Below are 110,678 nucleotides of genomic sequence, written 5' to 3' on the forward strand. Positions count from 1 at the left end.
AAAGCCCTCCCCCTCGAGGGGGGAGGGTTGGGTGGGGGTGAAGGCAGGCGGCGTCCTGGTGTGCAGGGAGGGCGCCGCCTCATGCGCTTCACCTTCAATGTCGTGTCCTCACCCCCATCCCCGACCCTTCCCCCCTCGAGGGGGAAGGGAGTTGAGAGAGCCAACAAAAAGGGCCGCCGGTTTCCCGACGGCCCTTTCAGTTCCAGAACCCGGCCGAGTTAGCCCTCGACGTCGTCCGGCAGGCCGACGGCGTGGAAGCCGGCGTCGACGTGGACAACCTCGCCCGTGGTCGAGCGGCCCAGGTCCGAGCACAGCCACAGGGCGGCGCCGGCGACGCCCTCCATCGAGGTCTCTTCCTTGATCAGCGAGAACTGCGCCGATTTGGAATGCAGGCCGCGTCCGCCCGAGATGCCGGCCAGCGACAGGGTGCGCATCGCGCCGGCCGAAATGGCGTTGACGCGGATGTTCTTGGGACCCAGGTCGCGGGCGATGTAGCGGGTCGCGGCTTCCAGGGCGGCCTTGGCCACGCCCATGGTGTTGTAGTTGGGGATGACCCGTTCCGAACCCAGGTAGGTCAGGGTGATCATCGAGCCGCCGTTGGGCATCAGCTTGGCCGAACGCTTGGCCACATCGACGAAGCTGAAGGCCGAGATGTTCATGGCCAGCAGGAAGCTGTCGCGCGTGGTGTTGTCGACGAAGGAGCCCTTCAGCTCGTCCTTGTTGGCGAAGGCCACCGAGTGGACGACGAAGTCGATCGTGCCGAACTCTTTTTCCAGCTCCTCGAAGGCCTTGTCCATCGAGGCGTCGTCGGTGACGTCGGCCTGGATCAGCAGCTTGGCGCCGACGCTCTCGGCCAGGGGGCGCACGCGGCGCTCAAGGCTTTCGCCCAGGTAGGTGAAGGCCAGCTCGGCGCCCTGGGCGGCCAGCTGCGAGGCGATGCCCCAGGCGATGGAACTGGAGTTGGCCACCCCCATGATCAGGCCCTTCTTGCCCTTCATCAGGTCGCCGGTGGGCATATCCCAGCCTTCGCTCGTCGCCATGGGTTCGTCTCCGTATCTGAACTTGAACCGCCTTTTGGACGCGTGGCGAGCGGGTGACAAGTCGCGGCGCCGCTGGCGTTCGGCGCGCAGCCTCCTAAGTTGAGTGACGATGAGCCTTGATCCGCACAGTTCCGACGCCTCGCAGCCGGGCCCGGTCTTCTTTGATCGGCAGGAGCTGGGGCTGGTTCTGCGGGTCTATGGCCGCATGGTGGCCGCCGGGGAATGGCGCGACTACGCCATGATCGGTCACAAGGAAGTCGCCGAGTTCGCCGTCTTTCGCCGCTCGGGCGACGCGCCGCTCTATCGGATCGAGAAGCGCCCGGCTCTGCGCCTGAAACAGGGGCAGTGGGCGGTGATCGGCGAGGGCGGCCATGTGCTGAAGCGCGGGCGGGACCTGGCGCAGGTGCTGCGGGTGTTCGACAGCCGCAGGTTCAGCGTGGTGGAATAGAAAAAGGCCCCGACGTTTCCGTCGGGGCCTCTCCGAACTCAGCCGTCGCCGACTTCTATTCCCGGCTGCCGCCCATGAAGGCCAGCAGGAACTGGAACAGGTTCACGAAGTTGATGAACAGGCTCAGGGCGCCGAAGCCCGTGGCCACGCCCATGGCTTCCTGATTACCGCCGAGCGCGTAGTAGGTCATCTTCAGGCGCTGGGTGTCATAGGCGATCAGACCCGAGAAGATCAGAACGCCGAGCGCCGAGATGATCAGGTACAACGTGCCCGACTGCATGAACATGTTCACTAGCGAAGCGATGACCAGGCCGATCACGCCCATGATCAGGAAGCTGCCCATGGCCGTCAGGTCCTTCTTGGTCGTGTAGCCGACTAGGCTGAGACCGCCGAAGGCCGCCGCCGTGACGAAGAAGGTCGAGGCCAGCGAACCGCCGGTGTAGCGCAGGAACAGGACGCCCAGACCCGCGCCGATGGTCGAAACCACGGCCCAGTAGAGCATGTTGACGCCCTTGGCCGTCGGGTTCTTCATGAAGAACATGGCGCCGAACAGCATGACCAGGGGCGAGAACTGGATGATCATGCCCAGCAGGGTCAGGCCGATGCGGCCGTCGTCGGTGCGGGCGAACAGCAGTTGCTGCACGGCGGGCACGTTGCCGGTGATGTAGGCGAGGGCGCCGGCGACCACGAGGCCGAGGGCCAGCTTGTTGTAAACGCCGAGCATGAAGGCGCGCAGACCAGCGTCGACGGACATGTCCGCCGACTGCGGAAGCGGGCGCGCATAGCCGTTGTTGAAATCGCTCATCGCGAAAGAAGTCTCCTAAGTGGACGGCAAATGCCGACCTTGACGGGAAATATCGGGACGGACGGCCCGCCTTGCAAGGAAAACCCGTCTTCCGAACACACGTTCCGCCCGCTACCAAGGGTCGCATGTTGCGCCTGTTCACCGCCATCTCGATCCCGGAAGACGTCGCCGAGACACTTCAGCGCCGTCAGTCTGGCCTGCCCGGCGCGCGCTGGCGGCCGCTGGACGCCCTGCATGTGACCCTGGCCTTCTATGGCGAGGCGTCGGAACGGACGGCCGACGATCTGGCCTCGGAACTGAGCCGGGCCGAGGGCGGCGGGGCCTTCGAGATCACCCTGAACGGCGTCGGGGCCTTTGGCGACGCCCACCGCACCCATACCCTGTGGGCCGGGCTGGAGCGGTCGGAGGCGCTGAACGTCCTGGCTGGGCGCTGCCGTTCGGCGGGTGAGCGGGCGGGCGTCCCGCCCGAGAAGCGCGAATACCGACCCCATGTGACCCTGGCCTATCTGAAACCGCAGGCGAACCCGGATCGCATCGGTGCCTGGATCACCGGCCACAACCTGCTGCATTCGCCGCCGATCCGCATCGACCGCTTCGGCCTCTATTCCAGCGTCCTGACGGGCGACGGCAGCGTCTATTCGCTGGAGCGGGAGTATCTGTTGTGATCGACCGCCCGACCTCGCCTTTAGGCCCGACGCTGGAGACGGAGCGCCTGTTCCTGCGCCCGCCGACGCTGGAGGATTTTCCACGCTGGGCCGACTTCATGAGCGATGCGGAGACGACGCGTTTCATCGGCGGGGTGCAGTCGAAGCACGAGGTCTGGCGCGCCATGGCCTCGGTGGCCGGCATGTGGGCCCTTCAGGGCGAGGGCATGTTCTCGCTGATCGAGAAGGCGACGGGAAACTGGATGGGCCGCATCGGCCCGCTGCATCCCTATAGCTGGCCGGGCCGCGAGGTGGGCTGGAGCCTGCACCGCGACGCCACGGGCAAGGGCTATGCGGTCGAGGCCGCCGCCGCAAGCATGGACTACGCCTTCGACGTCCTGGGCTGGGACGACGTCATCCACTGCATCGACCCCGACAACCTGGGCTCGGAAAAGGTGGCCCTGCGGCTGGGCTCCAGCAATCGCGGGCCGGGCGCCATGCCGCCGCCCTTCCAGCACCATCCGGTCAACCTGTGGGGTCAGACGCGCGAAGAGTGGCGGGTGAACCGCAAGGCTCTGGGTCTCTGATCTTTCCTTCCCTGTCGCGCAGCGATGGGAAAGCAGTGGCGCTTGCGGCGAGAACATAGGCGGAACATAAAGGCGTATGGCCGCCTCTGCCCTGCACCTCGAACTGGTCTTCAGCCGTCCCGAGACCACCCTGTCGGTCACACGCGGCGCGGCGCGGCTGATGCTGGATATGGGCTATGCGCCCCTGCTGGAGGTCTGCCTGCCCAATGGGCGGCGGGCCGACGTCATGGCCCTGGGGCCCAAGGGCGACGTCGTCATCTGCGAGGTGAAGTCAGGTGTGGACGACTATCGCGTCGACCGCAAATGGCAGGAATACGGGCCGTTCTGCGACGCCTTCTACTTCGCCGTCGCGCCGGAGTTTCCGCAAGGCGTCCTGCCCGACGAGCCGGGCCTGATCGTCGCCGACGGTTTTGGCGGGGCGGTGGTGCGCGCGGCTCCGGTCACGCCGCTGGCGCCCGCGCGCAGGAAGGCCCTGACCCTGGCCTTCGCCCGGCTGGGCGCGCTCAGGACGATGCGCGACTGAGGCCCGGCGCCGGGGCCTCGTGCTTGGCGTCAGTGCTGGTTTTCGGGCAGGCGGACAATCAGGCCGTCCAGGTCGTCGCTGACGCGGATCTGGCAGGACAGGCGGCTGTTCGGCTCGACGTTCTCGGCGAAGTCGAGCATGGACTCCTCCATGGCCGAGGGGCGGCCCGTCTCGGCCGCGAAGGCCTCGTCGACATAGACGTGGCAGGTGGCGCAGGCGCAGGCGCCGCCGCAGTCGGCGTCGATGCCCGGGACATTGTTGCGGATCGCGCCTTCCATGACGGACAGGCCGTTCTTGACCTCGACCGTGTGCTCGGTCCCGTCGTGCTCGATGTAGGTGATCTTGGCCATGCAGGCGTCTTAGCCCAGGCCGCGTTGTAGGCAAGCCCGGGCGGCGATGAAAAAGCGATCGAGCCGCTCCGCCTACTCCTGCCGTCATTCCGGGGCGCGAAGCGAACCTGGAACCCAGGCGCCAGAAACCGCTCCGCCCCAGCCTGATGAAACGCCTAGGCCCCGGATCACCCCTGCGGGGCGTCCGGGGTGACGGCATATGGAAATTGCGCATGAAAAACCCCCGGAGCCTGACGGTGCCGGGGGCTGTTCGGATGGCGAAACCTGAAGGCTTAGGCCGCCGCGCGCTTGCGGCTTGGCGCGACCATCAGCTTCTTGGTCTCGGCGATCGCCTTGGCCGGGTTCAGACCCTTGGGGCAGACCTGGGCGCAGTTCATGATCGTGTGGCAGCGATACAGCTTGAAGGGGTCCTCGAGGTCGTCGAGGCGCTTCTGGGTCGCATCATCGCGGCTGTCCGAGATCCAGCGGTAGGACTGCAGCAGGGCCGCCGGGCCGAGGTACTCTTCCTGGTTCCACCAGTAGCTGGGGCAGGAGGTCGAGCAGCAGGCGCACAGGATGCACTCATAGAGGCCATCCAGCTTCTCGCGGTCGGCGGGCGACTGCAGACGCTCTTTCTCGGGGTCCGGCTCGTCGGACTGAAGGTAGGGCTGGATCGAGTCGTACTGGGCGTAGAAGAGGCTCAGGTCCGTCACCAGGTCCTTGACCACCGGCTGGTGGGGCAGGGGGGCGATGGTGATGTTGTGCGACGAGCACTCGTCCATGCCCTTGGTGCAGGCCAGGGTGTTGCGACCGTCGATGTTCATCGAGCAGGAGCCGCAGATGCCTTCACGGCACGAGCGACGGAACGACAGGGTCGGGTCGATCTCGTTCTTGATGTGGATCAGGGCGTCCAGAAGCATGGGGCCGTGATCGTCGGACGAGACCTCGAAGCTGTCCCAGCGCGGATCGGAATCCGTTTCCGGGTCATAGCGATAGACCTTGTAGGTCTTGACGTTCTTGGCGCCGGCCGGGGCCTTGTGGACCTTGCCGGTCGTGGGCTTGGAGCCGCGCGGGAGGGTGAGTTGAACCATTTCTCTGCTCTCCCTTAGTAAACCCGAGCCTTGGGCTCGATGTACGAGACGTCGTCGGTCATCGTGTATTTGTGGACCGGACGGTAATCGATCTGGACGCCTTCGCCCGGACGCTTCCACGCCAGGGTGTGCTTCATCCAGTTGACGTCGTCGCGATCGGGGAAGTCCTCGCGGGCGTGGGCGCCGCGCGATTCCGTGCGGTTGGCCGCGCCTTCGATGGTCACGAGGGCCTGAGCGATCAGGTTGTCGTATTCCAGCGTCTCGATCAGGTCGGTGTTCCAGATCAGGCCGCGGTCGGTCGTCTTGATGTCGGCGCCGGCGGCGTCGATCGAACGCAGCTTGGCGACGCCCTCGTCCAGGGTCTTGCCGGTGCGGAAGACGGCGGCGTCCGACTGCATGGCGCGCTGCATCTCAAGACGCAGGTGGGCCGTGGGCGTCGAACCCGAGGCGTTGCGGAAGCGGTCGAAGCGCGCCAGATGCGCGTCGGTCTGGGCCTTGGGCGCGGCGGGGACGGCCGAGGTCTTGTCGACCACTTCACCGCAGCGCAGGCCGACGGCGCGGCCGAACACCACCAGGTCGGTCAGGGAGTTGGAGCCCAGACGGTTGGCGCCGTGCACCGAGACGCAGGCGGCCTCGCCCACGGCCATCAGGCCCGGAACCACGCTGTCGGGGTTGCCGTCGCGCAGGGTCAGCACCTCGCCGTGATAGTTGGTCGGGATGCCGCCCATGTTGTAGTGGACCGTCGGCAGGACCGGGATCGGCTCCTTGGTCACATCGACGCCGGCGAAGATCTTGGCCGACTCCGAAATGCCCGGCAGGCGCTGGTGCAGGATCTTGGGATCCAGGTGGTCCAGATGCAGGAAGATGTGGTCCTTGTTCGGACCCACGCCGCGGCCTTCGCGGATTTCGATGGTCATGGAGCGCGAAACCATGTCGCGCGGGGCCAGGTCCTTCACGGTCGGCGCATAGCGCTCCATGAAGCGCTCGCCCTCGGAGTTGGTCAGATAGCCGCCTTCACCGCGGGCGCCCTCGGTGATCAGGCAGCCGGCGCCATAGATGCCGGTCGGGTGGAACTGCACGAACTCCATGTCCTGCAGGGGCAGGCCGGCGCGCAGCACCATGGCGTTGCCGTCGCCGGTGCAGGTGTGGGCCGAGGTGGCCGAGAAGTAGGCGCGGCCGTAACCGCCGGTCGCCAGCACCACCATCTTGGCGCGGAACTGGTGCATCTGGCCGGTGTCGAGCTGAAGCGCGGTGACGCCGGTGCAGGCGCCGTCCTGCATGATCAGGTCCAGGGCGAAGTATTCGACGAAGAACTTCACTTCCCGGCGGACCGACTGGCCGTACAGGGTGTGCAGGATGGCGTGGCCGGTGCGGTCGGCGGCGGCGCAGGTGCGCTGCACGGGGCCTTCGCCGAAGTTGCGGGTCATGCCGCCGAAGGCGCGCTGGTAGATCTTGCCTTCTTCGGTGCGGCTGAAGGGCACGCCCCAGTGTTCCAGCTCGTAAACGGCCTTGGGCGCGTTACGGACCAGGTATTCGATGGCGTCCTGGTCGCCCAGCCAGTCCGACCCCTTGACGGTGTCGTACATGTGCCACTGCCAGCTGTCCTCGCCCATATTGCCCAGCGAGGCCGAGATGCCGCCCTGGGCGGCCACGGTGTGCGAGCGCGTGGGGAAGACCTTGGTGACGCAGGCGACCTTTAGGCCCTGCTGGGCGGCGCCGAGGGCCGCACGCAGGCCCGAACCGCCCGCGCCGACGACGACGACGTCGTATTCGTGATCGATAAGCTCGTAAGCAGCCATGGCGGGATCAAACTCCGGCGGGCAGCGGGGCGGAGCCCATCGCCACACGCACGATGAAGAAGATGCTGGCGGCGGCCAGCACGAGGAAGACGAGGTTCGACAGGTTGATCAGGGTCGTCCGGGCCGAGGGCGTCGGGACGTAGTCCTCGATGATCACCTTCCAGGCCAGGCTGGCGAACAGGAAGAAGACGATGGCGGTCAGGCCCAGCAGGCCGGCGTTGAGCGCATTGCCGAACCAGGCGAGGACGGCCTCATAGCCGGCGCCGGCCAGGGTGAAGGCGCTCGACAGGACCCACAGGCCCAGCGGCATCAGGGCCGCCAACGCCAGCTTCTCGATCATCCATTCGCCGGCGCCGTGGCGCTCGGAGATCTTCACATGGTTCTTGAACTTGGGGGCGGCGCTCACAGCGAAACCTTTCCGGCGGCGAACAGGACGACCCAGAACAGCACGGTTACGACCAGAGGGCCCCAGACCGCGATATTGGCCATCAGATTGGCGGACTTCAGATCAAGGCCCTTGCCGGCGTCGTTGATCAGGTGGCGGGCGCCGTTCAGCAGGAAGGAGAAGACCACCAGCGACAGGCCGAACCAGATGAAGAGGCCGAACGGCGAGGCCGAGCAGGCCAGAACCTTGGCGTAGGCCTCGGGACCAGCGGCGACCGCCGCGATCCAGGCCAGCAGCAGAATCGCGCCGACCGTGGCCGCGCCGATGGTGACGCGGAACAGGATGGAGGCCGTCATCGTGATGTGCCACCGCCAGATGTCGGTGAAGGGCGACATCGGCGCCACATGGCCATTGGGATGGCGGACGTAGCGGCCAGTCGGGTCGCCCGCACCCTGGGGAAGGTTCGACATGCGAATGATTCTCAAAAAACCTGTGGAAAAACAGGTCCGGTTGCAGTGCGATAGGCTTTAGTGACCGCAAAGGCCGAGTGTCAACGAACCGGGCCGTATAAGCGCTGCGGATCGCGTTTTCCTGATCAGGCCTCGCGAATCGCTCGCAACAGGGCGGCTTTATTGTCCGCCGACAGAGGCACGGCGCCGGGCCGCCCCCAGATCGGATCGGGCCACAGGCCGTCGTCGCGACGACGCCCCACGACATGGACGTGAAGCTGGCGCGTGACATTGCCCAGGGCCGCCGTGTTCAGCTTGTCGATGGGCCGCCCCGCCGCCTCGGCCAGGGCGCGCACGACCTCGCCCGCCCGCACCACTTCATCCATCAGGACCGCGCGCTGATCACGGCTCAGATCGTCCAGCTCGGCCGCGCCGCCCACGCGGGGCAGCAGGATCAGCCAGGGAAGACGCGCGTCGTCCTGTAGCCGCACCTGACACAGGGGCCAGTCGGCGGCGAAGACGGAGCCGGCCTCGAAGGCGGGGTCAGCTTTGAAGTCAGTCATGTCAGATGCTCGTCCTCGAACCAGCGCAGGCGATAGGCGTTCATCGCCGTCATCGCCAGCCGGGTGGTCAGCCGCCAGTTGACCACGGCCCCGACCGGCGCCCCGATGACGGGGATCAACTGGGCCAGCTTGGCCAGGTCGATGTAGTCGCGATACTCCAGTTGGAACTTGCGCCAGTCGAAGTCCTGGATGCGTTCGGGCTGGTGCAGGCCGCGTCCCGCCGCCTCCAACGCGGACAGGGCCTCGGGTCGATGCCGGGCGCTGGAAAAGGCCAGCTGGAAGATGCGCAGCAGATAGAGGCGCTCAGCAAGACTCTTGCCCGAATGGCCATAGAGGGCGCCGATCTCGGCCAGCAGCTTGACCTTGATGGCCAGCAAGGCCGGGAAGTCGGCCGCCGCCAGCAGGAAGCCGCCGGCCCCCGCCACCCCGCCCTCGGCGCTGGCCGTGGTGCGATAGAGGTCGATGCGGGTGCGGATCAGGTCTTCGCGCGTCCTCAGGTCGCCATGCAGCAGGGGCTTGGCTGTGGTCCATTCGGCCCCGGCCATGATGCCCCGCGTCGTCAGTTCGACGCCGGAGGTGACGATCTGATGCACCCGCTCGGGGATGATCTTGTTGATGCGGTCCTGCGTCGCGCGGGTGGTCATGTCCCACAGGCCGGGACGGCGTAGTTGGCGTTCTCGCCAGGCTTCAGCTTCCGCCAGGACGCGGGCTTCATATTGGCGGTCGTCTTCTGTGGCGGTCATCATGCCCCTCTGGATGCGGCGACCCTCGCAGGGGCCGACCAAAGGCGCAACGCCCGGCGCTTGCTCCCGCTCCCTTGCGGGTCTAGACCGCCCGCCATCGAGTAACGTTCGCACACGCAACATCGACCTGGAGAGACCTGCATGGCTCGCGCGAAGATCGCCCTTATCGGCGCCGGTATGATCGGCGGAACCCTGGCCCACGTGGCCGCGCGCGAAGCGCTGGGCGACGTTATCCTGTTCGACATCGCCGAAGGCACGCCGCAAGGCAAAGCCCTCGACATCGCCGAGGCCTCGGCCGTCTTCGGTCAGGACGTGGCCCTCAAGGGCGCCAACGACTACGCTGACATCGCCGGCGCCGACGTCTGCATCGTCACCGCCGGCGTGCCGCGTAAGCCGGGCATGAGCCGCGACGATCTGATCGGCATCAACCTCAAGGTCATGAAGGCCGTCGGCGAGGGCATCAAGCAACACGCCCCCAACGCCTTCGTCATCTGCATCACCAACCCGCTCGACGCCATGGTCTGGGCTCTGCAGAAGTTCTCTGGCCTGCCCAAGGAGAAGGTTGTCGGCATGGCCGGCGTTCTGGACTCGGCTCGCTTCGCCTACTTCCTGGCTGAAAAGACCGGCGTCTCGGTGCAGGACATCAACGCCTGGACCCTGGGCGGTCACGGCGACGACATGGTGCCGATGGTGCGCCACTCGACCGTGGGCGGCCTGCCGCTGCCGGACGCTGTCGCCGCCGGCTTCCTGACGCAAGCCGAACTGGACGCCATCGTTGAGCGCACCCGCAAGGGCGGCGGCGAGATCGTGGCCCTGCTGAAGACCGGTTCGGCCTTCTACGCTCCGGCTGAATCGGCCATCGCCATGGCCCGCTCCTACCTGCTGGACCAGAAGCGCGTCCTGCCCTGCGCCGTCTGGCTGTCGGGCGAGTACGGCCTGTCCGACCTCTACGTCGGCGTCCCGGCCCTGATCGGCGCCGCCGGCGTCGAGAAGATCGTCGAGTTCACCACCAACGACGAAGAAAAGGCCATGTTCGCCAAGTCGGTCGAGTCGGTGAACGGCCTGATCCAGGCTTGCAAGGACATTGAGCCTTCGCTGGCTTAAGCCAGCGAAGGGGCGCTATCGCTCGGCTCGCGGAGCCTCGCTGCTTGAGCGCATAGGCGTATGGAATTGGAAAGGGCCGCACCTTCGGGGGGCGGCCCTTTTTCATGCGCCAGGGGCTGGTTCAGGCGTGAACCGGCTCCGGGGCCGCGTCGTCATCGGCTCTCTGCTCCAGCCACGAGGCGCTGCGCATCTCGTTCAGGCGCGACACCGTGCGTTCGAACTCAAAGGCCCCGACGCCCTCGGCGTAGAGGCTCTCAGGCTCGGCCTCGGCCAGGACCACCAGCCGGGTCTTGGCCTCGTAGAGGGCGTCGATCAGGGTCACCAGCCGCCGCGCCTCGTGGTGGTTGGCCGGGCTCAACGTCGGCACGTCGGACAGGAAGAGGGTGTGGAAACGCCGGGCGATGGCCAGATAGTCCTGCGGTCCCAGGGGCGAACCGCACAGCTCGTTGAAGGTGGCGCGCGCCATGCCGCCGACCGTGCGCTGAACCCGGACCTGCCGCCCCAAGACGGGCAGGGCTGCCGGCTCCTCGGGCTCGCCGCCCTTGAGGTCCGACCACAGGGTTTCGAAGCCAGAGCGCGCCGCATCATCCAGCGGCGAGAACCAGACCTTGGCCCCGGCCATCCGGTCCAGGCGGAAATCGCGGGCGCCGGCCGTCTCCACCACCTCGCAGCGCTGCCGCAGGATGTCGATGAAGGGCAGGAAGAGCTGGCGGTTGATGCCGTTCTTGTAGAGGTCCTCGGGCGCGCGGTTCGAGGTGACCGCCAGCACCACCCGCTTTTCGAACAGGGCCTCGAACAGCCGGCCCAGGATCATGGCGTCGGCGATGTCGGTGACCTGAAGTTCGTCAAAGCACAGCAGCCGCGCTTCCGAAGCGATCAGGGCCGCGATCGGCGGAATGGGGTCGTCGCCCTTGCTCGTGCCGAACACCGCCTTGCGCGTGCGGGCGTCGCCTTCGCGCCACTGTTTCACCAGGTCGTGGATGCGGGCCATGAAGGCGTGGAAGTGGGCGCGCACCTTCTTCTGCTCGGGCGTGGCCGAGTAGAAGAGGTCCATCAGCATGGACTTGCCGCGGCCGGGCGGGCCCCAGATGTAGATGCCCTTGACCTCGGGCGGGCGGCCGAACAGGCCCTTCTTCGACAGGTCCGCCTCCAGCCGTTCCAGCGCGGTCAGCAGCTCCAGCTGCTTTGGATCGGGGGCGATGACGCCCTCTTCGACGCGGATGTCGTAGGCGTTGCGAATGCGAGAAGTCATGGTCAGCGGCATAGCCCCATGGGGCGGATCAGGGAAGGCGAGGGCGCTTCTTGCCTCTTGAAGCAGGAATTTGGTGAAAACTGGTTGCTTCGCGCTTGCGAAAGACCCAAATGCAGAACCGCTTTTCTCCCCAGCGCCCCTTCTAAGGATATTCTGATCATGGGCTATCGCGTCGCCGTCGTTGGCGCCACCGGCAATGTCGGTCGTGAAATGATGAACATCATCGAGGAACTGAACTTCCCCGTTGAGAAGATGCACGCGATCGCCTCACGAAAATCCAAGGGCGTGGAGGTCGCCTTCGGCGACAAGACGCTGAAGTGCGAGGACCTGGAGCAGTTCGACTTCTCCACCGTCGACGTCGTTCTGATGAGCGCCGGCGGCTCGGTGTCCAAGGCCTGGTCGGAAAAGATCGGCAAGGCCGGTCCCATCGTCATCGACAACTCCTCGGCCTTCCGCATGGACCCCGAGGTGCCGCTGATCGTGCCCGAGGTGAACCCCGACGCGGTCAAGCTGGCGCGCAAGAAGAACATCGTCGCCAACCCCAACTGCTCGACCGCCCAACTGGTCGTGGCTTTGAAGCCCCTGCATGACGCGGCTAAGGCCAAGCGCGTGGTGGTCTCGACCTATCAATCCGTGTCGGGCGCCGGCAAGGAAGGCATGGACGAGCTGTGGAACCAGACCAAGGCCATCTACGGCCTGGGCGACGCCACGCCCAAGAAGTTCCCCAAGCAGATCGCCTTCAACGTCATCCCCTACATCGGCTCCTTCCGCGACGACGGTTACACCGACGAGGAAGCCAAGATGTGGGACGAGACGCACAAGATGATCGACCCCTCGATCAAGCTGACCGTGACCTGCGTCCGCGTGCCGGTCTTCGTCGGTCACTCGGAAGCCGTGACGGTCGAGTTCGATCGCCCGATCGAGCCGGACGAGGCCCGCGAGATCCTGCGCGAGGCGCCCGGCGTCCTGGTCATCGATAAGCTGGAGCACGACGGCTACATCACCCCCGTCGACGCCGCCGGCGAGCACGCCGTCTATGTCAGCCGCATCCGCAAGGACCCGACCGTTGAGAACGGCCTGTCGTTCTGGGTGGTGTCGGACAACCTGCGCAAGGGCGCGGCCCTGAACGCCGTCCAGATCGCCCAACTGCTGGACGAAACCGGCGTCATCACCCCGTCCAGCGGCTACCGCAGCCTGAGTGTCTAAGTGAAGGGGGCCTAACGCCCCGCGGGCGCCGCGGGGCTGCTTGAGGCTCGTTTCGTATCCTCTCCAAGTCTCCGTCGCGTTTGGCGCGGCGGAGGCCGAAAGGTCCGCCCTGTGACCGCGTCCCCCTCTGCGACCTCGTCCGAAGCCCGCGCCGCCCTGATGGCGGGGGTGGGCTGCTATCTGCTGTGGGGCTTCATCCCCCTGGTCTTCCAGCAGATGGCGCATCAGGGCGCCGACGCCTGGGAGATCATGGGCCACCGCGCCGTCTGGGGCGTGCTGTGGGCTTTGCTGCTGGTGCTGCTCGCGCGTCAGTGGAGCCAGGTGGTCGCCGTCTTCCGCCAGCCCAAGGTCCTGGGCTGGCTGGCCCTGTCGGCGGTGTTGATCGCGACCAACTGGACGACCTATGTCGTGGCGGTGAACAACGGGCGGACTCTGGACGCTTCGCTCGGCTACTATCTCAACCCCCTGCTCAACATGGCCGCCGGGGCCTGGTTGTTCCGTGAACGGATCGATCGTTTCGGCGCCGCCGCCATCGGTCTGGCCGCCGTCGGGGTGGTGCTGCAGACCCTGGCCCTGGGGCACGCGCCCTGGGTGTCGCTGCTGCTGGCCTTCAGCTTTGCCGGCTATGGCATCATCCGAAAGCGCGTCTCGGTCGAGGCCCAGACCGGCCTCTTCATGGAATGCCTGCTGCTGGCCGCGCCGGGTCTGGCCTGGGTCGTCTTCATCGAGGCGACGGGGCAAGGCCACTTCACCACCTCGCCGGCCGCCACCTTCTGGCTGCTGTTCGCCGGCCCGGCCACGGTCATCCCGCTCGCTCTCTTCGCCTGGGCGGCGCGGCGCATGCCCCTGTCGAGCATGGGCTTCCTGCAGTTCCTGGCCCCGACCATCGTCTTCTTTATCGGCATGATGCAGGGCGAAGCTCTCGGCGCTTTGCGCATCGCCTCCTTTGCCTTCATCTGGCTGGGCGCCGCCGTCTTCGCCGTGGGGGCGGTCGTAAAGGTGCGCCGGGCCAGCCGCACCGCCGAGACCATCGTCGCCCCGGAACCGGGTCTGTTGGACGACCCGGCCGAGGACCGCATGGCGGCCCTGGATCAGGAAGCGCGCGCCCCGCGTTGAGATTGGCGGCCGTTCCAGCCTAGAAGGGCTGATGATCCGCGCCCGCTCTCTCGCCGCCCTCGTCTTGTCCGTCGCCCTGGCGACCGGAACGTCCGCCTGCGCCCAGAGCGTCGGCATGCAGGGAGGGGGCGACGAAGTCATCCGCACCGCCCGGAGCGAGGCGCCAGCGCCGCTCGCCCCGCCGGTGGTCGTGCCGACGACGGCCGAGACCTTCGACGCCGTCAGCAACACTCTGGACGCCGCCGCCGAGGCCTGGTCTTCGGGCGACGTCGAGGCGGTCATGGCCACCTATGTCCAGGACGAGCCCCTGCTGGTCTTCCTCGGCGACACGCCGCTGAAGGGGCCGGACAGCGTACGTGCGGCGCTTCAGGCCCGCGCCGCCCAGCCCGGCGGCCTGGGCCAGATGACCTATGAGTGGTTCGAGACCCTGCAGTTCGACGTCAACACCACAGTGGTCTCGGGTCGGGTGGTCATGCGCCGCGAGGGCAAGACCGATCGGGGCCTGTTCACCCGCGTCCTGCGCCGCACCGAGGACGGTTGGCGCATCGTCCACGATCAACTGGCCTGGGGGGCGGACGCCTAAAGGTTCGCGTAGAGCGCCTCAACCAGCCGCAGGGCGCGCGGGTCGCCGATCAGATGCGGCGACTGACGCGTCATGACATAGGCCGCCGAAACTCCTGTCGCCGGATCGGCGAAGGCCATCGACCCGCCCCAGCCGCAGTGACCGACCGCCGCCGGATTGGGGCCGAAGACGTTCAGGCCCTGGTTGCGGGTGAAGCCCGCCGCCCAGCTCATGACATAGGGCAGGACCTTGTCCTGGCCGTGGATGCGCTCGCGCGTCGCCTGGGTCAGGGTCTCCTGAGATAGGACCGGCAGCTCATCCAGGGCGCCGCCCGTGGCGACCACCGACATCATCCGCGCCAGGTCCCTGGCGGTGCCATGCAGGTTGGCCGAGGGGATTTCCGCCATGCGCCATTCGGTCGAGCCGCGCCCGCCCGGCGCCGAGCCCCGGTCGAGGAAGGCGGCCTTCTTGATCGCGTCGATGGGTCCAAGGTCGGGCGCCGCCGCCGGTTTGCGCAGCTGGGCCACGCGACCGTGCTCGCTCTCGGGCAGGCCGATCCACAGGTCGAGGTCGAACGGCTGGGCGAAGTCCTCGCGCAGGGCCGTCCCCATGCTCCGCCCATCAACGATGCGGAACAGCTCGCCCGCCAGATAGCCGATGGTGATGGGGTGATAGCCTGACGCCGTGCCCGGCTCCCACAAGGGGGCCTGGGCCGCCAGCCTGTCCAGCACGGCCTGCCGGTCGAACCAGATCTCGGGTTCGACCCCGTCGGAAAAGCCCGGCAGGCCCGACTGATGGCTCATCAACTGGCCGACAGTCAGCGCGTCCTTGCCCGCCGCGCCAAAGGCCGGCCAATGGTCGGCGACCCGGTCCTCATAGGACAGCAGGCCCTTGTCCACGCAGCGCCCGATCATCAGGGCCATGACCGCCTTGCCGGTCGAGAAGACCGGAACCAGGGTCCTGTCAGTAAAGGGCGTCTTGCCCGCCAGATCGGCCGATCCGGCCCACAGGTCCACCGCCACCTCGCCGTCAATGGTCACGCTGAAGCGCGCCGCCAGCTCGTTGAGGCTCTCGGGGGCATCTACGAAGTTGGCGGCGAAGGCGTCCTTCACCGCGTTGAAACGGGCGGGGCAGAGGCCGTGGATTTCGGGCAAGTCAGTCATGATCGGGATCTAGCGCGTCAGGTCCTTCAGGTCACGGCTTGCGCGCCGCCGCCGAGGCCGCCCGCGCCGCCTCGAACTCGTCGCCCGGCTTCCACGCGGGCCAGTCGCGCGAATTGGCCAGGGCGGAACCGACCTCATAGAGCAGCTGAACATCGGCGGCGGCGGCGTCCATCTTCCACTCCGGCGTCCATTCGTCCGTAGGCTGATGATAGCGGTTGGCGACATAGTCGCGGCTGGCGGCGTTATGGCCGGTGAAGCCGGCGGCGGCGAACAGGGCGGGCACGCCCTTCCTCGCCAGCGGGAAGTGGTCCGAGCGATAGAAGGCGCCGGCCTGGGGCGCGGGATCGGGGATCAGGCGGCGGCCTTCGCGTCCGGCGAAGACAGCCAGCCGGTCGTCCAGATCATTCTTGCCCGCGCCGATGACGACGATGTTGGGGTCGATCTCGGTCCCCGGCAGCAGGCTGTCCATATTGATGTTGGCCACCGTGGTCTCCAGCGGCCAGACCGGATTGGCGGCGTAGTATTCGGCCCCCAGCAGGCCCGTCTCCTCGGCCGCCCAACTGACGAAGACGGTCGAGCGTTCGGGGCGCGGCCCCTCGGCGAACAGGCGGGCCAGCTCGAGCACGGCCGCCACGCCGGTCGCATTGTCCACGGCGCCGTTATAGATGTCGTCGCCGTTCTTGGGCGTGGCGCGGCCATAGGCGTCCCAGTGGGCGCCGAACATGACCGTCTCGTCGGGGTGGGTCGTGCCCGGCAGGCGGGCCATGACGTTGCGGGTCTGCACCCGGTCGGCCTTTTGGCCAAAGTCGATGGACATGGTCACGCCGTCCAGCGTCACTGGCAGGAAGTCAGGGGTGCGGGCCTGAGCCTTCAGTGCGGCGAAGTCGAGCCCGGCGTCCTGGAACAGCTTCTCGGCCACGGCGCCCTGGATCCAGCCCTGGGCCGCCACGCGTTCCTTGTCCGGGTCGGCGCGGACGATGTCGAACTTGGGCGCGACCGAGGAATTCTCCAGCGTGGACCAGGGGTAACCCGCTCCCGCCGTGTCATGGATGACCAGAACGCCCGCCGCGCCCTGCGCCGCGGCCTCCTGGAACTTGTAGGTCCAGCGCCCGGCGAAGGTCATGGCCTGACCATCGAACTTGCCCGACACCGGATGGCCTTCCGGTGCGCCGAAGTCGGGGTCGTTGACCAGGACCAGCATGATCTTGCCGCGCAGATCGACGCCCTTGTAGTCGTCCCAGTTGCGCTCGGGCGCATCGACGCCGTAGCCGACGAAGACCAGGGGCGCGTCGGTGAGCGTGATGTGGCTGACCGGCCGGTCGGAGGAGACAATGACGTCGGTGGCGCGTTGCAGGGCCGTGGTCTGGCCGTTGGCGGTCACGCTGATGGCCGCCGGGCCGTCCTGGCTGGTGCGGCTGACCTGGGCCACCTGCACCCAGGACCCGTCGGGACCGCCGGGCTCCAGTCCGAGCGCCTGAAACTGCTGCGTCAGCCATTCGATGGTCTTGTCCTCGCCTGGCGTGACCGGGGCGCGACCTTCGAATTCGTCCGAGGCCAGGACCCGCGTCGCCTCGCTGAGGCGGATCGGATCGACACGCCCGAGCGGGGCCGTTTGCGCCAAGACCGAAGTCGAGGTCATCAGAACGGCGATCAGGCCGAAGGCGGCGGAACGGGACATCGACATGAAGCGCACTCGATCAGCTGGAGAAGGTGAACACGCTGCCCCCTCGCGGCTCTGCTGTCGACCCCCGGCCTTGGTCGATCAGCCGTGAGCCATCAGCGCGTTTGCAGCCAGACTCCCACCCCGGTCGCAGCCATGACGCCCGAGGCGAAGGCGGCCTGCAGCAGATAGCCGCCAGTCGGGGCCTCCCAGTCCAGCATCTCGCCGGCAAGGAAGACGCCTGGCCGGGCCTTGAGCATCAGGCGGTCGTCCACGGCGTCCAGCGTCACGCCCCCGGCCGAGGAGATCGCGCGGCTCAGGCCCTGCGCCCCGGTCAGGGTCAGGCTGACGCCCTTGATGCGGGCCGCCAGCGGACCGGGCTCGGTCGGCAAGGGGCCGTCTTCGCGCAGCAGGGCGATGGCGGCGGGGTCGAGATGGACGATCTTCCTCAGCCAGTTGGACAGGCTGTCCTTGCCGCGCGGCTTCAGCAGCTTCTGGGTCAGAGCCTGTCGGCTGATGTCGGGGCGCAGGTCCAGCGTCAGTTCGGCCTTGCCGTCACGGGCGATGGCCTCGCGCAGGCCCGCCGACAGGGCGTAGACGCCGCCGCCCTCGACGCCATAGGCGGCGATCATGGCCTCGCCGCGCACCGTGCGCCCGGCGTGGCTCAGGGCGACGCCTTTCACCGGCTGGCCGGCGAAACGGTCGCGCAGCAGGGGCGACCAGGCGACGTCGAAGCCGACGTTGGAGGGCTGGAAGGGAGCGACGGCGACGCCCGCCGTTTCCAGCTCGGGAACCCAGGCGGCGTCGGACCCCATCCGGGCCCAGCTAGCGCCGCCGAGCGCCAGCACCACGGCGTCGGGCCGTTCCAGCCGCTCGCCCTCTGGGGTGTCGAAGGCGAGCGCGCCGTCTTTCCAGCCGGTCCAGCGCGAGCGCGTGCGGATCTCGACGCCCAGTCCTTCAAGCCGCGCCAGCCAGGCGCGCAGCAGGGGCGAGGCCTTCATGGTCTTGGGGAAGACCCGGCCCGACGAGCCGACGAAGGTTTCCTGTCCCAGGCCCTCGGCCCAGGCGGTCAGGTCGGCGGGGGAAAAGGCGGTCAGCCACGCGGCGACGCGGTCGCGCGCGGGGCCGTAGCGGTCGAGGAAGGGCTCCAGCGCCTCCGAATGGGTCAGGTTCAGCCCGCCACGTCCGGCCAGCAGGAACTTGCGCCCCACCGAGGGCATCCGCTCATGTACGGTGACGCGCAGGCGCGCAGTGGCCAGGCGTTCGGCGGCCATCAATCCGGCGGGGCCGGCGCCGATCACGGCGACAGTGGAGAAAAGGGGGGAGGGGGCGTCGGTCATCAGGCCTTCCTAGACCGGAACGCTCGCGAACGGCATACGCTCTGTCCTTATGAGCGTCGCCTTCACCCGAGAAGAAGATCTGGAAGCCACGGCCGCCGACCTGGTGGACCGCCCGATCTCGCCCCACCCGAACCACGTCACGTCCGAGGGGCTGGCCATGATCGAGGCCGAGTTGGCTGCGGCGCGGGCGGCCTATTCGGGGGCGCAGGTCAAGGGCGCGATCGAGGCGGACCGCACGGCCATGGCCCGCGCCACGCGCGACCTGCGCTACTGGTCGGCGCGGCGGGCCTCGGCGCAACTGCTGGAAACGACGCCGGACGGTCGGGTGCGCTTCGGCGGCGCGGTGACCATCGAGCGCGAGGACGGCCGGACCCAGACCTGGCGCATCGTCGGCGAGGACGAGGCCGATCCGGCCCAGGGCAGCGTCAGCCACGTCTCGCCCCTGGCCCGCGCCCTGATGGGCAAGCGGGTCGGCGACGAAGCAAGCGTGGCTGGCCAGTCGGTCGAGATCGTCGCCGTCGATTGAGGGTGCGGCGGCCTAGAAGCCGCCGGTTCCCTTCACTTTCGCCACCGGCTGGAAGTCCCGCACGAAGCGCTCCAGCAGGCGGACGCTGAAGCCCGCAGACCCGGCCGGCTTGACGTCGTTGGCGGCGCCATAGGCCATGTTGGCGATGTCGAGATGGGCCCAGGGCGTCTCGGGGCGGGCGAAATAGCCGATGAAGTGGGCGCCGGTGCCCGCGCCCGCGCCGCCCTCGCCCGAGTTCTTGATGTCGGCGATCGGGGTGCTGGTCGCCCCCACATAGGAGGGGTGCAGCGGCAGGCGCCACAGGCGTTCGCCGGTGGCGTCGCCCGCTGTCTTCAACTGGTCGGCCAGGGCGTCGTGACGGCTGAACAGACCGGCATAGTCATTGCCCAGGGCGCCGCCGACCGAGCCGGTCAGGGTGGCCACGTCGACGATGGCGGCGGGGTCCAGCCGGGTGTCGGCCCAGACCACGGCGTCAGCCAGAACCAGACGCCCCTCGGCGTCGGTCGAGATGATCTCGATGGTCTTGCCGTTCATGGCGGTCAGGACGTCGCCGGGACGGATGGCGTTGCCGTCAGGCATGTTCTCAGCCAGAGCCGCGACCGCGGCCACGTCGACCGGGGCGCCCGCCTTGGCCAAGGCCAGGACGGCGCCGACGACGCTGGCGGCGCCCGACATGTCCATCTTCATATTGCCCATGCTGGTGCCCGGCTTGATCGAGATGCCGCCGGAATCGAAGGTGATGCCCTTGCCCAGCAGGGCGACCGGACCGGCGTCGGGCGCGCCCTGACCACGATAGCGCACCACCAGCAGGCGCGGCGGACGCGGCGAACCCTGGCCGACGCCCAGCAGCGACCCCATGCCGAGGGCCTGCATGGCGGGCACGTCCAGAACCTCGATCTCGACGCCGGGAACCCCGGCGAAGGCCGCGCGGGCGCGCTCGACGAAGCTCTCGGGATAGATGACGTTGGCGGGTTCGTTGGACACGTCGCGGGTCCAGGCCATGGCCTCGACCAGAGCCGCGCCGCGCCGGTAGTGGGTTTGAGCGGCGGGCGCATCATCGGCGACGAACGTCGCACCGCCGGGCGCCGCGGCGTCGCGGCCCGTGGTGCGGTGCAGGTCGGAACGATACTGGCCGAGGCCGAGGCCCGTCGCCAGTTCGGCGGCGCTGTCGGCGGACAGGCCGGCGGTCAGGACGGTCATTTCGCCGGGCTGGGCGATCAGGGCGCGGCCGGCGACGATGCCAGCGGTCTGGACGTCGGCGGCCTTGGCGTCGCTGGGCAGGCCGAGGATCAGGATGCGGTCCCAGCCGCCCACGCCGTGCAGGCTCAGGGTCTGGCGGGCCTTGTAGTCAAAGCGGGCGGCGCTCAGGGCGGCGGCGACGGCTTCGCGCACGGCAGGGGTCAGGGCCGCGCCGCGCGTGGCCAGATCAGCTTCGGGGCCCAGAGGCAGAACCAGGGCCCCCGAGGGCTGACTGGGCGCGGCGGCGAAGGTCACGGCGCGCTGCACGGCGGGGGCGGCGCGGGGCGTCAGAGCGGCGGGCGTTGCAGCAGCGGCCGCGCGACGCGATTGGGCCTCGGCGGGCAGGGCGACGCTCAGGCTGACGGCGGCCAGAGCAGCAGCGGCGGCGAAGGTCGAGAAATTGGCAGTGCGGCGCATCGGTCAGAGCCCCCTCGGTGTCGATGAAGGGGCTCTTATGGCCAGCGTCGCCGGAACGGTGCAAACCGTTCCGGCGACGGAGTGTCGATCCGCGACGCCTTGTCGCGGCGTAGTGGTTGGCGGGTCAGGCGGCGGCGCGGCGAGGGCGCAGCTTCGGCGCGGGCTTGGCGGCGAGCCTGGTCGCTGCGGGCACGGCGGGCTTGCGGGCGTCCAGCAGGGCGCCGATCCAGCCCCACGCGGGTTCCTTATGAGTGCTGTAAATGTAGTCCATCGGTCGTCCTCCTTTCGTGAGGCCTGAATATGCGGTTGACGCGGGGCGTTCACAAACGAGACAACGCGGTTCATGCATAAGGCTTGCTTATGACTGACGTCCTCTCTCGCATTCCCGTCGACGCCCTCAGGGTGTTCGAGACCGCCGCGCGGCTGCTCAGCTTCACCCGCGCCGCTGAGGCCCTGGGCATGAGCCAGGCGGCGGTCAGCTGGCGCATTCGCGACCTGGAGCAGAGGCTGGACCGGGCCCTGTTCGTGCGGGGGACGCGACAGGTGTCGCTGACGCCCGAGGGCGAACGGCTGGCCACGGCGGCGATCGAGGCCATGACCCTGTTGCGGCGCGCGGTGGCGGACGTGGTCGAGGCCGACCAGGGCGTGCTGGCCATCACGACCTTGCAGACCCTGGCGACCCAGTGGCTGGCGACGCGGCTGGGCTCCTTCCAGCTCGATAACCCCGATCTGGCGGTGCGGGTGGACACCAGCCCGACCCTGTCCATGCTGGGCGCCGATGGGCTGGACGTGGCCCTGCGCTTCGGCTCGGGCCGGTGGCCGGGGATGGAGAGCCGCTTCCTGATCCCGGCCCTCTTCACCCCGGTCTGCACCCCGGCCATGCGCGACCGGTTGGACCTGAAGGTCCCCGCCGACCTGAAACGCGCCCATCTGGTGGGCGAGATGTACGAATGGACGGCCTGGTTCGCGGCCGCTGAGGTCGCGCCGGCCGATACCGCCCCGCCGCCGCGCCTGTCCGCCGATAATCAGGCCATGGAGGTGGCGGCGGCCCTGGGCGATCAGGGCGTGGCCCTGGGCTCGCCTATCCTTTACGCCCGCGAGATCGAAAGCGGCCAACTGGTCCGCCCGTTCGCCCAGACTGTCGCCCTGGCCGAGGGCTACTGGGTCTGCTACCCGCCCGCCCGTCGTCTGACCCCCAAGATCGCCCGCTTTCGCGACTGGATTCTGGACACCGCGCGGGCCGACCCCGCCGTGGTGGAGGGGGCACGGCTGGCCGGGCGCGTAGTGGGGGAAATAGGGTCCTGATCCTTCTCCCTCCCCTTCATGGGGAGGGTGGCTGAGGCCGTCAGGCCGAAGTCGGGTGGGGGCGCTTCAGCTATTCAAGTGCGTCGCTCTGTATCGCTACGCCCTCCCCACCCGGTCTCCGCTTCGCTTCGACCACCCTCCCCATGAAGGGGAGGGAGAGCACAAAGAAAAAGGGCGGGACCTTTCGATCCCGCCCTTCTGTCGTCTCAGCGTTGGTTGGCTTGGACTTAGAAGTCCATGCCGCCCATGCCGCCCATGCCGCCCATGTCGGGGGCGCCGGCGCCGCCCTTCTTGGGGGCGTCGGCGATAGCGGCTTCCGTGGTGATCATGATGCCGGCGACCGAGGCGGCCGACTTCAGAGCCGAACGGACGACCTTGGCCGGATCGATCACGCCCATCTGGACGAGGTCGCCGTATTCTTCGGTCTGGGCGTTGAAGCCGAACGAGGCGTCGGTCGAGTCCATGACCTTGCCGACCACGATCGAGCCTTCGACGCCCGAGTTTTCCGAGATCTGACGGATCGGAGCCTGCAGGGCGCGACGGACGATGGCGATGCCGGCGTTCTGATCGGCGTTGGAGCCCTTCAGGTCGACCAGCTTCTTGGAGGCTTGCAGCAGGGCCACGCCGCCGCCCGGGACGATGCCTTCATCGGCAGCGGCGCGGGTTGCGTTCAGGGCGTCGTCGACGCGGTCCTTCTTTTCCTTCACTTCGACTTCGGTCGAACCGCCGACGCGCAGGACGGCGACGCCGCCGGCCAGCTTGGCCAGACGCTCTTGCAGCTTTTCCTTGTCGTAGTCCGAGGTGGTGTCCTCGATCTGACGCTTGATCTGGCCGACGCGAGCTTCGATGCCGTCTTTTTCGCCAGCGCCTTCGACGATGGTGGTGTCGTCCTTGGTGATCTGGACCTTCTTGGCCTTGCCGAGCATGTCGAGGGTGACGGTCTCAAGCTTGATGCCCAGGTCTTCCGAGATGACCTGGCCGCCCGTCAGGATGGCGATGTCTTCCAGCATGGCCTTGCGGCGGTCGCCGAAGCCCGGAGCCTTGACGGCGGCGACGCGCAGGCCACCGCGCAGCTTGTTGACCACCAGGGTGGCCAGGGCTTCGCCTTCGATGTCCTCGGCGATGATCAGCAGGGGACGGCCCGACTGAACCACGGCTTCCAGCACCGGTAGCATGGGCTGCAGCGAGGTCAGCTTCTTCTCGTGCAGCAGGATGAGGGGCTCTTCGAGGGCGACCTCCATCTTGTCGGCGTTGGTGATGAAGTAGGGCGACAGGTAGCCGCGGTCGAACTGCATGCCTTCGACGATGTCGACGGTGGTTTCAGCCGTCTTGGCTTCTTCGACCGTGATGACGCCTTCGTTGCCGACCTTGGCCATGGCCAGGGCGATCAGCTCGCCGATTTCAGCGTCGCCGTTGGCCGAGATGGTGCCGACCTGAGCGATTTCCGAGTTGTTGGAGACCGGCTTGGAGATGGCCTTGACCTCGTCCAGGGCCACGGCGACGGCTTGGTCGATGCCGCGCTTCAGGTCCATCGGGTTCATGCCGGCGGCGACGGCCTTCAGGCCCTCTTGCACGATGGCCTGAGCCAGGACGGTGGCGGTGGTGGTGCCGTCGCCCGCGTTGTCGTTCGCCTTGGAGGCGACTTCGCGGATCATCTGGGCGCCCATGTTCTCGAAGGCGTCTTCCAGCTCGATCTCTTTGGCGACCGAGACGCCGTCCTTGGTCGAGCGCGGGGCGCCGAACGACTTCTGGATCACGACGTTGCGGCCCTTCGGACCCAGGGTCACCTTGACGGCGTCAGCCAGGACGTTGACGCCCTTCAGCATCTTGTCGCGGGCGTCGGTGTTGAATTTTACGATCTTAGCAGCCATGAGCCTGCTCCTATCTGAATGTTTTTATTGAAAGAATTCTACGACAGATGGGCGGCGATTAAGCCAGCACGCCCAGGATGTCGGATTCCTTCATGATGATCAGGTCGTCGCCTTCGATCTTCACTTCCGTGCCCGACCACTTGCCGAACAGGATACGGTCGCCAACGGCGACGTCCAGGGCGACGAACTCGCCGTCTTCGTCACGGACGCCCTTGCCGACGGCGATCACTTCGCCTTCTTGCGGCTTTTCCTTGGCCGTGTCGGGGATGATGATCCCGCCCTTGGTGGTGGTAGCTTCTTCAACGCGCTTGACCAGCACGCGGTCGCCGAGAGGACGAAACGCCATCTGATGATCTCCCAATGGAATGTCGGTTTAAGCCTCGGAACCTGCGGCTTTGGCAGCCGCCCTCCCCGAGTGCTAACGCGACGGGAGTTAGGGGGCGGGTCGGGGAGCGTCAAGGGCGGCGCCCTCGGATTTCGGCGCCGAACATGACTGGAAAATGAACGAGACCCCTTGAGGGCGTTCAGCGGGGCCTGACTAAAAGGGAGACAACGGATCAACCGGCTTTCGAAAGGAGCCCGCCATGAAGACCATTTCCAAGATCGGCGTCGGCGCGATCGCTCTGACGATGCTGGCGACCACCCCCGCCGCCGCCCAGTCCTATCGCGACCGTGATCGCGACAACACCGGCCGCGACGCCGTGCTCGGCGCTGTCGTCGGCGGCGTCGCCGGCGCCCTGATCGGTCAGGGCGACGGTCGCTATATCGCCGGCGGCGCCCTGGCCGGCGCGGCTCTGGGGGCCGTGTCCTCGGACAGCGATCGCGACGGCTGCAGCTATTACCGCGGCGGCCGCTGCTATCGGAACCAGGGCCACTGGGAACGTGACCACGGCATCAACAGCCGCGACGGCTATTATAACAACGGCCGCTACAATGGGCGCGACCGTTACGACCGTCACTATGACGGACGACGTGACCGCCACGACAACCGCCGCGACTATCGCTACGACCGCCGCTGGTAGGCCGTGGCACCAGACAGAAGAAAGGCCCCGGCGGTCCGCCGGGGCCTTTTTCATTGTGTGCGAAGCGGCGCGGTCAGACGCGCGGACCGCGCCCGCGCATCCCGCCCATGACCAGCGAGACCACGAACAGGATCACGGCGATGATGGCGATGAATTTGGCGATCTCGAACGACATGCCCGAGATGCCGCCGAAGCCGAGAACGGCGGCGACCAGAGCGATGATAAAGAAGATGATGGCCCAACGAAGCATGGACGGTCCTCCGGAACATTGTTGACGGAGGTAAAACCATCGACGGCTCTTTGCCGATCGTTCCACCTGGCGATAACAACGTCCCGAAGACTTGACCGTTCCGTCGTTTTATCGACGACGCTGACGGCTCTTTTCAGTAAAGGCCGCCGCGACCATGGTGGCCAGAGCTGGATTGCGCAGGAAGATGAAGCCGCCTGCCAGGGCCGCCGCCGCGCCGAGCAGGGGGCGTTCCTGGAACAGGTGGAAGGCGCGCATGCCCAGGCTCTCGGGCTCCTGATCCTCTTCGTCGTCCTCGCCCTGAGCGCGACGGACGAAGACCAGGGCGATGATCAGGGCGACCACCGCGAACAGGGCCGAGGTGATGGCCGCCGCCGCGAGGGGCACGACGACCAGAGCCAGAAGATAATAGACCGTGGCGCCCAGGGCGACCATGGCCACGAAGCCCGCGCCGCCCGCGATGAAGGTCGCGACGGCGCGGTTGATCAGCCCCCGCCCGAGCATCAGCGGCGACGACCGGCGATGAGCAGGCCCAGAACGAAGCCGACGCCCAGGGCGATGGCGGTGGACTGCACAGGACGTTCCTGCACGCGCTCGACGACATAGCGCTGGGCTTCTTCGAAGCGTTCGGCGGCGTCGTCGTAATATTCACGACCGCGCACGCGGGCGTCGTCGTAGTAGCCGCGCGCCTTTTCGCGCAGCTCGTCGCCCTGCTCGCGCAGGCGGGCTTCGGCATCGGCGGCCTTGGCCTTCAGGCGCTGCGTTTCCTCGCGCGCGCCGGTCTTCAGATCCTCCTTGAGGGTCTTCAGGTCGTTCTTGATGTCTTCCCGAGCCTTGGTCGTGGCCATGATGCGCGCTCCGCTGGGTTTGTAAGCTTGACGATTAAATAGAGAACCCCCGCCCCGAACGCCACACCAAGGACCAAGGTTCCTGCAAAGCCGCAAGCCAAGGCCGTCGCGTGACCGCCTTCTGGCGTCGCGCTTATGGCGTCCGGTGGGGCGTCGTCCTAGAACAACGTCATGACCCAATGGCTGTTCCCACCCGCGCCCACGCCGTCCCTGCCGATCGTCGATGAGGCGCGTCGTTTCCCGGTGCGCCGCATCCTCTGCGTCGGCCAGAACTACGCCGCCCACGCCCGCGAAATGGGGGCCGATCCGAACAAGCCGGCCCCCTTCTTTTTCGCCAAGCCCGCCGACGCCCTGGTCGTGGATGGGGCTGACCCGGCCTATCCGTCGGCGACCGCAAACCTGCACCACGAGGTCGAACTGGTCGTCGCCATCGGCGAGGGCGGGACCATTGCGGGCTGGGCCGTCGGCGTCGATCTGACGCGGCGCGACCTGCAGGCCGAAGCGAAAGCCAAGGGCCGGCCGTGGGAGGCGGGCAAGGCCTTTGACCAGTCGGCCCCGTGCGGCGCCCTGACGCTCGGCGCCCTGCCGGACGCCGACGCGGTGATCGAACTCAAGGTCAACGGCGAGACGCGCCAGTCGGGCCGTCTGTCGGACATGATCTGGGATCCGGCGGGGATTCTGGCCCAGGCCAATGAGTTGTGGAGCCTGCAACCCGGCGACCTGATCTTCACCGGCACGCCCGAGGGCGTCGGGCCGCTCAACCCCGGCGACCGGGTCGAGGCAAGCATCGACAGCCTGGCCCCGCTCAGCTTCACGGTGAAGTCATGATCCTGCACGGCTACTGGCGCTCGGGCACCAGCTATCGCACCCGCATCGCGCTCAACCTCAAGGGTCTGACCTATCGGACGGCGCCGGTTGATCTGCGCACGGGCGCGCAGAAGTCGGAGGCCTATCTGGCGCTGAACCCGCAAGGTCTGGTTCCGGCGCTGGAGACCGGCGACGGTCTGGTCCTGACCCAGAGCCCGGCCATTCTGGAGTGGCTGGAGGAGACGCATCCGACCCCGGCCCTGTTGCCGATCCTGCCCGCCGACCGCGCCACGGTGCGCGCCATGGCCGCCCTGATCGGCTGCGACGTGCATCCGCTGAACAATCTGCGGGTGCTGAAGGCGGTGAAGGATCTGGGCGCCGATCAGGCCGCGACCGACGCCTGGGCCGGCCGTTGGATCAGCGACGGCTTCAAGGCGCTGGAGGCTCAAGTCGTGCGTCACGGCGAGGGCTGGTGCTTTGGCGGAGCGCCGACGCTGGCTGATTGTTATCTGATCCCGCAAATTTATTCGGCGCGTCGGTTTAATGTCGATCTGACCGCATTTCCGCGTCTGTTGGAGATCGAGATGCGGGCGGACCTGCATCCGGCCTTCATCGCCGCCCATCCCGACAACCAACCGGATGCGGATTAAGTCTGTTCGTTCACCAACAGCCTTGATTTCAGTCAATCTCCCTTAAGCTTTGGCGCTGAATATCGGCGTCGTGAGATTCGCTATTCCGCCTTCTCCGGCCGACCGGCTCGCCATCGCTGTGGTGACAGAGCCCGAACGGTCGCGTCCGCTGCCCCCCGGTCAGCGGGAGGACGCCATGCGTCATCTGCTGCAGACAGCGGGCGACGCGGGCGTCGGTCTGGTCGCGACCCGGCCCGAGGGGGACGTCGAGCGTCTGCTGGGTCAGGCCTGGCCCTTCCCCTCGCCCTTCCGCGTCACGGCGCGCACCGTGCCTCTGGCTGACGGGCTGGATCGGGTCGAGGCCCGCGCCCGCCGCTCGCTGGAACGCATGGGTCTGCCACGTGGCGACGCCGTTCTGGTGCAGAACGCCGCCGATCTGGCCGGCGCCGAGGGGCGCGCCCTGTGGGCCCGACTGCAGGCGCTGAAGGAACGCGGCGTCTTCCGCAAGATCGGCTTCGTCGCCACCGTCGAGGACGGTCCAGCCCTGATCGCCCGCCGCTTCCAGCCCGACGTGGTGCAGATCGCCTGCAATATTCTGGATCAGCGCGCCGCGCGCAGCGGGCTCATTGAGGACCTGGCCGGGCAGGGCGTCGAGGTGCATCTGGCCTCGGTCTTCGCCCAAGGCCTGCTGTTCGCCAACCGCGACAGCTTGCCGCCGGAACTGGCCGACCACGGCATGGCCCTGTCGCGCACGCGCCGGCGTCTGGCCGAGGCGCGGGTCGATCCAATGCAGGCGGCTTTGGCCTACGCCCTCAACCTGCCCGGCGTGGCCCAGGTGATCGCCAGCGTGGCCTCGGCCGCTGAACTGCGCGCCATTGTCGCCGCCTCGCACGCGGCCAAGCCCGACATCGACTGGGACGCCCTGGCTCTCGACGAGGCGCCCGCCGCCGTCGCCTCGCGCCTGCGCCTGCATATCAGCAACGCGGCCTGATCCAGCCGCCCGATCCAGCCGTCAGGCGAAGACGTCTGAATCCGCGGCGCTCAAGCGCAGGGTTTGCGCGGTCGTGATGCGGTTGACGATCTCAAGAAACAGCAGGCCGGCGCCGAACGACAGGAGCGCCGAGACCACTTCCAGCCCGGCGCTTGTGTGCATGATGCCGACCGTATCGGCGCGCCACGCCATCCGATTGCTGACGCTGGCGACGACGCCGGATGCGAGCCAAAGTCCCCACCAGACCTTGAGGTGGTTGGGCGCTTCGCTGGAGACGGGATGACCGTGGCTGGCAGCCCAGGTGTCGGCGACGCCCTGAAACGGTTTCCATAGGTTCGCGAGGGGGATGAAGAACCAGCCGATGGACCAGGGCGGAGAGACTCGCATGCCGCCCGTCCAGGCCTGGGCGTTCATGTTGGCGCGATAGATCCACTTCAGCACGATGAAGGACACGATCAAACCGACGGCGAGAACCGGCAGTCGGAGAATGGCCGTGGCTTCGGTGACTGCGGCGTGAACCGGGTATTCGCCGTAGGGGCCGAGCGGCAGGTCGCCGGCTACTCCTTGCAGAAGGAACCAGTCCGTGGCGGCCAGGGCAATATGGAAGGCGTTGGCGACGAGGGCGGCGTAGATGGCGGCGACGGCGAGGCGACCCAGGCGACCGATTGGGCGCGTTTTGTATAACTTTGTCATTTCAGTTTCCCCCACAGCCCGGATGGGTGATTTCGCCGAGGGATGCAAGCCTGCGCTTGAGGCCGCCGCCGCGATCCGTCACCCTGACGGACAATGAACGCGCCCATCGCCCACCCCCCGCAAGCTGATCTGAAGCCCGACGCCGGAACGACGCCGGTCATGGCCCAATTCCTGGCGGCCAAGGCCGATCAGCCGGACGCCATTCTGTTTTTCCGCATGGGCGACTTCTACGAGCTGTTCTTTGACGATGCGGTGAAGGCGGCGGCGGCGCTGGGCATCACCCTGACCAAGCGCGGCAAGCATCAGGGCGAGGACATTCCCATGGCCGGGGTGCCGGTCCACGCCCTGGACGGCTATCTGGCGCGGCTGATCCGCATGGGCTTCAAGGTGGCCATCTGCGAGCAACTGGAAGCCCCGGCCGAGGCCAAGAAACGCGGTCACAAGGCGGTGGTGCATCGCGGCGTGGTGCGGGTGGTGACGCCCGGCACCCTGACCGAAGACACCCTGCTGGACGCGCGCGGGGCCAACCGGCTGGCGGCGGTGGCGATCCGCAAGGGCAGGGCGGCGGTGGCCGTGGTCGAGCTGTCGGCGGGCGCGGTGGACTCGGTGGCTTGCGACCTGAGCGATCTGGGCGCGGCCCTGGCGGCCTTCCGTCCATCGGAAGTTCTGGTGCCCGACCGTCTGTTCTCGGACGAGACCTTGAAGGGGGCGCTGGACGGTTCCGGCGGGGTGGTTCAGGCCATGCCCCAGGCCCTGGCCGAGCCCGTGGGCGCGCGCGACCGGGTGCAGCGGCTCTATGGCGTCTCGGCGCTGGACGGCTTCGGGGCCTTCGAGGAGGCCGAGGTCTCGGCGCTGGGCCTGATCGCCGCCTATCTGGAGACCACTCAAGCCGGCAAGATCCCGGCCCTGGCCCCGCCGCGTCGCTCGGGCGAGAGCGGCTTTCTGGCCATTGATCCGGCGACGCGTCTCAGCCTCGAGATCGACCGCACCCAGAGGGGCGAGCGCGACGGCTCCTTGCTGCACAGCATCGACCGTAGCGTCACCTCGGGCGGGGCGCGGGCCCTGGCGGAACGCATTTCGCGACCTCTGCGTGATCCGGCGGCGATCAACGCCGGGCTGGACGCGGTCGAATGGCTGCTGGAGCGGCGCGATTTGCGCCGTGATCTGAGAGACGGCCTGCGCGCCTCGGCCGACGTGGCGCGGGCCACCTCGCGTCTGGCCCTGGGGCGCGGCGGGCCGCGCGATCTGGCGGCCATCCGATCGGGCCTGACGACAGCGCAGGCTCTGGCCGGTCTGTTCGCCGCTTCGACCCATGATCCTCTGGCCGGACCGCCGAGCCGGGTTCTGGCCTGCCTTGATCGGCTGACACTGGACGGGGAGCTGTCGCATCTTCTGGCCGATCTGATCGACGGCCTGATGGAGGAGCCGCCGCATCTGGCGCGCGACGGCGGCTTCGTGAACCCCGGCCACCGGCCCGAACTGGACGCCGCTCGCACCCTGCGCGACGACAGCCGTCGGGTGGTCGCCGATCTGGAAGCCCGGGCCGTGGCCGAGAGCGGCGTGGCCTTCAAGGTGCGCCACAACGCCGTGCTGGGCTACTTCCTCGAAGCCTCGGCCAAGGCGGCGGAGAACCTGCTGCGGGCCGGACCCGACAGCCCCTTCATCCACCGCCAGACCCTGGCCAATCAGGTTCGCTTCACCACGGTCGAACTGTCGGAACTGGACGCCAAGATCAGCCAGGCCGGACACCGCGCCCTGGCCATGGAGGGCGAGACGTTCGAGACCTGGCGGCGCGAGGTGGCGCGGTTGGCCGGGCCGCTGCAAGGCGTAGCCGAGGCCCTGGCCGAACTGGACGCCCACGCGGCTCTGGCGGAATGGGCCGAGGAGGTCGGCGCCGTCCGCCCCGTCGTCGACGACAGCCTGTGTTTCGACGTCGAGGCCGGGCGTCACCCGGTGGTCGAGGCGGCGGTGACGGCGCAGGGCGACCCCTATACCCCGAACAACTGCCGACTGGCCGGCGACGGCGCCGGGGCCTCGCGCTTGTCGATCGTTACCGGTCCGAACATGGCCGGTAAGTCGACCTTCCTGCGCCAGAACGCGCTTCTGGTGGTGTTGGCCCAGGCCGGGGCCTTTGTGCCGGCGCGCGCCATGCGGCTGGGCGTCGTCGACCGTCTGTTCAGCCGCGTCGGCGCCGGCGACGATCTGGCGCGCGGCCGCTCCACCTTCATGATGGAGATGGTCGAGACCGCCGCCATCCTGACCCAGGCCACGCCGCACAGCTTTGTCGTTCTGGACGAGATCGGACGCGGCACCGCCACCTATGACGGCCTGGCCATCGCCTGGGCCACGGCCGAGGCCCTGCATGAGACCAACCGCGCCCGCACCCTGTTCGCCACCCACTATCACGAGCTGGCGAGGCTGGAGGAGCGGCTCGACCACGTCTGCAACCTGTCGATGAAGGCACGCGAGTGGAACGGCGACCTGGTCTTCCTGCACGAGGCGGCGCCCGGGGCGGCGGACCGCTCCTACGGCGTGCAGGTGGCCAAGCTGGCGGGGGTGCCGACGGCGGTGGTCGGCCGCGCCCGCGAGGTGCTGGAGCGGCTGGAGAGCGAGAAGGCGGCGAGCGCGCGTCTGGACGACCTGCCCCTGTTCGCCGCCGTGGCCGAGCCTGCGCCGGCGCCGATGAGCTCGGCGCTGGATGACGCCATGGCCGACATCGACCCGGACGAGCTGACCCCGCGTGAGGCGCTGGAAGCGCTCTATCGGCTGAAGGGCCTGTCGCGCTCGTGATCCCTCCGGCGGCCCTTGATCCACGTCTGGTTCCGGCCGCCTCGGCGCCCGACGCCCGCGCCGCCGTCACCGAGATTTTGCGCGAAAGCTTCGCCATCGACCGCGCCCGCGTAGCCCGGCGGCTGGAGGGCGGGATCGACGGGGCGGAGGCGGCGCGCCTCTACGCCGCTGCCGCCGACGTCCTGCTGATCAACCTGTGGCGGGTCGCGACCGAGGTCCTGCATCCGGCGCCGCAGGATCGTCTCAGCCTGCTGGCGGTCGGCGGCTATGGTCGGGGCGTTCTGGCGCCCTTTTCCGATCTCGACCTGCTGTTCCTGCGCCCCGGCCAAGGGATCAACGCCCGCACCGAGGCGGTGATCGCGTTTGTCCACTACGTCCTGTGGGATCTGGGCCTGAAGGTCGGCTCGTCCTCGCGCTCGGTCGGGGAAACCCTCGACCTGGCCCGCAGCGACATGACGGTGCGGACCACCCTGCTGGAAGCCCGGCTTCTGGCGGGAGACGCAGGGCTGGGCGACGGCCTGTTGAGACGGTTCCGCACTGAGGTCGCCAAGGCGGATCCCCGCCCCTTCATCGCCGCCAAGATGGAGGAGCGCGACGTTCGTCTGCAGAAGACGGGGGCGGTGCGTTACCGCGTCGAGCCCAATATCAAGGACGGCAAGGGCGGGCTTCGCGATCTGAACACCCTGTTCTGGATCGCCCGGTCGCTGGCGCCGGACAGCGAGCGGGGGCAGGCGGCGCTGGAGGGCCTGCTGAGCGCGCGCGAGTTGCGCAGCTTCCGCGAGGCCATCGGTTTTCTATGGAGCGTGCGCATCCATCTGCACCTGGCGGCGGGTCGGGCCGAGGAGAAGCTGACCTTCGACTACCAGCCCGAGATCGCGCGGCGCATGGGCTGGCGCGGACGCGGCGACGAGCTGGCGGTCGAGCGTTTCATGCGGCGCTACTTCCAGGTGGCGCGCGAGGTCGGGGCCCTGACCCGCGCCGTCTCGACCCAGTTGGAGGCGCGCCAGCAGAAAAAAGCCCAAGGCTTGGCGCGCGGCCTGTCGCGGCTGATCCCGCGTCGGCGCGCCAAGCTGGCCTTTGACGGCCTGGCGGTCGAGGGCGGGCGCCTGACGGTGACGGGGGGCTCGGTCTTCGCCCATGACCCGGTGCGGCTGCTGCTGCTGTTCGTCGAGGCCGACCGGCTGGATCTGGACCTGCATCCCGACGCCTTCGCCGCCGTGATCCGCGCCCTGTCCCTGGTGACCCCGGCGCTGCGACGCGACCCGCGCGCGGCCGAGGCCTTTCTGACGGTCCTGGCGCATGGGCAGAGGCCCTATCGCGTCCTGTCGATCATGAATGAGACGGGCCTGCTGGGGCGTTTTCTGCCCGAATGGGGACGGATCGTCGGCCAGACCCAGTTCAATATGTACCACGCCTATACGGTGGACGAGCACACCCTGCAGGCCGTGGGCGTCATCAATGACATCGCCCGTGGCAAGCTGGAGGCGGACCACCCGGCCTCGACCGCCATCATCCACCGCATCGCCGATATCGAGGTGCTGATGTTGGCCATGCTGCTGCACGACGTCGGCAAGGGCGGCGACCGGGGGCAGCTGGAGGACGGGGCCATCGCCGCGCGCCGCGCCTGCGAGCGGCTGGGCGTCGATCCGCGCCGGATCGAACTGGTGGTCTGGCTGGTGCGCCATCACCTGCTGATGAGCGACTATGCGCAAAAGCGCGACGTCTCCGACCCCTCGACCGTGCGCGCCTTCGCCGAGGCCGTGGGCGACCCGGAGCGCCTGCGGATGCTGATGGTCCTGACCGTGGCCGACATTCGGGCCGTGGGGCCGGGGGTGTGGAACGGCTGGAAGGGGCAGTTGATGCGTGCCCTGTTCGAGGCGACCGAGGCTCTGTTCCGCGGCGACGCCGTGACGCGCGAAGACCCGCTGATCGACCATCCGGCCCTGGTCGAGCGGGCGCGGCGCGAGGGCGCGGCGGTCGAGGCCCTGCCCGCCGAAGGACCGTTGGAATCCACCGCGCGTGTGGCGGTGGCGGCGCTGGACCGCCCCGGCCTGTTCGCTGACCTGGCCGCCACCCTAGCCATGGCCGGGGCTGACGTGGTCGGGGCGCGTCTGGCCACCGCCGAGGACGGCACGGCGCTGGACGTGTTCGAAATTCAGGACGGGGCGGGCGAGGCCTATGGCCAGCGCGAGCCGCGCCGCCTCGCCATCCTGGTCAAGGCGCTGGAGCGAGCGGCGCAGAAGGGCGCCCGCGCCTCGGCGGTCGAGACGCCTCGGGTTAGCGCGCGCCGGGCGGTGTTCGAGGTGCGTCCCGTGGTGCGCATCGACGTCGAGGCCGGGACCAGCGCCGTGGTGGTCGAGGTCTCGGGCGCCGACCGGCCGGGCCTGCTGGCCGACCTGGCGCGGACCATCTCGGCGCACGGCTATTCGACCCGCTCGGCCCATGTGGCCAGCTTCGGCGAGCGGGCGGTGGACGGCTTCTACATCACCGACGCCGACGGGGCGAAGCCGACCGACGCGGGGCGTCTGGCGGCCTTGAGGGTCGGGCTGCTGGAGGTTCTGGACCGCGCGCCGCAGGGACCGGCGGGGCGGCGCATCGTGCCGGTGCGGGCCAGCGTGCGCGACGTCTCCGATCTGGAGGGCGAAGTGGGACGCAAGGCCATATCCAGCGGGTCGCGGGCGCGCTAAGGCGTTTGTTGGGCGAGCACAGAGACCAGCCGTGAACGACAAGACCGATCCCATCGAACCGGCGGCGTCTGTGCCGAGCGCAACGGCCACCGTCGAGCCGATCGTTCAGCCGCCCGCCGCCTCGGCGACGCTGGACGGCGATGCGCCCAAAGGGGGGGGCGTCATGCGCTCCTCGGCCATCTTCAGCGCCATGACCCTGCTCAGCCGCCTGGCCGGGTTTGCGCGCGACGTGGTCATCTCGGCGGCGCTGGGCGCCTCGGCGGGACCCGCGGCGGACGCCTACAACACCGCCCTGAACTTCCCCAACCTGTTCCGCCGCATCTTCGCCGAAGGGGCCTTCGCCGCCGCCTTCGTGCCGGCCTACGCCAAGACGCTGAAGACCGAGGGCGAGGCCGTGGCCGATCAGGTCGCCACCGACGCCCTGGCCGCCGTCGCCGCCGTCACCGTGGTCCTGACCATCCTGGCCCAGCTGTCGATGCCGTGGCTGATGACGGTCATCAACATCGGCTTCCTCGACGATCCGGCGCGCTTCAAGCTGGCGGTGATCCTGACCCAGATCACCATGCCCTACCTGCCCTGCATGGCCGTGGCCTCGTTGCTCAGCGGCGTGCTGAACGCGCGCGGGCGTTTCATCGTCTCGGGCGCCTATCCCATCCTGCTGAACCTGATCATGCTGGCCGCCGTCATCCCGGCCAAGGGCGACCAGATCGGCGCCGCCTATGCCGCCTCATGGGGCGTGGCTGTGGCGGGCGTGGCCCAGGCGGGTCTGTGCTGGTGGGCGGCGCGCAAGGCCGGGGCCAATATCCGCCTGACCATGCCGAAACTGACCCCGGCGGTGAAGGCCATCATCATCACCGCCATACCCGCCGCCATCGGCAATAGCGCGACCCAGATCAACGTCTTCATCTCGGGCAATCTGTCCAGCTTCGTCGCTGGCGGGCGGACCTGGCTGGCCACGGCGGACCGGCTGTATCAACTGCCGCTCGGCTTGGTCGGGGTGGCCATCGGCATCGCTCTGCTGCCCAAGCTGTCGGCGGCGGTGGCGTCCAAGGACCACGGCCAGCAGCAGGCATCGATGGACGAGGCCCTGGCCCTGTCCATGGCCCTGACCCTGCCGGCGGCGGCGGCCCTGCTGGCCATGCCCTATTTCCTGATCGACGCCCTGTTCACGCGCGGCGCCTTCCTGCAGGTCGATGCGGTGAACACCGCTCAGGCCCTGTTCCAGTTCGGCTGGGGCGTGCCGGCCTTTGTCCTGATCCGCATCCTGGCCCCGGCCTTCTTTGCGCGGGGCGACACGCGCCGACCCATGGTCTTCGCCCTGGTCTCGGTGGCCGTGAACGCGGCCCTGGCCATCGTCCTGTTCAACCTCGGCATGGGCATTTCCGGCATTGCCGCAGCGGTCAGCGCCGCGGCCTGGACCAATGCCCTTCTGCTGGGCGCGACCCTGTGGCGGCGCGGTCATTATCGGCCGAGCCCGGCGGCGGCTTCGCGGCTGGCGCGCATCCTGCTGGCCAGCATCGGCCTGGGCGTGGTGGTCGGCGTCGCCTCCTGGGCGCGGCCGATGCTGCAGGCGCCGGTCGAGGCCCTGCTGGGCGCGCTCGGATCGAACCACGGCGCCAAGGAGCTGACCCTTCTGGTCGTTGTGGCGGCGGGCGGTCTGACCTATGTCGCCCTGGCCTTCGCCACTCGCGCGATCACGGTCGCCGAGATCAAGGGTCTGATCCGCAAGGCGCGGTAGCCGAGGCGCAAGGGTGTCAACGCGGATGGGACGACCGCTTCCCTGCTCCTGGCCAGGAGGGGCGCGCGACGAGGCGTGAACCTTCGCGGACGATGAGGTTCTCTTCGATCCCGGCGGTCGTCAGAAGCTCCAGGGCGCGCTCCGTCTGGCCTTCCCCGTCGGCCTCGGTGACAACGACGATGACCTGAAACCGTGACGCGTCTGCCGGGCGATCGAAGCTGCCTTCGGCGCGTCCCTCGTGGAAGGCGAGGTCCACGCGTGTGGGCGGGAGGTCCGGGTCCGGTCGGACAGATTTGAGCGTCGCGACCGCGCTTGAAAGAGTCGAGCTTGGGGCTCGGGCGTGGACGTCAGCGCCGGACGGGCTCGGAAACATTTCCAGCGTGAGGACAGGCGGGACGCCCTCCTGCCAGACCGAGGTTCGCTTGTGGAGTGCAAGGCATATCCGCTCGTTCGGCTGCGACGGCCAGGCGAAGGCGGTATCCGCTCCGTAGGCGAGAAGTGAAGCCGAGCGCGTCCGTTTTGACTGCGACGCGACAGGCACGGTGTGCGGCCAGTAGGCGGCGCCGAGCATGCCCCTCATCGCTGGGCGGTCGTTCACGTCCTGCATCAGGCTCCAATCGCAGGGGCCGTCGCTGTAAGCGACCGATAGCTGCACCAGGTAGGGCCTCTCCGGCGCGGGCGGCCGCGTGGCGCAAGCGCCGATGGCGGTTGCGAGGATCAGTCCAGTGCAAGCATGAGCATATTTCATAAATCGACGATATTTGTATTTGTCGGGCCCGGTCAACCGAAGGCCCTAGCCCCGGCAGCCTTGCCCTTGGCGGCTTGAACCGATAAGCGCGAGGGCATGGCTCATTCGGGACACCCTTTCGTCGCCCGGCGATGGCGCGGCTGACTGTTCACCGCCTGCCTCCGCGCGCCTGTGCGTGCGCCGAATCCAGCCTCTTCGAGTTCCGAGAAATCCCCCATGACTGACCAGACCCCGGCCCCCGTCGCTCCGGTTGCGCCCGCCTATGCCGGTCCGCGCCGCATCCTGTCCGGCATCCAGGCCTCCGGCGCCCTGCACCTGGGCAACTATCTGGGCGCCTTGAAGCGCTTCACCGAGCTGCAGGACACGGGCGCGCCCCTGTTCGTCTTCGTCGCCGACATGCACGCCATCACCGTCTGGCAGGAACCGGAGAAGCTGACGGCCCAGACGCGCGAGATCGCGGCGGCCTATCTGGCGGCGGGGCTGGACCCGGCCAAGGCGACCATCTTCCCGCAGTCGGCGGTGCCGGCCCACGCCGAGCTGGCCTGGATCTTCAACTGCGTCGCCCGCCTCGGCTGGTTGGACCGGATGACCCAGTTCAAGGAGAAGTCGGGCAAGCACAAGGAGCGCTCCAGCGTCGGCCTCTACACCTATCCGGTGCTGCAGGCGGCGGACATCCTGCTCTACAAGGCGACCGAGGTGCCGGTCGGTGAGGACCAGAAGCAGCATCTGGAACTGACCCGCGACATCGCCGCCAAGTTCAACAACGACTTCGGCGTGCCGGGCTTCTTCCCGCAGCCGGAGCCGCTGATTCAGGGGCCGGGCACGCGCGTCATGAGCCTGCGTGATGGTTCGGCCAAGATGAGCAAGTCCGATCCGTCGGACCTGTCGCGCATCAACCTGACCGACGACGCCGACACCATCGCCGCCAAGATCAAGAAGGCCAAGTCGGACATGGATGTCCTGCCCGACACGCTCGAGGGTCTGGACGGACGGCCCGAAGCCAAGAACCTGGTGGCCATCTACGCCGCCCTGTCGGACACGACGCGCGAGGCGGTTCTGGCCGAGTTCGGCGGTCAGGGCTTCGGGGCGTTCAAGCCCAAGCTGGCCGAGCTGGCGGTCACGTCGATGGCCCCGGTCACGGCCGAGATGCGCCGCTTGATGGCTGACCCGGCCGAGATCGACCGCGCCCTGGCCGTCGGCGCCGAGCGCGCCCGCGAGGTGGCTCAGCCGGTGGTGGACGAGGTCAAGAAGATCGTCGGCTTCTGGCAGGGCTGATCGGCGCTTTTCGGACGTGACGACGGCGCGGCGGGTTTCGCGGCGGCGCCTTCGCGCCTAGATCATCCGGTCATGAGCCATCCTCTTGATCGCGCCGTTTTCAACGCCCTGACGACCCGCCTGTCGCGGTTCACCACGCCTGATTCCGGGGCCTTGGCCGCGCGCCTCGACCCCGAGGTCGGGGTCTTTCTGGCGGCGGCGGATGACAGCGCCGCCAGCCGTGAGGCGCTGGGCGTCCTGGCCCGGCGCTACCCCGGCGCGGGACTGGTCGAGCGCGAGGACGGGCCGATGGCCGGGGTCCTGCCCGAAGGCGTGCCGGTCGCCGCCCAGGTCGCCCTGGTGCAGATGACAGCGACGGCCCTGACGCCCGTCGGGCCGAGCGCGCGGCTGGACGGCGTGATTGAGGAACTGGGCGAGGCGGACGCCCCGGCCATGCTGGCCTTGGCGACCCTGACCAAACCTGGGCCCTTTCGCTCGAAGACCCGCGAGCTCGGCCCCTTCGTCGGGATCAAGCGCGACGGCCAACTGGTGGCCATGGCGGGGCGGCGGCTGCGCGTCGACGGCTTCACCGAGCTGAGCGGGGTCTGCACCCACCCGGACCATCGCGGTCAGGGTTACGCCGCCGCCCTGTCCCGCCTTGTGGTCAGCGAGATTCTGGCGACGGGAGAGGCGGCCTTCCTGCACGCCTTCGCCGATCACGAAGCGACGATCGCCTTCTATCGGGGGCTTGGATTCCAGACGCGGGCGCGCATGATCTACACATCATTGGGCGAGGCCTAGAGGAGACGCAGCATGAGCGGACACGGCGCAACGGTGGAATGGACGCGGGGCGAGCAGGCCTTCGCCGACAAGCGATACAGCCGCGCCCATGTCTGGCGCTTTGACGGCGGGGCCGTGGTGCCCGGCTCCTCGTCGCCGGCGGGCGTGCCGATCCCGATGTCGGACCCGGCGGGCGTGGACCCGGAGGAGGCCATGATCGCCTCCCTGTCCAGCTGCCACATGCTGTGGTTCCTGGCCTTCGCCGCCAACGCCGGCCTGGTCGTCGACCGCTATCTGGACGACGCCTCGGGCGAGATGGGCAAGAATGAAACAGGCAAGTCCTACCTGGCGCGCGTCGCTCTCAACCCGGTGACGAGCTTCACCGGACGTCAGCCTGATCAAGCCGAGCTGGACGCCCTGCATCACGCGGCGCACGAGCACTGCGACATGGCCCATACGGTGCGGTCCGAGATCACCGTCACGGCCCGTATCGGCTGAAAGCTCAGGCCGTCTCCTCCTCGATCAGGGAGCGGAAGGCGGCGTGTGCGGCCAGCATGCCGTCCGTCGTCGCCAGGGTGATATTGCCCGCCGGGCGCGCCAGGTCTCCGGCGGCGAAGACGCCCGGCTGACTGGTCTGTTGCTGGGCGTCCACCTTGACGATCCGGCCCATGGGGCTGTCCGTCATCTCGCAGCCCAGACGCTCGGCGAAACCGTTGGCCTGGCGCACATGGGCGCCGACGAAGAGGGCCTTCAGCGGGAGGAAGCGTCCATCGGTCAGTCGTGCGCCGGTCAGGGTGGGGGCTTCGCCCTCCAGCCGCTCGATGGGCGTCGGTTCGATGGTCACGCCGCGTCGGGCCAGAAGACGAGCGTCGTCCTCGCCCAGGCGCGCCGGGTCGATGAACAGCACGGCCTGGCCCCACTCGGCGACGATCATCGCATACTGGACCGCATGATCGCCGCGCCCCAGGACGCCGATCGGTCCGCCGCCGATCTCATAGCCGTGGCACCAGGGGCAGTGCAGGGCGGTTCGGCCCCAGCGCTCCTTCACGCCCGGGATGTCGGGCAGGACGTCCTCGACCCCGTGGGCCAGGATCAGGCGGCGACCCCTGGTGCGCGTGCCGTCGGCGAAGGCGACCGCGAAGCCGCCCTCGATGCGTTCGACCTCCACCGCCTCGGCCATGCGGAAGGCGGCGGTGGGATAGGCGGCCACCTGGGCGCGGGCGGCGGCGGCGATCTCTGATCCCGGACGGCCGTCGTTGCTCAGCACACCGTGGGCGCGGGCGGCGAAGCGGTTTCTCGGCCGGGCGTCGTCGATGACCAGGACCCGGCGGCGCGCCCGCACCAACTGCAGGGCGGCGGACAGGCCGGCGTAGGAGCCGCCGATGACGACGGCGTCATGAGGCATCGGATTTTCGCTGGTGCGCATGGAGAAGGTCTCTCTTGGGATGGGCGGCCAGCCGGCGCGAGAAGTCCGCCGCCAGATCGGCCAGGGTGATGGAGTCCAGCCGGGCCGCCAGCAGGGCGCGCGCGGCGGCATAGGTGTCGGACAGGGCGTCGTTGACGGCGGCCTCGATCAGGCAGCCCTCGGCCTCGACCGGCGGGGTTTCGGGCAGAAGGCCGGGTTCGCCGAGCGCGGCGTGGACCTGACCCAGGGTGACGCCGTCCAGCGGGCGGGCCAGCCGCCAGCCGCCGCCGTGGCCCTTCTCGGAGATCACCAGCCCTTGCTCCCTCAGGCCCGCCATGGTGCGGCGGACCACGACGGGGTTGGTCGACAGACAGGTCGCCAGCAGGTCCGAGGTCATGGGCTGGCCATGACGCTGCTCATGCTCGGCCATGTGCAGCAGGGCGTGGAGGATGTTGGACAGGCGGGAGTCGCGTTTCATGTAACTTCAATTGTTACGTGATGCGTCGCACGTCAAGACGGGGCGTGGAAATTAGTTTTCAGGCGTCCGGAGCCACGTCTTTGAGGAAGGCCGTGAAGCGACGAAGGGCTTCCAGCGTCAGATCGGGGTCGTGGCGCATCGGGCCGTTGCTGGTGGGTTCGTCAAAGGCGTGGGTGCCTTCGGCGACCCAGCTTTCGACCTCGGAGCCGCAGTCGCGGATCATGGCGTTGACCCGCTCGGCGTTCGATACCGTGGTCAGGTGGTCGCGCCTGGCCGTCATGGCCAGGACGCGCGGACAGTGCCGCCACGGCTTCATCCTGTTGAAGGCCCAGGCGCCGACATAGGGGTAGGCCAGCCACACCGCCTTGACGCCCGACAGGTCGCAGTCGCCGGGGTTGGCCACGCCCATGCGGCCCGGCTGCGGGTCTTCGCTCATCATCTCCATGATCGACCAGCCGCCGTGGCTCCAGCCGGCGAGCGACAGCATGGCGGGATCGACATCGGGGCGACGCGAAACGCCCTGGATGACGGCCAGCAGGTCCCCCGCCCGCTCATAGCCGCGCAGCACCAGGCCGGTGCAGACCGTGGTCAGGGTGAAGGCCCGGTTCCAGCCGCGCGGGCCATAGGAATCGACGATGAAGGCGCGCCAGCCCGCCGCCTTGGCCGCTTCGGCGTAGCGCGGCAGGTGGTCCCGCAGGCCGCCGCAGCCGTGGAACAGCAGCACCGCCGGACGCGGCCGATCGTCGTCGGGCCCGACCACGGTCACGTGCGGTTCCAGCATGGCCCAGCGGGCGTCGAGCGTATCCATCGGCCCAGCTTAGAGGTTCGCGACTGCGAGGAAAGGGGGCTTGCGGTTTCGATATATCGATATATCTATGTGGCAGTTCGATATATCTAAGTGAAAGAAGCGAGAACCATATGAGAGGATCCAGAGGGATCGAAAAGGCAGGTCATGGCTTTGGACGCGACCGTCACGGCGGCCACGGAATGGGTCATGGTCATGGCCACGGCTTCGGCCGAGGCGGTCACGGCCGTCACATGCGGCCTGAAGGCATGGGCGGCGAAGGCCGGATGCGCGGCGAGCGCCACGGGCGGCGTGGCGGCGGCGGACGCATGTTCGAGCACGGCGCCCTGCGCTGGGTGCTGCTATCGATGATCGCCGACAAGCCGAGCCACGGCTATGAACTGATCAAGGGCATCGAAAGCCGCATGGGCGGGACCTACGCCCCCAGCCCCGGCGTCATCTATCCCAGTCTGGCCCTGCTGGAGGACATGGGCGCGGTCAGCGTCGCCGCCGAGGGCGGCAAGAAGCGCTACGCGATCACCGACGAGGGCCGCCGTCTGCTGGACGAGAACGCCGAGGCTCTGGCCCACATCGACATGAAGATGAAGGCCCTGCGCGGTCGCCCCGACCGACCGGCGCGCATCGCCCAGGCCATCGAGGCCCTGCGCACCGCCACCCATCAACGCCTGACCCAGGAGCCGCCGCTGAGCGAAGCCGAGGTCGAGGCCATCGCCGACCTGCTGGAAACGGCCGCCGAAAAGGTGCGTCAGGCATGACCGAGACCCATCTGCGGCAACCCCGTCGGGTCCGCCATGAGCTGAAGTTCCGTCGCGCCCGCGTCGAGGCGGTCGAACAACTGACGCCGGTGTTGAAGCGCATTGTCCTGACCGGCGAGGAGCTGGAGGGCTTCTTCAGCCCCGGCTTCGACGACCATGTGAAGATCCTTCCGACAGCGCGCGGTCAGGCTCTGGTTCTGCCCACGGTCGGGCCGGAGGGGCCGGTCTTTGCGGAGCCGAAACCGATAGCGCGCGACTACACCCCGCGCGCTTTCGATGCGGCCAACCGAAGGCTGACCATCGACTTCGCGGTCGGCCACGGCGGCCCGGCCACGGCCTGGGCCGAGGATGCGCGGGTCGGCGACGAACTGGGTCTGGGCGGGCCGCGCGGTTCCTTCCTGATCCCTACCAGCTTCGCCGAGCATCTGCTGGTGGGGGACGAGGCGGCCATTCCCGCCATCGCCCGACGGCTGGAGGAACTGCCGGCCGGGGCGCGGGCCGTCGCCTGCATCGAGGTCAATGACGCGACGGGCGAACTGCAGCTAGCCAGCGCCGCCGAGGTCGAGATCGTCTGGGTCCACCGCAAGGGCGGGCCGCGCGGTCGGGCCGAGGCCCTGACGGCGGCGGCGGTCGCGGCGGCGCGGCGGATCGATCCGGCCGACGCCTATGTCTGGGTCGCCTGCGAGTCCACGGTCGCGCGGTCCATGCGATCGGCTCTGCTGGCGGCCCGACCGTTCAATCCGAAATGGATGAAGGTCGCCGGCTACTGGCGCCTGGGCCGCGCCGGCTCGCACGAGGTGATCGAGGACTGACGCGAGCAAAAGAAAAGGCGCTGCCGACGACCGGCAGCGCCTTTCTTCCGCTCGAGCAGCGGGCGACCGCGTCGCTCGCGTTAGCGCCCTTCCAGCCTAGTGCCGGAAGACGCGGACGCCCGTGAAGGCCATGGCGATGTTGTTCTCGTCGGCGGCGGCGATGACCTCGGCGTCACGCATCGAGCCGCCGGGCTGGATCACCGCCGTGGCGCCGGCCGCGATGGCTTCCAGCAGGCCGTCGGCGAAGGGGAAGAAGGCTTCCGACGCACAGGCCGAGCCTTGCGCCAGCGAATGGGCCAGGCCCTTGGCCTCGCCCGCTTCCTTGGCGCGGATGGCGGCGATGCGGGCGCTGTCGCGGCGGTTCATCTGGCCGGCGCCGATGCCCGCCGTCTGGCCGTCCTTGGCGTAGACGATGGCGTTGGACTTGACGTGCTTGGCCACGGTGAAGGCGAACAGCATATCCTGGATCTCGGTCGGGGTCGGCTGGCGACGGGTGACGATCTTCAGGTCCGAGGGCTTGATCAGCGAGGCGTCGCGCGACTGCACCAGGAAGCCGCCGGCCACTGAGCGGAACACCTCGCCCGCGCCGTGCGGGTTCGGAAGACCATCCGTGATCAGCAGGCGCAGGTTCTTCTTGGCGGCGAAGACTTCCTTGGCTTCCTCGTCGGCGCCGGGGGCGATGACCACCTCGGTGAAGATGCCGGTGATGGCGCGGGCGTCTTCACCGTTCAGCGGGCGGTTGACGGCGATGACGCCGCCAAAGGCCGAGACGGCGTCGCATTCCAGCGCGCGGGCATAGGCTTCCGACAGGGTGGCCCCGACGGCCACGCCGCAGGGGTTGGCGTGCTTGACGATGACGCAGGCCGGGGCCTCGAACTCGGCCACCAGCTCATAGGCGGCGTCGGCGTCGGCGATGTTGTTGTAGCCCAGCTCCTTGCCCTGAACCTGTTCGGCATAGGCCACGCCCGGACGCTTTTCGCCGGTGCGGTAGAAGGCGCCGGTCTGATGCGGGTTCTCGCCATAGCGCAGGGTCTGGGCCAGCGAACCGGCGATCGACTTGCGGGCCGGGGCGGCGTCGTTCAGCTGAGCGGCGAACCAGCCGGACACGGCGGCGTCATAGGCGGCGGTGCGGGCGAAGGCGCGGGCGGCCAATTGTTTGCGCAGGGCCAGGGTGGTCAAACCGTCGGCCTTCAGCGCCTCAAGGATCAGGCCTATGCTTTCGCCATCCACGGCGACGGCGACGTGGCCGTGGTTCTTGGAGCCCGAGCGGATCATGGCCGGGCCGCCGATGTCGATGTTCTCGATGGCCGCTTCAAAGCCGCCGCCGTCCTCGACCGTCTTCTCGAACGGATAAAGGTCGATCCAGACGATATCGATGGCGCCGATGTTGTGGGCGGTCATGGCCTCGGCGTGGGCCGGGGCGTTCCTCACGCCCAGCAGGCCGCCGTGCACCACGGGGTGCAGGGTCTTGACTCGGCCGTCCATCATTTCGGGGAAGCCGGTCAGATCGGCCACGTCCTTGACCGGCAGGCCATAGCCCGCGATCGCCGCCTTGGTGCCGCCGGTGGAGACCAGCTCGACGCCGAGCCCGGCCAGGGTGCGCGCGACATCCTCCAGCCCGGCCTTGTCCGACAATGAAATCAGGGCGCGGACGGGTTTGATCGCGTCCGGGGCGGGCGGAAAGTCGGGAGCGGCGGGCATGGGCGGCGTCCGTTAACAGCTGGGGCGGGGAGATGGCGCGGCCTCTAGCACCATCGGGGCGCGGCGTCAGCCCTTGGCGACCTCAGCCTTGGGCGCGACCATGAAGTCGCCCCGTTGCGCGGGGCGCCAGTCCGCTTCTGGCGGCCAGCTGTTCTTGGGCCCCGACCATCGGGCCGCCATGTAGGTCTCAGGCTCTAGCCGCTCGCCATTCAACAAGAGCACGCACTGAATGCTCAGGATGCGTGCCGACATGCGAACCGACAGTTCGCCCTCGCCGATCATGGTCAGCCAGGGCTCAGCATAGGCCTGGTGCGTGCGGAACATGCCCCGGCTGTCCTGGACGGTCTCGTCGTTGACCCTCAACCGTTCCTGAGCCCAGCCCAGCCAGTTGAAGGCGTTGTCCACCATCACGGTCGAGTTGCCGACCCGGTAGGTCCAACGCTGACAGATCATCAGCACTAGTGCGGGTCGCCCGCCGCGCCGGCGGGGCTCAGCTTCCAGCGGATCTTGGTGTCGGCGTCGGTGCGGGCGGAGCCGCGGACGACGATCTGCAAGGAGCGCCGGGTCAGGCCCTCGTCGACGTGGACGGCGGGTTCGATGGCCACGTCGGGGCCGTCGCTGCGGAACCACCAGCCACGACCCGAATGACCGCGCAGCAGGATGGAGCGGCGGTCGCGGGCCAGGGAGGCCTGGACGCCGGGCTCCAGTTGGAAGCGCAGGGCGTAGGGGGCGGCGATGGCGCGGGTCACGTCGGGGCGGCCTTCGGGCGGATGCAGGCGTTCCTCGGCGCGCAACTCGTCCAGACGCTGATCCAGATAGAGCCGGCGCTGATGCATCAGGCCGTAGAGCGGCATCCAGCCGTCGTGCTCGACCTCGAGCCAGACGGCGCCGTCGCCTTCGCGATGGTCGCGGGTGACGTGCAGGGCCGGGCCGATCAGGCGGGGGCCCAGAAGGTCGGCCTTCCAGCCGGACAGGGGTTCGCCCAGGGGCTGTTCGCCCAGCGTCAGGGTCGAGGCGCCGGGCGTCAGGCGCAGGGCCTGACGGTCGAGGGCGCGTGGGGTCCATCCGGCCGAGGTGAACAGGCGGTCGCGGCCGCAGACGACTTCCAGCGCCGCCGGTTGACCGCAAGCGGCGGCCGACCAGGCGCCGCGCGCCGGGGCCTCGACATCGACCATGACGGTCAGCAGGGGGCTGGAGATACGCACCAGTCCACCGATCGCGCCGCTGGGCGGGGCGGCGGGTGCATCATCATGGGCGCGGGCGGCGGCGACGCGTTCCGGCGTGGACGGCCCACCGCCCTGGAAGGCGGCCAGGCGACCGTCGGGCAGGGCCAGGATGCGAAGGCTGGTCGTCAGGCGCGAGATGGCGGCGGCCACCGGCTCGGGCGTCGGCTCGGACAGCTGGGCCAGGGCGTCGTCCAGGGTCAGCAGGTCGAGCAGCAGCTCCAGACCCATTTCCGGGGCGCGGGCGGCGTGGTGGCCGTCGGCGCCGACCGTGACCTCCAGAGCGTGGGGCAGGCGTTTCAGCGCGGTGCGACGGACGCCGGCCCCAGCCTTGCCCGCCAGGGCGCAGCCGGCGATGGCGGCGGCGGTCAGGCGCTCGGCTCGGCCCATCAGGCCGCCGGGCGGACGCAGCAGCTGGCGGGCTTGCCGGGCCAGAATATCGGTCAGGCGCAGGCGCTCAAGCTCGGTCGCCACCCCGGCCAGACGCCGTCCGGCGCAGGCCAGATGATAGGTGCGCCGCGCCAGGATGTCGGGGTCCCACGAGAAGGGCGACCAGCGGTTGAAGATGTCGTCCCAGGCCAGCGTCAGCGCCAGGGCTTCGCGCAGGCCGCGATCGCCGTGGGCCATCATCTCGGGCATCCAGACGAAGGCGTGCAGTTCGACGGCGAAGGCCCGGCTGGGGGTGGGGCGGTTCCACAGGTCCGCCGGACCCTCGGCGTCGAGGCTGAGCCCGGCCAGTGTAAAACGGCCCGACAGCAGGGGGCGAGGCGCTTCTTCGCGCAGGGGGCGGAAGTCGCGCGGGCTGACCGCGAAGCCGTCGGCGCGGGCGCCCTTCAACGTCATCGTATAGCCGGGCAGGCCGTAGAGCTCGATCCACAGCTGGCGCGCGGCCAACTGCCCGGCGACGGCGGCCCAGAGCGCAGGGTCGGCCTTGGGGCCGCCCGTGGCGCGCACCGGAGTGCGGACCGGCGCGCCCTTCAGGCCGGGAATGTGGCCCTCGGTCAGGCCGCCTTCTGTTTCGCGCGGGGCGAAGGGGCCGAGGGGGCTCACGCGGCGGCGGCTTTCAGAGCCTGGATGTTGGCGGCGTAGGCGTCCGGTCCGCCCTTGAAGACGAAGGAGCCGGCGACCAGGGCGTCGGCCCCGGCGGACAGGCAGGCTCCGGCGTTGGCGGCGACCACGCCGCCGTCCACCTGCAGGTGGGCCTTGGACCCGGCGCGGTCGAGGATGGCGCGGGCGCGCTCGATCTTCTTCAGCGAGGACTCGATGAATTTCTGACCGCCGAAGCCGGGGTTGACCGACATGATCAGCACCAGGTCGACCAGGTCGACGGCCTCTTCCAGCACGCTCAGCGGCGTGGCCGGGTTGAAGACCAGACCGGCCTTGGCGCCCAGCTGGCGGATCTGACCCAGGGTGCGGTGGACGTGTGGGCCGCTTTCGGGGTGGACGCTCATGATGTCGGCGCCCGCCGCGCGATAGGCCTCCAGCCAGTTATCGACCGGGGCCACCATCAGGTGCACGTCGAACGGCAGGGTGGTGTGGGGGCGCAGCGCCTTCACCACGTCCGGGCCGATGGTCAGGTTGGGCACGAAATGGCCGTCCATGACGTCGACGTGAATCCAGTCAGCGCCCGCGGCCTCCAGGGCGCGGACTTCTTCACCCAGCTTGGCGAAGTCGCTGGCGAGGATGGAGGGGCAGATGAGCGGGGCGGTCGCAGTCGTCTGGGTCATGGTTCTGCGACTTACGGCCCCTTGGCGCGAGGGGCAAGCCGGGCCGCTGACGCAGGGCGGCGCGGCAGGTGTTCACTGGCGCTTCGCGAACGGTCGGCGGTGGTTGTTGGCGAAGGCGCGGCGGTCGAGGACGCAAGGCCGCTGGCGGGGTTCGGCGGGGCGAGGGAGGAGGGGGCGACTGCTTCAACCGCCCCTCGACAGGACCCGTCATGATCCGCTCCCTCGCCGTCGCCGCCCTGCTGGCTCTTGCTTCTCCCGCCCTGGCGCAGAACGCCGACAACCGCCTGACCCTGACCTTCGAGACGGGCGCCGAAACCGGCGCGGTTCTGGTCGCCCTCTATGACAGCGAGGCCGCCTATGAGGGCGGTCAGCCGGCGCGCGTGGCCCAGGTCGATGTGGCCGGGGGGCAGCGCGAGGCGGTGTTCGACCTGCCCGCCGGGACCTATGGCATGAAGGCCGTTCACGACGTCAACGGCAACGGCAAGATGGACGTCAATCCGTTCGGCATGCCGAGCGAACCCTATGCCTTCTCCAACAATGCGGTGGGCAATATGGGGCCGGCCAAGTGGGACCGCGCCCATTTTGAAGTGTCGGGCGCCACGGCTCAGACCATCCGCATTCGCTAAGCTCTGATGCTCGGAGAGACCGCCATGACCCCGACCCGTCGCAGCCTGTTCATGGGCGCCGCTGCGCTTGCAGCCGCCCGCGTCCTGACCCCCGACCGGGCCTATGCCGCGCAGGCGATGAGCGCGACCGCCGACTGGGCCCTGGCCACCGCCGACGTCGAGGGCGACGTGGCGCCGCGCGCCCTGCAACTGGTCCACGGCCGGGCGCCGGCCGGGCTGTCGGGCAGCCTCTATCGCAACGGGCCAGCCAAGTTCCGTCGCCCCGGCGGCTCGGCCCAGCATTGGTTCGACGGCGACGGCCTGATCCGCCGCTGGCGGGTGCAGGATGGTCAGGCAAGCCTGACCGCCCGCTTCGCCGACACGCCCAAGCGCCGTCAGGAGGCCGAGGTCGGGGCCATGCTGATGCCGGGCTTCGGCACAGTTGCCGATCCGCGCGCCCGTATTGGCTCAGCCGACGACGCCAGTCCCGCCAACACCTCGGTCCACAAGGTCGGCGGCAAGCTGTGGGCCCTGTGGGAGGCGGGATCGCCCCTGGCCATGGACCCCGAGACGCTTGAAACCGAGGGCTTTGTCGCCCTGCGTCCCGACCTGAAGAACATGCCCTTCCTGGCCCATCCGCGCATCGAGCCGGACGGCCGCATCTGGAACCTGGGGATCAACGGAAAGCAGGCCATGGTCTGGCGCCTGGCGGCGGACGGGGGGCTGGAAGACGCCGAGGTGATCGCCCTGCCGCGCGCCAGCTATATCCACGACTTCAGCGCCACGGCGAAGTCTCTGGTCATCGTGCTGCAGCCCTGGGTGCATACGCGCAACATCATGCCCCTGTCGGCGGCCTTCGAGTGGACGCCGCAGGCCGGGACGCAGATTCTGGTGATCGACAAGGCTGACCTGAGCCAGCGCCGGATCTATGAACTGCCGCCCTTCGGCTTCTTCCATGCGGGCGACGCCTGGGAAGAGGCGGACGGGACCATTCGCCTCGACCTGTGCGCCCACAAGGACATGGATTTCGCCGCACGCGGCGCCCATGAGGTGCTGAACGGCGTGCCCCTGGGTCATGACCCGGCGGAGCTGGCCATGGTGGTGCTGGAGCCGAACGGTCGCGGGCGGCTGGAACGGACGGGCGTGGTCGGCGAGTTCCCGCGCAGCGACCCGCGTCGCGCCGGTCTGGCCCGCCGTTTCAGTCTGCACACGACGGGCGAGCGCGCCGACCGGCCCCTGGCCTCGGCGATAGGGGTGACGGACTGGTCGTCAGGCCGCACGCGGTCCTTCGACTTCGGCCCCGACCATGTGACCGATGAGATGGTCTATGTGCCCAGGCCGGGCGGGACGCACGAGGCCGACGCCTGGCTGGTCGGCCCAAGCATCAACCTGAAGGCGGGGGTTAGCGAACTGCACGTCCTGGACCTGATGCACGTCGAGGACGGCCCCGTCGCCACATGGCGCGCCGACGTGGCCCTGCCGGCGGCGTTTCATGGCAACTGGGTGTGAGGCGAGGGCGCCTTTGCGGTCGAACGTCTGCTCACGACCTGTTGCGGACATTCACCTTGGCCGTCACTGTGCGAGTGTCATCGCCTTCAACTGGGAGACCGCGTGCAAGACCGCAGATACCCGCCTCTCCCGGAGAAGTTGGTGCAACCGCTCTCAGCGGTCGAAGCGACCGACGGCCTTTATCGCCCCTGCATGGTGACCTTGCATGACGGCAGCACGCTCGACTGCGTCTACCTCGTGGAAGCGCAACCTTGGTTCAGCGTATGGGGCGTCTGGCCGGAGGATGACGAGGCCAAGTTGTCGGTAGATGTCAGAGCCGTGGCAGCAATTGAAGACAGCCCGTCCCGACTTCCTGCGAGCGTTGCCAATGCCCTTTACGCTGCTGGTGAAAGCGGCATGGGCTACACGATATTCACTGTCCAGTTCGTGGACGAGAGCAGCGTCACGGTTGTCACAGGCAACGCGATTGATTTCATCGACTACCCGCGGGGCCAATCCAAGGAGACCGTAGTGAACGCGCTCCCCCACGTGGGCCGGGATGATCCGCAAATTTGTAACGGCCCGCGTTATCACTGGTGCCTCTACGACAGTGCTGGAGAGACCGGTTAAGGTCCGCTTCCCACCGTTAGCGGACGTTAAGGTGCACTCACCACCACCCCGCCTCCCTCAGCGCCCGGGCGTAGCGACGGCTGACGGGGGCGATCAGGTCGCTGTCGCCGCCGCCGTCCAGAGTCAGGGCGGCGCGGCCGTCGCCGCGGGCGACGGAGGCGACGGCGTCGCGGGCCACCCACCAGCTGCGATGGGTCTGGGCGCCTTCCAGGCCTTCCAGTTCACCGAGGGCGTCGGACAGGCGCATCAGGATCAGGTCCGAGCCGCGGTCGGTATGCAGGCGCAGGTAGTGGTCCTCCGCCTGGACCGCGATCAGGCGGGCGCCGCGCAGCTTGGGCGGCAGGCGCTCCAGGAAGCGGGCGGGCGCGGCGCCGGGGGCCGAGGCGTGGGTCTCGACTGGTGTTTCTCGTCCCAGAAAGACGTTCAGGGCGCTGAGGACGGCGGTGATCAGGGCGACCGGGGCGAAGAAGTGGATCAGGGCGTCGGCGTGGCGCAGCCGCCCCTCGAACAGCAGGCCGGTCAGGGCCCAGACCGCCACCGTCAGAGGGCCTGTGATGACCAGGGTCAGGGCGGCGGTCGCCAGCCAGGGGCGGGCGTCCACGTCGATGAAGCGCCCGACCAGGGCGCCGCAGGCATGGCCCCACAGGCCGCCGACCACCATCAGGGGAATCCAGTAGGCCAGCCGGTGCGTCAGGGGCGCGCCGGCCGAGCCGAAGGCGCCGCTGAGGGCCAGGAAGACGCCCGCGCCCACGGCCACGACGAGGCCGCGCAGGAAGTCGCGTTTTCTCGAGCCGGGCGAAAGATCGGCCAGGCGCATCAGGCGTTCGACTTGGGGCCGCAGACGGCGCGGAAGCCGGCGGCGGCGAAGCGCACCATGTAGTCGCAGGCGCTGTCCAGATCGCCGGACTTGCACAGGCCGCCGGACAGGCGGTCCAGGCGACCGGTCTCGCCCAGGGTCAGGGTCAGGGCGCCCGACAGGTTGTGATAGGCCCAGTAGAGGTCGGTCTCCTCGGCCTCGGGCAGGACGCGCTTGACCAGTTCCAGCAGGCGCCGGATCGCGGGGTCGAAATAACGGGCCATGGTCTCGCCGCCGAAGGCCGGGTTGGCGTTGGTCTGGGCCACCAGGGCGGCGTAGTGCTTCCATCCCGGTCCGCCCTTCAGCGACCACTGGAATGGCGGACGCAGGAAGGCCTCGAACAGGCCCTCCAGGGTCATGGCGTCCCCGGCGGCCTCGGCGTAGCGGTCGACGGCGGCGACGCGCTCGGCGTTCCAGACCTCAGCCCTGCGGGTGAATACAGCGTCGAACAGCTCCTTCTTGGCCCCGAAGTAGTAGTGGACCAGGGCGGTGTCCACGCCCGCCTCGCGCGCCACCTCGCGGATGGTGACGCCATAGAAGCCGTGCTTGGAGAAGAGGTCCTCGGCGGCGTTCAGAATGGCCTCGCGGGTCTCGCCCGCGCCCGTGGTCTTGGTCTTCTTGGGGCGGCCGCGGCGGGCCGGGGCGGTGACGACGGGCGGCAGGGTCGGGGCGAGGTCGTCGTCAGGTTTCATGGGCGCAAGCTAGTCGTGGTTGGACCCTCAGTGCAACGGCGCCACAGGCGGGGCCGATTTGCGGCGGATTTCAGCGTGGCCGTTTGACAGATCGTCGAAAGATCGGCACGTTCCATGAAAATCATTGAACGCTGAATAAAAGCGTCGATTGGGCTGGAAACAGGGAATGGGATCCAAATGAACAGACTCGTGAAGACCGTCTTGCTCGCGGGCGCCGCCTGGGGCGCGCTTTCGGCCAGCGCTGTGGCGCAGGAAGCTTCGGCTGAGGCGCAGGCCTCCAGCATCGATGACGTCATCGTCACCGCGCGCCGTCGCGAGGAAACGCTCAAGGACGTGCCGGTCTCGGTTTCGGCCCTGGGCGCCGAGCGCCTGGAGGAAACCGGCGCAACCGACATCACCGCCCTGCAGCAGCAGACCCCGAACGCCACGGTTCAGGTCGCGCGCGGTTCCAACTCGACGCTGATCTCCTTCATTCGCGGCATCGGCCAGCAGGACCCTCTGTGGGGCTTTGAGCCAGGCGTCGGCCTCTATGTCGACGACGTCTATGTGGCCCGCCCGCAGGGCGCGGTGCTGGACATCTTCGACATCCAGCGCATCGAGGTCCTGCGCGGCCCGCAGGGTTCGCTGTATGGCCGCAACACGGTCGGCGGCGCCATCAAATACGTGACCTCGCGTCTGGACCCGGATTCACCGGAACTGACCCTGCGTGGCGCCTACGGCAGCTATAATCAGGTCGACCTGCTGGCTCAGGGCTCGATGCCGGTCACGGACAAGCTGCGTATCGGCGCCGCCGTCGCCAGCTACAACCGCGACGGCTATGGCGAGAACCTGAACACGGGCGCCGAGCACTACAACAAGGATGTCCTGGCTGGTCGCGTCAGCGTCGAGTTCCAACCTTACGACAACGCCTTCTTCCGCCTGGCCTATGATCGGGTCGAGGACAAGTCGAACCCCCGTCACGGCCATCGCGAAGTGGCAGGCGTCGGCCCCGGCGCGGGCGTGCCGGGCAGCGTCTATGACACCTATGCCGGCCTCGGAGATCGGAACAAGGTGACGACCGAGGGCGTGTCGCTGACGGCCCAGGTCGATCTGAACGACGTCTGGTCCTTCAAGTCGATCACCGCCTATCGCACCGGCGACACCGACACCCTGATCGACTTCGACAATACCCCGGCGCCGACGCTGGACGTGCCGGCCATCTATGGCGACCGCCAGTTCACCCAGGAATTCCAGGCGCTGTTCAGCACAGACCGGATCCAGGGCGTCGCCGGCCTCTTCTACCTGGACGGAACGGCCTCAGGCGCCTTCGACACCATCGCCCAGAATTTCGGCATCGTCATCGGCACCGCCGGCTATGTCGAGACGACCAGCATCGCCCTGTTCACCGACGTGAACCTGGACCTGACCGATCGTCTGCATCTGGGCCTGGGCGCGCGCTACACCCTGGATGACAAGACGGGCCACGTTTTCCGCGCCAACTACCTGGGCGCGACCCGCAGCCCGCTGCTGGGCGGCGCGGCGCGCAATCCCATCCTGCTGCGCACCGACTATACGCGCTCGAACACCTTCGATCAGTTCACGCCCAAGGCTTCGCTGTCCTATGACTTCTCGGACCGCCTGACCGGGTACGCCTCCTATTCGAAGGGCTTCAAGTCGGGCGGCTTCGACATGCGCGGCGACGCCATCCTGACGCCGAACACCGTCAACGGTTATCAGCCGGAAACGGTCGACTCCTATGAAATCGGCCTGAAGGGTTCGGCCTTCGACCGCCGCCTGAGCTTCGCTTCGGCCATCTTCTACAACCAGTATGAAGACCAGCAGGTCACCACCCAGGTTCCGGCCGTGGGCGGTATCGCCAGCTTCGTCGACAACGTCGGTTCGTCGAAATTCTTCGGCGCCGAAGTCGAAGGCTCGCTGGTGGTCACCGACAGCCTGACGGCCAACTTCGCCGTCGGCTATCTCGACTCCAAGTTCGAGGAGTTCCTGCGCTACAATCTGACGACCCAGAAGTATGAGGACATCTCGGATCTGGTGGTGCTGCAGAACGCGCCGAAGTGGACGGGCTATCTGGGCCTGACCTGGCGCGGCGACGTGGCCGGCGGTTCGCTGGCGGTGACCCCGTCGGTCAGCTATCGCGACGACTACAGCCAGTTCGAGTTCCCCAACCCCGTGCTGGATCAGGACGCCTTCGCCCTGGTCGATCTGTCGGTGGTCTGGACCGACCCGAGCCGCACCTGGACGGTCGGCGTCTATGGCAAGAACCTGACGGACGAGGAATACCGCGTCGGCGGCTACAACTTCCTCGGCGCCGCCTACAACAACTCCCTGATCGGCTACTACGGCCCGCCGCGCACCGTGACGGCGTCGCTGCAGTACAAGTTCTGATCGGGGTGACTTCTCCTGAACGCCTGATCATCTGATCGCGGGCGGCGGTTCCGACGAGAGCCGCCGCCCTTTTTCTTTTGGCGTCGCCGGGCGGCGCCGCTACCGTCGCTTCAACAAAGTAAAAGAAGCCCGAGGGGGGCACGCCATGACCACGTCCGAGGCCGCAGCGCCCAAGGAGGCCGTCGAAAAGGCCGTCTCTCCCGGCTATCGCTACTATGTGCTGGCGGTGCTGATCCTGATCTACATGCTGAACTTCCTGGATCGGCAGATCATCGGCATCCTGGCGGCGCCGCTGAAGGAAGAATTCGGCATGTCGGACAGTCAGTTCGGCCTGCTGGGCGGGATCGCCTTCGCCTCGGTCTATTCGACCCTGGCCATTCCTCTGGCCTGGATGGCGGATCGGGTCAGCCGGGTGTGGATCATGACCGGAGCCCTGGCGGTCTGGTCGGGCTTTACCGCCCTGTGCGGGGTGGCGGGCTCGTTCACGCAACTGTTCCTGTGCCGCATGGGCGTCGGAGTCGGCGAGGCGGGCGGCGTGGCCCCGGCCTATTCGCTGATCGCCGACTATTTTCCGCCGCACCAGCGCGCACGCGCCATGGCGGCCTTCGCCTTCGGCATTCCTCTGGGCATGGCGGCAGGGACCCTGGTCGGGGGCTTGTTGGCGGCGACCTATGGCTGGCGGACCGCCTTTATCGTGGTGGGCCTGCTGGGCGTTCTGGTCGCGCCCCTGCTTCGACTGACGGTTCGAGACCCCAAGCGCGGCGGGACGGACGCCGCCAAGACCGCCGCCCAGGTCGCGGCGCTGGAAGCGGCCCCCGCAGGTTCGGATCGTCCGGGCAAGCTGGCCGCCCAGATCATGCTCGGCGTGGGCGCGGGCGCCCTGGTCCTGGCGGGGCTGATCCAGTTCGCCGGCCTGTCGCTGGGCAATCCGCTGGTCTTCGCCTTCGGCGGTTTGCTGGGCGTGGTGATCGGCGTTTCGCTGATGATCGCGCGGCGCACCGCCACGGTCGTCATCAAGAAGCGCAGCTTCTGGCTGCTGGCGCTGGGCGCGGCCTCGTCCTCGGTTTGCGGCTACGGCGTGGCGGGCTGGCTGCCGCTCTTCTTCATGCGCAGTTTCGATCTGACGCTGAAGCAGACCAGCATCTACTATGCCGGCATCGCCCTGATCGGCGGCATCCTGGGCATCTGGATGGGCGGCATGATCGCCGACAAGCTGTCGAAGCGCGGCAAGGGCGCCTATCCGATGGTGCCGGCCGTGGCCTTCCTGATCTCGGCGCCCTGTTTCATCCTGGCGATGAACTCGCCCTGGCTGATCGGTCTGGTCCTGCCGGGCGGCGGCAGCCATACGCAACAACTGGTCCTGGCCTTCCTGATCTTCCTGCTGCCGACGGGGCTGAACCTGGCCTGGCTGGGGCCGATCACGGCGGCGGTCCAGCATCTGGTGCCGGCGGCCATGCGCTCGACCGCCTCGGCCCTGTTCCTGCTGGTCAACAACCTGCTGGGGATCGCGGTCGGTTTCTACTACTTCGGCTGGATGAGCGACCTGCTGGCGCCGCGCTTTGGTGAAGAGAGCCTACGCTGGGCCATCTACACCGGCATGGGCTTCTATGTCCTGGCGGCCTTCCTGTTGTTCGGGGCCTCGCGCACGCTGAAGAAGGACTGGGTCGACTGATCCCGTCCAGCTTGGACCATAAGAAAAGGCTCTGGCGGCCATAAGGAGGGGGGCGGTTGCGCAGGCGAAGGCGCGACGCCTATAAGCGCGACCAAAGTTTCCACAACCTTCCTCCCAACGGCGCGGATCAGACATGAACATTCACGAGTATCAGGCCAAGCAGGTTCTCAAGGCCTTTGGCGCCCCGGTCGCCGAAGGCGTCGCCATCACCTCGGCCGACCAGGCCGAAGCCGCCGCCAAGCAACTGCCTGGCCCGCTCTATGTGGTGAAGTCGCAGATCCACGCCGGCGGCCGCGGCAAGGGCAAGTTCAAGGAACTGCCGGCTGACGCCAAGGGCGGCGTGCGCCTGGCCTTCTCGATCGAGGACGTGGTCAAGAACGCCAAGGAAATGCTGGGCAACACCCTGGTGACGGCCCAGACGACCGACGCCGGCAAGCAGGTCAACCGCCTCTACATCGAAGACGGCGCCGACATCTCGCGCGAGCTTTACCTGTCGATCCTGGTCGATCGCGCCTATGGCCGCATCTCCTTCGTCGTCTCGACCGAAGGCGGCATGGACATCGAAGCCGTCGCCCACGACACCCCGGAAAAGATCATCACCGTCGTCATCGACCCGACGACCGGCGTGACCGAAGCCGACTGCGCCACCCTGTCGGACGCGCTGAAGCTGGAAGGCGACGCCCGTGAAGACGGCAAGTCGCTGTTCCCGGCCCTGTATAAAGCCTTCGTCGAGAAGGACATGGCCATGCTGGAAGTGAACCCGCTGATCGTCATGGAAAACGGTCACCTGCGCGTTCTGGACGCCAAGGTGTCGTTCGACGGCAACGCCCTGTTCCGTCACCCCGACATCAAGGAACTGCGCGACGAGACCGAGGAAGACGCCAAGGAAATCGAAGCCTCGGAATGGGACCTGGCCTATGTCGCCCTGGACGGCAACATCGGCTGCATGGTCAACGGCGCCGGCCTGGCCATGGCGACCATGGACATCATCAAGCTGTACGGCAAAGAGCCGGCCAACTTCTGCGACGTCGGCGGCGGCGCCGGCAAGGACAAGGTCGCAGCGGCCTTCAAGATCATCACCGCTGACCCGGCCGTCCAGGGCATCCTGGTCAACATTTTCGGCGGCATCATGAAGTGCGACGTCATCGCCGAAGGCGTGGTCGCGGCCGTCAAGGAAGTGGGCCTGAAGGTGCCGCTGGTGGTGCGTCTGGAAGGCACCAACGCCGAGCTGGGCAAGAAAATCCTGAACGAGAGCGGCCTGACCATCCAGGCGGCCGACGATCTCGACGACGCCGCCCAGAAGATCGTCGCGGCGGTCGGCTAAGGCGTCAGCCTTACTCGCCACCGCCCAGCTGACACCCAGAATTCAGAGCACAGACACATGTCCATTCTCGTCAACAAAGACACCAAGATCATCGTGCAAGGCCTGACCGGCAAGACCGGCGGCTTCCACACCGAACAGGCCCTGGCCTACCACGGCACCCAGATGGTCGCCGGCGTGCACCCGACCAAGGGCGGCACCAACTGGACCGGCTCGCACGGCGAAACCCTGCCGATCTACGGCTCGGTCGCTGAAGCCAAGGAACGCACGGGCGCTGACGCCACCGTGATCTACGTCCCGCCGGCAGGCGCCGCCGACGCCATCATCGAAGCCATCGAGGCCGAGATCCCCTTCATCACCTGCATCACCGAAGGCATCCCGGTGCTGGACATGGTGCGCGTCAAGGCTCGCCTGGACCGCTCCAACTCGCGCCTGCTGGGCCCCAACTGCCCCGGCATCCTGACCCCGAACGAGTGCAAGATCGGCATCATGCCGGGCAACATCTTCTCCAAGGGTTCGGTCGGCGTCGTCTCGCGCTCGGGCACCCTGACCTATGAAGCCGTGTTCCAGACCACCAACGCCGGCCTGGGTCAGACCACGGCTGTCGGCATCGGCGGCGACCCGGTCAAGGGCACCGAGTTCATCGACGTCCTGGAAATGTTCCTGGCCGACCCGGAAACCACCTCGATCATCATGATCGGTGAAATCGGCGGCGGCGCCGAAGAAGACGCCGCTCAGTTCCTGATCGACGAAGCCAAGAAGGGCCGCTCCAAGCCCATGGCCGGCTTCATCGCCGGTCGTACGGCTCCGGCCGGCCGCACCATGGGCCACGCCGGCGCCATCGTTTCGGGCGGCAAGGGCGACGCGGAATCCAAGATCGCTGCGATGGAGGCTGCGGGCATCCGCGTCTCGCCGTCGCCGGCCCGTCTGGGCCACACTCTGCTGGAAGTGCTGAAGGGCTAAGGCTCTTTAGGGGGCTACGCTCGCGACGCGGTCACTCGCTTCTTGAGCGCGGCAAAGGTCGCTACGCTCGCGACGCGGTCGCTCGCCGCTTGAGCGAGTTGACCGCCCCACCGTCGACGGTGACGTCCTCGGTTCAGGGTGGCGAGCGCGACCGAACGATGTTCCGGGGCTAAAATTCGCGCCCCGAGACCTTTTAAAACGCCTCCGGAATCGTCCGGAGGCGTTTTTTCTTGCCAATTCGACCAATTTCCACCCGCTCCGCCCCGCTTCGGTCATGACCGGTAAGGAAACACGGCCTATATGAGCGGCGCCGCTCACCGCGCAGGCGTGCGCGCGCGGCCGAATGTAGGACGACGAGAGAAACATGGCGGACGATGCAGGTCAGCTGAACCAGGTCTTTGCCGAGACCAGCTTCCTCTATGGCGCGAACGCCGCCTTCATTGAGGACCTGCACGAAAAATGGGCCGCAGACCCCGGCTCGGTGTCGGGGGAATGGCGCGCCTTCTTCGATCAGTTGAAGGACAACGCCGACCTGGTGAAGCAGTCGGCCGCCGCCGGCTCGTGGGGTCGTGGCGCCGCCACTGACCCGTCCGAGGACACCGCCGTCTTCGACGGCCGCTGGCCCGCGCCGAAGGTCGATCCCAAGACCGCCGCCGGCAAGCCCGGCCCGCGTCCGGCCGCCCCGGCGGCTGACGCCGCTGGCGCCGTGACCGCCGCCGACGTGCGCGCCGCCGCCCATGACTCGATCCGCGCCCTGATGCTGATCCGCAGCTACCGCGTGCGCGGCCACCTGCAGGCGACGCTGGACCCGCTGGGCATCGAACAGCCGATCGAAAACCCCGAGCTGACCCCCGAATTCTACGGCTTCACCGCCGCCGACATGGACCGCCCGATCTTCCTGGACGGCGTCCTGGGCCTGCAGACCGGCTCGATCCGTCAGGTGCTGGAGATCCTGAAGCGCACCTATTGCGGCAACATCGGCGTGCAATACATGCACATCGCCGAGCCGGACGAGAAGGCCTGGCTGCAGCAACGCTTTGAAGGCCCGGACAAGTTCGAACAGAACGCCTTCACCAAGGAAGGCAAGCTGGCCATCCTGCACAAGCTGATCGAGGCCGAGGGCTTTGAACGCTTCCTGCACAAGCGCTTCCCCGGCACCAAGCGCTTCGGCCTGGACGGCGGCGAGGCCATGGTCCCGGCCCTGGAGCAGGTGATCAAGCGCGGCGGCGCCCTGGGCGTCGATGAGATCGTCTTCGGCATGGCCCACCGCGGCCGCCTGAACACGCTCGCCGCCGTCATGGGCAAGCCCTACAAGGCCATCTTCCACGAGTTCCAGGGCGGTTCGACCGTGCCGTCGGACATCGAAGGTTCGGGCGACGTCAAATACCACATGGGCGCCTCGTCGGACCGCGAGTTCGACGGCAAGAAGGTCCACCTGTCGCTGACGGCCAACCCGTCGCACCTGGAAATCGTCAACCCGGTCGTCCTGGGCAAGGCGCGCGCCAAACAGGCCTTCGACATCCGCGAGGCCGAGGTCAATATCGGCAAGCCGGACAATGAGTGGGTGCTGGACCGCTCCAAGGTGGTGCCCCTGCTGATCCACGGCGACGCCGCCTTCGCCGGTCAGGGCGTTGTGGCTGAATGCTTCGCCCTGATGGGGCTGAAGGGCTACCGCACCGGCGGCACCCTGCACTTCGTCATCAACAACCAGATCGGCTTCACCACCAGCCCGCGCAACTCGCGCTCGTCGCCCTATCCGTCGGATGTGGCGCTGATGGTCCAGGCCCCGATCTTCCACGTCAACGGCGACGATCCCGAAGCGGTCGTCTTCGCCGCCAAGGTGGCCACGGAATACCGCCAGAAGTTCCACAAGGACGCGGTGGTGGACATGTTCTGCTACCGCCGCTTCGGCCACAACGAAGGCGACGATCCCACCTTCACCCAGCCGCTGATGTATTCGAAGATCCGCGCCCAACCCTCGACGCGCGAGATCTACGCCAAGCGTCTGGTGGAACAGGGCGTGGTCACGCAAGCCGAGGTCGACGCCGAGGTGTCCCGCTTCGAGGCCTTCCTCGACGCCGAGTTCGAGGCAGGCAAGATCTTCAAGGCTGACAAGGCCGACTGGCTGGACGGCCAGTGGCAGGGCCTGGGCGCCGAGAAGACCGACGACGCGGCCCAGCGCGGCGAGACCGCCGTCCCGGCTGAAAAGCTGCGCGACTATGGCCACCGCCTGACCCAGATCCCGAACGACGTCGACATCCACAAGACGCTGAAACGCGTCGTCGAGGGCCGTCGCGACGCCATCGACAGCGGCCAGAACATCGACTGGGCCACCGCCGAAAGCCTGGCCTTCGCCTCGCTGCTGGAAGAGGGCTATAACGTCCGCCTGTCGGGTCAGGACTCGGTGCGCGGCACCTTCTCGCAGCGTCACTCGGGCATCACCGACCAGACGACCGAGCAGCGCTACATCCCGCTGAACCACCTCAGCGAGGGCCAGGCCCACTTCGAGGTCATCGACTCGGCCCTGTCGGAAGAGGCGGTGCTGGGCTTTGAATACGGCTACTCCCTGGCCGACCCGAACACCCTGACCCTGTGGGAGGGCCAGTTCGGCGACTTCGTCAACGGCGCCCAGGTGGTCATCGACCAGTTCATCAGCTCGGGCGAACGTAAGTGGCTGCGCATGAGCGGCCTGACCATGCTGCTGCCGCACGGCTATGAGGGCCAGGGGCCGGAACACTCCTCGGCCCGCCTGGAGCGCTTCCTGCAGCAGTGCGCCGAGAACAACATGCAGGTCGCTAACTGCACCACCCCGGCCAACTACTTCCACATCCTGCGTCGCCAGATGCACCGGGACTACCGCAAGCCGCTGATCCTGATGACGCCCAAGTCGCTGCTGCGTCACAAGAAGGCGGTCTCGACCATCGCCGACATGGCCGAAGGCTCGTCCTTCCACCGCGTGCTGCGCGACGACGCCCAGCTGCGTCCTGAAGTCGCCGGCGTCTCGCTGAAGGCGGACAAGGACATCCGCAAGGTCGTGGTCTGCTCGGGCAAGGTCTATTACGACCTGCTGGACGCGCGCGAGAAGGCGGGGATCAACGACATCTACATCCTGCGTCTGGAACAGTTCTATCCGTGGCCGATCAAGTCGATCTCGGCCGAGCTGGCCCGCTTCCCCAACGCCGACCTGGTCTGGTGTCAGGAAGAGCCCAAGAACATGGGCGGCTGGACCTTCGTCGATCCGTGGATCGAACTGACGCTCGAGAAGATGGATATCAAGGCCAAGCGCGCGCGTTACGTCGGGCGTCCGGCCTCCGCCTCCACGGCGGCTGGCCTGATGAGCCGCCACCTGAAGGAACTCGAGACCTTCCTCGCCGAGGCCATGGCCTGACCGGCCCAGCCTGACCTATAGATACGCCAAGACACAAAAAGACACTGGACCGAACCATGGCCGATATCCTCACCCCCGCCCTCGGTGAATCCGTCAGCGAAGCCTCCATCGCCAAGTGGACCAAGAAGGTCGGCGACTCCGTCAAGAAGGACGAAGTCCTGGTCGAGCTGGAAACCGACAAGGTTTCGCTGGAAGTCGTGGCCCCGGCCGACGGCGTCCTGGCGGCGATCAACGCCGCTGAAGGCGACACCGTGGTGCCCGGCACGGTCCTGGGCTCGGTGAGCGAAGGCGCTTCGGCGCCGGCCGCTGCGCCCGCCGCTGCTGCTGCCCCCGCCGCCGCTGCTCCGGCCGCTTCGGGCGGCGCCTCGGTCGAGATCGCCGTCCCGACCATGGGCGAAAGCGTCGCCGAAGGCTCGATCGGCACCTGGCTGAAGAAGTCGGGCGACACCGTCGCCAAGGACGAACTGCTGGTCGAAATCGAGACCGACAAGGTCGCGGTGGAAGTCTCGGCCCCGGCCGCCGGCGTCCTGACCATCGCCGCCGACAATGGTTCGACCGTGACCCCGGGTCAGGTCATCGGCTCCATATCGGCCTCGGGCGCCGCCGCGGCTCCGGCTGCTGCCGCCGCTCCCGCCGCTGCTCCGGCCAACACCGGCTCGGCCCAGGTTTCGGCCTCGGCCCACCTGTCGCCCGCCGTTCAGCGCGTGGTGTCGGAAAACAACATCAACCCGGCCTCGCTTTCGGCCTCGGGTCCGAAGGGCAATATCACCAAGGCTGACGCCATCGCCGCCATCGGCGCCGCCGCTCCGGCTGCGCCCAAGGCTGCTGCGCCGGCCGCTCCGCGCGCCGACCAGCCGCGCGAAGAACGGGTGAAGATGACGCGCCTGCGTCAGACCATCGCCCGCCGCCTGAAGGAATCCCAGAACACGGCCGCCCAGCTGACCACCTTCAACGAGGTGGACATGACCAACGTCATGGCCCTGCGCGCCCAGTACAAGGAAGTCTTCGAGAAGCGCCACGGCGTGAAGCTGGGCTTCATGTCCTTCTTCACCAAGGCCGTGGTTCAGGCCCTGCACGAAATCCCGGCGGTCAACGCCGAGATCGACGGCACGGACATCATCTACAAGAACCACTACGACATCGGCGTGGCCGTCGGCACCGACAAGGGTCTGGTGGTTCCGGTCCTGCGCGACGCCGACACCCTGTCGCTGGCGGGTATCGAAAAGGGCATCGGCGCCCTGGGCAAGGCCGCCCGTGACGGCGCCCTGACCATGGATCAGATGCAGGGCGGCACCTTCACCATCACCAACGGCGGCACCTATGGCTCGCTGATGTCGACGCCGATCCTGAACGCGCCGCAGTCGGGCATCCTGGGCATGCACAACATCGTGCAGCGCCCGATGGCCATCAACGGCGAGGTCAAGATCCGCCCGATGATGTACCTGGCCCTCAGCTACGACCACCGCATCGTCGACGGCAAGGAAGCCGTGACCTTCCTGGTCCGCATCAAGGAACTGCTGGAAGACCCGGCGCGCGCTCTGCTGGACCTGTAAGGTCCGCATCCACGCCAAGACTGACGACGGCGGCTCTTTCGGGAGCCGCCGTTTTCAATTGGGCCGGGCGTGGTAGCTTCGGCCCATGAGCCTGGTCGAGATCGCCCGCTTTCAGGATGTCTATGAGGCCGACCTAGCGGCGGCCTTCCTCGCCTCGCACGGCGTGGATGTTGATGTCACCGAGCGGTTCCAGACCACCGTCGATCCCCTGATGCAGCGGGCGCTGGGCTTGCGCCTGATGGGGCGAGCCGATCAGGCGGATCAGGCCCGCGACCTGCTGGCGCGGGTCATGGCGGGGGAGTTCGGGCTGGACGAGGGCGATGATCTGTCGCCTGCCGACCCCGGCGAAAGGTCGGCGGCCAGAGGTCTGGCCCTAGCTCTTTTCGTCACCTCTGGCGGCTTTGCCGGCACCAGCCTGCCGCGTCGCATGGGCGCATTGCAGTGGACGGGGTTCGCCTTTGTGGCGGCATTGATCGCCGGAACCCTGGCTCTTTGGCTATCATCGGGTCGGTAGAGCCTTAGTCGGTCTTGAGGCCGGCCAGCACCACCTCCGTGTCCTGCCCCAGCTTGGGCGGCGGGGCGTCGTAGCGGACGGGGGTCCTGGACAGGCGGATGGGCGAGGCCACCGTGCGGATCGGCGCGGCCAGATCGTCGCGCGACTGTTCGACGGTCAGGCCGCGATGCAGGGCCTGAGGCTCCTCGAACACCTGATCGATCGTGTTGACCGGGCCGCAGGGCACGCCGGCGGCTTCGAGCGCCGCCATCAACCCCTTCATGGTGAAGCCTGCCGTCAAGGCTGACAGGGTGGGGGACAGCTCGGCCCGGTGCTGGACCCGAAGGGCGTTGGTCGCAAAGCGCGGATCGGCGCCCATGGGCGCGACGCCCAGAGCCTTGGCCAGGGCGCGGAACTGGCCGTCGTTGCCCACCGCGATGACCACCATGCCGTCCGAACAGGGGAAGGGTTGATAGGGGGCCAGGTTGGGGTGGGCGTTGCCCATCCGCGTCGGCGCGGTCCCGGAGACGAAGTAGTTGGTCGCCTGATTGGCCAGCATGGCCGCCTGAACGTCGAACAGGGCGATGTCGATATGCTGGCCCTCGCCCGTGGCCCGAGCGTGCCACAGGGCCGCCAGGATGGCGTTGGAGGCGTAGAGGCCGGTGAATAGGTCCACGACCGCCACCCCGACCTTCATCGGCTCGGCGCCCGGCGCGCCGTCGGGCTGGCCGGTGATCGACATCAGCCCGCCCATGGCCTGGATCATGTAGTCGTAGCCGGCGCGGTGGGCGTTCGGTCCGTCCTGACCGAAGCCGGTGATGGAGCAATAGACCAGCTTGGGATTGACCGCCGACAGCCCGGCGTAGTCGAGGCCGTACTTCTTCAGCCCGCCGGTCTTGAAGTTCTCGACCACCACGTCGCAGGTCGCCGCCAGACGGCGCGCAGCCTCGGCGCCTTCAGGCATGGCGATGTCCAGCTCGACCGACTTCTTGCCCCGGTTGGCGCACATGAAATAGGCGGCGTCGCCCTTGGACCCATCGGTCGTGGTGGTGAAGGGCGGGCCCCAGTGGCGGGTGTCGTCGCCCTCGCCAGGTCGCTCGATCTTGATCACCTCGGCCCCCAGGTCGGCCAGGGTCTGCGTCGCCCAGGGTCCGGCCAGGACGCGGGAGAGATCAAGGACGCGAACGCCGACGAGAGGGCCTTGAAGCTGGGTCATGCCCAAGGCTTAGCGCTTGACGCCGACGCCGAGAAGCTGAACCGTCGCGCGGTCAGGTTTTCGCGAGTTTTCCATGCGTCTTATTTCGATTGTCGTCGCCGCTTCTCTGGGTCTGGCCGCTGCCGGACCGTCCCTGGCGAAAGCGCCTGACGCCGTGTTCGAGCGCGACGAGCCGGCCATGGCTAGCATGGCCCTGATCAAGGAAGGGGCGGTCTGGCGCGTCAGCTTCCGCGCCGGCGGCGTGCCGAACGGCGCTGCGACCGCCGCCGACTGCGAGCTTCAGGCCGTCGGGCCGCAGGACGCCGACGACGTCATCGCCGCGCGTCTGGTTCCGTTCGAGGGCGAGTTGAACGCGATCACCGCCGCTGACATCGGGGCGAACGCGCCGGTCATTCAGGTGCGCGTGGGGCCGGAAGGCGTCTTCGTCGAGGACGGCGGCGCTGCCGGCCGATTCTGCGGCCTGGGGTCGGACATAGACGGCTTCTATCGCCGGACCGGCGATTCAGACTGACGCAGCGCTAGAGGCCGACGTCCCAGACGCCCGCGTCGCGCATTCGGCATTCGCGGGCTTCCTCGGCCCGGCCGCCCATGTCGCGGGCCATGCCGCGAATGGCGTCGGAGACCGTGCTCTTGTGCACCCCTGGCACGACGGCGTGGGTGAAGGCGCAGGCGGCCAAGCGGATCAGCTTGAAGCCGAATCGCGACGAGGCGGCCATGTGCTCCAGATAGGTCTCGCTGACCTCGCGCGGGTGATCGCGGAACAGACGTGAAAACGTGTTCGACATGACTTCAGCCTAACGCGGTTCCCCGCCTCCCTCTACCCGTCACGTGCATTTTGGCCTAAACCCGCCGCCGGAACAGGGGTCGGATCGTCACGCCCCGCTGATCGCGCGTGACGAACACAGAACCCCGCATACTCGCGCAGGAAACACCAATGGCCGATGGCTCGCACGCTTCGCAACAGACCTTCCGCTGGGACGACCCGTTCGACCTGCGCGGCCGCCTGACCGACGACGAGCGGATGATCCAGGACGCGGCGCGCTCCTATGCCCGCGAAGCCCTGCTGCCGCGGGTGGTCGAGGCCTTCCGCGATGAGACCTTCGATCGTTCGATCATGAGCGAGATGGGTGAGATGGGCTTCCTCGGCGCCATGCTGCCGGAAGTCTATGGCGGCTCGGAAGCCAGCCACGTCGCCTATGGTCTGATCGCGCGCGAGGTCGAGGCCGTCGACAGCGGCTATCGCTCGGCCATGTCGGTCCAGTCGTCGCTGGCCATGTACCCGATCTACGCCTTCGGCTCCGAAGAACAAAAAATGAAGTTCCTGCCCAAGATGGCGGCCGGCGAACTGATCGGCTGCTTCGGCCTGACCGAGGCCGACGGCGGCTCGGACCCGGCCTCGATGAAGACCAAGGCGGTCAAGGTCGAGGGCGGCTATCGCCTGAACGGCGCCAAATACTGGATCACCAATAGCCCGATCAGCGACCTGGCCATCGTCTGGGCCAAGCTCGATGACAAGATCCGCGGCTTCATCGTCGAGCGCGACTTCGACGGCTTCACCACGGACAAGATCGGCGACAAGCTGTCGCTTCGCGCCTCGATCACCGGCGACATCGGCCTGAACGACGTCTTCGTGCCGGAAGCCAACATCCTGCCGGGCGTGCAGGGTCTGCGCGGGCCGTTCAGTTGCCTGAACAAGGCCCGCTTCGGCATCGCCTGGGGGGCCATGGGCGCCGCCGAGTTCTGCTTCCACGCCAGCCGCGACTATGTCGGCGAGCGCATGCTGTTCGGCCGCCCGCTGTCGTCACGCCAACTGGTGCAGAAGAAGCTGGCCGACATGCAGACCGAGATCTTCCTCGGCTTCGAGGGCGCCTACGCCCTGGGCCGTCTGCTTGATACCGGCGCCTGGGTGCCCGAGGCCATCAGCCTGATGAAGCGCAACAACTGCGGCAAGGCCCTGGCCGTGGCGCGCGAGGCGCGCGACATGCACGGCGGCGCCGGCATCACCGGCGAATTGCACGTCATGCGTCACGCCATGAACCTGGAAACCGTGAACACCTATGAAGGCGCCCACGACGTCCATGCCCTGATCCTGGGCCGGGCCATCACGGGCGAGAGCGCCTTCTAAAGGCTCACGTTTATTGTGACGGTCGAGGCTGTCGTCACGGCGGGCTTCTCGCGCTAGGTTGGGTGTCTGTGAAGGGACTGACCATGACGCGACACACCCTGCTGGCCTCGACCGGCGCCGCCCTTGTCCTGATCCTGAGCGCCGCGCCGGTGGCGGCGGCCTCGGTGCAGACGCCCGGCGTGCAGGGCCTGCCCTATGACGCGCGGCGCGGGGTCTTCACCTTCGCGGCGGGCCTGGACGCCTCCCTGCCGGCAGTGGTTCAGGTCACGACGCTGGGCCAGTCGCGCGGCCCGCGGTCGGACGGCGATCCCAAGCCCTCTCAGGGCGGGTCGGGGGTCATCATCGACGCCGCCAACGGCATCATCGTCACCAATCACCACGTCATAGAGAACGGCCAGAAGTTCACGGTCGACATGATCGACGGCCGCCTGTTCGACGCCACCCTGATCGGGGCGGACAAGGCCACTGACATCGCCGTGCTGAAGATCGAGGCCTCGGGCCTGTCGCAGGTCCAGACGGTGGATTCCGACACCCTGCGCACCGGCGACCTGGCCTTCGCGGTCGGCTATCCCCTGGGCCTGGACCAGACCCTGACCATGGGCGTCATCTCGGGCCTGAACCGCTCGGGCATGGGCGACGCCATCGAGGATTATATCCAGACCGATGCAGCGGTGAACTCGGGCAACTCGGGGGGGCCGCTGCTGGACAGCCGGGGACGGCTGATCGGCATCAACACCTCGATCCTGTCCGGCGGCATGGGCGGGGGCAACGACGGCATCGCCTTCGCCGTGCCGACCCGCATCATGATGTTCGTGGTCGATCAGCTGCGCGCCACCGGCGAGGTCAAGCGCGGCCAGATCGGCGTGGCCCTGGGGTCGCTGACGGCGGAGCGGGCGCGGGAGATGGGGCTGAACCTGGTGCGCGGGGCCGTGGTCTATGACGCCGCGCCGGGATCGTCCGCCGAGCAGGCGGGCCTGCGCCCCGGCGACGTCATCACCCGCATCCAGAACCGCCCGGTGGCCAACGCCGGCTCGGTTCAGGCCACGGTCGGCATCGCCCGTCCGGGCGCCACCCTTCCGGTCGTCTATCTGAGAGACGGGCGCGAGGCCACGGCCAGCTTGACGGTTCAGTCGGCGGATCTGGCCGCCGTCCGCGTGGGGCGCAGCGCCGCCATGGCGCGCGGCCTGACCTTCCGCAACAGCGGCGAGGGCGCAGGCGCGCAGGTCACCGTCGTCGAGGGCGGCTCGGTCGCGGCGACGGCGGGCGTCCAGGCCGGGGATGTGGTGGTCGAGGTCGGCGGCGCGCGGGTGGCTGACATGGCCGCCCTGGCAGCGGCCTTGCGGACGACGAACGGCGCGGTCGATCTGACGGTGATGCGGGACGGGGAGCGGACGACGATCAGCCTGCCCGGCTGATCTCACCGGCCCTGAAGCTGTTTCCCGAGGTCCAGACAGCAAAACGCCCGCGTCGCCTGGAGGGGGGAGGAAGGGCGATCACGGGCGTCTCTGCTTGGAGGAAGCATCGGCCCGTCGAAGCCCTTTAGCGGAAAAATCCTGGGGGGCTGGGGGGGCTGTTCAGGATCCGGGACTTTTCCGAACTCCGACAGGCCGATGATGCCTTTCTGAACGCTCATCCGGGCGGACGAAGGGCCGAATGGCGTTATTTTCGTGTCCGAGGCGACAAGGCGCGTCGCCTCGTCAGCCTCAGACCTTGGACAGGATCAAGGTGCCGTTGGTGCCGCCGAAGCCGAAGCTGTTGGACATGACGTGCTTCAGTTCGCCGTCATGGCGTTCGCGCAGGATCGGCATGCCCTCGAACTCGGGGTCCAGGTTCTCGATGTGGGCGCTTTCGGCGGCGAAGCCGTGCTTCATCATCAGCAGGCAGTAGATGGCTTCCTGAGCGCCAGCGGCCCCCAGGGAGTGGCCCGTCAGCGACTTGGTCGAGGAGATCATCGGCATGGCGTCGCCGAAGACGTTGCGCACGGCGCCCATTTCCTTGGCGTCGCCGACCGGCGTCGAGGTGCCGTGCGGGTTCAGGTAGTCGATCTTGGGATCGCCGGCCATCTTCAGGGCCAGCTTCATGCAGCGCTCGGCGCCCTCGCCCGAGGGGGCGACCATGTCATAGCCGTCCGAGTTGGCGGCGTAGCCGGTGACCTCGGCGTAGATGGTCGCGCCGCGCGCCACGGCGCGTTCGTATTCTTCCAGCACCACGATGCCGGCGCCGCCCGCGATGACGAAGCCGTCGCGGTCCTTGTCATAGGCGCGCGAGGCGACTGAGGGCGTCTCGTTGAAGTTGGAGGACATGGCGCCCATGGCGTCGAACATGTTCGACATGGACCAGTCGATGTCCTCGCAGCCGCCGGCGAAGACCACGTCCTGCTTGCCCCAGGCGATCTGCTCGGCGGCCGCGCCGATGCAGTGGGCCGAGGTCGCGCAGGCCGAACTGATGGAATAGTTGATGCCCTTGAGCTGGAACCAGGTGGCCAGGACCGCCGAGGGGCCGGACGCCATGGCCTTGGGCACGGCGAAGGGGCCGACGCGCTTGGGCGAGCCCTTCTCGACGGTCGTCTGGGCCGCCTGCAGGATGACCTGGGTCGAGGGGCCGCCCTCGCCGACGATCAGGCCGATGCGCTCGTCCTGGACCTCTTCGGCGGTCAGGCCGCTGTCTTTCAGGGCTTCTTCAAAGGCGATGTGCGCCCAGGCCGTGCCGTTGGCCAGGAAACGCGCGGCGCGGCGATCGACCAGGGGCGCCCAGTCCTCGGCCGTCACGCCCAGCGACGGCGGCGCCCAGACCTGAGAGCGGAAGCCATACTTGGCGTGGTCGGCGGCGTGCTGGACGCCCGACTTGGCTTCGCGCAGGGAGGCCGCAACCTCGTCCTGGCCGGTGCCGATGGAGGAGACGATGCCCAATCCGGTGACGACGACACGCCGCATGGTGTTTCCTAACATTCAGTCTTCAGGCGCCGCGTTGACCGCGGTCTGCATCAAATGGGGTCAGGCGTCCGTGGACGCTACCGTAGCCGCGCCGCCGAACAGGCCGACGCGCATGTCGGCGCAGGTGTAGATGACCTCGCCGTCGGCCTCGAGCACGCCGTCGGCGATGCCCATGACCAGCTTGCGGTTGATGACGCGCTTCAGGTGGACCTTATAGACCACCTTCTTGACGTCCGGCGTCACCTGGCCGGTGAACTTGACCTCGCCGACGCCCAGCGCCCGGCCCTTGCCGGGGCCGCCGATCCAGCCGAGGTAGAAGCCGACCAACTGCCACATGGCGTCCAGGCCCAGGCAGCCTGGCATGACGGGATCGCCGATGAAGTGGCACTGGAAGAACCAGAGGTCCGGGTTGATGTCGAGTTCCGCCTCGACATAGCCCTTGCCGTAGTCGCCGCCATCCGAGGTGATGGTCGTGATACGGTCGAACATCAGCATCGGCGGGGCCGGCAGCTGGGCGTTGCCCGGACCGAACAGCTCGCCGCGGCCCGAGGCCAGCAGGCCTTCGTGATCGAACGACGACGGATATTGGGACTGGCTCAAGGGTGACGCTCCGGAAGTGTTGCGGGCGGGTTACACGACCCTGCGCGCCCGCTCAACTGTTGTCAGGTCTAGCTTCGACCGGCGCCGGCGGGCCGCGCGGCGTTGCAAAGGGCCCGTTCCTGGGTTCCGAACACTGCTCGTTCGGGCACCCATCCGCGAATTTTGCGTGCGCGCACCCGGCACCAGCCCTCTTCGCATTCGTCCAGGGAGACGATGGAGCGGGGCGACAGACGGGCCCGCACCGAGGAGGTGGCCGACCGGCCGGAATGGATCAGGATCTCCTCGGCCGAGCGATTGAAGACGCTGCGGCGGCCGGAGGCCACGGTGCGGTGGATCCAGGCGACCGAGCCGTCGGGGTCGCAAATCTTGCGCCATTCCTTGGTCTCGGCGATCACCTGCACGGGCAGGCCGGCGGCGCGGTATTCCCACAGGATCTCGTAGTCGAGGCCCGGCCCCTGGCGGGCGCGCACCTGAGAGGATTTCAGGGTGACCCAGCGCGGCACTTCCAGCCCGGTCGGGGTCGGGCGACCGTCAGGCATGGTCGCGCCGGCGCCCGCGAGGACGCCCGATCCGAGGACGGCGATGATGACGGCGATACGCCGGAAACTTTTGAACCTGACCACAGCTTTGCTAGACACCGGATCGACACGTCCCGCACGGGCGCTTCCGCTCGACGAAACCCAGGCCTCCTATGTCCGCTCGCAAGCTTAAGGTCGTATTAACCAGACGCCTGCCCGACACGGTGGAAACGCGCCTGCGCGAACTGTTCGACGCCGAACTGAACCTGACCGACCGGCCGATGTCGCGCGACGATCTGGCCGCCGCCCTGCAACGCGCCGAGATCCTGATCCCGACCATCACCGATCATCTGGACGCAGACCTGATCGCAGGCGCGGGCGAGCAACTGAAGATGATCGCCAACTTCGGCGCGGGCGTGGACCATATCGATATCGACGCCGCCGTGGGGCGCGGGATCATCGTCACCAATACGCCGGGCGTCCTGACCGAGGACACCGCCGACCTGACCATGAGCCTGATCATGGCGGTTAGCCGCCGCATCGTCGAAGGCGCCAATGTCGTCGCGGCGGGTCAGTTCGAGGGCTGGAGCCCGACCTGGATGTGCGGGCGCAAGCTGTGGGGCAAGCGTCTGGGCATCGTCGGCATGGGCCGCATCGGCCAGGCCCTGGCCCGCCGCGCCAAGGCGTTCGGCATGCAGGTCCACTATCACAACCGCAAGCCCGTCTCGGACATGATCGCCGAGGAACTGGGCGCGACCTGGTGGGATGATCTGGATCAGATGCTGGCGCGGATGGACGTCATCTCGCTGAACTGCCCGGCGACCAAGGACACGCACCACATCCTTTCGGCCGAGCGCATCGCCCGGCTGCAGCCCCACGCCATCCTCGTGAACACGGCGCGCGGCGAACTGATCGACGAGGCCGCCCTGGTCGAAGCCCTGGATCGCCGCGCCCTGTTCGGCGTCGGTCTGGACGTGTTCGAGCATGAACCGGCGGTGCATCCCGGCCTGATGGGCCGCGCCAACGTCGTGCTGCTGCCTCACCTTGGCTCGGCCACCATCGAGGCGCGCCAGGACATGGGCGACCGCGTCATCGCCAACATCATGACCTACCAGAACGGCCACCGTCCGCCGGACCGGGTCATCCCGGCCATGCTCTGAGCCGCATCGGCTCCAGCTTGACCAGCCGCCCCAGCCGAACCACTAGTGGTGAAAGTTCCAGGGGGGGACATGAAGGTTTCAGAGTTTTCGCAGCGCTTCGCTCTGTCTCGGCGTGATCTGTTTCTGGCTGGCGGCGCCGGGGCCGTGCTGGCGTTGTCCGGCGCCCGTCTGGCGAGCGCGGCGCCGGCGGCCGCCTATTCTGCTGCGGACTTCTTCGGTGGGCAGAGAACGCGGGCAGTGGTTCTGTCGCCGTCCGGCGCGCGTATTGCCGTGCTGGAGCAACTGGGCACCCAAGAGGAGCCCCGCGGCGTGCTCGACATCCTGGATGCGGCGGACCCTGAGGGCGAGCGTCGACGGATCGAGCTGGGCAAGCTGACCGTAGAGGCGCTGGAGTGGGCCAATGATCGGCGGCTTCTGGTGCGGGTCGCCATCAAGCAGACCGTGCCGGGGCGCAAACGGTCAGGTTCCAACCTGGTGGGGCCGAGCCTGACGGTGACGTCGCGCCGCATCCTTTCGCTGGACCACGAAACTGGGGATTCGGTGGTCCTGTTCGAGGGCGAGCGCCAGCGAATGCGCTACTCGTTCGACCTCGGACGCGTCATCGATATCCTGCCTGACGATCCTGACCATGTCCTGATGATCGCCTGGGAGATGGGCGGCGTCATGGGGCTGCACAGGATGAACATCAACAACGGCAAGGCCGAGCGGCTGGAGCGGGGCAATACCGCGACCATCGGCTGGCAGACGCACAACGGCGTCGCTGTCTTGCGTCGCGACATCAATACGCGCGGCACCATGGAAACGATCCACGCCCGTGCGCCGGGCGAGACGGAATGGCGCTTCGTTCGTCGCAATCGCATCGTGGACGCGCCGGACTTTGCGTGGGTCGGCGGGGGCAGCGCTCCGGACACGGTTCTGGTGTCGGCCCGCGCCGAGGGCGAGGATGTCGAGACCATCCGCGAGATGAATCTTCACTCCCTGGCCTTCGGTGCGCCGATGCAGGCGAGGGCCGGTCGCGACGTGTTGTACGGCCTGATGGACGCCCGCAACCGCTATATCGGCGCCGCCTATTACGGGGATCGCCTGGAATATGACTTCGCGGAAGAGGGGCTGGCGGCGCACCACCGCGCCATGAATCGGTTCTTCGAGGACGACTGCGACGTCCATCTCAGTCAGATCAGCGATGATCGGAACCGCTTCATCGCCTATGTCGAGGGGCCTCGCGAGGCGGGCTCCTGGTATCTGTACGACAAGACCGCCCGCAGCATGACCAACCTGGGGTCACGCTACGCCCTCGACTTCGAACGCCTGGGCGGCTGCGAGCTGTTGTCCGTGCAGACGCGCGACGGGGCCACGATCGAGGCCTATCTGACGGCGCCGCCCGGGGCTGCGCCGGGGCCGCTCGTCGTCATGCCGCATGGCGGCCCCGAAGCCCGTGATCAGCGTGGCTATGACCGCCAGGTCCAGGTTCTGGCGGCCCAGGGCTGGTGGGTGCTGCAGCCCAACTTCCGTGGCTCGGGCGGCTATGGCCTGGCTTTCGCCCAGCAAGGGTGGCGACGTTGGGGCGAGCGGATGCAGGAAGACGTCGAGGACGCCGTCGCCCAGGTTCTGCGCGACAAGGGACTGGACGCCGGTCGCGTGGCCATCATGGGGACCAGCTACGGCGGCTATGCCGCCCTGATGGGGGCTGTACGCCGTCCCGACCTGTACAAGGCGGCGATCTCGATTTGCGGGGTCTCGGATCTTCCTGACATGCTGGACTGGGAAAAGCGCGACGACGAAACCCCGACCAAGGAGATCTACGGCTTCTGGAAAAAGCGGATTGGCGACCCGGATGCCGATGGCCCGATGCTGGAGGCGGCCTCGCCTCGTCGCCGGGTCGCTGAGATCGTCTGTCCTGTCCTGCTGGTGCATGGCGTGAACGACGAGATCGTGCCCATCGTTCAGTCGCGCATCATGAACCGCGCTCTGCGCGCCGCAGGAAAGGCTGTGGAGCAGGTCGAGGTGCCGGACGCCGGCCACGCCGACTGGGAGGACGAGGTCGAAAAGGACTTGATGGAACGCTATGTCGCCCTGCTGCGTCGGGTCTTCGTCTAGCCGCCGCATACCGGGCAGGATGGATCGGCGGCGATCTTTGCGACCCGGCTGGTTCCGGCCAGGCCGTCGTAAAGCATCAGGCGGCCGGCGAGGGGCTGACCGGCTCCGGTGATCAGCTTGATCGCCTCCAGGGCCGCCATGGCGCCGATGACCCCGGCCAGGGCGCCGACGACGCCGACGCGGGCGCAGGTCTCGGCGTCGGGCGGTGTTTCAGGCACCAGGCACTGATAGCAGGGCTTGCCGGTGAAGACCCCGACCTGACCGTTCCAGCGCCCCAGAGCGCCGGACACCAGCGGCGTCCCTGTCGCTACGCAGGCGGCGTTGACGGCGAAGCGGGTGTCGAAATCATCGGTGCCGTCCAACACTACATCGAAGCGCTCGACGATGTTGCGGGCGTTGTCGGGCGTCAGGCGCTCAGCAAAGGCCTCGATGGCGACATGGGGGTTGAGCGCGGCCAGATGTTCGGCGCCCGCCTCGACCTTGGGCCGTTCGGCGTCGGCCGTGGTGAAGATGATCTGGCGCTGCAGGTTGGACAGGGCGACCGCGTCATGGTCGATCAGGCCCAGAGTCCCGACCCCGGCGGCGGCCAGATAGAGGGCGGCGGGCGCGCCGACCCCGCCCATGCCGACGATCAGGACGCGGGCGCGCTTCAGCGCCTGCTGGCCAGGCCCCCCGATCTCGGACAGCACCAGTTGCCGCGCGTAGCGATCGACCTCCTCGTCGGAGAAGCGGACAGGAGCGGGGAGGGGAGGCTGGGTCACGGCGACCTGTCTAGCGCAGTCGACCCCCGTCGTCAGGAGGGGGCGTCAGGCCGGAAGGGGCAGGGCGCCGGCGGCGGCGCTCAGGAGCGCCTCGGCCCGATCCGGATTCAACTGATCCAGCGTCGCGCCGTTCAGGACCCTTGCGGCGTCGGGCGTCATCTCGACCAGGGTCATCGGCCATTCGCGGAACAGGCGTTCCGGCACGTCCTGGTCCGACAGCAGCCGCAGGTTCTCGTGGCGGGGATCGAGGCGCAGCCGGTCCATCAGGCGATCCACATCGACGCGGCGGCCTTCGATGGCCTGCATGAAGCGGCCGTCGTGGCGCATCAGAACCCCGGTCAGGCCTTCGCGGCGGTTGTTGCGGTCCGAGGCGCCGAGGATCTCGGCCAGGACGAGAAGGCTGGTCGCCGCGCCGCCGACGGCGTCGCTGACATAGATGGCGCGGTGCAAAGGCAAGGCGGTACTCGAACTGAAAGCGAAGGCGACGCGACTGGGGCCGGTTCCGTGTCACGGACGGGGGCGACAGGCAAGCTGTGCCGAGCCCATCCTGCGACGCGAGGGCGTCTTGCGAGCGGCCCGTTTCCTCGCCATCTGATCGACCATGACCCAGACCTCAAGTTTCCCCGACTGGCACGGCACCACCATCCTGGCGGTGCGCAAGAACGGCCGCACCGTCATCGCCGGCGATGGCCAGGTCTCGATGGGGCCGACCATCGTCAAGGGCGCGGCGCGCAAGGTGCGCACCCTGGCCGGCGGCAAGGTTCTGGCCGGTTTCGCCGGGGCCACGGCGGACGCCCTGACCCTGATCGAGCGTCTGGAAGCCAAGCTGGAGCAGTACCCGGATCAGTTGGCGCGGGCCTGCGTCGAGCTGGCCAAGGACTGGCGCACAGACCGCTACCTGCGGCGGTTGGAGGCCATGCTGCTGGTGGCCGACAAGGACACCATTCTGACCGTCACCGGCGTCGGCGACGTGCTGGAGCCGGAATACGGGGTGGCCGCCGTCGGTTCGGGCGGCAACTACGCCCTGGCCGCTGCCCGCGCCCTGATCGACGAAAATTCTGAGTTGGACGCCGAGCAGATCGCTCGCAAGGCCATGAAGATCGCCGCCGACATCTGCGTCTACACCAACGGGAATCTGACCATCGAGAGTTTGTAGGGCGCTATCGCTCGCCGCGCGGCGGCTCGCTGCTTGAGCGCCTGTCTGAGTATTTCTGGACCGTCTGACCTATGACCGACCTATCCCCCCGCGAAATCGTTTCCGAACTGGACCGCTACATCGTTGGCCAGGACGACGCCAAGCGCGCCGTGGCCGTGGCCCTGCGCAACCGCTGGCGTCGCAAGCGCGTGCCCGAGGACCTGCGTGACGAGGTCACGCCCAAGAACATCCTGATGATCGGCCCGACCGGCGTCGGCAAGACCGAGATCGCCCGGCGTCTGGCCAAGCTGGCCGGCTCGCCCTTCCTCAAGGTCGAGGCGACCAAGTTCACCGAGGTCGGCTACGTCGGTCGCGACGTCGATCAGATCATGCGCGATCTGGTCGAGAGCGCCCTGGTCATGGTGCGCGACAAGCGCCGCGCCGGGGTCAAGGCGCGCGCCGAGGGGCAGGCCGAGGACCGGATTCTGGACGCCCTGGTGGGACCGGGCTCGCAGCCGGCCACCCGCGACGCCTTCAGGAAGAAGCTGCGCGCCGGGGAACTGGACGACAAGGAGATCGAGATCGCCCTGACCGATACGACCTCGCCCCTGCAGGGTCTGGATATGCCGGGCGGCGGCGGCAACGTCGGCCTGCTGAACCTGTCGGACCTGCTGGGCAAGATGGGCGGCGGGCGCACCAAGACGGTCAAGCTGACGGTCGCCGAGGCCATGGCCCCGCTGACCACTGAGGAAAGCGACAAGCTGCTGGATCAGGAAAGCCTGACCAAGGAGGCCCTGCTGCTGGCCGAAAACGAGGGCATCGTCTTCCTGGACGAGATCGACAAGGTGGCCGCGCGTCAGGGCGCTTCCGGGGCCGATGTTTCACGTGAAGGCGTGCAGCGCGACCTGCTGCCCCTGATCGAGGGCACCACGGTTTCGACCAAGTACGGACCGGTGAAGACCGACCATGTCCTGTTCATCGCCTCGGGCGCCTTCCATGTGGCCAAGCCGTCGGACCTGCTGCCGGAACTGCAGGGTCGCCTGCCGATCCGGGTCGAGCTGAAGGCCCTGACCCGCGACGACTTCAAGCGCATCCTGACCGAGCCCGAGGCCAATCTGATCCGTCAGAACCAGGCCCTGCTGGAAACCGAGGGCGTCACCCTGGTCTTCACCGATGATGCGGTCGAGGCCATGGCCGACGCCGCCGTGGCCGCCAACAACACGGTCGAGAACATCGGCGCCCGCCGGCTTCAGACCGTGCTGGAGCGGGTGCTGGAGGAAACCAGCTTCAAGGCCTCGGACCTGTCGGGCCAGACCCTGACCTTCGACGGCGACAAGGTCCGCGACAAGGTCGGCGAACTGGCCAAGAACATCGACTTGAGCCGGTTCATTCTGTGACGAGTTCAGCCTTTCCTCCCCATTTCATGGGGAGGGGGACCGCGTAGTGGTGGAGGGGGCGACGCCGCGATCAGCCGTCGAGTCGCCCCCTCCGTCACGTCGCCTGCGGCTCCGCGCCACCTCCCCATGAAATGGGGAGGAAAGGGGCGGTCTTAGCCCCGCATCGCCTCCACCGCTTCCACCAGATGCGCCAGGTCGCTCGGCGTCGACAGCCGGTGGTCGCCGCCCTCGATCAAGTCCAGACGCAGGTCGCCGCCGCTCAGGCGCTCGGCCAGCTCGACCTGATGGCGCCACGGCACCACGTCGTCGGCGCGGCCCTGCAGCACGTGGACCGGGGCGCTGATCTCTATACGTCCGTCCAGCAGCAGCCAGTCGCGGGCCTCTTCGAACATGCGCCGGGTCAGGACGTAAGACCCCAGCCCCTCTTCGGTGATGACCGTCTCGCCTTCGCGCAGGATGGCCTGGCGCTCGTGGTCGGCCAGGCCGGGCCACATCAGCTTTTCAGTGAAGTCCTGCGCCGGATTGACCAGGACCAGCCCCTTGATCCGCTCGGGTCGCGCCAGGGTCGCCAGCAGGGCGACCCAGCCGCCCATGGATGAGCCCACCGGAATGACCGGGCCGTCAAAGCTGTCGATCAGGGCGATGGCGTCCTCGCGCCAGCGGCCGATGGTGGCTTGCTTCCAGTCGCCGGACGATTGCCCGTGGGCGAAGTGGTCGTAGCGGACATAGTTCCAGCCGCGCTCGCGCGCCGCCTGCTCAAGGGCCAACGCCTTGGTCCCCTCCATGTCCGAACGGAAGCCGCCGACCCAGACCACGGTCGGCCCGGCGCCTGGCACCGCCTTGAAGGCCAGGGTCTCGCCGTCGGGGCGGTGCAGCGATTGGAGGTCGGACATGAAAACTCCTCGGACTGTCATTCAGTGCGGAATGGCTTTAGCAGAGGCTGGACGTCTTCACAGGCCGCGAGAGCCCCGCTTGTCCGCACCCAAAGCCCTCTTTGTCAGTTCCAACCGCATCGGCGACTGCGTCATCTCTTCCGGGGTGATCCGTGAGATCGCGCGCCAATTGCCAGGCGTGCAGATCACGGTGGCCTGCGGTCGTCCGCCCGCGCCCTTCTTCCGCTCGGCCCCCAATGTCGAGCGGGTCATCATCCTCGACAAGAAGAAGGCCGCTGGACACTGGCTCGATCTGTGGAAGCAGGTGGCCGGGACGAAGTGGGATCTGGTCGTCGACATCCGCGGCTCGGCCCTGGCCTATCTGATCCCGGCCAAGCGCCGCATCGTCTATAACCGCCGTTGGGAAACCGGCCTGCGCAAGGTCGAGATGGTGTCGCGCCTGATGGGCTCAGATACGCCCCTGGCCCCCGAAATCTTCCTCGACGACCAGGCCCGCGCCGAGGCCGCCGCCGTCATCGACCCGCAACTGGCCGCCGGGCCGGGCGCCGGGCCGATCATCGCGCTCGCGCCCATCGCCCACCAGCCGGGCAAGTCCTGGCCCGCCGACCGCTGGGGTCAACTGGTCGAGAAGCTGAAGGCCGAGCCGCGCTTTGACGGCTGGCGCTTCATGCCTGTCGGCGGTCCCGGCGACCGGCCCCCGGCGACCCCGGCGCTGGAAGCGGCGGGCGAGCGCGCCATCGACTGCGTGGGCAAGGGCGACATCCTGTGTTCCGCCGCCGTCATCGACCGCGCCGCCCTGTTCGTCGGCAATGACAGCGGCTTGATGCACGTCTCGGCGGCGCTGGGCCGACCGACGCTGGGCCTGTTCGGGCCCACCGAGTGGTGGCTCTACGGGCCCTGGGGGGCCAAGACGCGCACCGTGGCCTCCAACGAGACGCGCGGTCAGTTCGCGCCGATCGAGGATTTGACGGTCGATCACGTCTTTGAAGGGGTGCTGGCGCTGCACGACGCCTACATCATTGCTTCAAACCCCGACCAGCCTTGAATTTCAGGGCTTCTATCGTCATATTCCCGCCGCCGGGAACGCCGCCCTTCGTTGCGCGCTGATCCCTGCGAGATTATTCGCCTGCTCTTCTGACCACATAAGGAAACGACGCCCATTCGCCGTCCCATGCAAGCGCCGCCCGTCAAGGACGGGCCGCCCATCAACCAGGAAATCCGCGCTACGCGCGTGCTGCTGATCGACCAGAACGGCGAGAAACAGGGCGTTATGCCGCTGTCGTCGGCGCTGGAAGCGGCCGAGGAGGCCGGCCTGGACCTGGTCCAGATCGTCGGCAATGCCGAGACGCCGGTCTGCAAGATCCTGGACTACGGCAAGCATCGTTTCCAGGAGCAGAAGAAGAAGGCCGAGGCGCGCAAGCGTCAGAAGGTCGTCGAGCTCAAGGAAATCAAGCTCCGTCCGAACATCGACACCCATGACTATGAGGTCAAGGCCAAGTCGATGCACCGCTTCTTCGAGGAGGGCGACAAGGTCAAGGTGACCCTGCGCTTCCGCGGTCGTGAAATGGCGCACCCGGAACTGGGCATGAAACTGCTCAACAAGGTCCAGGCCGACTTCGACGAAGTCGCCAAGGTCGAATACGCGCCGCGTATGGAAGGCCGCCAGATGATCATGATCCTGGCGCCGCGCTAAGCGTCGCATCACGCATCAGAGAAAGCCCCGGTCTTCGACCGGGGCTTTTTTCTTGCCTGTCCGTCGACGTCGATGGCAGCTTGAATATCGACGATCTGTCAGGCGTTGGTTCGGGGGAAGGCGCGAAATGCGGGGGTTGAGAACAGCGGCGCTGGCGCTTTGGGGCGTCTTGATCGCCGGCCTGTCCCCAGGGACGGTCAGGGCGGAGGTTCCGCCGCTGGCGGCCTATGGCGCCGCGCCCGCCATCGACTACATGGCGCTGTCGCCCAGCGGCGCGTTGATCGCCCGGATTATCGTCGTTGACGACGCACGGGCGCTGGCGATCACCGAGATGGACACCGGCAGGCATGTCTTCGCGGCCGCGATCGGCGAGGCCAAGGTGCGAGACCTGCTCTGGGTCGGAGAGGCCCGGGTGATGATCGTCACGTCCGAGACTCAGAGCATTCATGATCTGGGCGTGCCGCGTTCGGAGCTGTTCTACGGCCTGATCCTGGATCTGGAGACGAAGAAGCTGGTCCAGGTTCTGCAGCGGACGCCGGACGTGCTGGCGACCCTCTATGGCGGGGCTTCGGTACGTACGACAGCCCAAGGGGAGGCGGTCTTCACGCGCGGCGTCAACGTCAGCAACGGCCAGATCAATCTGCATCGCGTCGATCCGGGCACGGGGCGAGGGCGGACCGTGGAGTCCATGGATCGCGATACGAGAGGCTATGTCCTGGATGCACAGGGCGAGGTGATCGCCCTTTCCCGCTATGTCGAGCGCAGCGGGCGGTGGTCGCTGCGCCTGTCCGAGGGGCGCGGCTTCCGCGAGGTCTGGGCTGTGGAGGCTCCGGTCGATACGCCTGTCCTTCTCGGTCTGGGCCGCGCGCCGCGAACGATCGTGATCAGCGCGGACCGGCCGGATCTGGCTGCGAGAGATGACAAGTCGGAAAACGGCTTTGAGCTGTTCGAGGTCAATGTGGACAGCGGCGAGTGGACCCGCCTGCCGTTCGAGCACTACCCGGACTTTCTGGTCCATCACCCGCAAAGCCTGCTGTTGATCGGCGCGGGCCGCACGGAGGAGGGCGGGGTTCGCTATGAGTTCCTGGCGTCGGACGCGAAGCGGCGCTGGGGCGCCATAGAGCGCGCCTTCCCGGACAAGGCGCCGCGTCTGGTGTCGTGGAACGACAGTTTGAAACTGATCCTGGTCTTCATCGATACTGGGGAGTCGGGTCTCTATCAGTTGGTCAATTTCGAAACCGGGGCCGCCACCATCATTGGCGACGCCTATCCGACCATTCCGGCGGCCCAGGTCGGCGAGGTCCGTCCGATCCGCTATGCGGCGGCGGACGGTTTGGACATCCAAGGCTATCTGACCCTGCCGCCCGGCGTGGCCGAGCCGACGAACCTGCCTCTGGTCGTGCTGGCTCATGGCGGGCCGGCGTCGCGAGATGTCGCCGGCTTTGACTGGTGGTCCCAGGCCCTGGCCTCGCGGGGCTATGCGGTGCTGCAGGCCAATTTCCGGGGCTCGACCGGATACGGACGGGCCTTCCTCGAGGCCGGCTACGGCGAGTGGGGGCGCAAGATGCAGACGGATCTGTCCGACGGGGTCCGCTGGCTGGCGGCGGAAGGGATCGCCGATCCCGCCCGCGTCTGCATCGTCGGCGCCAGCTACGGCGGCTATGCGGCCCTGGCCGGTCTGACGCTCGACAAGTCGGTCTATCGTTGCGGCGTGTCGGTCAGCGGCGTCTCCGACCTGCGCCGGATGGTCAACTGGGAGGCGCGCCAGGAGGGCGAGCGGAACGGCCAGACCGTCCGCTACTGGAACCGTTTCATGGGCGCGGCGCGATTGAACGACCGGGCGCTGGACGCGCTGTCGCCGGCCTTGTTGGCGGAGGCCGTCGACAGTCCCCTGTTGCTGATCCACGGCAAGGACGACACCGTCGTTCCCATCGAACAAAGCCGGGTCATGGCCGAGGCCATGCGACGCGCCGGAAAGCCGGTAGAGGTGATCGAACTGGCGGGCGAAGATCACTGGATGTCGCGCGCGGAAACCCGTCAGCAGATGCTGCGCGAAACCGTGCGCTTTCTGGAAGCGAGCAATCCGGTCAGTCCAATGCCGACGGCGCCGTGACTCCGCTTGCCTCGCGCGGGTCTTCGGCGTAAAAGCCGCCCCTTCGCGTACCGAACAGCCGGGCTAACAGGCATGCCTGGGCCGTTCGTTTCAGCACCGTCTCGTGGGCTCAAGCAGTCCAAGGGGCGGTAGCCCACTAAGATAGAGAGAGTGAAAATGCCGAAACTGAAGACGAAGTCTGGCGCCAAGAAGCGCTTCAAATTCACGGCCACGGGCAAGGTGAAAGCTGGCGTCGCCGGCAAGCGCCACCGTCTGATCAGCCACAACTCGAAGTACATCCGCCAAAACCGCGGCACTTCGGTCATGGCCGACGCCGACGCCAAGAAGATCAAGTCCTACATGCCGTACGCCTGATCGGCGCGCTGCATACCTGATCATCCTGTCACACTGAATTTGAACGACAGTCCCTCAAGCAGCGAGACCCCGCGGGTCGAGCGCTAGGGACTTCCCGAAGGGAATAAAAACATGGCTCGCGTCAAACGGGGCGTAACGTCCCACGCCAAGCACAAGAAGGTTCTGAAGCAGGCCAAGGGCTTCTACGGCCGCCGCAAGAATACGATCCGCACGGCCAAGGCCGCCGTCGATCGCGCAGGCCAGTACGCCTACCGCGACCGTCGCAACAAGAAGCGTTCGTTCCGCGCCCTGTGGATCCAGCGCATCAACGCCGCCGCCCGTCTGGAAGGCTTCACCTACTCGCAGTTCATCCACGGCCTCGACAAGGCCGGCATCGTGCTGGACCGCAAGGTTCTGTCGACGATCGCCGCCGACGAAGCCAGCTTCAAGGCCATCGCCGAGAAGGTCCGCGCCGCTCTGGCCGCCTAAGTCTCGCGATCGCGCTCAAGCAGCTCAGCCCCGCGGGCTGAGCGCTAGCGCAAAAGAAACAACGCCCGTCCCGTTCGCGGGGCGGGCGTTTTTCATGGCCGGGGCGGACTTTTCGACGGGTCAGGCGTTGGGGTTCGACAGCCGGGTCGAATGGCGGTCCGGCGGTTGAGGAGGCTTTGCCGATGTCCATCGCCCGCGTCACTGAAATCACCGCGTCGTCCACCGTCAGCTTCGACGACGCCATCACCCAGGGGATCGCTCGCGCCGACAAGACCCTGCGCCATGTCGAAGGCGCCTGGGTCCAGGATCAAAAGGTGGTGGTCCGCGACGGCAAGATCGCCGAGTATCGGGTCAACATGAAGATCAGCTTCGTCCTGGCGGATTGAGCGGCCGACTGAGCCTGATCGACGCGGAAGGCTTTGCGTGACGGCCATGTCGGGCTAGACGCTGCGGACCATGACCGATCTCGCCCAGCTAGAACTCGACCTGATCAACGCCATCGGAGCGGCCGAAAGCGTCGCTGCGATCGAAGAGGTGCGCGTCGCCGCCCTCGGCAAGACCGGGGCCGTCTCGGCCCTGCTCAAGGGGATGGGCGCGCTCAGCCCCGATGAACGCCGCGAACAGGGGCCGATCATCAACGGTCTGCGCGACCGCGTCAGCGCCGCTATCGCCGCCAAGAAGGCCGAGCTGGAGGCCGCCGAGTTGGACGCCCGCCTGCTGGCCGAGCGCGTCGATCTGACCCTGCCCAGCCGTCCGCGCCGCAAGGGCGGGGTGCACCCGACCATGCAGGTCATGGACGAGATGATCGCCCTGTTCGCCGAGATGGGCTTCGCCGTGGCTGAGGGCCCGGACATCGAAGACGACTTCCACAACTTCACCGCCCTGAACTTCCCGCCCAAGCACCCGGCGCGGGAAATGCACGACACCTTCTTCCTCAAGCCTGACCCGGAAACGGGCGAGCGCAAGGTGCTGCGCACCCACACCAGCCCGGTGCAGGTGCGGACCATGATGAGCCAGAAGCCGCCGATCCGCATCATCGCGCCCGGCCGCACCTTCCGTAAGGATTCCGACGCCACCCACACGCCGATGTTCCACCAGATCGAGGGTCTGGTGATCGACCGCGACATCCACATGGGTCATCTGAAGACGACGCTGGAAACCTTCATCGGCCGCTTCTTCGAGCTGGGCGACGTCAACGCCCGCTTCCGGCCGCACCACTTCCCCTTCACCGAGCCCTCGGCCGAGATGGACATCCGTTGCGATCGCTCGGGCGGCAAGCTGACCCTGAACGAGGGCGAGGACTGGCTCGAGATTCTCGGCTGCGGCATGGTGCACCCCAATGTGCTGCGCAACGCCGGCATCGACCCGGACGAGTATCAGGGCTTCGCCTTCGGCATGGGCGTCGACCGCCTGGCCATGCTGAAATACGGCGTCTCCGACCTGCGCCCCATGTTCGAGGCCGATACGCGCTGGCTGGCGCACTACGGCTTCTCCGCCTTTGCCGCGCCCAACTCGGCCAGCGGCCTCAGCTGAATTCAAGAGACATTCCATGACCGATCAAACTCAAGCCCAAGCGCCGATGTCTGCTGATGAAAAATTCGGCCGCGAACTGGTGGCGCGTACGACTTTCGAGCAGGAGGCCGTCTGGCTGCCGTCGCTGGCGGTGCATCACGTGAACGCGGGCCAGCCCGTTATTGACGGCAAGACCTTCACTGAATGCCTGATCGAGGGGCCGGCGGTGATGGCGGTGATGGACGGCACCACCTTCGACACCTGCAACATGGGCGTGGCGGAAAATCCGAAGACCCTGTTGCTGGACCCGCGCGGCGACATGATCGCGGGCGTCGTCGGCATGGCGAACTGCCGCTTCGTCCGCTGCCGCTTTGTGCAAGTGGCCTTCACCGGCAAGCGGGAAATGCTCGACGACATCGAGAATGGGCTGCTGGCCGCGCGCGGCAAGGCGGTGCAGGCATGACCGACGCTGCCAACCCTATCCTGACGCTGGAACCGCTCGGCCCGGGGCCGACCTATACGCGTATCAATATCTGGCTGCCGCAGCTCTATATCGAAAGCGCGCGGGCCGGCTCGCAGGTGATCGAGAACCGCCGTTTCGAGGGCTGCCTGTTCGAGGGACCCGCGGTGATCATTCCGGTCGCGCGCTGCGAGTTCAACGGATGCGACCTGGGCGATCAACAGGGCGATCCGCGTAGTCTGATGCTGGCGCCGCTGGGCAAGAACCGCGTCGTCGGGCCTATCGCGTTCAAGAACTGCCAGTTCATCAACTGCCGCTTCCTTGGCGTCGGTTTCACCGGCGAACCGGCCTTCCTTGACGACCTGACCCAGGCGATCAGCGGCGGAGCCGCCCAATGAAGTTCACGCTGTCCTGGCTGAAGGATCACCTCGAGACCGAGGCCGACGTCCACCAGATCGCCGAGGCCATGACCATGGCCGGGCTGGAGGTCGAGGAGGTTCACGACCCCGTCGCCGTCCTGGCCCCCTTCACCGTGGCCAAGATCATCTCGACCGCGCGCCACCCCGACGCCGATCGTCTGCAGGTCTGCCAGGTCGAGACGGTCGACGGTCTGAAAGAGATCGTCTGCGGGGCCCCGAACGCGCGTCCGGGCCTGACCACCATCTATGCTCCCATCGGCGCCTATGTGCCGGGCCTGGGTGTGACCCTGGTCGAGAAGCCGGTGCGGGGCGTGGTCTCGCACGGCATGCTGTGCTCGGCCTCGGAGCTGGAACTGGCCGATGAGAGCGACGGCATTCAGGAGTTGCCGCCGGAGATTCCGGTCGGGACCCCGGTCGCCGGTCTGTTCGGCGCCGAGCCGGTCATTGACTTCGAGGTGACGCCGAACCGCCCCGATTGGCTGGGCGTCGCCGGCATCGCCCGCGACCTGGCCGCCGCCAGCGTCGGCAAGCTGAAGCATTTCGACATCGCCGTGGTGCGCGGCGCCTTCCCCTCGCCGATCTCGGTGCGGCTGGAGGCTCCCGCGATGTGCCCGGTCTTCGCCGGCCGCGTCATCCGTGGCGTCAAGAACGGCCCGTCGCCGGCCTGGCTGCAGAAGCGCCTGATCGCCATCGGCCTGCGTCCGATCAACCGTCTGGTCGATGTCACCAACCTGATCGCCTACGACCGCGCTCGGCCGCTGCACGTCTATGACCTGGCCAAGCTGTCGGGGACCGAGATTGTCGTCCGTGCGGGCCTGACCTCGGCGGAAAGCGGCGAGCACGAACATCTGATCGCCCTGGACGGCAAGACCTACGCCGCCTCGGCGGCCGACTGCGTCATCGCCGACGCCAACGGGGAACGCCCCATCGGCCTGGGCGGCGTCATGGGGGGCGAAAGCACGGGCTGCAGCGACGACACTACCGACGTCTTCCTGGAAAGCGCCTGGTTCGAGCCCATCGTCATCGCCCAGACGGGCCGCACCCTGGGCATTCATTCCGACGCCCAGTACCGCTTTGCGCGCGGCGTCGACCCGGTCTCTGTGACGCCGGGGCTGGAACTGGCCACGCGTCTGATCCTGGACCTGTGCGGCGGCGAGCCGTCCGAGATCGTCTTCGTCGGCGAGCCGCCGGCCAGCCCGGCGCCCTTCGCCTTCGACCCGGCCTATGTGAAGCGCCTGACCGGCATGGAACTGTCCGACGACCGCATCGGCACCATCCTGGGTCAGCTCGGCTTCCTGGTCACCGCCGGCGGCGCCGATCAGGTCGAACCCTGGACCGTGACCCCGCCGTCGTGGCGTCGCGACGTCGAAGGCCGGGCCGATCTGGTCGAGGAGGTGGCGCGCATCGAGGGCTTTGACGCCTTGCCGAACACGCCCCTGCCCGAGGTCGCCCGCAAGGCGCAGGGTGTTCTCAGCCCGCGTCAGGCCCGCGTCCGCGTCGCTCGTCGCGCCCTGGCCAGCCTGGGCTACGCCGAGGCCGTGACCTGGTCCTTCACCAAGCAGTCGACCGCCGTCCTGTTCGGCGGCGGCGACGAGCGTCTGGTGCTGGAAAACCCCATCGCGGCGGATCTCGACTGCATGCGGCCGTCGGTCCTGCCCAACCTGATCCAGGCGGCGGCGCGCAACGCCGCGCGCGGCCATGCCGACGCCGCCCTGTTCGAGGTCGGTCCCATCTATCTGAACGATCAGCCGACCGGTCAGCGCACCGTCATCGCCGGCCTGGTCGCGCCCCATCCCGACCGTCACTGGGGCGGCGCGGGCGAGGACGCCCTGTTCGACCTCAAGGGCGATCTGTTCGCCCTGCTGGAAGAGATCGGCGCCCCGGTCGCCTCGCTGCAGTTGGCGCAGGGGTCGAACCAGGGCTGGTGGCATCCCGGTCGTTCGGCCCGCCTGCAACTGGGGCCCAAGAACGTCATCGCCGAGTTCGGCGAACTGCACCCGCGTGTTCTCAAGGCTCTGGATGCGGACGGCCCCATGCTGGCCTTCGAGATCATTCTCGACGCCGTGCCGGAGCCGCGTGGAAAAGGCGGCAAGGCGCGTGGCGCGGCGGATCTGCCGAACCTGATGCCGCTGAGCCGCGACTTCGCCTTCCTGATGGATGAGGCCAAGGCCGTGGGCGACCTGACCCGCGCCGTCGCCGGCGCCGACAAGGCCCTGATCGCCGAGGTGCGCGTCTTTGACGTCTATCGCGGCCAGGGCGTGCCCGAGGGCCAGAAGTCGGTGGCGATCGAGGTCGAGATCCAACCGCGCGCCGCCACCCTGGCCGAGGCCGAGATCGAGGCCCTGACGGCCAAGGTCGTCGCCGCCGCCGCCAAGGCCGGCGCGGTGTTGAGGACCTGAGGATGGCGGACAAGAAGCCCTGGGCCGAGGTCCAGTTCGAACGCAGCCTGTTCCGCGCCCGCTGGCTGATGGCCCCCTTCTATCTGGGCCTGGTCGCGGCTCTGGTCATGCTGCTGGCCGTCTTCGTGCGCGAGCTGATCTATTACGTGCCGCAGGCCTTCGTCATGGGGGAAGGCCACATGGGGTCCGACGGCGCCATCCTGGCCATCCTCAGCCTGGTGGACCTGTCCCTGGCGGGCAATCTGCTGCTGATCGTCATCTATTCCGGCTATGAGAACTTCGTCTCCAAGCTGGATCTGGACGAGAACCACGTGGACCGCCCGCCGTGGATGGGCACGGTCGACTTCTCGGGTCTGAAGATGAAGCTGATCGCCTCCATCGTGGCGATCTCGGCCATCTATCTGCTCAAGAGCTTCATGAACATCGGCAAGCCGGGCGTGCCGCTGGACGAGGCCGGGTTGATGTGGGCGGTGATCATCCACCTGACCTTCGTGGCCTCGGGCGTCCTGCTGGCGGTCATGGACTGGGTCGCAGCGAAAACCGACAAGCACTAGGGCGTAGCCCTAGTGTTTTCTTTTTGGGGTCTACCGCGCTTACGCGCTACTTGAGGCCCGTGACGCTTCGTCCATGAGGTTTGGGGTGGGGTTGGCCTTTTGACAAAGGCTTGATCGCGGCGGGCGGCGTCGAATACGGCCAGGCAAGGTTCGGTTAACCTTAAAGCCCCAAGGCTGCCGCAAAAGACACGGACGGTAGGCCAAGCCCGCGACGATGGGCGACCCGTCCTCTGTCAGGAGCTTCGACATGCATCGCCGCCAACTGATCCGCACCAGCCTTGGTCTCGCCGCCGCCGGCGCCCTGCCCGCGGGCCTGGGGGCCTGCGCTTCGACGCGCCAGCCGACTGACCCCAACTATCCGATCGCTTCGGATCAGAACGCCCAGGCCTATACCTTTGACGAGCTGGTCGCGGCCGGCTCGCGCGAGATGGGTATCGCCGCCGAGGCCATGGGCTCGGCCATCGAGCGCATCTTCGCCGAACAGGGCGACCGCCCGACCGCCTATATCGCCGGCGAGGAAGCCGCCGGGGCCGCCGTCGTGGGCGTGCGCTATGGTCGCGGCGCCCTGCACATGAAGGACCTGTCGGCCTCGCAGGAGGTCTTCTGGCAGGGGGCTTCGATCGGCTGGGACGTGGGCGGCAACGCCAGCCGGGTCTTCACCCTGGTCTACGGCCTCTATCACCCGGACATGCTCTATCGCCGCTATCCCGGCGTCGAGGGCTCGGCCTATCTGGTCGCTGGTCTGGGCGTGAACTACCAGCGCGCGGACGGCATCGTCCTGGCCCCCATCCGCACCGGCGTCGGCCTGCGCCTGGGCGCCAATGTCGGCACCATGAGCTACAGCCGTCAGCGGAATTTGTTGCCCTTCTAAGAAGGAAGGGACGCTAGCGCTCGGCCCGCGGGGCCTCGCTGCTTGAGCCGCATTTTTGGGCGCTAGCGTCCGCCGCGCGGCGGCGGACTGCTTGAGCGCAGAAGGGCGCGCGAAGCGCCAGGCCGCGTCGGGTCGAGAAGGCGGAGCCTTCTGACCGCGGCCCGCCGAGAATGCTCATTCGCCCTGGCGGATGAGCGCCTCCAACCCCTCGCGCCAGTTTCGATACTTGGGTCGCCAGCCCAGCTCGGCCTTGGCGCGGGCGTTCGAGAGGCGCTTGTTGTCATTGTAGAAACGCCGCATGGCGTCCGACACCGACGGGTCGTCCAGCGAGACTTCGGGCGGGACGGGCAGGCCGAGGCGCGCCGCCGCCCCGGTCATCACCACGTCGGCGGCGGCCGGTTCGTCGTCGGCTAAGGTGTAGGCGCGGCCCGGATGCGGGCGGGCCATGGAGGCGAAGAAGCCGGCCACGGCGTCCTCGACATGGATGCGGTTGAACACCTGGCCGGGCTTTTTCACCAAGCGCGCGGTGCCGTCGCGCAGGCGGTCCAGCGGCGAACGGCCGGGGCCGTAGATGGCGGGGAGGCGGAAGATCTGCACCGTCAGACCCATGCCGCGCCCGGCGTCCAGCCAGTCCTGCTCGGCGCGCACGCGGCGCGCGCCCTCCAGACTGGCGGCGTTCAGTTCATCATCTTCGAAGGCCCAGCCGCCCGCCCGGTCGCCATAGACGGCGGTCGAAGAGACATAGCCGATCCAGTCGGGATAGGCCTGGGCGGCGCTGATGGCCGGGACCAGGGCCTTCAAGCCGGGGCAGCCGGCGCCGTCAGGGGCGGCGGTGATCAGGATGGCCGAGGCGCTGGCCACGGCGGCCTGCAAGGCGGCTCCGTCGGTCGGGTCGACGGCGATGGCGCCCGCCGCCGTCAGCTCTGCGCGGCGCTCTGGATCGCGCGAGGTGGCGAAGGCCCGCCCGCCACGTCGGAGGACCTCGCGCGCCGCCTCAAGCCCGAGATAGCCGCCGCCGAAGACCAGAAGCGAAGGGGCGGCGGGGGCAGGCTGGGTCATGGCGGTCCGGTCAGACGATACGATCAGGCGGTCTTGGCGACGGCGGGGGCGGGGTCCGTCCCCTGAGACTGCAGCGCTTGGGCGCGCTTGCCGTTCCAGGTGGAGACGCAGGGGATCTTGGTCCGGTCGGCGCGGTCGGCGTAGCGGCGGGCGATGTCGGTGACATCGGCCATCAGACCCTCGGCCAGGGTGATCGGCTTCAGCCCCAGGTCGCGGAACTGGTCATTGGCGACGACCAGTTCATTCTCGTCGGCTTCCTGACGCGGGTTGGCGACATTGTGGACCTCGGCGCCGGTCATGTCGGCGACCATCTGAGCCAGATCGCGGACGCGGCGGCTTTCGGTCATCTGGTTGAGGATCTTGACCCGGTCGCCGGACTTGGGCGGGTTGTTCAGGGCCAGCTCGACGCAGCGCACGGTGTCCTGGATATGGATGAAGGCCCGTGTCTGGCCGCCCGAGCCGTGCACCGTCAGCGGATAGCCAAGCGCGCCCTGCATCAGGAAACGGTTCAGCACCGTGCCGTAGTCGCCGTCATAGTCGAAGCGGTTGATGAGGCGCTCGTCCAGACGGGTTTCCTCGGTCTGGGCGCCCCAGACGATGCCCTGATGCAGGTCGGTGATCCGCAGGGCGTCGTTGCGGGCGTAGAACTGGAACAGCAGGGCGTCCTGCGTCTTGGTCATGTGATAGATGCTGCCCGGATTGGGCGGGAACAGGATCTCCTGCTCGGTCGGGCCGTGGTCGGTGTCCACCGTGACCTTCAGATAGCCCTCGGGGATGCGCAGACCGGCGGTGGTGTAGCCATAGACCCCCATGGTCCCCAGGTGGGCCAGGTGGACGTCGCGCCCGCTCTCGACGATGGCGGCCAGCAGGTGGTGGGTGGCGTTGATATTGTTGTCGACGGTGTAGAGCTTGTGCCGCGCCGACTTCATCGAATAGGGGGCGGCGCGCTGTTCGGCGAAGTGGACGACGCTGTCGGGGCCCCAGTCCTTGATCAGGGCGACCAGGCGGTCGAACTCCTGGCCCACCGTCATGTTGACGAAGTCGATGTCGCGGCCCGAGACCTCTTTCCACGCGGCGATGCGCTCGCCCATGGTGCGGATGGGGGTCAGGGACTGGACCTCCAGCTCATTGTCGATGTTGCGGCGGCTGAGGTTGTCGACGATCAGCACCTCCCAGCCGCGCGCCGACAGGTGCAGGGCCGTGGGCCAGCCGCAGAAGCCGTCGCCGCCCAGGATCATCACGCGCATCAGTCGAACCCTCGTATCAACATCCTGTAATGCCTAGCCGAAGGCGCGCGGGGGTGAAAGCGCGGCGCTTGGGCGCGGATCGACGGCGGAGTGAAAAAACAGAGTCTAAAGAGTCTAATTGGTCTGAAATCAGAGGCCGGGATCAGGCCGGCAGGCCTGATCAAGAGAGCATGGCGCGGGGCGAAGGGGTGGCGCGTTCAAGAGGGCGGGCGTGGCCCAAGGTCGCTGATTTTCAGGGATTGGCGGGCCTTGATGTGACGGCGGCGGCGCTTCTTCGCTCCGACCGGTCGCTCTATCTGCCCAGGGCCATGAGGATCAGCGGATAGGGGCGGCCCGCGTCGTCGGTCTCGGCGCGGTCCACGGCCTGGAAGCCCAGGCGCTCGTAGAAGGCGCGGGCGCCGGGATTGTCTTCGTTGACGCTGAGACGCTGGGCGCCCAGCGACAGGGCGTGATCGACCAGCCGGCGCCCGATGCCGGATCGGTGCAGGCGGGGGTCCACGAACAGGGCCGCCAGTTCATCATCGGACAGGCCGAGGAAGGCGACCGGCGCGCCGTCCTGTTCCCAGGCCCAGAGGTTGGGGTCGCCGCTGCCCAGCCAGGCGGCGACGTCGGTTTCGATGCCGTCGATGGCCTCGGGCGTCAGGAAGTGGTGGGTCGCCTCGACCGCGCGCCGCCAGACGGCGGTGAGGGCGGCGGCGTCGGTCGGCGTCACCGGGCGGATCACAGCAGGCTTTCCAGCGCCGCGCGGGCGGCGTCCTTCAAGTCGGGGCGTTTCAGGGCCAGGGCGAGGTTGGCGCGCAGCAGGCCGATCTTGTCGCCGCAGTCGTGGGTCACGCCTTCATATTCATAGGCGGTGAAGACCTGCGTCTTCATCAGGCGGTCCATGGCGTCGGTCAGCTGGATTTCGCCGCCGGCGCCGCTTTCCTGGGTTTCCAGCAGGTCGAAGATTTCCGGTTGCAGGATGTAGCGGCCCGAGATCGACATATTGGACGGGGCCGTGCCCTGTTTCGGCTTTTCGACCATGCCCTTCATGGCGAAGCGGCGACCGTCCTGGCTTGAGGGATCGATGATGCCGTATTTGTGGGTGTCGGCCTCCGGCACGGCCTCGACGCCGATGACATTGCCGCCGACCTCGGCATAGAGGTCCGCCAACTGCTTCAGGGCGCCCGGCTGCGAATCGACGATGACGTCGGGCAGGATGACGGCGAAGGGCTCGTGGCCGATGATGTCGCGGGCGCACCAGACGGCGTGGCCCAGGCCCTTGGGCTGCATCTGGCGGGTGAAGCTCATCTCGCCGGCGGTGGCCAGTTCGGCGTTCATGGCCGCCAGAATCTCGGTCTTGCCCTTGGCCAGAAGCTGGGCCTCCAGCTCGATCTGGTGGTCGAAATAGTCCTCGATGGCCTGCTTGGCGCGGCCGGTGACGAAGACGATGTGCTCGATCCCCGCCTCGCGCGCCTCTTCGACGATGTAGGACAGGATCGGCCGGTCGACGACGTTGAGCAGCTCCTTCGGCGTGGTCTTGGTGCCGGGCAGGACACGGGTGCCCAGACCAGCCACAGGGAGAACCGCCTTGCGAAGGCGCGCGGGGGAAGTCGTCATCAGTCGTCCTGAAACAGCCGTTGGGCGCCTGTCATAGGCGCAAACCGTGACGGTTCCAAACGTGAGGGAGCGAAGCGGGTTGCATCCGAGCACGTCAGCCTTCTCCCACAAGGGGAGAAGGAACCGCGTGTCATTCCACCGTCACCGACTTGGCCAGGTTGCGCGGCTGGTCGACGTCCGTGCCCTTCTGGACGGCGGTGTAATAGGCCAGCAGCTGCACCGGGACGGCATAGACCAGGGGCGCGATCAGGGGGTGGCAGTCGGGGGCGTCGACGCGGCGGATGCCGGCGCCGTGCGGGGCGGGGGCGTTCGCCGGGGCGATCATGACGACCGGACCGCCGCGGGCGGCGACTTCCTGCAGGTTGGAGGCGGTCTTCTCATAGACCTCGTCCAGCGGGGCCAGGGCGATGATCGGGGTCTTTTCGTCCACCAGGGCGATCGGGCCGTGCTTCAGCTCGCCGGCGGCGTAGCCCTCGGCGTGGATATAGCTGATCTCCTTCAGCTTCAGCGCGCCTTCCATGGCCAGGGGGAACATGGCGCCCCGGCCGAGGAACAGGACGTCGGTGGCCTTGGCCAGGTCGTGGGCGATGGTGCGGATCTGACCGTCCATCTGCAGGGCCTCGGCGATCAGGCGCGGGGCCTCGAACAGGGCCTTGACCAGTTCGGCCTCATGCGTGGCGTCGATGCGACCGCGCGCCACGCCGGCGGCGACGGCCAGGGCCAGCAGGGCCGAAACCTGGGCGGTGAAGGCCTTGGTCGAGGCGACGCCGATTTCCGGCCCGGCGTGGGTCGGCCACAGGACCTCGGCCTCGCGCGCCATGGACGAGGTGTGGACGTTGACGACGGCGGCGGTTTTCAGCCCTTGCGCCTTGCACCAGGTCAGGCTGGCCAGGGTGTCGGCGGTCTCGCCCGACTGGCTGACGGCCACGGCGACGGTGCCGGGCGTCAGGGCCGGCGAACGGTAGCGGAACTCCGAGGCGATCTCGACGTCGCAGGGCAGGCCCGCATACTTCTCGAAGGCGTATTTGCCGATTTGACCGGCGTAGAAGGCGGTGCCGCAGGCGATGATCTGGATGCGGTCGACGGCGGCGAAGTCCACGGCTTGCGGCTTGGCCGTGCCGGTCACCAGGTCGAGATACTCGGACAGGGTGTGCTGGACGCTGTCGGGCTGCTCGTGGACTTCCTTCTCCATGAAGTGGCGATAGGCGCCCTTCTCGACCATGGCGGACGAAGCCGAGACCTGCACCACGGCGCGGTCGGCCGGATGGCCCGAGGCGTCGAACATGCGCGCGCCCGAACGGGTCATGGCGACATAGTCGCCTTCTTCCAGATAGGAGATCTTCTGGGTGAAGGGGCCGACGGCCAGGGCGTCCGAGCCCAGATACATCTCGCCCTCGCCCCAGCCGACGATCAGGGGACTGCCGCGGCGCGCGCCCAGGATCAGCTCGTCCTCGCCCTCGATCAAGACGGCCAGGGCATAGGCGCCGGTCAGGCGGTCCAGGGTGGCCTTGAAGGCGTCCAGCGGGGCCAGGCCCGCCGCCAGCTTGTGATCCAGCAGGTGGGCCACGACCTCGGTGTCGGTCTGGCTCTCGAAGACGCGGCCCTCGGCTTCCAGCTCGGCCTTCAGCTCGGCGAAGTTCTCGATGATGCCGTTGTGGACCAGGCAGACGCGGCCGGCCTTGTGCGGGTGGGCGTTGGCGGTCGTGGGCGCGCCGTGGGTGGCCCAGCGGGTGTGACCGATGCCGATGGTCCCGCTCAGGGGCTCGACGGCCAGGACGGCTTCCAGCTCGCGGATCTTGCCCTTGGCGCGGCGGCGTTCGATGCGGCCGTCAACCACGGCGGCGATGCCGGCGGAATCATAGCCGCGATACTCCAGCCGCTTCAGGCTGTCGATCAGGCGGGGAACGACGGCGCCTGCGCCCGTGATGCCGATGATGCCGCACATATGGTCTGCTCCGGTGAAGGGGCCGGGCGGTCGCGCTTTGCGCGACGCCGCCGTAAGAGGTAAGCGAGAGGGTTCCGCCCGTCTCGCCCTTTGAGTTTGATCTAGGGGAAGCGTGGACCGGCGACATCAAAAAATGGGTTTCGGAAGGTTTCTTTGCAAACCCGACGGGCCGCCAGCGAAGGACGACGCCCTTGGGCGAGAGAAAATACTTCGGTACCGACGGCATTCGCGGCCGGGCCAACACCCATCCGATGACGGCCGAGGTCGCGCTGCGGGTCGGGTTGGCGGCGGGCAAGCTGTTCCGCACCGACGATGATCGTCGCCATCTGGTGGTGATCGGCAAGGACACGCGCCTGTCTGGCTACATGATCGAACCGGCGCTTGTGGCCGGTCTGGCCAGTGTGGGCATGGACGTGCGCACATTCGGTCCCCTGCCGACGCCGGGCGTGGCCATGATGACGCGCTCGATGCGCGCCGATCTGGGCATCATGATCTCGGCCTCGCACAACGACTATGCCGACAACGGCATCAAGCTGTTCGGGCCGGACGGCTACAAGCTGTCGGACGAGATCGAGCTGAAGATCGAGGCCATGATGGACGAGGGCCTGAATCAGGACCTGGCCCCGGCCAACAAGCTGGGCCGGGTCAAGCGCATCGACGACGCCCCGCCGCGCTACATCGAGATCGCCAAGTCGGCCTTCCCCAAACGTCTCAGCCTCAAGGGCCTGCGCATCGCCATCGACTGCGCCAATGGCGCCGGTTACCGCGTCGCGCCGACCACGCTTTACGAGCTGGGGGCCGAGGTCTTCCCCGTCGGGGTCGAGCCGAACGGCCTGAACATCAACGCCGACTGCGGCTCGACCCATCCCGAGGCCGTGTCCGAGGCGGTGAAACGCTATCGTTGCGACATCGGCATCGCCCTGGACGGCGACGCCGATCGGGTCATCATCTGCGACGAGAAGGGCCATGTGGTCGACGGCGACCAGATCATGGCCCTGATCGGTCTGGACTGGGCCAAGCGCGGGCGCCTGAACGGCAAGGGGGTGGTGGCCACCGTCATGTCCAACCTGGGGCTTGAGCGCCGTCTGCAATCCGAGGGCCTGACGCTGGAGCGGACCAAGGTGGGCGACCGCTACGTCATGGAGCGGATGCGCGCGGGCGGCTTCAACATCGGCGGCGAGCAGTCGGGCCACATCATCCTGAAGGACCACGCCACGACCGGCGACGGCCTGATGGCGGCCCTGCAGGTGCTGGCGGTCCTGGTCGAACAGGAGGTGCCGATGAGCGAGCTGGCGCGCCAGTTCGAGCCGGTGCCGCAACTGCTGCAGAACGTCCGCTACAGCGCCGGCAAGCCGCTGGAAGACGAGAAGGTCAAGGCGGCTATGGCCGAGGCGGAGGCCGCCCTGAAGGGCGCGGGCCGCCTGCTGGTGCGTCCGTCCGGCACTGAAAAACTGATCCGCGTCATGGCCGAGGGCGATGACGAGGCCCTGGTCAAGCGCGTGGTCGCCGAGGTCTCGGCGGCGGTGAAGGCGGCGGGTCAGTAAGAGATCGGCGGGCGCCGAAACGGCGCCCGCCAAGCGCCTCAGATCGCGGCCAGGGCCTGTTGCAGGTCGGCCCACAGGTCCTCGACGTTCTCGATGCCGACCGACAGGCGCACCAGGTTGTCGCCGATGCCGCTGCGGGCCTTGGCTTCGGGCGTATAGTCCGAATGGGTCATGCTGGAGGGGTGCGAGGCCAGGCTCTCGGCGCCGCCCAGGCTGACGGCCAGCTTGAACAGGCGAAGCGCGTTCAGCATGCGGAAGGCTTCGGCCTCGCCGCCGGGAAGCTCCAGCGAGAAGGTCGAGCCCGAGCCCTTGCACTGGGCCGCGAAGATGGCCTGCTGTTCGGGCGAGGCGTCCGGCCCGCCGGCGGTCAGGACGGCGCTGACCCGCGGATCGGCGCGCAGGCGCTCGGCCAGGATCAGGGCGTTCTCCTGGGCCCGCTCCATGCGGATATGCAGGGTCTCAAGGCTGCGCAGCAGCAGCCAGGCCGTGTGCGGATCGGTGGTGGTGCCGCAGATGGTGCGCATTTCGCCGACCCGCGCCATCAGGTCGGCTGCGCCCATGCAGCCGCCCGCAATCAGGTCGGAATGGCCGCCGACATACTTGGTCAGCGAATAGAGGACGAGGTCGGCGCCCAGCTCCAGCGGGCTCTGCCACAGGGGGCCGAGGAAGGTGTTGTCCACCGCCACGATCGGGCGCTCGGCCTGATCCACGGCCTTGGCGCCGGCCACGGCGCGGGCGATGTCGACCAGCTGGTTGGTCGGGTTGGCCGGGGTCTCCAGATAGACGGCGGCGAGGCGACCGCCCGTCGTTTTCGCCTCGGCGGCGGCGGCGACCATGGCGGCGTCCAGGGCGTCGGCGCCCTCGGCGGCGGGCACGCTGATCGCCTTGACGCCGTAGCGGGGCAGGATGCGGTCGAACAGGTATTCGGTGCCGCCATAGGCCGGGGCCGTATAGAGGATGACGTCGCCGGGCCGCACCACAGCGAGCATGGCGGTCGAGATGGCGGCCATGCCGGTCGAGAAGACCAGGGCCTTGTCGGCCTTGTCCCAGACGGCGAGGCGGTCCTCGAGGATTTCCAGATTGGGGTTGTTGATGCGCGAATAGATCAGGCCGAGCGCCTCGTCCGGGTCGCGCTGACGCAGGCCGTAGGCGACCTCGAAGAAGCGCTTGCCGTCCTCGGCCGACTTGAAGACGAAGGTGGACGACTGGAACAGGGGGGCCTTGATCGCGCCTTCCGACAGGGCCGGATCATAGCCATAGCCCATCATCAGGGTTTCAGGCGCGAGGGTGCGATCCCCAAGGACGCGGGTGCGGTGACGGTTCATTTTTTTGTTTCCTCTCCTGAGGCGGTGATAGCCGACCCGAGAAAGGCCCGCCAGCCGCCAAGTCGTTGAGAGGAAGTCGCAGATTGGTGGAAGTTTCGACCGTCGGGAAGGAGCTTGGATCAGGCCGTCAGCGCGAGGCTCAGCGCCTCGATGCGCTGGCGGATATCAGGCACGGCGATGGTTTCCCAGAAGGCGGAGCGGGCGGGCGGACCGAGGACGTAGAGGTCGGGGTCCGGCGTTCCGTCGGCGTGGCGGACACGACCGCTCTGGTCCAGGTCGAGGCCTAGCCTGAGCGGGTCGAGGCGAGCCCGCCCCTCGGCGATCAGGGCGGCGGTCAGGGGCGTCGCCGTCGCGTCATGGCCGGGGCCGGTGCAGTCGATCAGCCAGGGGGCGGTCAGGGCTTGTCCGGCCTCGCCGGCCAGACGCACCGTGACGCGGTCCGCAGAGGCCTCGACGTCGAGGATGCGGCCCGGGCGGACCGTCAGGCGGTTCTCATGGAACAGTCGGTCCAGTTCTGCGGCGATTTCGGGCGCGATGCGGTGGCGATGGACATCCCACCACGGGCGCAGGTGGCGCAGGAAGCGGGCGCGCTCGGCCGAGGGGGCGGCCTGCCAAAGATCCAGGGTGATGGGTCGATAGCCCTCCATGACGCGGCGCCATCCGTGCGCGCGCGCCAGTCGCCGCGCGACCGCCAGACGCTGGGAGAGCGGGCCGCTCAGGGCCTCGGGCGGCAGGTCGATGGGGGCGTCGTGATGCGGGCCGTGGGCGCGGGGCAGGAGGCCGCGACGCGACACCGCCGTCGCTCGACCGCGCCAGCCCTGGCTTAAAAGCGTCAGCAGCACGTCCACCATGGTCAGGCCCGCACCCAGGATCAGGACGTCGTCGCCGGGCTGGATCGGCGCCAGGGCGTCGGGGGTCCAGGGATTGGCGATGATGCGTCCGTCTTCGCCGGTCGGGGTGGTGCGCGGGGCCGGGTTGCCGGTGGCCAGGACCACGGCGCGCCCGTCGATCCGCGCGCCGGTGGACAGGATGGCGGCGCGCCCTTCAATGGCGATGACGGCGCCGCTCAGGCGACGGACCAGACCGGGAAGGGCGACCTCGGTCGTGCTCAGTCGGTCGCGGACATAGAGGCCGTAGAGGCGGCGCGGGGCGAAGCCGTTGGCGTCGGCCTGATCGGGATGATGCGTCGTCAGCCAGTCGACGAAGTCGCCGGGACGGTCGGCCACGGCGCTCATCCGTCCGGCGCGGACGTTCAGGCGATGGGCGTCATTGGGGGTGGCATAGGCCACGCCCGGACCGAAGGCGTCGCCGCGCTCGATCAAGACGGAGGCCTGGTCGCGCTCGGCCAGACGCGCGGCCAGCATGGCCCCGGAAAAACCGCCGCCGACGATGACCACGGGGAGGGAGGAGGCGGCGTCGTTCATGGCCTCACCTCGCCCGAGGCGGGGGGAGAGGTCAATCGTTCGATCATCCTCTCCCCCTGCGCCGTCGATCAGATTTCCTGATTGAAGGCGCCGATCTCGGGGTGAGCGGCCAGACGCGGCTTCACCTCTTTCCTGAACAGGTCGCGCATGTCGTCGGCCGAGCGCATGCTCTCGACCACGACCACCAGCTCAGGCTTGTTGGAGGAGGCGCGGACCAGGACCCAGGAGCCGTCCTCAAGGTGGACGCGGACGCCGTTGACGGTGATGGCCTCGACGATCTTGCGACCCAGGATCGAACCGCCGGCGGCCGCCAAGTCCTCGTATTCCTTCACGATCTTGGCCAGGACGTCATACTTCAGCTCGTCGTCGCAGTGCGGCGACATGGTCAGGCTGGTCCAGGCGTCGGGGAGGGCGGACTTCAGCTCGCTCAGCGACTTGCCGGGGTTGCGATCCAGCATGGCCAGGACGGCGCCGGCGGCGACCAGACCGTCGTCATAGCCGTGGCCCAGATCGCCCGACAGGAAGAAGTGGCCCGACTTCTCGAACCCGGCCAGGGCGCCCAGTTCGGCGGTCTTGCGCTTGATGTAGGAGTGGCCGGTCTTCCAGTAGACGGTGGTGGCGCCATTGGCCTTGAGCACCGCGTCGGTCTTGTAGAGGCCGGTCGATTTCACATCGACGACGAAGACGGCGTTCGGGTGGATGGCCGACAGGTCGCGGGCCAGCATCAGGCCGATCTTGTCGGCGAAGATCTCTTCGCCGGTATTGTCGACCACGCCGCAGCGGTCGCCGTCGCCGTCGAAGCCGAGGGCCAGGTCGGCGCCGGTTTCCTTCACCTTTTGGGCCATCGCCACCAGCATGACGTGGTCTTCGGGGTTCGGGTTATATTTGGGGAAGGTCCAGTCGAGGTCGGTGTCCATCTCGATCACCTCGCAGCCCATCAGGCGCAGGGCCTCGGGCGCGAAGGCGCCGGCGGTGCCGTTGCCGCAGGCGGCCACGACCTTGAGCGGACGGGTCAGCTTCAGCTTGGAGGCCACGTCCTTGATGTAGGTCTGGCGGAAGCCTTCGACACGTTCGACGCGGCCGCCGGGGCGAGCGACGCCCTCGCCGTTCAGGACGATGTCCTTCAGCCGGGTCATCTCGTCGGGGCCGAAGGTCAGGGGCGCCTGGGCGCCCATCTTGACGCCGGTCCAGCCGTTTTCATTGTGGCTGGCTGTGACCATGGCCACGCAGGGGCAGTCGAGCGCGAACTGGGCGTAGTAGGCCATGGGCGACAGGGCCAGGCCGATGTCGATGACTTCCATACCGCCTTCCAACAGGCCGAGGATCAGGGCCTGCTTCACCGACAGGGAGTAGGAGCGGAAGTCGTGGCCGACGGCGATGCGCGGGCGCACGCCGATCTCGTGGGCATAGGTGGCCAGGCCTAGACCCAGGGCCTGAATGCCCAGCAGGTTGATCTCTTTTTCCAGAATCCAGCGGGCGTCGTATTCGCGGAAGCCGGTCGGCTTCACCAGGGGGAGGGTTTCGTACTCCGCCGTATTGGGGCGGATGTCCTGGCGCGGTTTCGACATGGGTATTCCTGAAGCATGGGCAGTTGGACGAACGAAGTTCAGCTATCCGCCCTCAATCGTTGCGGTATAGCGGGCCTCCCCGGAGAGGCCAACAACGCACGAGGGCCAAGCGGGCTGCATTCTTTTCCCGCATCGTGAAACCTTGACCGCCCCCGCGTCCACGGCCTACGCGAGGGGCTGCCATACGGAGACGCCCATGCCCCGCCTGATCCTGCTGCGCCACGGCCAGAGCCAGTGGAACCTGGAAAACCGCTTCACCGGCTGGGTGGACGTGGACCTGACCGCAGAGGGCGAGGCCCAGGCGCGGCGCGGCGGCGAACTGATCGCCGAGGCCGGGTTCAAGCCCGCCGTCATGTTCACCTCGGTCCTCACGCGCGCCAAGCGCACCGGCGCCCTGGCCCTGGATTCTGCAGGTCTGAAGGACGTCCCCGTGGTCGAGGACTGGCGCCTGAACGAGCGTCACTACGGCGGCCTGACCGGGCTGGACAAGGCCGAGACGGCGGCCAAGCACGGCGAGGACCAGGTCAAGATCTGGCGCCGCAGCTATGACGTGCCGCCGCCGCCGCTGGCGGCCGGCAGCGAGTTCGATTTCCACGCCGACCCTCGCTACGAGGGCAAGGCCATCCCCGACACCGAGAGCCTGAAGACGACGCTGGACCGGGTGCAGCCCTATTGGGACGCCGAGATCGCCCCGCGCCTGAAGGCGGGCGAGGACGTGCTGATCGCCGCCCACGGCAATAGCTTGCGGGCCATCGTCAAGCTGCTGTTCGCCGTGCCGGACGATCAGATCGTCGGCGTCGAGATCCCCACCGGCAACCCGCTGGAGATCGATCTGGACGGCGATCTGAAGCCGGTCGCCGCCCGCTATCTGGACGAGGGCCGGGCGCAAGCCTTGCCGAAGATCGCGTGAGTTCGTCCGTGAAAGACGACGCCGTCCACATGCGCCGCGCCATTGATCTGGCCCTGGCCAGCATGGGCGAGACCTGGCCCAATCCGTCGGTCGGTTGCGTCCTGGTGAAGGACGGCGTCGTCCTGGCCGAGGCCGCCACGGCGCCGGGCGGACGGCCCCACGCCGAGGAGCAGGCCGTGCCCGCCGCCGGCGAGGCCGTGAAGGGCGCGACCGCCTATGTCACGCTGGAGCCTTGCGGCGCCCGCTCGTCGGGCCGCAAGTCCTGCGCCCACTTCCTGGCCGAGGCCGGGGTCGAGCGGGTGGTGATCGCCGCGCTTGATCCGTCGCCCTTCGCCTCGGGGCGGGGCACGGAACGGCTGCGCCAGTCGGGCCTGACGGTCGAGACCGGCCTGCTGGCCGAGGACGCCGCTGTGCTGAGCGAGGGCTTCCTGCACCGTCTGGAGACCGGGCGGCCGATGGTCCGCATCAGCGAGGACGGCAAGGGCTTTGACGGTCGTTTCGTCGCCGCCCCGCGCGCCGATCTGACGACCGAGCTGAACCGCCTGGGCGAGGCGGGCTACACCCGGCTGTGGACCAACGAAGGCGAACTGGCCGAGGCCCTGCGAGAACAGGGCCTGCTGACCGAATAGGACCGCGGAAACGGGTGTTTCTGAAAAGCTTCCTTAATGCCGCGTAAGCCATGTTGGCGGCATGAGCGACGCCGCCGATCCTGTCCGCAAGAAACCGACCCAGGCTGAGGTCGATCTGATCTGCGCCAAGCATGACCGGCTGTGGCAGGCGCGGCCGGGCGGGGCGCGCGCCGTCTTCGCCTGGATGGACCTGTCGGGGTTGACGCTGCGAGGGCGCAATCTGGCCGACGCCGACTTCGCCGCCGCCCGCCTGCACGGCTGCGACCTGTCCGGGGCCAAGCTGGACAACGCCAACTTCTTCGGCGCCGACATGCAGGACATCACCCTGGTCGACGCCAGCCTGAGGCGGGCCGATCTGCGCGGCGCCTGTCTGCGCGGGGCCGACCTGTCGGGGGCCGACCTGTTCGAGGCCGACCTGCGCGAAGGCACGATCGCGGCGGCGGACGGCAAGCTGGGCTTCCGCGTCATCGAGGCCCAGAAGCGCGGCGACACCCAGGCCCAGGGCGCCAGCCTAGTCGGAGCCAATCTGCAGCGCTCGCGCATGACCGGGGTGGTGGCCATCGCCGCTGACTTCACCGACGCGGTCATGAAGGACTGCAAGCTGGTGCGGGCCAATCTGAAGCAGGCCAATTTCACCGGGGCCGACCTGGCCGGGGCCGACCTGTCCGGCGCGGACCTGTCGGGCGCGGACCTGACCGACGCCATCCTAGTGGGGGTCAAGGCCGCCATGTGGCGCACCGACGGGGCCAATATGGAAGGGGCTCTGACCGACAACCGCCCGGCGGGCGAGTCCGTCAGCCGCATGCCCGCCGCCGAAATGCTGCGCGAACACGCCCTGTGGTGCGAGACGGGGGGAGGCGAGGGCCAGCCTTCGGTCTTCGACGGCGTCGATCTGCGCCCGCTGGAATCCATTCGCGGCCTGAACCTGACGGCCCTGTCGGCCAAGGGGGCGGTCTTTTACGGCCTGGATATGGAAGGTGTGCAGCTTCAGGGCGCACAGCTGGAGGGCGCGGACCTGCGCTCGGCCAATCTGCGCCGGGCCGACCTGCGCGGCGCGCGGCTGGGCCGGGCCAAGCTGAACGGCGTCGATCTGCGCGAGGCCCAGTTGGGACCGTTGATGCTGGGGGCCGATCGTCTGCTGCCGGCGGACCTGTCGGGCGCTGTGCTGCGCGGCGCCGACCTGTCGGGGGCCGATCTGCGTCGGGCGGTTCTGGCAGGGGCGGACCTCAGCCGCGCGGTGCTGCACGGCGCCCAGGTCAAGCAGGCCGACTTCACCGGCGCCCAGACTGGCGGCGCACGCGGGCTGGACCCGGCGGATCTGAAGGCGGCGGCGGCCTAGCGCGCACGAAAAAGGGGCGACGCGAACGTCGCCCCTCTCCGGTTGTTTCAGGCGTAGCCGCGTTTAGGCGGCCTTCTTCGCCTTGTCGGCCTTGCCGGCGGTTTCACCCTCGATCAGGGCCTTGCCGGTCGCGATCTCGATGCGGCGGGGCTTGAGGGCCTCGGGCAGCTCGCGTTGCAGGTCGATGGTCAGCAGGCCGTTCGACAGGTCGGCGCCCTTGACCACCACATAGTCGGCCAGCTGGAAGCGGCGCTCGAAGTCGCGCTCGGCCAGGCCGCGATGCAGATAGGTCTTCTGCGGCGCCGCATCGTCGTTGGCGGCCTTCTTGCCGGTGACGGTCAGGGAGTTTTCCTTGGCCTCGATGTTCAGTTCGTCGGGCGAGAAGCCGGCGACGGCGATTTCGATGCGATAGGCGTTCTCGCCGGTCGTCTCGATATTATAGGGGGGCCAACCGTTTTCCTGGCTGGAGCGCGCGGCGCTTTCCAACTGGCGGGCCAGGCGGTCGAAGCCGACGGCGGAACGGTACAGCGGCGAGAAATCATAGGTACGCATGGGTCATCCTTCTGACATTCAGCAAGGTTGAACCGCCCGGCGATTTTGCCCCGGACGGCGGAGGGGGTCAGCCCCGGCGGTCCGAAATCGGCCCCGTCAGGTCTGGAGAGCCCAGGATCGGCGCTCTCGGATGAAGAGGTAGGCGCGCATTCTTGCGGCGCAAGGGGCGCCTCAATCGGCGAGCAGCCGCGCGAAATCGTCGCTTGGTCCAATCCACGCCTTGCCGAGGCCGCGAAGCGCCGTAAGGGTTACAGATTGTTTCTTTTTAGGACCGACCGGAGCCCCCTATGCGATCCCTCGTCCTCGCCGCCATCCTGGCGTCCGCCTTCGTCGCGCCCGCTTTCGCCCAAAGCACCCCGCCGGAATCGCCGGCCCTGCAACACCGTCAGGGCCTGTCGATGGAGATGCCCAAGGTCGAGGAGGACGCTGCGCTTCAGGCCGCGATCGCTTCGTCCGCCCGGCCCGAGGCCGACCGCGTCCGCGACAGCCAGCGCCATCCGTTCGAGACCCTGACCTTCTGGGGCCTGCAGCCTGGCCTGACCGTGGTGGAGATCGAACCCGGCCGCGCCGGCTGGTGGCGCAACATCCTGGAGCCCTATGCGGCGGCCACCGGCGGGACCTACGTCGGCGTCGGCAAGCCGACCGAGAGCATGGGCGTGGCCGATGGTTCCGCCGACATGGTGGTGGTGGCGCGGGCCTTCCACAACTGGTCCAGCGACGGTCGCACCGACCCCTATCTGGCGGCCTTCTTCAAGGCGCTGAAGCCGGGCGGCGTCCTGGCGGTCGAGCAGCACCGCAGCGTCGACGGCCTGAACGTCGCCGACGTGGCCTCAACCGGTTATGTGCCCGAAAGCTACGTCATTCACGCCGCCCGTCGCGCGGGCTTCGAGTTGGAGGCGCGCAGCGAACTGAACGCCAACGCCAAGGACGACCGGGATCATCCCTTCGGCGTCTGGACCCTGCCGCCGACGCGATCTTCGCAGAAGGACGGGCGGGTTCTGACCGCCGAGGAAAGGGCCGGCTTTGACGCCATCGGCGAGAGCGACCGCATGACCCTGCGATTCCGTAAGCCCGAGGCCGCGAACTGATGCCGTTTGCGGTTTTGACCCTGGCGGAGAAGCGTCTTAAGCCCAAGGCCATGATGATCTCCATGACGGTCCTGGCCCAGGGAGGCGCGCATGGCTGAGCGTTCGACGCGACGCGCGGTCCTGGCGGGCGCCTGCATGGCCGCCTTCGCCGGCCTGGCCGCCTGCGGCAAGAAGGAAGAGAAGGCGGCGGCGCCGCAAGCGCCCGCCGTTCCTGCCGGTCCGGCGGAAGGCTCGCTGGAATGGGCCGTCGCCGGCGCCTGGCGCTCGGCCTCGGACAAGGCGCGCGACCCCGCCCGCCATCCGGTCGAGACGCTGCGTTTCTTCGGCCTGCAGCCCAAGATGACGGTGGTGGACTTCTGGCCCGGCAGCGGCTGGTTCATCGACATCCTGGCCCCTTATCTGAACAAGGGCGGCGGCTCGCTCTATCTGGCGGGCTTTGCCGAGGGACCGGCCGCCGACCCTGCCCAGATCGCCATCAACAACGCCCTGAAGGCCAAGCTGGAGGGCGACAAGAAGCTGTACGGTCAGGTCCAGTTCAGCGCCTTTGGCGCCGGCACGGGTCCGGTGGCGCCGGTAGGCACGGCCGATCTGGTGCTGTTCATGCGCTACATCCACGCCTGGATGGCCGCCGGTCTGGCCGAGAAGGCCTTCGCCGACGCCTATGCCGCCCTGCGGCCCGGCGGCGTCCTGGGGGTCGAGCAGCACCGGCTGCAGCCGGATGAGGACCAGGACCCGGCGGCGGCCAACGGCTATGTCCAGGAAGCCTTCGTCAAGCAACTGGCCGCCGAGGCTGGCTTCGTCTTCGTCGAGGCGTCCGAGATCAACGCCAACCCGGCCGACACCAAGGATCACCCCTTCGGGGCCGATACCCTGGCGCCCATTCGCCTGACGGCGCCCATGGGGCAGCCGGCCAACCCCGAGTTCGACCGCACCAAATACGACGCGATCGGCGAGAGCGATCGCATGACCTTGAAGTTCAGGAAGCCCGAGTGAACCGCGCCACCGCCTTCGCCGCCCATGCGCCCCTGATGGGGGTTCCCGGCGCCGCTTCGCCTCCCGGCGGAGAGGGCGACTGGTATCGCGGCGCGGGCGGGCTTCGCCTGCGCGCGGCCCTGTGGACGCCGTCGGCCATGGTGGCCAAGACGCCGCGCGGCACGGTGGTGCTGAGCCCCGGCCGCACCGAGCCGATCGAGAAGTATTTCGAGGTCATCGGCAACTTCCTGGCGCGCGGCTTCTGCGTTCTGGCCCACGACTGGCGCGGTCAGGGCCTGTCGGCGCGGCTGCTGCCGGACCGGCTGCGCGGCCACGCCCGCGCCGTCGAGGAGTTCCTGGACGACTACGCCCGCCTGCTGGACGCCTATGAGGCCAAGGCGCCCAAGCCCTGGATCATGGTCGGCCACTCGATGGGCGGGGCGCTGAACCTGCTGTCGCTCGAGGCCGGCGAGAGCCGGTTCGCCGGCGCCCTCCTGTCCAGTCCCATGCTGCGCATCAAGACCGGCAAGCGGTCGATGTGGTCGGTCAAGCTGGCGGTGCGGTGGAGCCTGCGCCACGGCAAGGCGGGCGACTATGTGCTGGATAATCCCGACGATCCCTTCGACCACACCTTCGAGAAGGATGGCCTGACCTCGGATCAGAACCGATACGACCTGTGGCGTCAGCAACTGTATGCCTGCCCGCACCTGGCCATCGGCGGTCCGACCTGGGGTTGGCTGGCCTTCGCGCTGGACGCCGGGGAACGGGCGCTGAAGCCGCGTGCGCTGAAGTCGGTCAAGATCCCCGTCTGCGTGGTTCAGGCCTCCGACGACGACAAGGTGTGGAAGCAGACCAATCGCTGGGCGGCGCGCCGTCTGGGACGGGGGCGCTATGTCGAGGTGCCGGGCGGCCTGCACGAGGTCATCATGGAGGCCGACCCCCTGCGCGGCGTCTTCCTGGATGAGTTCGACGCCCTGGCCGGCTATGTCGCCCCCGCCGAAGGGCAGGCCGCGACGCCCGCCCCAGCCCCCACGTCGGGAAAGAGCGCGGCTTAAGCGTTCAGCACCGCCAGGGCCTGAGCGGTCAGGGCGGCGTCGCCCACCGCCAGGATGCGGCCGTCGCCGTCGGGCGTCTGGCCGGACCAGCCGGTGACACGCCCGCCCGCCGCCTCGACGACGGGTTTGAGCGCCGACCAGTCCCAGACCTTCAGCTCGGTCTCGGCCACCAGGTCGATGCTGCCGGCCGCCACCATGGCGTAGGCATAGGCGTCACAGCCCAGGCGGGCCAGGCGGGCCGAGGCGCGCAACCGCGTCCAGGCCTCGCGGTCGGGGCCGACGAAGATGTCAGGGTCGGTGGTGGCGATCAGGGCGTCGGACAGGGCCGGACAGGCGCGGGTCTTGAGCGGGGTCTCGGCGTCGCCGCGCAGCAGGCGGGCGCCGGAGGGGCCGCCAAGGAAGATCTCGTCGAGATAGGGCTGACCGATGGCGCCGATCAGGGGCTGATCGTCATGACGCAGAGCGATCAGGGTGGTCCACAAGGGCAGACCGGCGATGAAGGCGCGGGTGCCGTCGATGGGGTCCAGCACCCAGACATGGTCGGCGTCAGGACGGTCCTCGCCGTATTCCTCGCCGATGACGCCATGATGCGGATAGCGGGCGGCGATCAGGCGGCGAATGGCGGCCTCGGCGGCGCGGTCGGCCTCGGTGACGGGGTCGAAGGCGCCGGGCCCCGCCTTGTTCTCCTGCGCGAACTGGCCGCGGAAGAAGGGCAGGGCCGTGCGCGCGGCCTCATGCGACAGTTCGACGGCGAAGGTTTCCAGTTCGGTCATGCCGAGCAGATACACCGCCCGTCGTCGAGGAGCGAGGGGCCGGTCTGACGAAGAGTCAGGCGGCCTTGCTGCCGGGGTGCAGGCTTTCGGCGCGCACGAAGGGTTCGATGCTGACCGCCGGGACGGCCCGTTCGATGGCTTCGCCGAGGCCGTCGTAGAAATAGCTGATCGGGGTCTCCAGCGCCTCGGCCAGTTCCCACAGGCGGGCGGCCGATATGCGGTTGGCGCCGCATTCGTATTTCTGGATCTGCTGGAAGCGCACGCCGACCTGGACGGCGAGCTGCTGCTGGGTCAGGCCCAGAAGGCGACGGCGGCGACGCAGGCGGCGGCCCAGGTGAAGATCGATGTCGGCGGCCATGACGGCCCCTCCCTCTGATGATCTGCGCTGTGCCGGTTCGGCACGGCTCAGGCTTCTCGCCGCAAGGGGCGTGCCGTTTTCGCCTGTCGCGCGAACGGTGAAGCTTATTGAGGGGGGCAGGCAACCTGAGCCGGCGCGGCGCATTACGGTCAAGGCATCACGCCTTTTTACGGGAGGGACAGAATGAGCGGATTTGGATTCATCGCCTGGATCATCATCGGCATCGTCGCCGGATGGCTGGCGGAAAAGATCATGAAGCGCAGCCACGGCCTGCTGACCAACCTGATCGTCGGCGTCATCGGCGCCCTGATCGGCGGCTTCCTGGCCAATAACCTGCTGGGCATCGACGCCTCGGGCAACTGGATCGTCGGCATCATCGTCGCCACGGTCGGCGCCGTGGTGCTGTTGTTCCTGCTTGGCCTGGTCAAGAAGCGGGCCTGAGCCGTTTCCTGAGACTGAACGACAAAGGGGCGGCCCATGACGGGCCGCCCCTTCTTCATTCCGACCCGAGGGATCAGGCGGTCGGTTCGTCGGCCGGCGGCTCCACCGGCTCGGCCGGAGGCGCGTCCGTGGCGTCAGCCGGCGGAGTCGCTTCGGCCGGGGCCTCGCCGCCGATCGGAGCGGCGGCCTGGAAGTCGGCCAGGCTGGCGTTGACGACGATGGCGTCGCCGTCCTGGCGGATGCCGGCGACCGGCACCGGGCGGACGGAGCCATCGGCGCCGCGCACGGTCAGTTCCTGGCCCGAGGCGCCGTTCTGGGCGCCGACCAGCTTGCCGAGCTCCGAACCGTCGGCGCTCTTGACCGTGGCGCCAGGCGTCAGGGTCAGGCTCTGGGGTTGTGCCGCAGGCGCCTCAGCGGTAGCCGGTTCGGGCGTCTGCGGCGTCGTGGCGTCTTGTGCGAGCACAGGGGCGGCGAAGAGGAAGGCGCCGGCGATGCCGGTGAGCAGGGCGGTCTTGCGGATCATGAGGTTACTCCGGTCAAGCGAGTCTGGCGCTCGCGAAAAGGTGAACTCGCTGCATTTCAGATTGTTTCACCTGCCCAGAAATGACCTTTTCAGCGCCCCAAACCGCCGATTCTTGCTCTATGACGGGCGCACACCCCGAGAGGACGAATGACAGCGACGAAACGACAGGGCGGAGCCGGGCGAATCCTCCAGCGACTGGGAGGCCTTGCCTATGAGTTGACGCCCCAGGTCTTCGCCGTAGCCTCCTTCATTCTGGGCGCGATCATGCTGTTGTCGGCGGCGACCCCGGCCTTCAC

At 68.1% G+C, this 110,678-nt stretch carries 110 protein-coding genes and 1 pseudogene (1 of these 111 running past the window's edge); 60 read left to right on the forward strand and 51 right to left on the reverse strand.

Annotated elements, in window-relative coordinates:
* Positions 1–218: 218 nt before the first annotated feature.
* A complete protein-coding gene (locus CQ039_RS10055; protein ID WP_199183615.1) occupies positions 219–1,016 on the reverse strand; it encodes an enoyl-ACP reductase in 798 nt (265 codons plus the stop codon).
* Between the two features lie 133 nt (positions 1,017–1,149).
* On the opposite strand from CQ039_RS10055, the gene CQ039_RS10060 reads away from it, so the two are divergent.
* Positions 1,150–1,488 (forward strand): DUF2794 domain-containing protein, encoded by a 339-nt coding sequence (locus tag CQ039_RS10060; RefSeq protein ID WP_105562847.1) that lies wholly within the window; start codon positions 1,150–1,152, stop codon positions 1,486–1,488.
* A gap of 55 nt (positions 1,489–1,543) precedes the next feature.
* Here CQ039_RS10060 and CQ039_RS10065 read toward each other — a convergent pair whose 3' ends face one another.
* The gene (locus tag CQ039_RS10065; protein WP_105562846.1) at positions 1,544–2,293 is read right to left on the reverse strand and encodes a Bax inhibitor-1/YccA family protein; all 750 of its coding nucleotides are present in this window, start codon (positions 2,291–2,293) and stop codon (positions 1,544–1,546) included.
* A 125-nt stretch (positions 2,294–2,418) separates the two neighbouring features.
* On the opposite strand from CQ039_RS10065, the gene thpR reads away from it, so the two are divergent.
* The 3 genes from thpR to mmcB all read left to right on the forward strand — a co-directional run bounded on the left by thpR (position 2,419) and on the right by mmcB (position 4,047).
* Positions 2,419–2,958 carry an RNA 2',3'-cyclic phosphodiesterase gene (gene thpR / locus CQ039_RS10070; RefSeq protein WP_105562845.1) on the forward strand — a complete coding sequence of 180 codons (540 nt, stop codon included), beginning with the start codon at positions 2,419–2,421 and terminating at the stop codon, positions 2,956–2,958.
* Positions 2,955–3,524, forward strand: a complete 570-nt coding sequence (locus CQ039_RS10075; RefSeq protein WP_105562844.1) for a GNAT family N-acetyltransferase — start codon at positions 2,955–2,957, stop codon at positions 3,522–3,524. The genes thpR and CQ039_RS10075 overlap by 4 nt, the downstream gene beginning before the upstream one ends.
* Positions 3,525–3,600: 76 nt before the next feature.
* Positions 3,601–4,047 (forward strand): DNA repair putative endonuclease MmcB, encoded by a 447-nt coding sequence (gene mmcB / locus CQ039_RS10080; RefSeq protein WP_105562843.1) that lies wholly within the window; start codon positions 3,601–3,603, stop codon positions 4,045–4,047.
* 29 nt (positions 4,048–4,076) lie between these two features.
* On the opposite strand, the gene CQ039_RS10085 is transcribed toward mmcB, so the two are convergent.
* The 7 genes from CQ039_RS10085 to CQ039_RS10115 all read right to left on the reverse strand — a co-directional run bounded on the left by CQ039_RS10085 (position 4,077) and on the right by CQ039_RS10115 (position 9,406).
* Positions 4,077–4,397, reverse strand: coding sequence for a 2Fe-2S iron-sulfur cluster-binding protein (locus tag CQ039_RS10085; protein WP_105562842.1), 321 nt, complete (start codon positions 4,395–4,397; stop codon positions 4,077–4,079).
* A 272-nt stretch (positions 4,398–4,669) separates the two neighbouring features.
* The gene (locus tag CQ039_RS10090) at positions 4,670–5,467 is read right to left on the reverse strand and encodes a succinate dehydrogenase iron-sulfur subunit (RefSeq protein WP_105562841.1); all 798 of its coding nucleotides are present in this window, start codon (positions 5,465–5,467) and stop codon (positions 4,670–4,672) included.
* Positions 5,468–5,481: 14 nt separating this feature from the next.
* Positions 5,482–7,266 (reverse strand): succinate dehydrogenase flavoprotein subunit, encoded by a 1,785-nt coding sequence (sdhA, locus tag CQ039_RS10095; RefSeq protein ID WP_105562840.1) that lies wholly within the window; start codon positions 7,264–7,266, stop codon positions 5,482–5,484.
* 7 nt (positions 7,267–7,273) lie between these two features.
* Complete coding sequence (gene sdhD, locus CQ039_RS10100; protein WP_105562839.1) at positions 7,274–7,672, reverse strand: succinate dehydrogenase, hydrophobic membrane anchor protein; 399 nt, start codon at positions 7,670–7,672, stop codon at positions 7,274–7,276.
* Positions 7,669–8,046, reverse strand: a complete 378-nt coding sequence (sdhC, locus tag CQ039_RS10105; RefSeq protein WP_105562858.1) for a succinate dehydrogenase, cytochrome b556 subunit — start codon at positions 8,044–8,046, stop codon at positions 7,669–7,671. The genes sdhD and sdhC overlap by 4 nt, the downstream gene beginning before the upstream one ends.
* 200 nt (positions 8,047–8,246) lie before the next feature.
* Entirely contained in the window at positions 8,247–8,663 is a 417-nt protein-coding gene (locus CQ039_RS10110) for an HIT domain-containing protein (RefSeq protein WP_105562838.1), read from the reverse strand.
* Complete coding sequence (locus tag CQ039_RS10115) at positions 8,660–9,406, reverse strand: EcsC family protein (protein WP_105562857.1); 747 nt, start codon at positions 9,404–9,406, stop codon at positions 8,660–8,662. Before CQ039_RS10115 ends, CQ039_RS10110 begins: the two co-directional genes overlap by 4 nt.
* 141 nt (positions 9,407–9,547) lie before the next feature.
* Between CQ039_RS10115 and mdh the strand changes: the two genes are divergently transcribed.
* A complete protein-coding gene (mdh, locus tag CQ039_RS10120; RefSeq protein ID WP_105562837.1) occupies positions 9,548–10,510 on the forward strand; it encodes a malate dehydrogenase in 963 nt (320 codons plus the stop codon).
* Between the two features lie 121 nt (positions 10,511–10,631).
* Here mdh and zapE read toward each other — a convergent pair whose 3' ends face one another.
* Positions 10,632–11,762: a cell division protein ZapE gene (gene zapE / locus CQ039_RS10125; protein ID WP_105562856.1), complete on the reverse strand. Its 1,131-nt coding sequence runs from the start codon at positions 11,760–11,762 to the stop codon at positions 10,632–10,634.
* Between the two features lie 159 nt (positions 11,763–11,921).
* Between zapE and CQ039_RS10130 the strand changes: the two genes are divergently transcribed.
* The 3 genes from CQ039_RS10130 (at position 11,922) to CQ039_RS10140 (ending at position 14,667) form a co-directional block, all read left to right on the forward strand.
* The gene (locus CQ039_RS10130) at positions 11,922–12,968 is read left to right on the forward strand and encodes an aspartate-semialdehyde dehydrogenase (RefSeq protein ID WP_105562836.1); all 1,047 of its coding nucleotides are present in this window, start codon (positions 11,922–11,924) and stop codon (positions 12,966–12,968) included.
* A gap of 111 nt (positions 12,969–13,079) precedes the next feature.
* Positions 13,080–14,084, forward strand: coding sequence for an EamA family transporter RarD (gene rarD / locus CQ039_RS10135; protein WP_105562835.1), 1,005 nt, complete (start codon positions 13,080–13,082; stop codon positions 14,082–14,084).
* A 31-nt stretch (positions 14,085–14,115) separates the two neighbouring features.
* Positions 14,116–14,667, forward strand: coding sequence for a DUF4440 domain-containing protein (locus CQ039_RS10140; protein ID WP_105562834.1), 552 nt, complete (start codon positions 14,116–14,118; stop codon positions 14,665–14,667).
* Here CQ039_RS10140 and CQ039_RS10145 read toward each other — a convergent pair.
* The 3 genes from CQ039_RS10145 to CQ039_RS10155 form a co-directional block, all read right to left on the reverse strand.
* Positions 14,664–15,809, reverse strand: a complete 1,146-nt coding sequence (locus tag CQ039_RS10145; protein ID WP_105562833.1) for a serine hydrolase domain-containing protein — start codon at positions 15,807–15,809, stop codon at positions 14,664–14,666. The two genes, CQ039_RS10140 and CQ039_RS10145, sit on opposite strands and share 4 nt — an antisense overlap.
* A 31-nt stretch (positions 15,810–15,840) precedes the next feature.
* Positions 15,841–17,493: a M28 family metallopeptidase gene (locus CQ039_RS10150; protein WP_105562832.1), complete on the reverse strand. Its 1,653-nt coding sequence runs from the start codon at positions 17,491–17,493 to the stop codon at positions 15,841–15,843.
* Between the two features lie 92 nt (positions 17,494–17,585).
* Entirely contained in the window at positions 17,586–18,809 is a 1,224-nt protein-coding gene (locus CQ039_RS10155) for a TIGR03862 family flavoprotein (RefSeq protein WP_105562831.1), read from the reverse strand.
* A 49-nt stretch (positions 18,810–18,858) separates the two neighbouring features.
* Between CQ039_RS10155 and greA the strand changes: the two genes are divergently transcribed.
* Positions 18,859–19,335: a transcription elongation factor GreA gene (gene greA / locus CQ039_RS10160; RefSeq protein WP_105562830.1), complete on the forward strand. Its 477-nt coding sequence runs from the start codon at positions 18,859–18,861 to the stop codon at positions 19,333–19,335.
* 12 nt (positions 19,336–19,347) lie between these two features.
* Here greA and CQ039_RS10165 read toward each other — a convergent pair whose 3' ends face one another.
* Both CQ039_RS10165 and CQ039_RS16625 read right to left on the reverse strand, forming a co-directional pair.
* On the reverse strand, positions 19,348–20,991 hold the full coding sequence (locus tag CQ039_RS10165; protein ID WP_105562829.1) for a leucyl aminopeptidase: 1,644 nt from the start codon (positions 20,989–20,991) through the stop codon (positions 19,348–19,350).
* Positions 20,992–21,115: 124 nt separating this feature from the next.
* Positions 21,116–21,262: a hypothetical protein gene (locus CQ039_RS16625; protein ID WP_158255991.1), complete on the reverse strand. Its 147-nt coding sequence runs from the start codon at positions 21,260–21,262 to the stop codon at positions 21,116–21,118.
* Between the two features lie 89 nt (positions 21,263–21,351).
* On the opposite strand from CQ039_RS16625, the gene CQ039_RS10170 reads away from it, so the two are divergent.
* Entirely contained in the window at positions 21,352–22,296 is a 945-nt protein-coding gene (locus CQ039_RS10170; protein ID WP_105562828.1) for a LysR substrate-binding domain-containing protein, read from the forward strand.
* A 227-nt stretch (positions 22,297–22,523) separates the two neighbouring features.
* On the opposite strand, the gene groL is transcribed toward CQ039_RS10170, so the two are convergent.
* Together groL and groES are read right to left on the reverse strand one after the other, a co-directional pair.
* Positions 22,524–24,167 carry a chaperonin GroEL gene (gene groL / locus CQ039_RS10175; RefSeq protein ID WP_105562827.1) on the reverse strand — a complete coding sequence of 548 codons (1,644 nt, stop codon included), beginning with the start codon at positions 24,165–24,167 and terminating at the stop codon, positions 22,524–22,526.
* A gap of 58 nt (positions 24,168–24,225) precedes the next feature.
* Positions 24,226–24,513: a co-chaperone GroES gene (groES, locus tag CQ039_RS10180; RefSeq protein WP_105562826.1), complete on the reverse strand. Its 288-nt coding sequence runs from the start codon at positions 24,511–24,513 to the stop codon at positions 24,226–24,228.
* A 238-nt stretch (positions 24,514–24,751) separates the two neighbouring features.
* On the opposite strand from groES, the gene CQ039_RS10185 reads away from it, so the two are divergent.
* Positions 24,752–25,189 (forward strand): hypothetical protein, encoded by a 438-nt coding sequence (locus tag CQ039_RS10185; protein ID WP_105562825.1) that lies wholly within the window; start codon positions 24,752–24,754, stop codon positions 25,187–25,189.
* 73 nt (positions 25,190–25,262) lie between these two features.
* On the opposite strand, the gene CQ039_RS10190 is transcribed toward CQ039_RS10185, so the two are convergent.
* From CQ039_RS10190 to CQ039_RS10200, 3 genes are all read right to left on the reverse strand, one after another.
* Positions 25,263–25,439, reverse strand: a complete 177-nt coding sequence (locus tag CQ039_RS10190) for a DUF1328 domain-containing protein (protein ID WP_105562824.1) — start codon at positions 25,437–25,439, stop codon at positions 25,263–25,265.
* A gap of 108 nt (positions 25,440–25,547) precedes the next feature.
* Positions 25,548–25,940 carry a hypothetical protein gene (locus CQ039_RS10195; RefSeq protein ID WP_105562823.1) on the reverse strand — a complete coding sequence of 131 codons (393 nt, stop codon included), beginning with the start codon at positions 25,938–25,940 and terminating at the stop codon, positions 25,548–25,550.
* The gene (locus tag CQ039_RS10200) at positions 25,940–26,284 is read right to left on the reverse strand and encodes a YqjD family protein (protein ID WP_105562822.1); all 345 of its coding nucleotides are present in this window, start codon (positions 26,282–26,284) and stop codon (positions 25,940–25,942) included. The genes CQ039_RS10195 and CQ039_RS10200 overlap by 1 nt, the downstream gene beginning before the upstream one ends.
* 171 nt (positions 26,285–26,455) lie before the next feature.
* Between CQ039_RS10200 and CQ039_RS10205 the strand changes: the two genes are divergently transcribed.
* The 3 genes from CQ039_RS10205 to CQ039_RS10215 all read left to right on the forward strand — a co-directional run bounded on the left by CQ039_RS10205 (position 26,456) and on the right by CQ039_RS10215 (position 28,711).
* Complete coding sequence (locus CQ039_RS10205) at positions 26,456–27,112, forward strand: fumarylacetoacetate hydrolase family protein (protein ID WP_105562821.1); 657 nt, start codon at positions 26,456–26,458, stop codon at positions 27,110–27,112.
* Positions 27,109–27,741, forward strand: coding sequence for a maleylacetoacetate isomerase (gene maiA, locus CQ039_RS10210; RefSeq protein WP_105562820.1), 633 nt, complete (start codon positions 27,109–27,111; stop codon positions 27,739–27,741). The genes CQ039_RS10205 and maiA overlap by 4 nt, the downstream gene beginning before the upstream one ends.
* Before the next feature lie 70 nt (positions 27,742–27,811).
* Positions 27,812–28,711: an aldo/keto reductase gene (locus tag CQ039_RS10215; protein WP_105562855.1), complete on the forward strand. Its 900-nt coding sequence runs from the start codon at positions 27,812–27,814 to the stop codon at positions 28,709–28,711.
* A 21-nt stretch (positions 28,712–28,732) separates the two neighbouring features.
* On the opposite strand, the gene CQ039_RS10220 is transcribed toward CQ039_RS10215, so the two are convergent.
* Positions 28,733–29,404: a DUF4328 domain-containing protein gene (locus CQ039_RS10220; protein WP_105562819.1), complete on the reverse strand. Its 672-nt coding sequence runs from the start codon at positions 29,402–29,404 to the stop codon at positions 28,733–28,735.
* A gap of 93 nt (positions 29,405–29,497) precedes the next feature.
* On the opposite strand from CQ039_RS10220, the gene mutS reads away from it, so the two are divergent.
* From mutS to murJ, 3 genes are read left to right on the forward strand one after another with little or no spacing between them, the layout of a single operon-like run.
* Positions 29,498–32,194 carry a DNA mismatch repair protein MutS gene (gene mutS, locus CQ039_RS10225; protein WP_105562818.1) on the forward strand — a complete coding sequence of 899 codons (2,697 nt, stop codon included), beginning with the start codon at positions 29,498–29,500 and terminating at the stop codon, positions 32,192–32,194.
* A complete protein-coding gene (gene glnD, locus CQ039_RS10230) occupies positions 32,191–34,881 on the forward strand; it encodes a [protein-PII] uridylyltransferase (RefSeq protein WP_105562817.1) in 2,691 nt (896 codons plus the stop codon). Before mutS ends, glnD begins: the two co-directional genes overlap by 4 nt.
* A gap of 31 nt (positions 34,882–34,912) precedes the next feature.
* Complete coding sequence (murJ, locus tag CQ039_RS10235; RefSeq protein ID WP_105562816.1) at positions 34,913–36,619, forward strand: murein biosynthesis integral membrane protein MurJ; 1,707 nt, start codon at positions 34,913–34,915, stop codon at positions 36,617–36,619.
* A 16-nt stretch (positions 36,620–36,635) separates the two neighbouring features.
* Here the strand turns inward: murJ and CQ039_RS10240 are convergent, their stop codons facing one another.
* Positions 36,636–37,403, reverse strand: a complete 768-nt coding sequence (locus CQ039_RS10240; protein ID WP_146112083.1) for a hypothetical protein — start codon at positions 37,401–37,403, stop codon at positions 36,636–36,638.
* A 180-nt stretch (positions 37,404–37,583) separates the two neighbouring features.
* Between CQ039_RS10240 and trpS the strand changes: the two genes are divergently transcribed.
* From trpS to CQ039_RS10255, 3 genes are all read left to right on the forward strand, one after another.
* The gene (trpS, locus tag CQ039_RS10245; protein ID WP_105562814.1) at positions 37,584–38,642 is read left to right on the forward strand and encodes a tryptophan--tRNA ligase; all 1,059 of its coding nucleotides are present in this window, start codon (positions 37,584–37,586) and stop codon (positions 38,640–38,642) included.
* 72 nt (positions 38,643–38,714) lie between these two features.
* Complete coding sequence (locus tag CQ039_RS10250; protein ID WP_105562813.1) at positions 38,715–39,422, forward strand: GNAT family N-acetyltransferase; 708 nt, start codon at positions 38,715–38,717, stop codon at positions 39,420–39,422.
* A gap of 12 nt (positions 39,423–39,434) precedes the next feature.
* Entirely contained in the window at positions 39,435–39,899 is a 465-nt protein-coding gene (locus CQ039_RS10255) for an OsmC family protein (protein ID WP_105562812.1), read from the forward strand.
* 4 nt (positions 39,900–39,903) lie between these two features.
* Here the strand turns inward: CQ039_RS10255 and CQ039_RS10260 are convergent, their stop codons facing one another.
* From CQ039_RS10260 to CQ039_RS10270, 3 genes are read right to left on the reverse strand one after another with little or no spacing between them, the layout of a single operon-like run.
* Positions 39,904–40,827: an NAD(P)/FAD-dependent oxidoreductase gene (locus CQ039_RS10260; RefSeq protein WP_233190166.1), complete on the reverse strand. Its 924-nt coding sequence runs from the start codon at positions 40,825–40,827 to the stop codon at positions 39,904–39,906.
* Positions 40,796–41,284 carry an Rrf2 family transcriptional regulator gene (locus tag CQ039_RS10265; protein ID WP_105562811.1) on the reverse strand — a complete coding sequence of 163 codons (489 nt, stop codon included), beginning with the start codon at positions 41,282–41,284 and terminating at the stop codon, positions 40,796–40,798. Before CQ039_RS10265 ends, CQ039_RS10260 begins: the two co-directional genes overlap by 32 nt.
* 58 nt (positions 41,285–41,342) lie before the next feature.
* The gene (locus CQ039_RS10270; RefSeq protein ID WP_105562810.1) at positions 41,343–42,092 is read right to left on the reverse strand and encodes a dienelactone hydrolase family protein; all 750 of its coding nucleotides are present in this window, start codon (positions 42,090–42,092) and stop codon (positions 41,343–41,345) included.
* A 110-nt stretch (positions 42,093–42,202) separates the two neighbouring features.
* On the opposite strand from CQ039_RS10270, the gene CQ039_RS10275 reads away from it, so the two are divergent.
* Together CQ039_RS10275 and CQ039_RS10280 are read left to right on the forward strand one after the other, a co-directional pair.
* Positions 42,203–42,844 (forward strand): PadR family transcriptional regulator, encoded by a 642-nt coding sequence (locus CQ039_RS10275; protein ID WP_105562809.1) that lies wholly within the window; start codon positions 42,203–42,205, stop codon positions 42,842–42,844.
* Positions 42,841–43,656 (forward strand): siderophore-interacting protein, encoded by an 816-nt coding sequence (locus CQ039_RS10280; protein ID WP_105562808.1) that lies wholly within the window; start codon positions 42,841–42,843, stop codon positions 43,654–43,656. The genes CQ039_RS10275 and CQ039_RS10280 overlap by 4 nt, the downstream gene beginning before the upstream one ends.
* A 96-nt stretch (positions 43,657–43,752) precedes the next feature.
* Here CQ039_RS10280 and purH read toward each other — a convergent pair whose 3' ends face one another.
* The 4 genes from purH to rpe all read right to left on the reverse strand — a co-directional run bounded on the left by purH (position 43,753) and on the right by rpe (position 48,307).
* Positions 43,753–45,357, reverse strand: coding sequence for a bifunctional phosphoribosylaminoimidazolecarboxamide formyltransferase/IMP cyclohydrolase (purH, locus tag CQ039_RS10285; RefSeq protein WP_105562807.1), 1,605 nt, complete (start codon positions 45,355–45,357; stop codon positions 43,753–43,755).
* A 66-nt stretch (positions 45,358–45,423) separates the two neighbouring features.
* Positions 45,424–45,810, reverse strand: coding sequence for a hypothetical protein (locus tag CQ039_RS10290; RefSeq protein WP_146112082.1), 387 nt, complete (start codon positions 45,808–45,810; stop codon positions 45,424–45,426).
* A 5-nt stretch (positions 45,811–45,815) separates the two neighbouring features.
* Positions 45,816–47,630 carry a heparinase II/III family protein gene (locus CQ039_RS10295; RefSeq protein WP_105562805.1) on the reverse strand — a complete coding sequence of 605 codons (1,815 nt, stop codon included), beginning with the start codon at positions 47,628–47,630 and terminating at the stop codon, positions 45,816–45,818.
* Positions 47,627–48,307 (reverse strand): ribulose-phosphate 3-epimerase, encoded by a 681-nt coding sequence (rpe, locus tag CQ039_RS10300; protein WP_105562804.1) that lies wholly within the window; start codon positions 48,305–48,307, stop codon positions 47,627–47,629. Before rpe ends, CQ039_RS10295 begins: the two co-directional genes overlap by 4 nt.
* Before the next feature lie 209 nt (positions 48,308–48,516).
* Here rpe and CQ039_RS10305 point away from each other — a divergent pair, with 209 nt between their 5' ends.
* The 3 genes from CQ039_RS10305 (at position 48,517) to CQ039_RS10315 (ending at position 51,030) form a co-directional block, all read left to right on the forward strand.
* Positions 48,517–48,933 carry a DUF2141 domain-containing protein gene (locus CQ039_RS10305; protein ID WP_105562803.1) on the forward strand — a complete coding sequence of 139 codons (417 nt, stop codon included), beginning with the start codon at positions 48,517–48,519 and terminating at the stop codon, positions 48,931–48,933.
* 24 nt (positions 48,934–48,957) lie between these two features.
* Positions 48,958–50,421 carry a carotenoid oxygenase family protein gene (locus CQ039_RS10310; protein ID WP_105562802.1) on the forward strand — a complete coding sequence of 488 codons (1,464 nt, stop codon included), beginning with the start codon at positions 48,958–48,960 and terminating at the stop codon, positions 50,419–50,421.
* 141 nt (positions 50,422–50,562) lie between these two features.
* A complete protein-coding gene (locus tag CQ039_RS10315; protein WP_146112081.1) occupies positions 50,563–51,030 on the forward strand; it encodes a hypothetical protein in 468 nt (155 codons plus the stop codon).
* A gap of 37 nt (positions 51,031–51,067) precedes the next feature.
* On the opposite strand, the gene CQ039_RS10320 is transcribed toward CQ039_RS10315, so the two are convergent.
* Both CQ039_RS10320 and CQ039_RS10325 read right to left on the reverse strand, forming a co-directional pair.
* A complete protein-coding gene (locus CQ039_RS10320; RefSeq protein WP_105562800.1) occupies positions 51,068–51,847 on the reverse strand; it encodes a LytTR family DNA-binding domain-containing protein in 780 nt (259 codons plus the stop codon).
* Positions 51,847–52,578, reverse strand: coding sequence for a TetR/AcrR family transcriptional regulator (locus tag CQ039_RS10325; protein ID WP_105562799.1), 732 nt, complete (start codon positions 52,576–52,578; stop codon positions 51,847–51,849). Before CQ039_RS10325 ends, CQ039_RS10320 begins: the two co-directional genes overlap by 1 nt.
* Before the next feature lie 177 nt (positions 52,579–52,755).
* Here CQ039_RS10325 and CQ039_RS10330 point away from each other — a divergent pair, with 177 nt between their 5' ends.
* From CQ039_RS10330 to CQ039_RS10360, 7 genes are all read left to right on the forward strand, one after another.
* On the forward strand, positions 52,756–54,963 hold the full coding sequence (locus CQ039_RS10330; protein WP_105562798.1) for a TonB-dependent receptor: 2,208 nt from the start codon (positions 52,756–52,758) through the stop codon (positions 54,961–54,963).
* A gap of 145 nt (positions 54,964–55,108) precedes the next feature.
* Positions 55,109–56,635: an MFS transporter gene (locus CQ039_RS10335; protein WP_105562797.1), complete on the forward strand. Its 1,527-nt coding sequence runs from the start codon at positions 55,109–55,111 to the stop codon at positions 56,633–56,635.
* Between the two features lie 133 nt (positions 56,636–56,768).
* Entirely contained in the window at positions 56,769–57,959 is a 1,191-nt protein-coding gene (sucC, locus tag CQ039_RS10340; protein ID WP_105562796.1) for an ADP-forming succinate--CoA ligase subunit beta, read from the forward strand.
* A gap of 57 nt (positions 57,960–58,016) precedes the next feature.
* Entirely contained in the window at positions 58,017–58,919 is a 903-nt protein-coding gene (gene sucD / locus CQ039_RS10345) for a succinate--CoA ligase subunit alpha (RefSeq protein ID WP_105562795.1), read from the forward strand.
* 364 nt (positions 58,920–59,283) lie between these two features.
* Entirely contained in the window at positions 59,284–62,307 is a 3,024-nt protein-coding gene (locus tag CQ039_RS10350) for a 2-oxoglutarate dehydrogenase E1 component (RefSeq protein WP_105562794.1), read from the forward strand.
* 56 nt (positions 62,308–62,363) lie between these two features.
* Complete coding sequence (odhB, locus tag CQ039_RS10355) at positions 62,364–63,860, forward strand: 2-oxoglutarate dehydrogenase complex dihydrolipoyllysine-residue succinyltransferase (protein ID WP_105562793.1); 1,497 nt, start codon at positions 62,364–62,366, stop codon at positions 63,858–63,860.
* Positions 63,861–63,945: 85 nt separating this feature from the next.
* Positions 63,946–64,374 carry a hypothetical protein gene (locus CQ039_RS10360; protein ID WP_105562792.1) on the forward strand — a complete coding sequence of 143 codons (429 nt, stop codon included), beginning with the start codon at positions 63,946–63,948 and terminating at the stop codon, positions 64,372–64,374.
* A gap of 4 nt (positions 64,375–64,378) precedes the next feature.
* Here CQ039_RS10360 and CQ039_RS10365 read toward each other — a convergent pair whose 3' ends face one another.
* Positions 64,379–65,569, reverse strand: coding sequence for a CaiB/BaiF CoA-transferase family protein (locus CQ039_RS10365; RefSeq protein WP_105562853.1), 1,191 nt, complete (start codon positions 65,567–65,569; stop codon positions 64,379–64,381).
* A 73-nt stretch (positions 65,570–65,642) separates the two neighbouring features.
* Here CQ039_RS10365 and CQ039_RS10370 point away from each other — a divergent pair, with 73 nt between their 5' ends.
* Positions 65,643–66,080 (forward strand): hypothetical protein, encoded by a 438-nt coding sequence (locus CQ039_RS10370; protein WP_105562791.1) that lies wholly within the window; start codon positions 65,643–65,645, stop codon positions 66,078–66,080.
* 7 nt (positions 66,081–66,087) lie between these two features.
* Here the strand turns inward: CQ039_RS10370 and CQ039_RS10375 are convergent, their stop codons facing one another.
* Positions 66,088–66,354 carry a DUF6356 family protein gene (locus tag CQ039_RS10375; RefSeq protein WP_105562790.1) on the reverse strand — a complete coding sequence of 89 codons (267 nt, stop codon included), beginning with the start codon at positions 66,352–66,354 and terminating at the stop codon, positions 66,088–66,090.
* Positions 66,355–66,503: 149 nt separating this feature from the next.
* On the opposite strand from CQ039_RS10375, the gene CQ039_RS10380 reads away from it, so the two are divergent.
* The gene (locus CQ039_RS10380; protein WP_105562789.1) at positions 66,504–67,694 is read left to right on the forward strand and encodes an acyl-CoA dehydrogenase; all 1,191 of its coding nucleotides are present in this window, start codon (positions 66,504–66,506) and stop codon (positions 67,692–67,694) included.
* 83 nt (positions 67,695–67,777) lie between these two features.
* Positions 67,778–69,109 carry a trypsin-like peptidase domain-containing protein gene (locus tag CQ039_RS10385; protein ID WP_105562788.1) on the forward strand — a complete coding sequence of 444 codons (1,332 nt, stop codon included), beginning with the start codon at positions 67,778–67,780 and terminating at the stop codon, positions 69,107–69,109.
* Between the two features lie 288 nt (positions 69,110–69,397).
* On the opposite strand, the gene fabB is transcribed toward CQ039_RS10385, so the two are convergent.
* The 3 genes from fabB to CQ039_RS10400 form a co-directional block, all read right to left on the reverse strand.
* Positions 69,398–70,627: a beta-ketoacyl-ACP synthase I gene (gene fabB, locus CQ039_RS10390; RefSeq protein WP_105562787.1), complete on the reverse strand. Its 1,230-nt coding sequence runs from the start codon at positions 70,625–70,627 to the stop codon at positions 69,398–69,400.
* Between the two features lie 60 nt (positions 70,628–70,687).
* Positions 70,688–71,227, reverse strand: a complete 540-nt coding sequence (fabA, locus tag CQ039_RS10395; RefSeq protein ID WP_105562786.1) for a 3-hydroxyacyl-[acyl-carrier-protein] dehydratase FabA — start codon at positions 71,225–71,227, stop codon at positions 70,688–70,690.
* 68 nt (positions 71,228–71,295) lie between these two features.
* Positions 71,296–71,865 (reverse strand): SH3 domain-containing protein, encoded by a 570-nt coding sequence (locus tag CQ039_RS10400; RefSeq protein ID WP_233190165.1) that lies wholly within the window; start codon positions 71,863–71,865, stop codon positions 71,296–71,298.
* Between the two features lie 53 nt (positions 71,866–71,918).
* Between CQ039_RS10400 and CQ039_RS10405 the strand changes: the two genes are divergently transcribed.
* Together CQ039_RS10405 and CQ039_RS10410 are read left to right on the forward strand one after the other, a co-directional pair.
* Positions 71,919–72,905 (forward strand): D-glycerate dehydrogenase, encoded by a 987-nt coding sequence (locus CQ039_RS10405; RefSeq protein ID WP_105562785.1) that lies wholly within the window; start codon positions 71,919–71,921, stop codon positions 72,903–72,905.
* 69 nt (positions 72,906–72,974) lie between these two features.
* Positions 72,975–75,002 (forward strand): S9 family peptidase, encoded by a 2,028-nt coding sequence (locus tag CQ039_RS10410; RefSeq protein WP_105562784.1) that lies wholly within the window; start codon positions 72,975–72,977, stop codon positions 75,000–75,002.
* On the opposite strand, the gene CQ039_RS10415 is transcribed toward CQ039_RS10410, so the two are convergent.
* Both CQ039_RS10415 and CQ039_RS10420 read right to left on the reverse strand, forming a co-directional pair.
* Positions 74,999–75,763: a molybdopterin-synthase adenylyltransferase MoeB gene (locus CQ039_RS10415; RefSeq protein WP_105562783.1), complete on the reverse strand. Its 765-nt coding sequence runs from the start codon at positions 75,761–75,763 to the stop codon at positions 74,999–75,001. The two genes, CQ039_RS10410 and CQ039_RS10415, sit on opposite strands and share 4 nt — an antisense overlap.
* A gap of 45 nt (positions 75,764–75,808) precedes the next feature.
* Complete coding sequence (locus CQ039_RS10420; protein WP_105562782.1) at positions 75,809–76,219, reverse strand: BLUF domain-containing protein; 411 nt, start codon at positions 76,217–76,219, stop codon at positions 75,809–75,811.
* Between the two features lie 145 nt (positions 76,220–76,364).
* On the opposite strand from CQ039_RS10420, the gene hslV reads away from it, so the two are divergent.
* Complete coding sequence (gene hslV, locus CQ039_RS10425; RefSeq protein WP_105562781.1) at positions 76,365–76,919, forward strand: ATP-dependent protease subunit HslV; 555 nt, start codon at positions 76,365–76,367, stop codon at positions 76,917–76,919.
* A gap of 71 nt (positions 76,920–76,990) precedes the next feature.
* Positions 76,991–78,295 (forward strand): ATP-dependent protease ATPase subunit HslU, encoded by a 1,305-nt coding sequence (hslU, locus tag CQ039_RS10430; RefSeq protein WP_105562780.1) that lies wholly within the window; start codon positions 76,991–76,993, stop codon positions 78,293–78,295.
* Positions 78,296–78,447: 152 nt separating this feature from the next.
* Here the strand turns inward: hslU and CQ039_RS10435 are convergent, their stop codons facing one another.
* Positions 78,448–79,188: an alpha/beta fold hydrolase gene (locus CQ039_RS10435; protein ID WP_105562779.1), complete on the reverse strand. Its 741-nt coding sequence runs from the start codon at positions 79,186–79,188 to the stop codon at positions 78,448–78,450.
* Between the two features lie 79 nt (positions 79,189–79,267).
* Here CQ039_RS10435 and CQ039_RS10440 point away from each other — a divergent pair, with 79 nt between their 5' ends.
* The 12 genes from CQ039_RS10440 (at position 79,268) to CQ039_RS10495 (ending at position 90,031) form a co-directional block, all read left to right on the forward strand.
* Complete coding sequence (locus CQ039_RS10440) at positions 79,268–80,233, forward strand: glycosyltransferase family 9 protein (protein WP_105562778.1); 966 nt, start codon at positions 79,268–79,270, stop codon at positions 80,231–80,233.
* Positions 80,234–80,359: 126 nt separating this feature from the next.
* Positions 80,360–80,881 (forward strand): translation initiation factor IF-3, encoded by a 522-nt coding sequence (gene infC, locus CQ039_RS10445; RefSeq protein WP_105562777.1) that lies wholly within the window; start codon positions 80,360–80,362, stop codon positions 80,879–80,881.
* A gap of 127 nt (positions 80,882–81,008) precedes the next feature.
* On the forward strand, positions 81,009–82,994 hold the full coding sequence (locus CQ039_RS10450) for a S9 family peptidase (protein WP_233190164.1): 1,986 nt from the start codon (positions 81,009–81,011) through the stop codon (positions 82,992–82,994).
* 156 nt (positions 82,995–83,150) lie between these two features.
* On the forward strand, positions 83,151–83,348 hold the full coding sequence (gene rpmI, locus CQ039_RS10455) for a 50S ribosomal protein L35 (protein ID WP_003166435.1): 198 nt from the start codon (positions 83,151–83,153) through the stop codon (positions 83,346–83,348).
* 111 nt (positions 83,349–83,459) lie between these two features.
* Entirely contained in the window at positions 83,460–83,816 is a 357-nt protein-coding gene (rplT, locus tag CQ039_RS10460) for a 50S ribosomal protein L20 (protein WP_105562776.1), read from the forward strand.
* Between the two features lie 182 nt (positions 83,817–83,998).
* Positions 83,999–84,202, forward strand: a complete 204-nt coding sequence (locus CQ039_RS10465; RefSeq protein ID WP_105562775.1) for a dodecin family protein — start codon at positions 83,999–84,001, stop codon at positions 84,200–84,202.
* 70 nt (positions 84,203–84,272) lie between these two features.
* A complete protein-coding gene (gene pheS / locus CQ039_RS10470) occupies positions 84,273–85,349 on the forward strand; it encodes a phenylalanine--tRNA ligase subunit alpha (protein WP_105562774.1) in 1,077 nt (358 codons plus the stop codon).
* A 16-nt stretch (positions 85,350–85,365) separates the two neighbouring features.
* Positions 85,366–85,791, forward strand: coding sequence for a hypothetical protein (locus CQ039_RS10475; RefSeq protein ID WP_105562773.1), 426 nt, complete (start codon positions 85,366–85,368; stop codon positions 85,789–85,791).
* A complete protein-coding gene (locus CQ039_RS10480) occupies positions 85,788–86,186 on the forward strand; it encodes a hypothetical protein (RefSeq protein ID WP_105562772.1) in 399 nt (132 codons plus the stop codon). The genes CQ039_RS10475 and CQ039_RS10480 overlap by 4 nt, the downstream gene beginning before the upstream one ends.
* Positions 86,183–88,606 carry a phenylalanine--tRNA ligase subunit beta gene (gene pheT / locus CQ039_RS10485; RefSeq protein WP_105562771.1) on the forward strand — a complete coding sequence of 808 codons (2,424 nt, stop codon included), beginning with the start codon at positions 86,183–86,185 and terminating at the stop codon, positions 88,604–88,606. The genes CQ039_RS10480 and pheT overlap by 4 nt, the downstream gene beginning before the upstream one ends.
* Positions 88,607–88,608: 2 nt before the next feature.
* Positions 88,609–89,160, forward strand: coding sequence for a TIGR00645 family protein (locus tag CQ039_RS10490; protein ID WP_105562770.1), 552 nt, complete (start codon positions 88,609–88,611; stop codon positions 89,158–89,160).
* 247 nt (positions 89,161–89,407) lie between these two features.
* Positions 89,408–90,031, forward strand: a complete 624-nt coding sequence (locus tag CQ039_RS10495) for an EipA family protein (RefSeq protein ID WP_105562769.1) — start codon at positions 89,408–89,410, stop codon at positions 90,029–90,031.
* Positions 90,032–90,205: 174 nt separating this feature from the next.
* On the opposite strand, the gene CQ039_RS10500 is transcribed toward CQ039_RS10495, so the two are convergent.
* The 5 genes from CQ039_RS10500 to glmS form a co-directional block, all read right to left on the reverse strand.
* Entirely contained in the window at positions 90,206–91,090 is an 885-nt protein-coding gene (locus CQ039_RS10500; RefSeq protein WP_105562768.1) for an NAD(P)-dependent oxidoreductase, read from the reverse strand.
* 23 nt (positions 91,091–91,113) lie between these two features.
* Positions 91,114–92,337 (reverse strand): NAD-dependent epimerase/dehydratase family protein, encoded by a 1,224-nt coding sequence (locus tag CQ039_RS10505; RefSeq protein ID WP_105562767.1) that lies wholly within the window; start codon positions 92,335–92,337, stop codon positions 91,114–91,116.
* Between the two features lie 292 nt (positions 92,338–92,629).
* Positions 92,630–93,061 (reverse strand): GNAT family N-acetyltransferase, encoded by a 432-nt coding sequence (locus CQ039_RS10510; RefSeq protein WP_158255990.1) that lies wholly within the window; start codon positions 93,059–93,061, stop codon positions 92,630–92,632.
* A complete protein-coding gene (gene galU / locus CQ039_RS10515; RefSeq protein WP_105562765.1) occupies positions 93,058–93,936 on the reverse strand; it encodes a UTP--glucose-1-phosphate uridylyltransferase GalU in 879 nt (292 codons plus the stop codon). The genes CQ039_RS10510 and galU overlap by 4 nt, the downstream gene beginning before the upstream one ends.
* Before the next feature lie 130 nt (positions 93,937–94,066).
* Positions 94,067–95,881, reverse strand: a complete 1,815-nt coding sequence (gene glmS, locus CQ039_RS10520) for a glutamine--fructose-6-phosphate transaminase (isomerizing) (RefSeq protein WP_105562764.1) — start codon at positions 95,879–95,881, stop codon at positions 94,067–94,069.
* 191 nt (positions 95,882–96,072) lie between these two features.
* Between glmS and glmM the strand changes: the two genes are divergently transcribed.
* Positions 96,073–97,425, forward strand: a complete 1,353-nt coding sequence (glmM, locus tag CQ039_RS10525) for a phosphoglucosamine mutase (RefSeq protein WP_105562763.1) — start codon at positions 96,073–96,075, stop codon at positions 97,423–97,425.
* 38 nt (positions 97,426–97,463) lie between these two features.
* Here the strand turns inward: glmM and CQ039_RS10530 are convergent, their stop codons facing one another.
* The 3 genes from CQ039_RS10530 to CQ039_RS10540 all read right to left on the reverse strand — a co-directional run bounded on the left by CQ039_RS10530 (position 97,464) and on the right by CQ039_RS10540 (position 101,742).
* On the reverse strand, positions 97,464–98,750 hold the full coding sequence (locus tag CQ039_RS10530; RefSeq protein ID WP_105562762.1) for a cystathionine gamma-synthase family protein: 1,287 nt from the start codon (positions 98,748–98,750) through the stop codon (positions 97,464–97,466).
* 119 nt (positions 98,751–98,869) lie between these two features.
* Positions 98,870–100,174: an FAD/NAD(P)-binding protein gene (locus tag CQ039_RS10535; protein ID WP_105562761.1), complete on the reverse strand. Its 1,305-nt coding sequence runs from the start codon at positions 100,172–100,174 to the stop codon at positions 98,870–98,872.
* Positions 100,175–100,242: 68 nt separating this feature from the next.
* On the reverse strand, positions 100,243–101,742 hold the full coding sequence (locus CQ039_RS10540) for a phosphomannomutase/phosphoglucomutase (protein ID WP_105562760.1): 1,500 nt from the start codon (positions 101,740–101,742) through the stop codon (positions 100,243–100,245).
* Between the two features lie 196 nt (positions 101,743–101,938).
* Here CQ039_RS10540 and gpmA point away from each other — a divergent pair, with 196 nt between their 5' ends.
* The 3 genes from gpmA (at position 101,939) to CQ039_RS10555 (ending at position 104,620) form a co-directional block, all read left to right on the forward strand.
* Positions 101,939–102,652, forward strand: coding sequence for a 2,3-diphosphoglycerate-dependent phosphoglycerate mutase (gene gpmA, locus CQ039_RS10545; RefSeq protein WP_105562759.1), 714 nt, complete (start codon positions 101,939–101,941; stop codon positions 102,650–102,652).
* An 8-nt stretch (positions 102,653–102,660) separates the two neighbouring features.
* Positions 102,661–103,281, forward strand: a complete 621-nt coding sequence (locus CQ039_RS10550; RefSeq protein ID WP_233190163.1) for a bifunctional diaminohydroxyphosphoribosylaminopyrimidine deaminase/5-amino-6-(5-phosphoribosylamino)uracil reductase RibD — start codon at positions 102,661–102,663, stop codon at positions 103,279–103,281.
* A gap of 61 nt (positions 103,282–103,342) precedes the next feature.
* Positions 103,343–104,620, forward strand: coding sequence for a pentapeptide repeat-containing protein (locus CQ039_RS10555; RefSeq protein WP_105562757.1), 1,278 nt, complete (start codon positions 103,343–103,345; stop codon positions 104,618–104,620).
* A gap of 63 nt (positions 104,621–104,683) precedes the next feature.
* Here CQ039_RS10555 and CQ039_RS10560 read toward each other — a convergent pair whose 3' ends face one another.
* Positions 104,684–105,172 carry an Hsp20 family protein gene (locus tag CQ039_RS10560; RefSeq protein WP_105562756.1) on the reverse strand — a complete coding sequence of 163 codons (489 nt, stop codon included), beginning with the start codon at positions 105,170–105,172 and terminating at the stop codon, positions 104,684–104,686.
* A gap of 287 nt (positions 105,173–105,459) precedes the next feature.
* On the opposite strand from CQ039_RS10560, the gene CQ039_RS10565 reads away from it, so the two are divergent.
* The 3 genes from CQ039_RS10565 (at position 105,460) to CQ039_RS10575 (ending at position 108,287) form a co-directional block, all read left to right on the forward strand.
* Complete coding sequence (locus CQ039_RS10565; RefSeq protein ID WP_105562755.1) at positions 105,460–106,260, forward strand: class I SAM-dependent methyltransferase; 801 nt, start codon at positions 105,460–105,462, stop codon at positions 106,258–106,260.
* Positions 106,261–106,350: 90 nt separating this feature from the next.
* On the forward strand, positions 106,351–107,253 hold the full coding sequence (locus tag CQ039_RS10570) for a class I SAM-dependent methyltransferase (RefSeq protein ID WP_105562754.1): 903 nt from the start codon (positions 106,351–106,353) through the stop codon (positions 107,251–107,253).
* Positions 107,250–108,287 carry an alpha/beta fold hydrolase gene (locus CQ039_RS10575; RefSeq protein ID WP_105562753.1) on the forward strand — a complete coding sequence of 346 codons (1,038 nt, stop codon included), beginning with the start codon at positions 107,250–107,252 and terminating at the stop codon, positions 108,285–108,287. The genes CQ039_RS10570 and CQ039_RS10575 overlap by 4 nt, the downstream gene beginning before the upstream one ends.
* On the opposite strand, the gene hisN is transcribed toward CQ039_RS10575, so the two are convergent.
* A complete protein-coding gene (gene hisN, locus CQ039_RS10580) occupies positions 108,284–109,060 on the reverse strand; it encodes a histidinol-phosphatase (RefSeq protein WP_105562850.1) in 777 nt (258 codons plus the stop codon). The genes CQ039_RS10575 and hisN overlap by 4 nt on opposite strands.
* Positions 109,061–109,139: 79 nt before the next feature.
* Positions 109,140–109,418: pseudogene (locus tag CQ039_RS10585) on the reverse strand (helix-turn-helix domain-containing protein); the annotation flags it as partial.
* Positions 109,419–109,601: 183 nt separating this feature from the next.
* Between CQ039_RS10585 and CQ039_RS10590 the strand changes: the two are divergent.
* On the forward strand, positions 109,602–109,859 hold the full coding sequence (locus tag CQ039_RS10590) for a GlsB/YeaQ/YmgE family stress response membrane protein (protein ID WP_105562752.1): 258 nt from the start codon (positions 109,602–109,604) through the stop codon (positions 109,857–109,859).
* A gap of 73 nt (positions 109,860–109,932) precedes the next feature.
* On the opposite strand, the gene CQ039_RS10595 is transcribed toward CQ039_RS10590, so the two are convergent.
* Positions 109,933–110,382: a superoxide dismutase gene (locus tag CQ039_RS10595; RefSeq protein WP_105562751.1), complete on the reverse strand. Its 450-nt coding sequence runs from the start codon at positions 110,380–110,382 to the stop codon at positions 109,933–109,935.
* A 216-nt stretch (positions 110,383–110,598) separates the two neighbouring features.
* Between CQ039_RS10595 and CQ039_RS10600 the strand changes: the two genes are divergently transcribed.
* On the forward strand, positions 110,599–110,678 hold the 5' portion of the coding sequence (locus tag CQ039_RS10600; RefSeq protein ID WP_233192728.1) for a phosphatidylglycerol lysyltransferase domain-containing protein. 1,516 nt of this gene lie beyond the right edge of the window; the window shows 80 of its 1,596 coding nt (coding positions 1–80); the start codon lies at positions 110,599–110,601; its stop codon lies off the right edge, out of view.

The organism is Brevundimonas sp. MYb52 (assembly GCF_002979535.1).
GTDB lineage: Bacteria > Pseudomonadota > Alphaproteobacteria > Caulobacterales > Caulobacteraceae > Brevundimonas.

Bases quoted from the DNA above. Each gene is read 5' to 3' on its own strand.
- groL (WP_105562827.1), bottom strand. From the start codon at position 24,167: ATGGCTGCTAAGATCGTAAAATTCAACACCGACGCCCGCGACAAGATG.
- CQ039_RS10590 (WP_105562752.1), top strand. From the start codon at position 109,602: ATGAGCGGATTTGGATTCATCGCCTGGATCATCATCGGCATCGTCGCC.
- CQ039_RS10205 (WP_105562821.1), top strand. From the start codon at position 26,456: ATGACCCAATGGCTGTTCCCACCCGCGCCCACGCCGTCCCTGCCGATC.
- CQ039_RS10360 (WP_105562792.1), top strand. From the start codon at position 63,946: ATGAGCCTGGTCGAGATCGCCCGCTTTCAGGATGTCTATGAGGCCGAC.
- CQ039_RS10145 (WP_105562833.1), bottom strand. From the start codon at position 15,809: ATGACTGACTTGCCCGAAATCCACGGCCTCTGCCCCGCCCGTTTCAAC.
- CQ039_RS16625 (WP_158255991.1), bottom strand. From the start codon at position 21,262: ATGGACTACATTTACAGCACTCATAAGGAACCCGCGTGGGGCTGGATC.
- CQ039_RS10255 (WP_105562812.1), top strand. From the start codon at position 39,435: ATGAGCGGACACGGCGCAACGGTGGAATGGACGCGGGGCGAGCAGGCC.
- CQ039_RS10365 (WP_105562853.1), bottom strand. From the start codon at position 65,569: ATGACCCAGCTTCAAGGCCCTCTCGTCGGCGTTCGCGTCCTTGATCTC.
- CQ039_RS10185 (WP_105562825.1), top strand. From the start codon at position 24,752: ATGAAGACCATTTCCAAGATCGGCGTCGGCGCGATCGCTCTGACGATG.
- mutS (WP_105562818.1), top strand. From the start codon at position 29,498: ATGAACGCGCCCATCGCCCACCCCCCGCAAGCTGATCTGAAGCCCGAC.
- CQ039_RS10490 (WP_105562770.1), top strand. From the start codon at position 88,609: ATGGCGGACAAGAAGCCCTGGGCCGAGGTCCAGTTCGAACGCAGCCTG.
- glmS (WP_105562764.1), bottom strand. From the start codon at position 95,881: ATGTGCGGCATCATCGGCATCACGGGCGCAGGCGCCGTCGTTCCCCGC.
- thpR (WP_105562845.1), top strand. From the start codon at position 2,419: ATGTTGCGCCTGTTCACCGCCATCTCGATCCCGGAAGACGTCGCCGAG.
- CQ039_RS10165 (WP_105562829.1), bottom strand. From the start codon at position 20,991: ATGCGCCGCACTGCCAATTTCTCGACCTTCGCCGCCGCTGCTGCTCTG.
- gpmA (WP_105562759.1), top strand. From the start codon at position 101,939: ATGCCCCGCCTGATCCTGCTGCGCCACGGCCAGAGCCAGTGGAACCTG.
- CQ039_RS10350 (WP_105562794.1), top strand. From the start codon at position 59,284: ATGGCGGACGATGCAGGTCAGCTGAACCAGGTCTTTGCCGAGACCAGC.
- CQ039_RS10290 (WP_146112082.1), bottom strand. From the start codon at position 45,810: ATGATCTGTCAGCGTTGGACCTACCGGGTCGGCAACTCGACCGTGATG.
- CQ039_RS10275 (WP_105562809.1), top strand. From the start codon at position 42,203: ATGAGAGGATCCAGAGGGATCGAAAAGGCAGGTCATGGCTTTGGACGC.
- trpS (WP_105562814.1), top strand. From the start codon at position 37,584: ATGACTGACCAGACCCCGGCCCCCGTCGCTCCGGTTGCGCCCGCCTAT.
- CQ039_RS10435 (WP_105562779.1), bottom strand. From the start codon at position 79,188: ATGTCCGACCTCCAATCGCTGCACCGCCCCGACGGCGAGACCCTGGCC.
- CQ039_RS10150 (WP_105562832.1), bottom strand. From the start codon at position 17,493: ATGTCGATGTCCCGTTCCGCCGCCTTCGGCCTGATCGCCGTTCTGATG.
- CQ039_RS10170 (WP_105562828.1), top strand. From the start codon at position 21,352: ATGACTGACGTCCTCTCTCGCATTCCCGTCGACGCCCTCAGGGTGTTC.
- CQ039_RS10305 (WP_105562803.1), top strand. From the start codon at position 48,517: ATGATCCGCTCCCTCGCCGTCGCCGCCCTGCTGGCTCTTGCTTCTCCC.
- maiA (WP_105562820.1), top strand. From the start codon at position 27,109: ATGATCCTGCACGGCTACTGGCGCTCGGGCACCAGCTATCGCACCCGC.
- CQ039_RS10560 (WP_105562756.1), bottom strand. From the start codon at position 105,172: ATGCGTACCTATGATTTCTCGCCGCTGTACCGTTCCGCCGTCGGCTTC.
- CQ039_RS10085 (WP_105562842.1), bottom strand. From the start codon at position 4,397: ATGGCCAAGATCACCTACATCGAGCACGACGGGACCGAGCACACGGTC.
- CQ039_RS10190 (WP_105562824.1), bottom strand. From the start codon at position 25,439: ATGCTTCGTTGGGCCATCATCTTCTTTATCATCGCTCTGGTCGCCGCC.
- groES (WP_105562826.1), bottom strand. From the start codon at position 24,513: ATGGCGTTTCGTCCTCTCGGCGACCGCGTGCTGGTCAAGCGCGTTGAA.
- CQ039_RS10540 (WP_105562760.1), bottom strand. From the start codon at position 101,742: ATGTCGAAACCGCGCCAGGACATCCGCCCCAATACGGCGGAGTACGAA.
- CQ039_RS10380 (WP_105562789.1), top strand. From the start codon at position 66,504: ATGGCCGATGGCTCGCACGCTTCGCAACAGACCTTCCGCTGGGACGAC.
- CQ039_RS10535 (WP_105562761.1), bottom strand. From the start codon at position 100,174: ATGAACGACGCCGCCTCCTCCCTCCCCGTGGTCATCGTCGGCGGCGGT.
- rpmI (WP_003166435.1), top strand. From the start codon at position 83,151: ATGCCGAAACTGAAGACGAAGTCTGGCGCCAAGAAGCGCTTCAAATTC.
- CQ039_RS10465 (WP_105562775.1), top strand. From the start codon at position 83,999: ATGTCCATCGCCCGCGTCACTGAAATCACCGCGTCGTCCACCGTCAGC.
- zapE (WP_105562856.1), bottom strand. From the start codon at position 11,762: ATGACTTCTCGCATTCGCAACGCCTACGACATCCGCGTCGAAGAGGGC.
- CQ039_RS10250 (WP_105562813.1), top strand. From the start codon at position 38,715: ATGAGCCATCCTCTTGATCGCGCCGTTTTCAACGCCCTGACGACCCGC.
- hisN (WP_105562850.1), bottom strand. From the start codon at position 109,060: ATGACCGAACTGGAAACCTTCGCCGTCGAACTGTCGCATGAGGCCGCG.
- fabB (WP_105562787.1), bottom strand. From the start codon at position 70,627: ATGCGGCGTGTCGTCGTCACCGGATTGGGCATCGTCTCCTCCATCGGC.
- sdhC (WP_105562858.1), bottom strand. From the start codon at position 8,046: ATGTCGCCCTTCACCGACATCTGGCGGTGGCACATCACGATGACGGCC.
- hslU (WP_105562780.1), top strand. From the start codon at position 76,991: ATGACCGACCTATCCCCCCGCGAAATCGTTTCCGAACTGGACCGCTAC.
- CQ039_RS10320 (WP_105562800.1), bottom strand. From the start codon at position 51,847: ATGCGCCTGGCCGATCTTTCGCCCGGCTCGAGAAAACGCGACTTCCTG.
- CQ039_RS10065 (WP_105562846.1), bottom strand. From the start codon at position 2,293: ATGAGCGATTTCAACAACGGCTATGCGCGCCCGCTTCCGCAGTCGGCG.
- CQ039_RS10335 (WP_105562797.1), top strand. From the start codon at position 55,109: ATGACCACGTCCGAGGCCGCAGCGCCCAAGGAGGCCGTCGAAAAGGCC.
- CQ039_RS10505 (WP_105562767.1), bottom strand. From the start codon at position 92,337: ATGCGCGTGATGATCCTGGGCGGCGACGGCTTCTGCGGCTGGCCCACG.
- CQ039_RS10195 (WP_105562823.1), bottom strand. From the start codon at position 25,940: ATGCTCGGGCGGGGGCTGATCAACCGCGCCGTCGCGACCTTCATCGCG.
- CQ039_RS10370 (WP_105562791.1), top strand. From the start codon at position 65,643: ATGCGTCTTATTTCGATTGTCGTCGCCGCTTCTCTGGGTCTGGCCGCT.
- CQ039_RS10330 (WP_105562798.1), top strand. From the start codon at position 52,756: ATGAACAGACTCGTGAAGACCGTCTTGCTCGCGGGCGCCGCCTGGGGC.
- CQ039_RS10140 (WP_105562834.1), top strand. From the start codon at position 14,116: ATGATCCGCGCCCGCTCTCTCGCCGCCCTCGTCTTGTCCGTCGCCCTG.
- pheT (WP_105562771.1), top strand. From the start codon at position 86,183: ATGAAGTTCACGCTGTCCTGGCTGAAGGATCACCTCGAGACCGAGGCC.
- CQ039_RS10200 (WP_105562822.1), bottom strand. From the start codon at position 26,284: ATGGCCACGACCAAGGCTCGGGAAGACATCAAGAACGACCTGAAGACC.
- infC (WP_105562777.1), top strand. From the start codon at position 80,360: ATGCAAGCGCCGCCCGTCAAGGACGGGCCGCCCATCAACCAGGAAATC.
- CQ039_RS10310 (WP_105562802.1), top strand. From the start codon at position 48,958: ATGACCCCGACCCGTCGCAGCCTGTTCATGGGCGCCGCTGCGCTTGCA.
- sucD (WP_105562795.1), top strand. From the start codon at position 58,017: ATGTCCATTCTCGTCAACAAAGACACCAAGATCATCGTGCAAGGCCTG.
- sdhA (WP_105562840.1), bottom strand. From the start codon at position 7,266: ATGGCTGCTTACGAGCTTATCGATCACGAATACGACGTCGTCGTCGTC.
- CQ039_RS10155 (WP_105562831.1), bottom strand. From the start codon at position 18,809: ATGACCGACGCCCCCTCCCCCCTTTTCTCCACTGTCGCCGTGATCGGC.
- CQ039_RS10270 (WP_105562810.1), bottom strand. From the start codon at position 42,092: ATGGATACGCTCGACGCCCGCTGGGCCATGCTGGAACCGCACGTGACC.
- CQ039_RS10130 (WP_105562836.1), top strand. From the start codon at position 11,922: ATGGGCTATCGCGTCGCCGTCGTTGGCGCCACCGGCAATGTCGGTCGT.
- CQ039_RS10060 (WP_105562847.1), top strand. From the start codon at position 1,150: ATGAGCCTTGATCCGCACAGTTCCGACGCCTCGCAGCCGGGCCCGGTC.
- hslV (WP_105562781.1), top strand. From the start codon at position 76,365: ATGACCCAGACCTCAAGTTTCCCCGACTGGCACGGCACCACCATCCTG.
- CQ039_RS10280 (WP_105562808.1), top strand. From the start codon at position 42,841: ATGACCGAGACCCATCTGCGGCAACCCCGTCGGGTCCGCCATGAGCTG.
- CQ039_RS10055 (WP_199183615.1), bottom strand. From the start codon at position 1,016: ATGCCCACCGGCGACCTGATGAAGGGCAAGAAGGGCCTGATCATGGGG.
- CQ039_RS10410 (WP_105562784.1), top strand. From the start codon at position 72,975: ATGAAGGTTTCAGAGTTTTCGCAGCGCTTCGCTCTGTCTCGGCGTGAT.
- CQ039_RS10265 (WP_105562811.1), bottom strand. From the start codon at position 41,284: ATGAAACGCGACTCCCGCCTGTCCAACATCCTCCACGCCCTGCTGCAC.
- CQ039_RS10480 (WP_105562772.1), top strand. From the start codon at position 85,788: ATGACCGACGCTGCCAACCCTATCCTGACGCTGGAACCGCTCGGCCCG.
- CQ039_RS10595 (WP_105562751.1), bottom strand. From the start codon at position 110,382: ATGATCCGCAAGACCGCCCTGCTCACCGGCATCGCCGGCGCCTTCCTC.
- CQ039_RS10475 (WP_105562773.1), top strand. From the start codon at position 85,366: ATGACCGATCAAACTCAAGCCCAAGCGCCGATGTCTGCTGATGAAAAA.
- pheS (WP_105562774.1), top strand. From the start codon at position 84,273: ATGACCGATCTCGCCCAGCTAGAACTCGACCTGATCAACGCCATCGGA.
- galU (WP_105562765.1), bottom strand. From the start codon at position 93,936: ATGACGACTTCCCCCGCGCGCCTTCGCAAGGCGGTTCTCCCTGTGGCT.
- CQ039_RS10570 (WP_105562754.1), top strand. From the start codon at position 106,351: ATGGCTGAGCGTTCGACGCGACGCGCGGTCCTGGCGGGCGCCTGCATG.
- rpe (WP_105562804.1), bottom strand. From the start codon at position 48,307: ATGACCCAGACGACTGCGACCGCCCCGCTCATCTGCCCCTCCATCCTC.
- CQ039_RS10495 (WP_105562769.1), top strand. From the start codon at position 89,408: ATGCATCGCCGCCAACTGATCCGCACCAGCCTTGGTCTCGCCGCCGCC.
- CQ039_RS10325 (WP_105562799.1), bottom strand. From the start codon at position 52,578: ATGAAACCTGACGACGACCTCGCCCCGACCCTGCCGCCCGTCGTCACC.
- CQ039_RS10565 (WP_105562755.1), top strand. From the start codon at position 105,460: ATGCGATCCCTCGTCCTCGCCGCCATCCTGGCGTCCGCCTTCGTCGCG.
- mdh (WP_105562837.1), top strand. From the start codon at position 9,548: ATGGCTCGCGCGAAGATCGCCCTTATCGGCGCCGGTATGATCGGCGGA.
- CQ039_RS10405 (WP_105562785.1), top strand. From the start codon at position 71,919: ATGTCCGCTCGCAAGCTTAAGGTCGTATTAACCAGACGCCTGCCCGAC.
- purH (WP_105562807.1), bottom strand. From the start codon at position 45,357: ATGCCCGCCGCTCCCGACTTTCCGCCCGCCCCGGACGCGATCAAACCC.
- CQ039_RS10385 (WP_105562788.1), top strand. From the start codon at position 67,778: ATGACGCGACACACCCTGCTGGCCTCGACCGGCGCCGCCCTTGTCCTG.
- CQ039_RS10450 (WP_233190164.1), top strand. From the start codon at position 81,009: ATGCGGGGGTTGAGAACAGCGGCGCTGGCGCTTTGGGGCGTCTTGATC.
- mmcB (WP_105562843.1), top strand. From the start codon at position 3,601: ATGGCCGCCTCTGCCCTGCACCTCGAACTGGTCTTCAGCCGTCCCGAG.
- CQ039_RS10555 (WP_105562757.1), top strand. From the start codon at position 103,343: ATGAGCGACGCCGCCGATCCTGTCCGCAAGAAACCGACCCAGGCTGAG.
- odhB (WP_105562793.1), top strand. From the start codon at position 62,364: ATGGCCGATATCCTCACCCCCGCCCTCGGTGAATCCGTCAGCGAAGCC.
- rplT (WP_105562776.1), top strand. From the start codon at position 83,460: ATGGCTCGCGTCAAACGGGGCGTAACGTCCCACGCCAAGCACAAGAAG.
- CQ039_RS10500 (WP_105562768.1), bottom strand. From the start codon at position 91,090: ATGACCCAGCCTGCCCCCGCCGCCCCTTCGCTTCTGGTCTTCGGCGGC.
- CQ039_RS10090 (WP_105562841.1), bottom strand. From the start codon at position 5,467: ATGGTTCAACTCACCCTCCCGCGCGGCTCCAAGCCCACGACCGGCAAG.
- sucC (WP_105562796.1), top strand. From the start codon at position 56,769: ATGAACATTCACGAGTATCAGGCCAAGCAGGTTCTCAAGGCCTTTGGC.
- CQ039_RS10530 (WP_105562762.1), bottom strand. From the start codon at position 98,750: ATGAACCGTCACCGCACCCGCGTCCTTGGGGATCGCACCCTCGCGCCT.
- CQ039_RS10110 (WP_105562838.1), bottom strand. From the start codon at position 8,663: ATGACTGACTTCAAAGCTGACCCCGCCTTCGAGGCCGGCTCCGTCTTC.
- CQ039_RS10220 (WP_105562819.1), bottom strand. From the start codon at position 29,404: ATGACAAAGTTATACAAAACGCGCCCAATCGGTCGCCTGGGTCGCCTC.
- CQ039_RS10115 (WP_105562857.1), bottom strand. From the start codon at position 9,406: ATGACCGCCACAGAAGACGACCGCCAATATGAAGCCCGCGTCCTGGCG.
- CQ039_RS10260 (WP_233190166.1), bottom strand. From the start codon at position 40,827: ATGCGCACCAGCGAAAATCCGATGCCTCATGACGCCGTCGTCATCGGC.
- CQ039_RS10375 (WP_105562790.1), bottom strand. From the start codon at position 66,354: ATGTCGAACACGTTTTCACGTCTGTTCCGCGATCACCCGCGCGAGGTC.
- greA (WP_105562830.1), top strand. From the start codon at position 18,859: ATGAGCGTCGCCTTCACCCGAGAAGAAGATCTGGAAGCCACGGCCGCC.